The organism is Streptomyces liliifuscus, from assembly GCF_016598615.1.
Lineage (GTDB): Bacteria > Actinomycetota > Actinomycetes > Streptomycetales > Streptomycetaceae > Streptomyces > Streptomyces liliifuscus.
Genome location: NZ_CP066831.1, coordinates 6,817,429 through 6,932,771 on the forward strand (window position 1 = coordinate 6,817,429; position 115,343 = coordinate 6,932,771).

The following is a 115,343-nucleotide window of genomic DNA, read 5'->3' on the forward strand; positions in this document are numbered from 1 at the left end:
GGCCGCGTAGACCTGGGCCTCGGCCGGGCCCCCGGCACGGACGGCGCCACGGCAGCGGCCCTCCGCCGCACGGACCGCCTCAACGAGGGCGCCGACGACTTCCCCGAGCAGCTCGCCGAGCTCACCCGCTTCCTGGACGACGACTTCCCGCCCGGTCACCCCTACGCCCGCATCCACGCGGTCCCGGGCCCCATCCAGTCGACCTCGCCCGGCGGCGTCCAGTCCCCGCACCGCCCGCCGATCTGGCTGCTCGGCTCCTCCGGCTTCAGCGCCCGTCTTGCGGGCACCCTCGGTCTGCCTTTCGCCTTCGCGCACCACTTCTCGGCGCAGAACACGATCCCGGCGCTCGACCTCTACCGCGAGTCCTTCCGGCCCTCGGCCGTACTCGACTCGCCCTACGCCCTGATCGGCGTCTCCACCCTCGCGACGGACGACGAGAAGGAGGCCCGCCGCCAGATCATGGCCGCCGCGCTGAACATGGTCCGCCTGCGCACCGGCCGCCCCGGCCTGGTCCCCACCCCGGAGGAGGCCGAGGCGTACGAGTTCAGCCCGATGGAACGGGAGTTCGTCGACTCCTGGAACACGAACGTCATCCACGGCACCGCCGACGAGGTCCGCTCCGGCCTCGACGACCTCCAGAAGCGCACCGGCGCCGACGAGTTGATGCTCACCGCCAACGCCCACAGCGGCGACCTACGCCTGCGCTCCTACGAACTGATCGCGGACGCCTACCAGTTGCCCGCGGCCGGAGAGGCCCGGGCAGGAGAGCCCCGGGCCGGGGAGCCTCAGGCCTGAGAGCAGGCCGCCGCCGTCAGGAGCGCGGAGATACGATCCGGCGCCACCGGCCGGGAGTAGAGCCACCCCTGGCCGGTGTCGCAGCCGATGCGCCGCAGCCGTGACGCCTGGCCCGCGGTCTCCACGCACTCGGCGGTGACCGTCAGACCGAGCCGGTGCGCGAGCTGGATCATCGCCTCGACGATGACCTCGTCCGCCGGGTTGGACCGGGCGTCCGGACCCGCGCCGTTCTCGCCGGTCTCGTACTGGAAGCCGCGCACGAACGACCCGTCGAGCTTCAGCACCGAGACCGGCAGCCGGCTGAGGTAGGCGAGGTTCGAGTACCCCGTGCCGAAGTCGTCGATGGCGATGCGCACACCCATGTCGCTGAGGGCCTGGAGGGCCTGCAGCGGGCGGCCCGCGGAGCCCATCACCGCGGACTCGGTGAGCTCCAGCTGCAGCAGATGCGGGGCGAGGCCGGTCTCCGCGAGGGTCGCCGCCACGTCCGCCACCAGGTCGGAGTCCCAGACCTGACGCACCGCCACGTTCACACTGACGAAGATCGGTTCCGCGTCCGGGTGGTCCAGCTGCCAGCGGCGCGCCTGCCGGCAGGCGGTGGCCAGCACCCAGCGGCCCAGCTGCACGATCGAACCGTCTTCTTCGGCAAGTCCGATGAACCGATTCGGCGTCAGTGTGCCGAACTGAGGATGGTTCCATCGCACCAGCGCCTCGACCCCGCGCACCCCGCCGTCCTCCATGCACACGAGCGGCTGGTACTCCAGCGCGAACTCGCCCTTCTCGATGGCCGGGCGGAGCGTGGAGGAGAGAGCCTGGCGGGTCATCCGGTGGGCGTTGCGCTCCGGGTCGAAGAGCGTCCAGCGGGACTTGCCGTCGGCCTTCGCCCAGTACAGCGTCGTGTCGGCGGCCTGCATCAGACCCGTCGCGGTGGTGCCGGCCGCGTGCCGCTCGACGACACCGATCGAGGCCGAGACCGACAGCCGCTGCCCGGACAGGTCGAACGGCACCTGGAGGGACTTCAGTACGGAGTCGGCGAGGTCCGCGAGCTGCTCCGTACCCGTGGAGTCCTCGACCAGCAGCGCGAACTCGTCGCCGCCGAGCCGGGCGACCAGGGGCGTGGCCGGTCGCGCGTACCCCGCCTCGTTCGCGCAGCGCGTCAGCCGCTCGGCGACGGCCGCGAGCAGCCGGTCGCCGACGCGGTGGCCGAGCGTGTCGTTGACCGCCTTGAACCCGTCCAGGTCCAGATAGCAGAGCCCGATCCGGCCGGTGCCGGACTCCTCGTACGCCTCCGCCTCCAGCGCCGCCGAGAGCCGCTCGAAGAACAGGGTGCGGTTGGGCAGCCGGGTCACCGGGTCGTGCATCTGCAAGTGACGCAGCCGGGCCTGGAGTTCACGGCGGGCGCTGATGTCGGAGACCGAGAGCAGCACCGCGCGCTCCTCCTCGGGCAGCGGACTGACCGTCACCTGCGCCCAGAGGGAGTGGCCGTCGGGGTGTTTGAGACGGCGGGTGCAGCGCAGTCTGGCCTGCCGGCCGCGGAGCACCTCGCGGTACGCGTGCCACGTACGGGCGTCCGAGGCGAGGTCCACCAGATCGGCGGCGATCCGGCCGGTGAGCCCTTCGGGACCCGCGCCGAGGAGCGCCCCCAGGGTGTCGTTGGCCGTGACGACCAGGCCCTCCCGGTCCACCACGGCCATCGCGAGGGGAGCGGCGGCGAAAGTGGCGCGGAATGTACGTGTACCGGCCTCGGTGTCGGTTCCGGCACGGGCTCCGGGGCCGGCACCGGTGTGGGGCTGGGGGTTGGCGTCGGCACGGGGATCGGTGCCGGTGCGGGGGTGGGCGCCGACACCGAAGTCGATCCCGGGGTGCGGCGCGAGGCCGGCCGGGGAACCGGCCGAGAGCAGCGCCGGAAGTCCCGCCGACAGACCGGAGGGGAATCCGGCGAGGAAGTCGGCCGGAAGCCCGGCCGGCAGCTCGGCGGGGAGTCCCGCCGAGAGGTCCAGAGGGGGTGCGACCAGGGACTCGACGCGTGGGACCCGTTCCTCGTGAGGAGGGGTCCCGACGCGACGAGAGGCCGCGATGTGACTCTCTGTGACGGCCGGCCGGACGAGGTCTACCGCGGGCGCCGGCCCATCGGACGTTCCGCTCACCGTTCGCTCCCGCTGTGCACTCGTTCGTCGTACAGGTCTCGTCGGGGGGTCGGCCGGTGGTGGACGGCCGCTCTAGCCGTGTCCGCGCAGGAAAGTGTGCCGATCATAGAGGTTGGCCGTAGGGCCTTCCAGCTACTGTCCAGTGTCCCGGATGAACCCCTCTCTCTGACAGATCGTTTCTGCCCGCAGCTGGACGGGTTCCTTCCCCGGTCGATCACTTGTGACGTTCCGTGAGTGCTCGGGGTGTCGGCGTGTCCTGGCGCCCCCCTGGTGCTCCCCGATGTTCTCGGTCGGATGTCGGCCCTCTCACTCCTTTGGTTCAGATAAACAGGGCGTAAACGATCAAACCGGCACAGGCTGGGTGCGGTATCCCGAATTCCGCATCCGGAGGTCGACGTGCCGCGTCTGCTCCCCCTCAAGGGGCTCACCCGTGGCGGGGTTCGACCCCGTTGGGGAGGCCTCGGACGGCCCGGACCGGGCCGACGGGTACCGGCATGGTGGGGGCGGACCTGGCGGGAACGGTGGTGGCACGCGCCCGCGGCCGTGTTCACTGCCATGACGGCCCTCGCCGCCACCTCCCTCGTGACGGGCCCCTCGGTCGCCGTCCCGCTCTCCATGCCGTGCGCCCTCAAGCGCACCGACGCGCACCACTCGGAGGGCCTGGACACCTGGAACGCCGCCTACCCGCGCCCCACCAGCCGCCTCGACGCCGTCATGGTCTTCCTCTCCTTCCCGGACGCCGACCCGCTGACCACGCCGGACGAACTGACGGCCGACTACTTCCCCGCCACCAGCCGCTTCTTCGAACGGGCCTCGTACGGCAGGTTCCAGCTCCGCCCGCACCCGCTCACCGAGTGGATCCGGATGCCGCGGCCCTCCACCTCGTACGCCATACAGCGCGACTGGAACGCGGCGGCGCGCTCGGCGTATCTGCGCGACGCCCTCGCCGCGGCGGACGACCGGGTCGACTTCTCGCGCTACGACATCGTCTACTTCGTCGCCGACCCGGACGCGCCCGGCGTGGACTCGGACGCGACGAAGGTGGTGAACATGGACACGCCGCTGCGGGCCGACGGGAAGGACATCCGGCGGGTCGTCACGGTGTTCGAGAAGCATCCGCCGGACCGGCTGGTCCTGGCCCACGAGACCGGACACGTCTTCGATCTGCCCGACCTCTACCACCGCCCCTCCGACGGCAAGGGCGACTGGGACACGTACGTCGGCGACTGGGACCTCATGGGCAGCCAGTTCGGCCTGGCACCCGACCTGTTCGGCTGGCACAAGTGGAAACTCGGGTGGCTGGAAACACGCCAGGTGGCGTGTGTGCGGGGCGCGGGCGGACGGGGTACGCGGCTGACGCTGGAGTCTCTGGGGGCGGGACCCGGGGTGGCCGCGGCGGGTTCGGAGGCCTTCGTGAGGGCGGGTGCTCCCGGTGCCGGGCCGGAGTCGCAAGGCATGGGATTCGGGTCCGGGGGCGGGACGAAACTGGCGGTGGTGCGGACCGGGCAGGACACCGCGGTCGCCTTCGAGGCGCGCGGGCCGGTCGGCAACGACGCGGCGGTCTGCTCACAGGGAGTGCTCGTCTACCGCGTGCGCGGCGGGACCCAGTCCGGCGGCGGCCCGATCGAGGTCGTCGACGCGCACCCCTCGTCCGCGGCCTGCTGGGACGACTCGGTCTATCCGCCGCTCGCCGACGCGCCGGTCGCGCTCGGGGAGACCTTCACCGTGCCGGGCGAGAACCTCCGCGTCAAAGTGGAGGACCGGACGGCTTCCGGGGCGTGGACGGTGACGATCTCGACCGGGGGCTGACTTCTTGGGCGGGGGCCCACACCGGTCGGCCGTCGGGGCGTGGGTGGCATGCCGACATGCGAAAGGCCCCTCGCTCTCACGAGGGGCCTTTCACCGTCTGTGCGCCGCCAGGGACTCGAACCCCGGACCCGCTGATTAAGAGTCAGCTGCTCTAACCAACTGAGCTAGCGGCGCCTGCTGACGTCGTAGACCTTAGCATCCTGATCGGCGCGAGGAAAAATCGATATCCGGGGGTCGGGGGAGGGCTCGGGGACGCGTCGGCGGGCCGCTGACCGGGCAGCTCGTATCGCGGCCCAGAGCAGGATCGCCGGGGTCGGCAGCCACGGGTGGCGGGTGTCGGGAGCGACCAGCCAGCGGGATTCCGCAGGGGGGCGGGGACCGGTGCGGGGGGCGGCCGGGACGGTCGCGGGGGGCGGGACCGTCACCGCGTCACCGGTGCCGTGGCAGAGGAGCGGCGGGACGAACCGGGCCCGTTCCGAGGCGCCGCCCGAGCCCCACTCCTCCCACTCCAGGAGCGCGGGCAGCCGCTGCGCGGTGCCGGGCGCGGCGAACAGGAGCATCCGGCCCCGGTAGGTGGCGACAGGGCCCGAGCCCGGGCCCTCGTCCCACAGCCGGTCCAGCATGCGGCGGCCGAAGACCGCGGGCGCGTTGACGACGTCGAAGGCGGAGCCGCAGGACAGGACCACCGGGGCGGCGGGCCGGTCCTCCCGGAAGGCGAGCGTGCCGCGCGGGTACGTGCCTGTTGAGGCGAGCCAGGCGGCGCCCTCGGAGGTGACCCCCGAGACGTCGAACCGGTCAGGGAGCGGCTCGACGATGCCGTGGCCCGAGCCGTGGCCTGTGCTCTGGCCGGCACTGCGGCCCGAGCCGGGGCTGTCGGGGGCGATGTCTGCCTGGTTCCGATCGCTGCTCATGTCATCTAGAGCTACCGGGGGTGAACGGCCCGTCCCCGAGGGTTGCGGGAATGGGGGACAGCGGAGTGCGGGGTGGGGTATCTTGCCCGCCTGGCATATGCCAGCGGTTGTTTTCGGCTGGGCGTGGCTTGGATGCGCGGTTGTTGCGCCTGTGTGCCGTGCTTGCGTGTCGCCTCTTCGCGCACTGCCTGGCGCGTGACCGACGCGCTGCCCGGGCGCTCGCTGTCGCTTTCCTGGACGCCGACCGCTCAGACCGGGTCCGCGTACCCCTCGGCGTCCGCGCCGCGCAGGAGTTCGCGGCCGAACTCCACCATCTTCTTCGCGTAGTCCTCGGTCCACTCGGCCCGCTCGGCGATCGCCGCGGGCGTCAGCCGGTCGAACCGGCGGGGGTCGGCGAGCTGTGCGGCGGCCATCGCCTGGAACTCGACCGCCCGGTCGGTGGCCGCGCGGAACGCGAGAGTCAGCTCAGTGGCCCGGTCCAGCAGCGCCTGCGGGTCGTCGATCGATTCCAGGTCGAAGAAGTGCTCGGGATCGGCAGCAGCCTCCGCGGGCTCGAAGAGCAGCGGCGCGGGGCGAAGCCGCGGCTCGTTCCGACGCGGCGTGGGCTCCGCCATGACTTCTCCTCCTCGTACGGTGGTCGGCCCGTCCTTGTTGGTGGGCCACCGTCCATTGTCCCTTGACCGCGCAAGAGCGCCTCAGGGCGCGGCTGACCGGCCCTGATGCACGCTCTCTTCTACCCTTCGCGCTCCCTCACGACTCCCACGCGACCCGGTGCTCCGCGAGACGGGACAGCACCGCGTGGTTCGCCTCCCAGCCGTCGGGGCTGTATCCGTCGGCTGCCTCCGGCGGCGTGCCGGACTCCGTCCGGCGGAGTGGGGCGGCGGTGAGCCGGGCGCCTGTTGTCCAGGTGCCCCGGGGCGGGCCGGTCACGGCTGCCAGACCACGCGGTGCTCCGCGAGATGGGAGAGCACCGCGTGGTTCGCCTCCCAGCCGTCGGGGAACTTCACCGTGACGCCCAGCTGGACCGGCTCCGTGGACGGGTGGTCGTCGAGGAGGTCGGTGACACCCGCGCGGCAGACGACGATGCAGGCGTGGCGGTGGCGCGAGGCCAGGACGCACAGGCGGCCCGTTTCGAGGTGGAAGGCCGTCGCGTCGGGGCGGCCCGACAGGGGGTGCAGGACGACCGTCATGTCGTACTCGCGGCCCTGGAGGCGGTTCGCCGTGTCCACGGTCACGTCCGTGACGCCCAGCTCCGCCAGGGCCGAGCGGACGGCCGCCGCCTGGTCGCGGTGCGCGGTGCCGACGGCGATGCGGTCGGCCGTCAGCGGGGCCGGGTCGGGGGAGCGCTCCGAGGTCGCCGCGCCGCCGCGGTCCAGTAGGCGGCGTACGACATGGGCGAGCGCGCGGACCGCCTCCGGGTCCGTGCGCGGGGTGTGCCGGGCCGGCAGTTCCAGCAGGCCCCAGCCCGATTCCGCCGCCTCGTCGATGACCCGGTCGGGGCCCGAACCGTCCGACGGGACGGCGAAGGCGAGGCGGCGGTCGCCGTGGCCCGTGCCACTGCGGAACGGCGTGAACGGGTAGAACGCGTCCGAGACCAGTGGCGCCGCCGACGCCGGAAGCCGCCAGGAGACGGGGAGGCGGTGCTGCGGCAGCTCCGGGTTGTGGGCGAGGAGCGTCGTCACGGCGGAGGCCGAGGGGTCGTACGACAGGCCCGCCCACTGCTCGCTGCCGACGATCGCGAACGGGTCCAGCTGGCCCGGGTCCCCCACGAAGAGCGCCCGCTCGAACAGCCCGGCCACGGCCAGCAGCGCGTCCGACCGCATCTGGTACGCCTCGTCGACGATCGCGTGCCGCCACGGCTCGACGCCCTTGACGTGCGCCCACTTCGCGGCCGTCGAGATCACGACGTCGAGCCCCGCGAGATCCCCGGCCTTCGCGGACTTGCGGACGTTCGGCAGGTCGTCGAGCGCCTTGTCGTACGGGTCCGCGTCGCTGCTGTGCAGTCGGCCGACGGGCAGCTCGGGGTTCTTCTCGGCCAGCCGCAGCACCAGGTCGTCGACCTGCGCGTTCGTCTGGGCGATGACCATCAACGGGCGTCCCGCGTCGGCCAGTTCGAGTGCGGCCCGTACCACGAGCGTGGACTTGCCTGCGCCGGGAGGGGAGTCGACCACGACACCGCGGTGCGTCCCGTGCAAGGTGTCGCGCAGGATCGCGTCGGTGGCTTGGGCGGCCTCGGCGCCCGGATCGAACACGGTGGTCACAGGACGTCCTCTTCGGTCACGGCGTCGGGCTGCACCTCGAGTTGCGGGGCGGCGGCATCGGTCTCGCCGGGCGGCCCGCCGTGCGTCCACGGCGTGTCCTCCGGGTCGGGCAGCTTCGCACCGCCCCGCTGCTCGTGCTCGAAGAGCGTGAAGCAGACGAGATCACCCTTCTCCGGTACGGATCCGGTCTCGGGCTCCTTGCCGCGGCCCATCTTGTCGACCACGCGGAGGACGACCAGGGCGTCGAGAGCGTCGGTGGGGTCGTCGCTCTCGGCTCCCTGGTCGTACCGGACGTACTCGACGAACTCGGCCGCCTGTGCCTTGCCGCCGAGCGAGCGGTAGACCTTGGCGCGCTCGCCGAAGTGCGGCCGGTCGTCCGTGCGGACGGTCACGAGGGGGCGCGGGCTGGGCCGCTTGCCCTCGCTGTACGCCATCACGACATCCGTGACCTCCCCCGCGAACGCCTCGCCCGCGAGCCGTCGGCCAGCCATGACGAGCGGGTCGTCGAGGGCCTCCTGGGCGTCCAGACGGGCCTGTTCGCGCTCGCGGGTGGCGAGTTTGTTCGCCGCCGTGACCGCGTCGTCGCGGCGCGGCTGCGGGGGCTCGCCGGCCAGGACACGGTCCCGGTGACCGGTGAACGACCAGCGGTCCCGGGTCCACCGATCGGCCGCGTGGGCGCCCTCGGGCAGGTCGCGCAGCAGGTCCAGGCCGCGCCACACGGCGTCCCAGGTGGGGCGGGTGCGGCTCTCCACCAGGTCGCGGATCTGCCGTTCGGCGGCGGTGAGTTCACCGAGCCGGTCGTCCGCCTCGATGCCGTCCTCGGCGGCCGCGAGTGCCGTACGCGCGCGGTCGTAGCGCTCGATGGCGGGGGCGAGCAGTTTGTTGTCGAACGCCGGGTCGGTGGCGGGCCCGGCCGGCGGGCAGAGGAGCTGTCCCTTGCCGTCCCGCCGCAGCTCGGCCCGCAGCGCGGCATCGGCGCCGGACTCGCCCTGCGGCGGGTCGATCCACGCGAGCAGCGCCCCCAGGTGCTGGTCCTCCAGGCTGGACTGTCCGGTCGCCCAGTGCCGGGACAGGACGTCGGTGAGTGCGAGGAGCAGGGCGGAGCCGGGGACGCGGGACCGCTCGCCGTAGTGGGTGAGCCACCGGCCCAGCAGCGGTACGCGCGGGGGTGCCGGATGCGGTGTCTCCGGGTCCTGCTCGGCGGTTCGGCGGAAGCGCATGGAGCGGCCGAGCAGCCGTACGAAGTCGATGCCCGAGCGGCTCGGGACGATCAACTGCGGGGCGTCCGCACAGAGTTCGACCTCTACCTTGACCCGCTTTCCGGTCTCCGGGTCGGTCTCGTTGCGCTCGGCCGGCTCGACGTCGTCCGCGTACGCGTCGATGTACGGCAGGACGATGTCGGCCAGCTCGGCCAGGAACGCGAAGCGGAGGTCGCGGTCGCGGGGCTGGGGGACCACGAGGAGGCGGGGGGTTTCGCGGTCCGTGCCGACCAGTGCCCCTAGCGGGGCCCCGGCTTCTCCTGCGGTGGTGAGCGGGACGAAGACGAGGGGGTGCGGGGAGAGGTGGCGGTGGCGGGTGGTTGCCAGGGGCTGGGCTCGGCCGGTGGCCACGGCTTCCAGGCGGGCGAGGGTGGTGATCAGGGACATGGGGCTGCCTCTCGGGAGGGGCGGGCCGGGTGGTGCGGTGTTGTGTGTGCGGGTCGGTGGGGGCTGGTCGCGCAGTTCCCCGCGCCCCTTTCGGGGCGGGAGGGGGTCAGCACGTTGCTCCAGACGAGGTCTCGGGCTGCGGGGTGTTTGCGGGGCTCAGGGCTTCTGCTCGCAAGGTTGCTGCTCTGCGTAGGGCCGTGATCGTTGGGTCGGTTGGGTCGCCGGCGGTGCCGTGGGCTGCCGCGAGGACGTCGTCGATCGTTGTCAGGCCGCCCAGTTCGGCGCGCAGCGAGCGGCCCAGTGAGGTCACCGCGCCCTCCGCCCGGGAGTGGTTGCGGCAGTGGAAGGCCAGTTCGCAGGCGGAGAGGCACTCGGGGGCGTACGTCGCCGGGACCGATTCCACCGCGGCCGTCAGGTCGGCGGTGGGGAGGTCGGGGGAGAAGCAGGTGCCCTCGGGGAGCAGGTCGGCGATGTCCTCGATGCGGGTGAGGCGGTCCAGCTGGCGGCGCGTGACCGAGCGCTGCTTGCGGACGTCGACGGCGGACGCGGTCGGGAGGTTGGAGAAGTCCTTCGGGCAGACCAGCAGCACCGTGTGCCGCACCTCGGGCGCGGGGGCCAGCCGGGCCGCGACCCGCTCCAGCGCCAGGACGTACACCGCGGCCTGGCGGGCGGCCGCGCCGACCTTCGCCGCGTCCGCCGAACCGTCCAGCATCGGGAAGGACTTGATCTCTACGACGGTCCAGCTCCCGTCGGGATGCACGACCACCGCGTCCGGCTCCAGGAAGGCGGGGGAGCCCGCGACGTCCAGGGCGAGCAGGGGGTGGTCGAGCAGTGTCCAGACGCCCGCCTCGGTGGCCTCGCGCAGCGCCAGGGCCGTACGCGCGGTGCGTCCCTCGGGGCCCACGGCGGACAGATCGGGAACGGCGCCGGCCGTGGGCGCCGCGGCCCCCGCGTCCAGCTTCTCGTGCACGAGCCGCAGCAGCTCGGCGCCGCCGTCGGCCTTGACCCGCGCCTCGAAGGCATTGCCCCGCATGAACGCGAACTGCGACTGACCGAAGGCCGACGGCGAGCCGAGCGCGCTCGCCAGTGCGGCCTTGTTCACCCCCGCCCCGTCGAGGATCGCGCGCCGCTTGCACCCCGGGTTCGCGGCGAGTGCCGCGAGGGCGCGTGCGTCGAGCGGCTGCGGCGGGACCGCGGGACCGCGCAGCTCAGCGAGCCGCTGCCGGAGCCCCGTCCCCCGCGCCGGGGGGACTCGCTCCCGGTTCGGCTCCTGCCGGGGCTCCCGGCTCGGCAGGAGCCGGGACGGCTGGGACCTTGCGCTGTCGGGGAATTCGCTCACCCGGCGAAGTCTGGCACCCCGCACTGACAATTGAGGAACCTGCGCCGTGCGGGGCGCCTGTGGAACCCCCGGAGGCAAGGGCGAAGGGCCGGATCCCCAGCCGCGCCCGGAGCGTGTCCGCGAGCCGCAGCACCGGCCGGGTCAGCAGGAAGCCGATCCCCATCACGACGAAGCCCGCGACCGCGTCGAGGAAGTAGTGGTTGGCGGTGCCCATCACCACGATCGTGGTGATCAACGGGTACAGCACCCCCGCGACCTTGGTGAGCCGCGTCCCGCCGTACATCCAGAGCATCACACCGCACCACAGCGCCCAGCCGCAGTGCAGGCTCGGCATCGCCGCGTACTGGTTGGTCATGCCGCCGAGCCCGCGCGGCGCGCTCGCCTCGCCGCCCCACCAGCCGTAGTCGCTGTACTGGGCCATCGTGTCGACGAACCCGTGGCTCGCGGACAGCAGCCGCGGCGGACAGGTCGGCAGCAGCGTGAAGCCGATCAGACCGATGAACGTGGACGTCATCAGCCAGGTCCTGGCCGCTCTGTAGCGCACGGCACGGGACCTGAAGAGCCAGACCAGGACGGCCGGCGTGACCATGTAGTGCAGCGACGCGTACCAGAAGTCGGCCGGTATGCCGATCCAGGGCTCGCGTGTGAAGAGACGGTTCAGCGGGTGCTCGGCGTTGAGGAAGAAGAACTTCTCGACGCGCAGGATCGCCAGACCGTGGTCGACGGCGCTGGTCACGTCCCCGCGCGCGAGGAGCCGGCCCGCCGAGTACGCCCCGTACACCAGCAGGATCAGTGGCAGCTCGGTCCACCAGCGGAGGCGGGAACGTGGTGCCGCCTCGGTGCTCGGTGCATCGGTCCGCAACATCCGATCCCTCCCCCTCCTGCTTTCCCGGCCGCAATGACCTGGCCCAATTTACGGTCTGCGCGCGTCCCCCGTGGCCGCGCCCCCTGGTGCTCATAGACGCAGAGATCGCCCAGCGGGTTGCTAAACCTGTGAGTAAGCGATGATGGAGTGATCCACCTCTCGTTCCCCCGCGGTTCACCGCTCGATCTTCCCCGAAAGGCCCCTTCCATGGCACCGCGTTTCCTGCTGGCCCGGCACGGACAGACGGAATGGTCGCTGTCCGGCAAGCACACCGGCAGGACCGACGTCCCCCTCCTGGAAGAGGGCAGGCGTGGCGCCAAACTGCTTGGAGAGCGCCTGCACAGGGCCCCGCTGAACGGCCTGCCCGGGATGGAGATCCGTACGAGTCCGCTGGCACGCGCGCGTGAGACCTGCGAACTCGCCGGGTTCGGCGACCGGGCGACCCCCTGGGACACGCTCATGGAGTGGGACTACGGCGCGTACGAGGGCATGACCCCCGACGAGATCCGGGCCGACCGTCCCGACTGGCTGATCTGGCGGGACGGTGTGCCCGGGGGCGAGACCCTCGCCGAGGTCTCCGCGCGCGCGGACGAGATCGTCGAGTGGGCCCGCTCCGCAGACCGTGACGTACTGGTCTTCGCCCACGGGCACATCCTGCGCTCCATCTGCGCCCGCTGGCTCGGCCTGGACCTCGGCTTCGCGGCCCGGATCCGCCTCAACCCGACCTCCCTCTCGGTCCTGGGCTGGGCCTACGGAGAGCCCGCGATCGAAGCGTGGAACGACTGCGCACACCTGACGGCATAGTCCAGGTGGGGCCTTCAGGGGCGCGGGGAACTGCGCGATCAACCCCCACCGGCCCGCAGGCAGATCACAACGCCCCCAGCGGAGCGCAACGGCTCAGGCAGGCCGCGGCAGCGCCCCGTGCCGCTCCAGGAAGTCCGACACCCCCGAGGCGCGGCGGTGCGGCAGCAGAACCCGCGCCGTCCCCGCCAGCATCGTCTGCACGCGGGACGACTGGACCTCGTCCAGCAGGTCCAGGACGCGCAGTCCGGCCGCGGCCGCCTCGTCGGGGTGCCCGGCGCGGGCCAGGTCGTCGGCCAGCTCGGCCGTGTAGAGCGCGAGGTTGCGGGTGAAGTGCGGGTCCTGGAGCCGGGTCGCGCGCCGAGCCTGATGGGCCGCGCGCGACCAGTCGCCCAGCGTCGACCAGCACTGGGCCTCCAGACCGGCCAACTCGGCGTCTCCGTAGAAGCTCATCCACTCCGGATCGGCGTCGCACGGGCCGCGCCCGTACAGTGCCTGCGCGCGGGTCAGCGCCTGTTCGCAGCCTCTGCGGTCGGCGAGCCCCGCCCAGCCGCCCGCCTCGCGCAGCGAGAGGAGCGACAGGAGCCGCGCCGAGCCCAGCGGGCGCGCCGCGAACTGGGCCGCCTGGGCCGCCCGGACCGCCTCGCGCGGCCGCCCCGCGTCCCGGGCGAGGAAGGACGTGTTGCAGAAGGCGTGCGCCTCCAGGGCCGGGTCCCCGGCTACCCGGGCGGTCGCGAGCGCCTCCGCGTAGTGCGAACGCGCGTCCTCGAAACGCCCCGAGTCGTGTGCCAGCCACCCCACGGAGATGGCCAGTTCACCGGCCCCCGTGTGCAGCCGCTCGGCGGTCGCCTGCCGTGCGGCGCCCGCGTCCAGCAGGGCGTACGCGGCTCGCAGCGGGGCCGAGGCCCTGCGGTACAGCCCGTCGGCGCCGTGCCGGTCGTCCAGCAGCCGGATCTTGCGTACGGCCTCTTCCAGTGCCCCCGCCTCGGCCTCGCCGGCCCGGCGCACGGAACGGTCCGCGGCCGCGGCGACGCCGCTGAACGCGAGCCCTATGGGGCCCAGTGAGGCGGCCGCCACGGTGGCGGTACCGCCGCTCATGAATGCGCGACGTTGCACGTCGCTCTCCTCGTGGTTCTGGTTGTCGATCTCGTGCGGGTCATACCGGTCGTTCGGTTCGTGCGTGCCGTACGTGGTGTCATACGGCTCGTACGCCCCGTCCGTCTCATGCGGGGCGTACATCGGGCTCGTGGTGCGAGGGTCGGGCGCCTCCTCGAAGGTGCGCGCCCCCCGGCCGCGTACCGCCGAACGGGGCACGAACCCCAGGTCCGTCAGCGTCCGGCCGGGGAACATGTGCAGGAACACCCGCTCGTACGCGTAGTTGGGACACCGGATCTCCCCGGCCTCGACCCGCCCGATGTAGCGCGCGTCGCAGCTGACCTGCTCGTCGATCTCCCGGGCGGCCCGTCGCACCGCCGCGGCGAACTCGCCCGGCGAGCGCTGGCCGCGCAGCCGCCGGAAGGCGAGATTCGGCCGCGCCGGCCGAGGTGACTGGGACGACGAGGTCATCGGTGACGACGCCATGGCCGGGCCCTCTCTCACGAACCGTCGAACCATGCCGGAAGCAGGGCGAGTTGATCATGTTGTCGACCCGGCCGCACCTGTGTTTCCGGCGGGCACGAACGTACCCGCTGTGACGAGTCCACCACTCGGGGTTTGGCTACAAAACGGATATCTCATCCCTGATCTGCCATGAACTGCCATCCTTTGCGGCCGAGTTTCGCCGTAGCCGTTGACGCCGAGCGGCGTTGAACCATGCGGTGTGCCCGATCGAGGAGGGGTTCCGTGGTGGAGGCCAGGATGGAGAGCAGGCAGAGCGTCGATCCTTGTGATCTCGTGACCGTCCCCGCTCGGCAGGGGCTGGAGGCGGTCGACATTTTGCGGCGCGGTGCGTCGGCGGAGGCCGTGGGCCCCGTTCTGCATGACGACAGCTGTGACACGCTCGGGTTTCTGGTGCCGCCGGGGACGGCTTCCGCCTGGGATGTCCCGGGCAGTACGTGTACGCGGACCGACGGGCGGGGGCTTCGGCTGGCGCCGGAGCCGCCGGTGGAGGGGTCGGACTGGCTGTTGCCTCCCGGGGAGGCCGAACTGGCCACGGATCCTGCGGTTCTGCGGGCCGCGTTGGGGGAGGCGGCCCGTCTGATCGAGGCGGCGGACAACTGCCGTTGAGGTTGGGCGGGGGGTTTGGGGGCTCGCGGGTCCTTGTCGTCCGCGGGTCCGCGGGGGCTGGTCGCGCAGTTCCCCGCGCCCCTAAAAGAACAAGGGTCCGCTGTCGCTGAGCCGGACTGCTGGGTGCCGTCGATAATGGGTGGATGGCGCGGGCAAAGAACAAACGGGTGGATGACAAGCGGGGCGGTGACAGACGTGGTGGTGCCTCGGCCGTCGTCGAGAGTGTGGACGGGGGGCTTGCCGAGCTCATGCCCGACCGGGACCGGGGACGCGCCTGGACGCTGCTCATCGACGGGGCCCCGCAGTCGCACGTCGACCTCGACGACCCCTCGTACCTGAGCTTCGAGTACCAGCGCAGGCTCGGTCACGTCATCGATCTCGTCGCCCCGCCCGGCAAGCCCGTCCAGGTCGTGCACCTCGGCGGGGGCGCCTTCACCCTCGCCCGGTACGTGGCCGCCACCCGGCCCCGCTCCACCCAGCAGGTCGTCGAACGCGACGCGGCACTCGTCCAACTGGTCCGCCGCGAACTGCCGTTGGACCCGAACGCCCGGATCCGCGTACGGTCCGTCGACGCGCGCGAAGGGCTTGCCAAGGTGCCGGACGGCTGGGCGGACCTGGTCATCGCGGACGTGTTCAGCGGGGCACGGACGCCCGCGCATCTGACGTCGGGCGAGTTCCTCACCGACGTACGCCGGGTCGTCAACGCCGGTGGCCTGTACGCCGCCAACCTCGCCGACGGTCCGCCCCTCGCGCACCTGCGCGGCCAGATCGCCACCGCCGCCGGTGTCTTCCCCGAACTCGCCCTCATCGCCGACCCGACGGTCCTGCGCGGCAAACGCTTCGGCAACGCCGTCCTGATCGCCTCGGCCCTGCCCCTCCCCGTACCCGAACTGACCCGCCGAGCCGCCTCCGACCCCCACCCGGCAAGAGTCGAACACGGCAAGGCGCTGAGGGACCTCACCGGCGGAGCAACCCCGGTGACGGACGCGGCAGCGGTGGCCTCCCCGGCACCCCCGCCGTCGGTGTTCCGGTAGGAACGGCCCTCCGGTTGTTCTGGCTCGGGGCGACGGAAGCGCCCCTGTCTTTCAAGGGGCGTGGGGAACTGCACGACCAGCCCGCACGCACCCGCAGCCAACCCGCGAACCAGGCCACCCGCGGCGCTCAGTAGTCGTTGATGGAAACCCGCGGCGCGGAGTCGTGCCACGTACAGAACACCGAAACCCGATCCGCCCCCGCCGAGAACTCCACCCGAATCCACGTCTCGGTCTTCCACACCTGCATCGACCACCCGGACGCGGGCGTCGCCGACACCAGCGACGCGTACGACTTGCCGAGGTCGAACACGACCCGGCCCCCCTCGGTGTCGTAGCTCTTCACCTCGCCGGAGGCACCCGCGCCAGGAGTGGCGCTCGCCGACTTCGAGGGCGGGGGCGAGGAAGGCGGCGAGGACGAGGGCGGGGCGGACGGCGAACGCCCCGCACCCGGCTCACGGCTCTTCGACGGCCCGGGCTCGGTTCCAGGCCCGGACTCGGGCCGACTCGTCGAGGAGGCAAGCGGCTTCGCGCCCTGCGCGGTCGCCCCGTCCGCCGTGATCGGCAGCGCGCGCGGCGGGTCGTACGCCGTCCCCGCCATCACCGTGTGGACGCCCCACCACGACAGCGTGACCGCCGCGCCCGTGGCGAGCGACCAAGCCAAGCCGTGTACGAGTCCTCTGCGCATCGCGGGCCATACTGCCCCACGCGCCCCACACATGTCCCCTGCCGGTGCCGCACATGTCCCCCGTCGGCGCCGCCCGGACGGTTATCCACAGGCCCCGGACCGGCCCAACCCATATGGCGTACGGTGCGGGCCATGGCAAGTGTGCTCGTGGTCGAGGACGACCAGTTCGTGCGCTCGGCCCTCATCCGGCATCTGACCGAGGCCGCGCACACGGTGCGCAGTGTCGGTACGGCACTTGAGGCGCTGCGCGAGGTCGCCCATTTCCGTTTCGACGTCGTGATCCTGGATCTCGGCCTGCCCGACCTGGACGGGTCGGAGGCGCTGAAGATGCTGCGCGGCATCACCGACGTGCCCGTGATCGTCGCGACCGCACGGGACGACGAGACGGAGATCGTGCGGCTGCTGAACGACGGCGCGGACGACTATCTGACCAAGCCGTTCTCGGTCGAGCACCTGGCGGCACGCATGGCGGCGGTGCTGCGCCGCGCCCGCTCCTCGGCCGGGGAGCCCCCGCCGTCGCCTCAGATCCGCGTGGGCGGTCTGGCCATCGACCCGCTGCGCCGCCAGGCCGAGCTGGACGGCGTACGACTCGACCTGACCCGGCGCGAGTTCGACCTGCTGGCCTTCCTCGCCGGACGGCCCGGGGTCGTCGTGGCCCGCAAGGAACTGCTCGCCGAGGTGTGGCAGCAGTCGTACGGGGACGACCAGACCATCGACGTCCATCTGTCCTGGCTGCGAAGGAAGCTGGGCGAGACGGCGGCCCGCCCGCGCTATCTGCACACCCTGCGCGGAGTGGGTGTGAAGCTGGAGCCGCCGGGGCCGTCGGGAGCGGAGCCGCCGCGATGAGATGGGCACTGGTCAAGGTCTGTGTGGCGGTGACCACCATGGTCGTGGTGGCCTTCGCGGTGCCGCTCGGGCTCGTCATCAGGGAGATGGCAAGGGACCGCGCGTTCTCGAACGCCGAGCGGGAGGCCGCGGCCATCGCCCCCGCCCTCTCCATCACCACCGACCGGGACCAGCTGGAGCGGGTCGTCGCCTCGGCGGGCTCGGACGCGGGGATGGCCGTCCACATACCCGCGAGCGACGGTGTGGAGGCGGTCGACCTCGGCCGGCAGCGCGCCGTCGGCAAGGACATCGCCACCACCCGGAAGCTGGGCCGGGCCTCCACCACCGAGGTCCCCGGCGGCTCCACGCTGCTGCAGCCCGTCGCGCTGAGCTCGGGCGAGATCGCCGTCGTCGAGGTGTACGTGCCCGAGTCGGAGGTCACCAACGGCGTGGCCACGGCCTGGGCGGTGCTCGCCGGGGTCGGTATCGCGCTCATCGTCGGCTCGGTCGCGGTGGCGGACCGGCTCGGCGTACGCATGGTGCAGCCGGCGCAGCGACTGGTGGAGAGCGCGCACGAGCTGGGGGAGGGGAAGCTGGGCGCCCGGGTGCCCGAGGAGGGGCCGACGGAACTGCGGCTCGCGGCGGTCGCCTTCAACTCCATGGCCGACCAGGTGGTCCAACTGCTTGCGAACGAGCGGGAGTTGGCGGCGGACCTCTCGCACCGGCTGCGTACACCGCTGACGGTGCTGCGGCTGAACGCGGCCTCGCTCGGGGACGGGCCCGCCGCCGAGCAGACCCGGGCCGCCGTCGCGCAGCTGGAGCGCGAGGTCGACACGATCATCAGGACCGCCCGGGACGCCAAGCCGCAGACCGCGGCGATAGGCGTGGGCGCCGGGTGCGACGCGGCCGAGGTCGTCCGGGAGCGGATGGACTTCTGGTCGGCGCTCGCGGAGGACGAGGGGCGCAAGGTGCGGGTGGCCGGGGTCGACCGGCCGGTACGGATACCCGTGGCCCGCGCCGACCTGGTGGCCGCGCTCGACGCGCTGCTCGGGAACGTGTTCCGGCACACCGCCGAGGGCACGGCATTCGCGGTCGACGTGCACAACGGCGAGGACGCCGTCATCGTGCTCGTCTCGGACGCGGGCCCCGGCATCACCGACCCCGAGGCGGCGATGGCGCGGGGCGGCGGATCGGGCAGCGACGGCTCGACCGGGCTCGGGCTCGACATCGTGCGCAGGCTCGCGGAGTCGACGGGCGGGGACGTACGCATCGGGCGCTCCGTCCTGGGCGGGACCGAGGTCCGGATCTGGATCCAGCTGGACGGCCGGGAGCCTGAGCGGCGAGGCCACCGGGGCTCGGTGCGCCGACGCCGGTCGACCAAATTGGTCTCGACCTTTAACCGGTCCCGATCCCTTCCTTAAGCGCACCCTAAGATCCCCAACCTCCGTCCGGATCAGGCCGTTTGCCCGTTTCCGGCTCGCTAGCGTGCTGCCGCACCCCCACCCCCCTGAAGGCAGGCACGCGATGAGCACGCACCGGAGCACGGTCAGTGGCAGGAACAAGGCGATCGGAGGCGTGGTCGCCGCGGCCGTGGTCGGCGGTGGAGCCCTCGTGTTCTCCGGTACGGCGCAGGCGGCCGGGGTCGGCGCCGCGTACACACAGACCAGCGACTGGTCGACCGGCTACACCGCGCAGTACGTCGTCACCAACGACAGCGGCGCGGCGAAGCCGGACTGGACGCTGGAGTTCGACCTGCCGTCCGGGGCCGAGTTGAGTTCCCTGTGGAACGGCGAGTCGAGTGTGAGCGGCCGGCACGTCACCGTGAAGCCTCCCGCCTGGGACAAGGACGGGCTGGCCAAGGGCGAGTCGGTGACGGTCGGCTTCGTGGTGAACGGCTCCGGCGCCCCCACCGGCTGTCTCATCGACGACGCCAAGTGCTCGGTGGACGACGGGGCGACCCCGGAACCGACCGGCCGCCCGACGGAGACGGGGACTGGGACGGGGACACCGAAGCCCACCGCGACTCCCACGGCCACCACCTCCCAGACCGCGAGCCCCACCGCCTCGCCCTCCGTGCCTTCCGAGTCCACCGACGGCGGCACCGCGGCCACCGCCGGCTTCGCGCCCTACGTCGACACCTCCCTCTACCCCGCCTTCGACCTGGTCGCCGCCGCGGCTGCCACCGGTGTGAAGGACTACAACCTCGCCTTCGTCACGGACGGCGGCGGCTGCACCCCCAAGTGGGGCGGCGTGACGGACCTCGGCACCGACGCGGTCGCCGCGCAGATCGGCGCCCTGCGCGCCAAGGGCGGCGACGTCCGCGTCTCCTTCGGCGGCGCGGCCGGCTCGGAGCTGGCCCTCAACTGCTCGTCGGCGGACGCCCTCGCGGCGGCGTACGAGAAGGTGGTGGACGCGTACAAGCTCACGAAGGTCGACTTCGACGTCGAGGGCGGCGCGCTCCCCGACACGGCGGCGAACACCCGCAGGGCGAAGGCGATAGCCGAGCTCCAGGCCGAACACCCCGACCTGGACGTCTCGTTCACCCTCCCCGTCATGCCGGAGGGGCTCACCCAGGACGGCGTGAACCTGCTCGCCGACGCCAAGGCGAACGGCGTCGGCATCGACACGGTCAACATCATGGCGATGGACTACGGCCCGGCGTACAGCGGCGACATGGGGACCTACGCCGAACAGGCCGCGACGGCGACGCAGGCGCAGATCAAGGGAGTTCTGGGCCTGTCCGAGTCGGCGGCCTGGAAGGCGGTCGCCGTCACCCCGATGATCGGCGTCAACGACGTGGTGACGGAGATCTTCAAGGTCGACGACGCCACCCAGCTCGTGGACTTCGCCGAGTCGAAGGGGATCGGCTGGCTCTCCATGTGGTCAGCCACCCGCGACAAGCAGTGCCCCGGCGGCACCAAGCCCTCCGCCGACGCGACCTGCAGCTCGATCCTCCAGGACCCCCACGCCTTCGCGAAGGCCCTCGCCGCCTACAAGTAGCCCGACGAGCGGCCCGCGGAAAGCCCGAGCAGCCATCTCCGCACGGGGGTCATGCGCCCCGGCCGGCCTTCCCCCCACCCGGCCGGGGTTCGCGAAGGGGCGCGGCACTCCCCTCACAGTGCCGCGCCCCGTCCCCCGCCCGCCGTGTCCCCCCTGGGAGAGGGGTTATTCGGTCGTGTTCGCCGACGGGAGCGCGCCGGTCCGGGCCGCCTCGCCGTACCAGAGGGCGCTCGATTTCGGCGTACGGGCCTGGGTCGCGTAGTCCACGTACACCGCGCCGAAGCGCTTGTCGTAGCCGTACGCCCACTCGAAGTTGTCCATGAGGGACCACAGGTAGTAGCCGCGGACGTCCGCGCCGTCGGTGATCGCCCGGCGTACGGCCGACAGATGGCCGTGGAGATAGGCGATGCGCTCCGGGTCGTGGACGCGGCCGTCCGGGTCGGGCTTGTCGTCGTACGCGGCGCCGTTCTCGGTGATGTAGAGGGGGAGCCCGGGGGCCTCCGCCGTGTAGCGCATGATCAGCTCGTGCAGGCCCGTCGGGTCGATGGTCCAGCCCATCTCCGTACGCTCGCCCGGAGTCTGATGGAACATCACATCGTCCGCGCCCGGCCACGGCGAGTGTTCGCTCGCCCCGTGGCCGTCCGCGCGCGGGCTGTTCGGCGCGGTCTCGGCGGCGCCGACCAGCGTCGGCGTGTAGTAGTTGAGGCCGAGCGCGTCCAACGGCTGGTTGATCAGGGAGAGATCGCCGTCCAGGACGTACGACCAGTCGGTGATCGACGACGTGTCGGCCAGCAGGGTCTCCGGGTAGGCGCCGTGCAGCATCGGGCCGTGGAAGATGCCGTTGGCCAGGTCGTCGATGCGCCGGACCGCCACCAGGTCCGCCGGGTCCTGCGAACGCGGCCTGACCACCGAGGAGTTGAGGCTCACGGCGATGCTGTTGCGGGCCGGCATCGCGGTGCGCAGCGCCGAAGTCCCCAGCCCGTGCGCCAGGTTGAGGTGGTGCGCGGCACGCAGGGACGCCTCCGGGTCCGTACGGCCGGGGGCGTGCACCCCTGATCCGTACCCCAGGAACGCGCTGCACCAGGGCTCGTTGAGCGTGATCCACTGCTCGACGCGGTCGCCCAGCGCCTCACCGACGATCTGCGCGTACTCGGCGAACCGCAACGCCGTGTCCCGCTCGGGCCAGCCGCCCGCGTCCTCCAGCTCCTGGGGGAGGTCCCAGTGGTAGAGGGTGAGCGCGGGCTTGATGTTGTGGGAGAGCAGCTCGTCGACCAGACGGCGGTAGAAGTCCAGGCCGCGCTGGACGGCGGGGCCGCGGCCCGTCGGCTGCACCCGGGACCAGGACACCGAGAAGCGGTACGCGGTCAGGCCCAGCTCCGCCATGAGGGCCACGTCGTCGCGGTACAGGTGGTAGTGGTCGTTGGCGATGTCGCCGTTCTCGCCACCGGCCGTCTTGCCGGGCGTGTGACTGAAGGTGTCCCAGATCGAGGGCGTACGGCCGTCCTCCCGCACCGCCCCCTCGATCTGGTACGCGGAGGTGGCCGCGCCCCAGAGAAAGGCGGGCGGGAAGGTCACGGGCGTTGCGGGCTCAGACATGGAAGCGCTCCCATGGGAGGAATGGTCGTAGGAGACCAGGGATATGGGGTCGGAGGGGGGAGGAGCAGGGGCCGAGGCAGCGGCGGCTCGGCCCCTTCGTCCGGGGCGCGGCGGTTCAGCCCTTGATCGCGCCCTGCATGATCCCGCCCACGATCTGCCTGCCGAACAGCAGGAAGGCGATGAGCAGCGGCAGAGTGCCCAGGAGCGCGCCCGCCATGATCACCGCCTGGTCGGGTACGTAGCCGGTGCCGAGCGAGTTGAGGGCGACCTGCACGGTGGGGTTCTGCTGGTTGAGCGCGATGATCGGCCACAGGAAGTCGTTCCAGGCCATCACGAACGTCAGCAGCCCGAGCACGGCCATCGCCGGCCGTGCCGCCGGGAAGACCACGTGCCACACGACGCGCAGACTGCTCGCGCCGTCCACCCGCGCCGCCTCGATCAGCTCGCTGGGCAGCGCCTGTACCAGGTACTGCCGCATGAAGAACGTACCGAACGCGCTGACCAGGGTGGGCAGGACGACCGTCTGCAGCTGGTTGGACCAGCCCAGCTCGCTCATCCACAAGTACAGCGGTACGACCGCCAGTTGCGGCGGGATCATCATGGTGCCGATGGTCAGCAGCAGCAGGACGTTGGAGAACTTGAACCGCAGCTTGGCGAAGGCGAACCCGGCGAGCGTGGAGAACAGGACCGTACCGACGGTGATGGTCGAGGCGACGATCGTGCTGTTGAGCATCGCTGTACCGAGACCCGCCTCCTCCCACGCGGTCTCCAGGTTCTTGAACAGGTTCCCGCCGACCCACAGCGGCGGTGGCGTCTCGGAGAGCCGCTGGTTGGTGCGCGAGGCCGCGACCACCGTCCACAGCAGCGGTGCCAGCGAGACGAGGGCGAAGACGGCCAGGACGATGTATGTGACGGGGCCCGCGTGCAGTTGTTTGCCCGCGCCGAGCAGCCGGCGGCGCCCGGTGCCGTCAGGGCCGCCCTTCCCCGCCGCGTCGACCTTTGCCTGAGGAGGCGTCAGTTCTGAAGTGGTCATTGGGACTTCCTCAGCCGTCGGGTGATCAGCAGGTTGATCGCGGCGACGATCAGCAGGATCAGGAACATCGTCCAGGCGATAGCGGACGCCTTGCCGAGGTTGCCGATGATCCAGCCCTGGTCGTACATGTACAGGCCGAGCGTCTGGTACTGGTGCTCGGAGCCGCCCTTGGAGCCGCTGGCCCCGCCGAACAGGAGCGGTTCACCGAACAGCTGCGTCGCGCCGATCGTGGAGACGACCACCGTGAACAGGATCGTCGGCCGCAGCATCGGGATCGTCACATGGCGGAACTGCTGCCAGCGGCCGGCGCCGTCCAGGGCCGCCGACTCGTACAGGTCGGAGGGGATCGCCTGCATGGCCGCGAGGTAGATCAGGGCGTTGTAGCCGGTCCACCGCCAGATCACGATCGAGGAGACGGCGAACTGCGAACCCCACGTCGACTCACGCCAGTTGACCGGGTCGACCCCGACGAAGCCCAGCAGCCAGTTGATCATGCCGCCGTCCCAGGAGTACAGCAGCACGAACACCAGGGTCGCCGCCGCCACCGAGGTGGCGTACGGGGTGAGCATCACGACCCGCCACACGGTGGAGCCACGCAGCTTGTAGTTGAGCAGGTGCGCGATGCCGATCGCCATGATCAGCTGCGGCACGGTCGAGATGACACCGATCGTGAAGGTGTTCTTCAGCGCGGTCCAGAAGAAGTCCGAGGAGATCAGGTTCTGGTAGTTGTCCAGGCCCGCCCAGGTCTGCTGGTCCAGGTTGGACAGCTGCACGTTGTGCAGCGAGTACCAGGCCGTGTACAGCAGCGGGATGAGCCCGAAGGCACCGAAGAAGATGAAGAAGGGGGCGATGAACGCGTACGGCGACGCCTTCATGTCCCAGCGGTACAGCCGGCTGCGCCAGGAGTCGGGGCCCGGGGGCGGTGTACCGCGACCGTGAGCACGGCGCGCCGCGCCCGGCTGGGAGCCGGGCGCGGCGTCGGCGCTCGACGCTGATCGCGCGAGAGCCTGCTTGGAGCTGGTCACTGGCCGAGCACGTCCTTGATCTCCTTGGTGGCAGCGTCCCAGCCCTGGTCGGGGGTCTTGCCCTTCTGCTCGACCTGAAGGATGCCGATGTCCGTGATGGCGGTGCCGATCGGCTGGTCCTTGACGCCGAAGATCTGCGTCGGGATGGTCTTCGCCGAGTCGGAGAAGATCTGCGTGATCGGCGCGTCCGAGAAGAACGCCGTCGTGGCGGCCTGCGGCTTCAGACTCGGGTACGCCGCCGGGATCGACGGGAAGCTCGCCTGCTTGGCGAAGACCTTCGCCTGCTGCTCGGGGGCGGTCAGCCACTTCGCCAGCGCGATGGCCTCCTTCTGGTGCTTGCCCGCCGTGGGCACACCGATGAACGCACCACCCCAGTTGGCCGCGGTGGGTGCCGCCGCGATGTCCCACTTGCCCTTGCCGGCCTCACCGGACTTCTCCTGGATGTAGCCGATCATCCAGGCGGGGCAGGCCACCGTCGCGAACTTGGCGTTGGCGAAGGCCTGGTCCCACGGCTTGTCGAACTGCTTCAGCTTCGCCGACATGTCACTGGTCGCCACCTCCATCGAGGCTTCCCAGGCCTTCTTCACGCCCGTGGACTTGTCCCAGATGACGTTGCCGTCCTCGTCGTAGTAGCGCTGGTCCTCGCCACCGAGTGCCGCGTTGTAGACCGAGGAGGCGGAGTCCACGAACTTGGTGCCCTTCGGCGCCTTCTTCATGTAGTCCTTGCCGACGTCGACGTACTTGGACCAGTCGCCCTTCCACTGCTCGGCGAGCTTGGTGCGGTCCGTCTCAAGACCTGCCGCCTCGAAGAGGTCCTTGCGGTAGCAGATCGCCATCGGCCCGATGTCGGTGCCGAGCCCGATGGTCTTGCCGTCCTTGGTGGTGGCCTGTGCCGTCTTCCAGTCCAGCCACTGGGACTTGTCGACTTCCTTGCCGAGGTCGACGAACTTGTCGGCCTGTGTCTGCACCGCCTCGGCGACGTTGCCGATCTCGATCGCCTGGATGTCGTCGGTACCGGAACCGGCCTGCAGACGGGTGAGTGTCTTCGGCCAGTACACGTCGGTACGGGTGGTGACGTTCTCCTTGATGGTGATGTCCGGGTTCTTCTTCATGTACTCGTCGTAGAGCCCGGCCTGCTTGTAGCCGAAGACACCGAAGGTGCCGATGGTCAGCGTGGTCTTGCCTCCGCCGCTACCGCCGTCCGAGTTCGACGAGCCGTCGTCCGAGTCCTCGGCGCAGCCGGCAAGCAGCCCCGTCGTCAGCGCGGCGACGGCCGCGAGGGCCATCAGCCTGCGGGACCCGCGGGTACTCGTGCGCATTGCGTCCTCCTGTTGCCTGACGTGCCGACCCCCCGGCCAACTGCATTGTTGGGCCCGTTAGTTCACGCTGCGGCTCGGGCGGGGAACGTGCGGGATGTGTATGTGTCAGGTACTGTGGGAGCGCTCCCACAGGTGATGTGTTGAAGGTTCGTCGCTCGGCGCGGGGGTGTCAAGGGAGAGGGCATAGAGATATGTCTTCAGTTATCGGGCTGTTAGCTAACGGCGGTTGGGTTCGGGAGAGTAGGTCTTCGACGGTTGCGGGACGGCCTCGGGAAGGCTCCGGATCGGCCTCGGAGTGGCGCTGCGGCGGACGAATCCTGGACGGGCCCCGGACGTGTCCCGGTCGCGGCGTGGAGGCGGCGAGGCTTTGGGCGGCACCCGGGGGGCCTCTCGGGCGGCCTCCCGGGCGGACCCCGGGGAGACGTTCCGGGCGCCGGGCGGGCAGCGCGGCCGAGTGCCGGGGAAGGTGCGGCCGGGTGCTGAGCGAGTACGGATGGAGTGCCGGCCGGGGGACCGGGGAGTACGACCGGGGCGCCGGGGGCGTACGAGCCGGGTGCCGGCCGGGGCGCCGGGCAGTGCGGCCGGAGTGCGGAGGCCCCGACTCCGGGAGCCCGGTCCCGATCACGACTGTTACATTCCAGGCCAAGCACGGTGAGAGCCGTGCCGGACGGGAGGCGGACCATGGCAGTCCACGGAGCGCGTAGCCGGAGCGGCGGACGGCCGACCCTCGAAGAGGTCGCCGCGCGCGCCGGTGTGGGCCGCGGCACGGTCTCCCGTGTGATCAACGGCTCCCCGCGGGTCAGCGACGCCACCCGTGCGGCCGTGGAGGCGGCGGTCGCGGAGCTGGGATACGTGCCCAACACGGCGGCCCGCGCCCTCGCCGCCAACCGTACGGACGCGATCGCCCTGGTCGTCCCCGAGCCCGAGACCCGCTTCTTCGCCGAGCCGTACTTCTCCGACATGCTGCGCGGAGTGGGCGCGGCGCTCTCCGACACCGAGCTGCAGCTCCTGCTGATCTTCGCGGGCAGCGACCGGGAGCGGCGCCGGCTGGCCCAGTACCTGGCGGCGCACCGGGTGGACGGGGTCCTGCTGGTCTCGGTCCACGCGGACGACCCGCTGCCCGACCTGCTGGCCCAGCTGGAGATCCCGGCGGTGATCAGCGGCCGGCGCTCGGCCGACGAGACGCTGCCGTCGGTGGACTCGGACAACTTCGGCGGCGGCCGGTTCGCCGTGGAACACCTGATCGCCCAGGGCCGGCAGACCATAGCCCACCTGGCCGGACGCCTGGACGTGTTCGGTGCCCAGCGCCGTGTCGACGGCTACCGCGAGGCGCTGCGCGACGCGGGACGCGAGGTCGACGACCGCCTCATCGTCCCCGGAGACTTCACGGAGGAGGGCGGCCGCCGGGCGATGAAGGAGCTGCTCGCCGTCTGCCCGACCCTGGACGCGGTCTTCGCCGGCTCCGACGTGATGGCGGCCGGCGCCCGCCAGGTCCTGCGCGAGGCCGGCCGCCGCATACCCGACGACGTGGCCCTCGTCGGCTACGACGACTCGGCCATCGCCCGCCACATGGACCCGCCCCTGACGAGCGTCCGCCAGCCGATCGAGGACATGGGCCGCGCGATGCTCGGCCTCCTGATCGACGAGATCGCGGACCGCCGCCCGGCGGTGTCCCGGGGACTGGAGCGACGGCAACTGGTACTTCCTACGGAACTGGTGGCACGGGCTTCTTCGTAGGGAGGCCGCAGCCTTCGGGTGGTGCCCTACCGAGTGAGGGACCACACCGCCCAGGCGATCAGGCCCGCGCCGACCAGCACCATCACGGCGGACACCGACCGAGGCAGCGACTCGCGGGACCGGCGACGCAGCTGCGGCCGCAGCTGCGGCCGCGGTTGCCGCTGTGACTGTGGCTGTGCCGCGCCCGCGCCCGGAGGTCCGGCAGGGGCCGGCCGCCCGTACGTTCCCGTCTGCGCCGGGGGTGGTTGAAAGGGAGCCACCAGCGGGGGCCGGGTGTCCCAACTCCCGCTCCCGTACCGCTGTTCCAGCATTCCCGTGGCCGACCGCCGCCACCGGACTCCCGCCGCGTCCGTGAACTCCACGACACCGAGGGCGGGTTGGGAGGGATGGGCGGGACCGGGGCCGGTATCGCTCGTGGGCAGCAGGGCGCTGACGCTCTCCCCGGCGTGCAACAGCCCGCCGGTGAGGCTCGTGGGGAGGGGTCGGCCGTCGTAGTGAAGTGCGACGTCCCTGACGGGCTGGTCGCTCCCGTTCGTCGCCTGAAGACTCCAGCCGACCCACTGCTCGGCCAGCGGCGACGGCCGGCTCCGCATCACCACCTGAACCAGGGAGGCCTGGACCACCTCCGCCCGCCGCTCGGCCTCCCTCGCGAGTTCCCGCTCCCGCTCCTCGACCTCCCGGGCCATGGCCGACACCCGCGCCGCCTCCCGCACGGAGTGCCGATGCCCGGCATAGCTCGTGACCACCCCCGCCACCCCGACAACGACCCCGACCACCCCGACGACTGCCTCCAGCATGCTCGTAACTGTGGCGGGGTGCGGGAGGGGCAGTCCAGTACCACCGGGGAATCCGATCAGTCCGGTGGCCGGGTGGTGCCGGGTGGTGCGGGAAACGCCTGAGGCCGGTCCGCTTTCGCGGACCGGCCTCAGGGTCTTCAGGGTGAGTGACGGGACTTGAACCCGCGGCATCCTGGACCACAACCAGGTGCTCTACCAGCTGAGCTACACCCACCATGACCGGGTTGGTTCTCCGAGTGGTTCACCGACCGGCCGAGAAAAAGTGTACAGGGTCCGAAGGGGTGCTCGCGCCCGTGTTTCGGTGGGGGCTATCCCGCAGGTAGGACGTGCTTCGAGGCGATGCTGCGGGCCGTGTCCGAGTCGGGGCCGGGCTGCGGGACGAAGATCGCCTCGCGGTAGTAGCGGAGCTCCGCGATGGATTCGCGGATGTCGGCGAGCGCGCGGTGGTTGCCGTTCTTCTCCGGGCTGTTGAAGTACGCCCGGGGGTACCAGCGGCGGGCCAGCTCCTTGACGGAGGAGACGTCCACGATGCGGTAGTGGAGGTACTCCTCCAGGGTCGCCATGTCACGGAGGAGGAAGCCGCGGTCCGTGCCGACCGAGTTCCCGCACAGCGGGGCCTTGCCCGGTTCCTTGACGTGCTCACGGATATAGGTGAGGACCTGCTCCTCCGCGTCCGCCAGGGTCGTGCCACCGGCCAGCTCGGAGAGGAGGCCGGAGGACGTGTGCATCTGGCGCACCACGTCCGGCATCGTCTCCAGCGAGGCGTCCGGCGGGCGGATCACGATGTCCACCCCCTCGCCGAGTACGTTCAGCTCAGAGTCGGTCACCAGCGCGGCCACCTCGATGAGCGCGTCGTCCGACAGCGAGAGACCGGTCATCTCGCAGTCGATCCACACCATGCGATCGTTCATGGCCTCACCCTACGGCCCGCTCCCGCGCCCCGGCAGGCCCGGGACCTCGGCAGTCGGCACCGATGTCGGCACCGACGAGGGACAAAAACCGCGCCGGCCCCGGACCACAACGGTCCGGGGCCGGCGCGCAACGCTCCGAAACGGCCGCGGCTAGGGCGCGCTCCGCTGCCCGGGCAGGCTCGCCCGGCCTCCCGCGTACATCTCGGCGCCGGCCCGTCCCTCGGTGGAGAGGGACGACGTCGCCGGGCCGACCGCGTGCGCGGCCGCCGTGCGCCGGGTCTGCAGCGGCACGGGTGCCTCCTGCTGCACCGGTGGCGGTGGCAGCGCGCCGGAACCGTCCGAGTCCGACTGCTTCTCGCCCTGTGGACGACGGGCCCGGTAGGCGGCCCGGTACGCGGCGGGGGACGAGCCGAGCTGCCGGCGGAAATGGCCGCGCAGGGCCACCGGGGAGCGGAAGCCGCAACGGCCCGCCACCTCGTCCACCGAGTAGTCGGACGTCTCCAGGAGCCGCTGCGCCTGGAGCACCCGCTGCGTGATCAGCCACTGCAGGGGAGCGCTCCCGGTGAGCGAGCGGAACCGGCGGTCGAACGTACGCCTGCTCATGTACGCGCGTGCCGCCAGCGTCTCCACGTCGAACTGTTCGTGGAGGTGCTCCAGCGCCCAGGCGACGACCTCCGCGAGCGGGTCGGCGCCGATCTCCTCTGGTAAAGATCGATCGAGATAGCGCTCCTGACCGCCACTGCGGCGGGGCGGGACCACCAGACGGCGGGCCAGAGCTCCGGCCGCCTCGTTCCCGTGGTCCGTCCGCACTATGTGCAGACAGAGGTCGATCCCGGCCGCCGTGCCCGCCGACGTGAGTACGTCGCCGTCGTCCACGAACAGCTCGCGGGGATCGACGTGCACCGACGGATAGCGCTTGGCCAGCGTCGGTGCGTACATCCAGTGTGTTGTCGCGGGACGGCCGTCCAGCAGTCCGGCCGCCGCGAGTACGAAGGCGCCGGTGCACAGCCCGACTATGCGGGCACCCTCCTCATGGGCCCGGCGCAGTGCGTCGAGCGCCTCCTCCGGTGGTGGTGAGGTGATCGACCGCCAGGCCGGCACGACGACCGTGCCTGCCCGGGAGATCGCCTCCAGCCCATTGGGCGCGGTGAGTTCCAGGCCTCCTGTGGTCCGCAGTGGGCCTTCCTCGCCGGCGCACACCAGTAGTCGGTAGCGCGGCACGCCGGCGTCCTGGCGGTCAATCCCGAACACCGATAGAGGTATGGAACTCTCGAAGATGGGGCCGCCGCTGAACAGCAGCACCGCGACGATCTCCTTGCGGCGTCGCCCGGAAAGTTTCCGGGCCGCGGCTTCCGGCGCGGCAGTGGAGTCGTGGCTCATACTGCTAAGCCCCCCTCGGTGGTCGCGGCTCCTCGGTTGTGTCGCTCCTGCACGTTTCCCCTCGGTCCTGCACGAGTCCCCCGCCGTAAGACGTCAAGATCGAATCTACTGTGTCCCGTGGTGCCGAGGTGGCCAGTTCAGCACTCGGCAGATTGTCGACATGGCAACTTGGCGTGAAGCATTCGATCACGAAGCGTTGCACTCGTGGGCCGTACAGGGAAGTGCGCCTGGCCCGCGTGGCCGGTCCCAGTAGGGTGCGGGCACCCTACTGGACCCTTTCAGTGCAGGTCGAACGGGGGTTGGGGGCCTGGTCGGCCAAGGGGTGCGCGGTGTCCAGAAGTTGGCTGAAAAGCAACGGGCTCGTGCGCGGAAACCGGTCAGTCAACCGGCGTATTTCCACCGGCATGCCGACCGCTCCGGTGCGCTCCCGCGCCGACCCTGCCGCGGGGCACATGATGCGCCGCCGGCTCCTCCGTGCGCAGCCGTGCCGCGCCCCGCTCGGACCGGCGCAGCAGCACCCGGCACGCCCCCGTCACCGCGGCCAGGCCGAGGGCCGTGCCGGCGGCGCCCGCCAGGGAGGTCCCGTACCCGACGAGGACGACCGGAACCAGGACGCAGCTGAAGGCCGCCCAGCGGACCACGTCGCTCGCCGTGTCCTGGGGGGTGGTGGAGCGGGCGGGTGTCCTGGAGGGGGGCTGGGGCGCGGTCGAGGGTTGTCCGGACACGGTGGGGCTCCCTGGGGCGGTGGCTTACGGGGGTTCAACGCGTGTTCGAGCCGCCGGTCACGGGGAGTTTCCCGGGGGTGCCCCGGGAAACTCTGGATGCGGTGTCGGGGTTTGTGCGTTGCCCGCGGGTGGGTGGGGGCTGGTCGCGGAGTTCCCCGCGCCCCTTATGGGGCGCCGCCGTTCCCGCGTGCCTGAAGGGGCCTGAAGAAGCGGGTCCGGTCGCCCTGGTGCCGTCAATACCCGCCCGGGGGCCTCCCGCCTGGGTGAACGCTGTGCAAACCGCCTGTACGGGGCAGCAACCATTGCGTTACGGGCGTGCTCTCGTGCATGCTCCGGGGAACCCTCCCGCGGCGAGAGCGGGATCTGGGCAGAGGAGGCGTGCCGCCGTACCCTTGGGGGTATGGGGTTGGGAAGATGATTCCCGGACACAGCTCCGTAGCACCTGTCGTCCCACCCACGAGGATCCGAACGCCGAGACACTCATGGCCGGTCACGAATTCGAACCCGCGGACCGCAAGCGCCCCGTCGCCGATCCCACGGCGGCCGAGCCCTTGGCGGCGGAAGAACCACGTCAGTCCTGCGATCCCGCCTTCAAGCACGGCGTCGTCGTCGGCTTCGACGGATCGACATCGAGCGAGCGCGCCCTCGCGTACGCGATCGGGATGGCCTGCCGCTCCGGCTCGGGCCTGATCATCGTCCACGTCGCCAACCGGCTGCCCACCACGGTGTGGGCGGGCTGCGAGCCCCCGGTCTTCGTCGACGTCCCCGATCACCGCACCGAGGTGCTCGGGCTGGAGCTCGCCTGTGCGGAGTATCTGGCCGAGGTCCCCTGGATCCTCGTCGAGCGCGGCGGGGACATCTGCCACGAACTCGAAGAGGTGGGGCGGGAGTACGAGGCGGACGCGATCGTCGTCGGATCGACCCACGGCATCGTCGGACGCATCTTCGGCTCCGTCGCAGGCCGGCTCGCGAAGCGTGCGCAGCGCCCGGTGGTCGTCATTCCCTGAACGGCCCCCGGCCGTCCCCGAATTGACCCCTGACCGTTCCTTGGTCGCTCTCTGACCGCCGCCTGATCGAACACCTTCGGTGTTGTCGTTTCGCAACTCGGCGTTGTCCCAGGTGAGATGAGCCGTGGGAAAGGTCAACTTCCTTTACGTGCTGGGTAAATCTACTCGCGCGTAGATGTGTTTGTGCGCTTGTGAAGGGCATATACCGGTCACCGCACAACAGCACATGCACGAAGGGAGCCCGCCGTGGACAACGACGTCTCTGCGGGAAGCACCACCTGGACCCTCGGTCACCTCGCACTCGGACTCACGCTGCTCGCTTTCGGCCTCGGTCACACCGAAGTGCTCGACGGCGTCACGGCAGCCGACTCCGTCTCTCTCGCCACCTATGTCGGTGGCATCGCGCTCTTCGTCGCCGGTCTCATGGCCTTCCGCGACCGCGACACGTTCACGGGTACGGCCTTCGCCGGGCTCGGGGCTTTCTGGTTCACCTGGGGCGTCGGCGCCGACACACAGGTCTCCGACAACGCGGCGGGGCTGTTCCTGCTGCTCTTCGCGCTCGTCGCGCTGAGCCTGACGCTCGGGGCGTCCGCCGCGGCGCCGCTCACCAGGGGCGCGTACGGGTTGCTCTTCGTGGCGATGGTGTTGCTCGCCGTCGCGCGGTTCGGTGACTCCGCGGCGCTTGCCAAGGTGGGCGGGTGGTTCGCGGTGGTCGGCGGGCTGGCCGCCTGGTATGCCGCGACTGCGGCGCTGGCTCACTGGCCCACGGCCATGCCGCGCCGTGCTGCCGGCCGGGGCGTGACGGCAACCGGCTAACTGGCAGCCTGCCGGGGTTTTGGGCGGCCCCGGCGATGAGAACGGACCCCCCGTGTTTTGGTGGCAGCACGTGGGGGTCCGTTCTGTGTTCTCGGCCTCTGCGGGAGCGTGGGGGTTGCTCGCGCAGTTCCCCGCGCCCCTTGCGGGGCGCCCCCGCCGAGGGCTATTCCACAGTTACCGACTTGGCCAGGTTCCTCGGCTTGTCGATGTCCCTGCCCAGGGCCAAGGCCGTGTGGTAGGCGAGGAGTTGGAGGGGGATGCCCATCAGGATGGGGTCGAGTTCGTCCTCGTTCTTGGGGACGACGATGGTCTGGTCGGCCTTCTCCTGGCACTCGTGGGCCACGGCGAGGATCCTGCCGCTGCGGGCCTTGATCTCCTCCAGGGCCGCGCGGTTCTTCTCCAGGAGGTCGTCGTTCGGGACGATCGCCACGGTCGGCAGCGCGGGCTCGATCAGCGCGAGCGGGCCGTGCTTCAACTCCGAGGCGGGGTAGGCCTCGGCGTGGATGTACGAGACCTCCTTGAGCTTCAGGGAGGCCTCACGCGCCACCGGGTAGCCGCGGACCCGGCCGATGAAGAGCATCGAGCGCGCCTCGGCGTACTGCTCGGCGAGCTTCTTGATCTCGTCCTCCTGGTCGAGGATCTCCGTGATCTGGCCGGGCAGCTTGCGCAGGCCCTCGATGATCCGCTTGCCGTCCGAGACCGACAGGTCACGGGTGCGGCCCAGATGCAGCGCGAGCAGCGCGAAGGCGACCGTGGTGTTGGTGAAGCACTTGGTGGAGACGACACAGACCTCGGGGCCCGCGTGCACGTACATGCCGCCGTCGGCCTCGCGGGCGATGGCCGAACCGACCACGTTCACGATGCCCAGGACCCGCGCGCCCTTTCGCTTCAGCTCCTGCACGGCCGCCAGGACGTCGTACGTCTCACCGGACTGCGACACCGCCACGTACAGCGTGTCGGGGTCGACGACCGCGTTGCGGTAGCGGAACTCCGAGGCGGGCTCGGCGTCCGCGGGGATACGGGCCAGCTCCTCTATCATCTGGGCGCCGATCATGCCCGCGTGGTACGAGGTGCCGCAGCCGAGGATCTTCACGCGGCGGATCTGGCGCGCCTCGCGGGCGTCCAGGTTCAGGCCGCCCAGGTGCACGGTCGAGAACCGGTCGTCGATCCGGCCGCGCAGCACGCGGTCCACGGCGTCGGCCTGCTCGTGGATCTCCTTGTGCATGTACGTGTCGTGGCCGCCCATGTCGTACGAGGCGGCCTCCCACTCGACTGTGGTCGGCTCGGCCGTGGTGCGCGTGCCCTCGGTCGTGTACGTACGGAAGTCGTCGGCCTTCAGTGTCGCCATCTCGCCGTCGTCAAGCGTGACGATCTGGCGGGTGTGCGTGACGAGCGCGGCGATGTCCGAGGCGACGAACATCTCCTTCTCGCCGATGCCGAGGACGACCGGGGAGCCGTTGCGGGCCACCACGATGCGGTCCGGGAAGTCGGCGTGCATCACGGCGATGCCGTACGTGCCCTCGACGACCCGGAGGGTCTCGCGGACCTTGTCCTCCAGCTTCTCGGCCTGGGAGCGGGCGATCAGATGGGTGAGGACCTCGGTGTCGGTCTCGGAGAGGAACTCGACGCCGTCGGCCTCCAGCTTCTTCCGCAGGTCGGAGGCGTTGTCGATGATGCCGTTGTGGACGACGGCGACCTTGTTGTCGGCCGACATGTGCGGGTGCGCGTTCACGTCGGAGGGGGCGCCGTGGGTGGCCCAGCGGGTGTGGGCGATGCCCGTGGTGCCGGCGAAGCGCTTGGGGACGCGGGCCTCCAGGTCACGGACGCGGCCCTTGGCCTTGACCATCTTGAGGCCGGCCGTCTTCGGAGACGTCACGACGATGCCCGCCGAGTCGTAGCCGCGGTACTCGAGGCGCTGCAGGCCTTCGAGGAGGAGCGGTGCCACATCACGCCTGCCGATGTATCCCACGATTCCGCACATACGGTTTCTCTGTCCCCTCAGTCGTTCAGTCGTTCGGTCGTTCAGATCGGCTCTGTCGCTCTGGTTCGTCCGGCGGTCAGCCGTAGACGATGCGGCGCAGCTGTCTGAGCGTGAGCTCGGGCGGTGCGACCGCGCGGTACTTCAGGTCCGCCGCGATCCGTTCGAAGATCGTCGAGTTCACCAGTCCCTGAGCCTGGAGCTCGCGATGGCGGCGACGGACGTAGTCGTCGGTCGCCTCGTCGAAGTAGGCGAGGACGTCCTGGATCACCCGCAGTGCCTCGCCCCGGCTGAGGGGCGAGGAGCGCGTCAGATGATCAACAAGTTCGTCGTGCACCCGTCGATCCTGAGGTAAAGCGCTGGCAATCGCAAGAATCCTGCCCGATTTCGGGCAAGAGGCTGTTGAAACTCTTATGGGGGGCTGTTCGGGGCCTGTTCATCCTGTGGCCCGCGGTGCGATGGTTGCCAGGAGCACCTTTTCGGCCATGGACACTCCACGCATGGGCGTACCGGAGCAGCTCGCCGCGCGCATGAGCATGGCCGAGCAGCACGAATACCTTCGCGCCAGATTCTCGCGGCGCACGATGATCAGGGGCGGCGCCGTCACACTGGGCGCCGTCGCGGGCGGGGCCTTCGTGCCCGGCGCCGTCGCACAGGCCGCGACGAAGACCTCCGTACCGACGCGGGCCGCCGCGCGCACCGAGAGTGTCGACGGCGCGCTCGTCGCCCCCTTCGGCCGCCACCTCGCCTGGGGCAGCGACCCCCGTACGGAGATCACCGTCTCCTGGCAGGTCCCGGTCGCGGTGAAGAAACCATTCGTCCGCATCGGCGCCCACCCCTGGGACCTCTCCCACAAGATCGACGCCGAGGTCCGCACGCTCTTCACGCCGGCCGGCGTCGGCGCGAGCGGCAACCACACCCAGTACTACGTGCACGCCGAGCTCACCCACCTGCGGCCCGGCCGGACGTACTACTACGGAGTCGGCCACGCGGGCTTCGACCCGGCCGAGGCACATCTGCTCGGCACGCTCGGCACCTTCACCACCGCCCCCGCGCACAAGGAGCCGTTCACCTTCACGGCCTTCGGCGACGAGGGCGTCAGCTACCACGGCCTCGCCAACAACAGCCTGCTGCTCGGCCAGAACCCGGCCTTCCACCTGCACGCCGGGGACATCGCGTACGCCGACCCGGCCGGTGCGGGCCAGAGCGCCGACGCCGGGTTCGACTCGCGCGTCTGGGACCAGTTCCTCGCGCAGACCGAGTCGGTCGCCAAGTCCGTCCCGTGGATGCCGGCCTACGGCAACCACGACATGGAGGCCTGGTACTCGCCCAACGGCTACGGCGGCGAGGACGCCCGCTGGAACCTTCCGGACAACGGCCCCGACAAGAAGAACCTGCCGGGCGTCTACTCCTTCGTCTACGGCAACACGGCGGTCATCTCGCTCGACGCCAACGACATCTCCTTCGAGATCCCGGCCAACCTGGGGATCTCCGGCGGTACGCAGACCAAGTGGCTGGAGGCGCAGCTGAAGAAGTACCGCGCCTCCAAGGACGTCGACTTCGTCGTCGTCTTCTTCCACCACTGCGCCTACTGCACCTCCACCGCGCACGCCTCGGAGGGGGGTGTGCGCCAGGAGTGGGTGCCGCTGTTCGAGAAGTACACGGTGGATCTCGTCATCAACGGCCACAACCACCAGTACGAGCGCACGGACGTCATCAAGGCGGGCAAGGTCGCCAAGAAGCTTCCGATCGGCGGTACGGCGTATCCCGAGACGGACGGTGTGGTGTACGTGACGGCGGGGGCGGCCGGGCGCAGCCTGTACGCGTTCACCGCGCCGCTGTCGTACGAGGGGCATGAGAACGAGGTCGAGTCCGTCGCCTCCTTCGTCAATACGAAGGGTGGCAAGGTCAACGAGACCGTTGCGTGGTCTCGGGTGCGGTATCTCGACTACTCGTTCCTGCGTGTCGATGTGACGCCGGCGTCGAAGGGGCGTACTGCCACGTTGAAGGTGCGGGGGATCGCCGAGACCGGCGAGGAGGTTGACCACTTCACTGTGGCGCGGCGGGTTCGGTGACCTGTTTGTGGGGCGGCGGGTGTGATTGCGGGTGCGGGTCCGGTGGGGGCTTGTCGCGCAGTTCCCCGCGCCCCTAAAGGAAGGCGCCCGCGAACCCCTCGGGGGCGCGGGCGCCTTCCTTTGCAGGGCTACATGCCCCTCAGTACCGCCTGTTTGGCCAGGGTGAATTCCTCGTCCGTGAGGATGCCGGACTTGTGTAGGTCGCCGAGTTCTCGGAGGCGGCGCAGGAGGGCGTCGTGGTCGGCCTCCGGGGGTGGGTCCGGGGCGGCGGTGAGTTGGCTGGGTGGGGTGTCCGTGGTGGACGGGGCCGACGGGTGGGGGAGGCGGGCCTGTACCGCCGCCGCGACCAGGGCCATCAGGGGATCCTTCTTGAAGCCCCACAGGTCCACGGAGTTGGGGTCGTACTTCGGCGGGGCCTTCGTGGGCGCGCCCCGGACGGTGAAGCGCAGGAAGCCGTTCTCCAGGCCGACCGCGGGATGCCACTCCACGGACTGGATGTCGGCCAGGGCGAGCGTGCGGGCGCCGGCGGCCGACTTGGCCTCCTCCGTCTTCCAGTTCCACTCCAGGCGGATGTTCTCCCCGTCGAAGCTCGCGGTGCCGTCGCCCGCGGAGACCGACAGGGGCACCGCGGGCCCCGGCAGCAGATAGCGGTCGACGGCGGTGGTGGGCACCTCGTCCAGGAGCAGCGCGTTGCGGATCTCGTCCACGAAGTACTCGGCGACGCCGTAGCGGTCCGAGTCGACGGTCATCTGGTAGGGGTCGGAGGAGTCCGTGAGTCTGCCGCCGGTCGCGTGCAGCAGCGGGTCGGCGCCGTCGCGCAGCCGGAGCCTGAGCCGCCCGGTCTTCTTGCCCTGCTCGAACGAGATCCCCGCCAACGCGCCCAGTGGGACCGCGAGTTCGCCCAACGTCTTGCGCAGCAGGCCCACGTTCTTGTCACGGCCGGGCACGAGCCGCAGGGCGTCGCCGTCGAAGGTCCACGTGCCGTCCCGTTGGATGATTTCCGCCATGAGGGGGATTGTTTCACCGGCAGTGCGGGAGAGTGGTCTATACCCATTCGAAGGGAGCGCATGTGAGACAGCACAGAACGCCCCGACTCCTCGGTACGCTGCTGCTCGTGGTGGCTGCAGGTATCTCCGTCGCCGGCGCGGCACCGTCCGCCGCCGGCCGAACCGCTACCCCGCTCGGCCAGGTGATCCCGGCCCCCGCCTCTGTCGACGCGGGCGGATCCCCGTACCGGATCACCAGCAGTACGCGCATTCGTGTGGACGACTCGCGGGAGGGCCGCCGCATCGGCTCGTATCTCGCGGACGTCCTGCGGCCCTCCACCGGCTATCGGCTGCCGGTCACCGACGACGGCGGCCGCGATGGCATTCGGCTCCAGCTCAGCCGCAAGGACTCCGCGCTCGGTGCGGAGGGCTACCGGCTGCAGAGCGGCAAGGGCGCCGTCACCATCACGGCCCGGGAGCCCGCCGGGCTCTTCCACGGCGTGCAGACCCTGCGCCAGCTCCTGCCGGCCGCGGTCGAGAAGGACTCCGTACAGCCCGGACCCTGGGCGGTCGCCGGCGGCACCATCACCGACACGCCCCGCTACGGCTACCGCGGCGCGATGCTCGACGTCTCCCGGCACTTCTTCGGCGTTGACCAAGTCAAGCGCTACATCGACCAGTTGGCGCTCTACAAGGTCAACACGCTGCACCTCCACCTCAGCGACGACCAGGGCTGGCGGATCGCGATCGACTCCTGGCCGCGGCTCGCCTCGTACGGCGGGTCCACACAGGTCGGCGGCGGAGCGGGTGGCTTCTACACGAAGGCCCAGTACAAGGAGATCGTCCGGTACGCCTCTTCGCGCTTCCTCGAGGTCGTGCCCGAGATCGACATGCCCGGCCACACCAACGCGGCGCTCGCCTCGTACGCGGAGCTGAACTGCGACGGGGTCGCGCCGCCGCTCTACACCGGCACCGAGGTCGGCTTCAGTTCGCTGTGCGTGGGCAAGCCGGTGACGTACGACTTCGTGGACGACGTGATCCGTGAGCTGGCCGCGATCACGCCCGGCAGGTACATCCACATCGGCGGCGACGAGGCGCACTCGACGCCCCACGAGGACTTCGTGGAGTTCATGACCAAGGTCCAGCCGGTCGTCGCCAAGTACGGGAAGAAGGTCATGGGCTGGCACCAGCTGACCGGGGCGAGCCCCGCGAAGGGCGCGCTGGCCCAGTACTGGGGTCTGGACGACACGAACGCCGCCGAGAAGGAGCAGGTCGCGGCGGCCGCGCGGAACGGGACCGGGCTGGTCCTGTCGCCCGCCGACCGGGTGTACCTCGACATGAAGTACAACGCCGACACCCCGCTCGGCCTGGACTGGGCCGGACTGGTGGAGGTCAAGCGGTCGTACGACTGGGATCCCGGCAACTACCTCGCGGGCGTGCCCGGTTCGGCGGTCCGGGGTGTCGAGGCACCGCTGTGGACGGAGACCCTCTCGACCTCGGCGAACCTCGACTACATGGCGTTCCCGCGGCTGCCCGGGGTGGCCGAGCTCGGCTGGTCGCCCGCGGCCACGCACGACTGGGACACGTACAAGGTGCGGCTCGCGGCACAGGCGCCGCGGTGGGACGCGATGGGGACCGGCTACTACCGGTCGTCGCAAGTCCCCTGGCCCGCAGAGTAGTTGAACCCGGCAGGTTGAGGCCCGACGGGCTGATGCCGGACAGGTGAACACGGCGGCGGGCGCCCCCTGGGACCGTTCTGGGGGACGCCCGCCTGCTTGTGGGAGCTGTAAGTCGGTGAGCGGGTCCGTGCTTACAGCCCGGCGATGGGGTTCTTCAGGTTCCCGACGAGCTGGAGGGCTCCGGCGGGGTCGGCGAGATCCACCATCTGTTCGTTGTCGCGCAGTTGGAGACGGTTGAGGCAGGACAGCGAGAACTCGGGCGCGAACATGTCGTACTGCTTGAACTTGTCCGCGAGTTCGGGTGTGGCCGCCTGGTAGTCGCGTACGCAGTCGGCGACCGTCTGCCAGAAGTCGTCCTCCTCCAGGACGCCCTCGCTCGCCAGGTTCGCGGCGAGGAAGCGGAAGAAGCAGTCGAAGACGTCCGTGAAGATCGACAGGAGTTTTTTGTCCTCGGGCACGTCGACGCGCAGCCGCTCGACCGTCGGCGGCAGCACCGCGTCCGGGTCCATGACGGCGATCTCCTCGGCGATGTCCTTGTAGATCGCCCGCTCCACGACACCGTCCTTGAGTACGAGGATGACGTTCTCGCCGTGCGGCATGAACACCAGGTCGTACGCGTAGAAGCTGTGCAGCAGCGGGGTGAAGTAGGCCCGCAGATAGCGGCGCAGCCACTCCACCGGCGTCAGCCCCGAGCGCTCGATCAGCGTGGCCGCGATCGACGCGCCCTCGTGGTCGACATGCACGAGCGAGGCCATGGTGGCGAGCGACTCGCCGTCCCGGAGCGAGGGGACCGGGCTCTCGCGCCACAGGGCGGCGAGCATCTTCCGGTACGGGGAGTAGCGGTCGGTGGCGGCCTCGTACTCCAGGTGCCGGTAGCCGACGGCCGCCCGCTCGCGGATGATCGACAGACCGGTCGACCTCAGCACCGGGTCGTTGTCGATGAGCCCGGCCAGCCAGTCGTTGATGGCCGGGGTGGCTTCCATGTACGCGGCGGACAGGCCGCGCATGAAGCCCATGTTGATGACCGACAGAGCGGTCTTCACATAGTGCTTCTCGGGCGCGCTCCTGTTGAAGAACGTCCGGATCGACTGCTGGGCCAGGTACTCGTCGTCGCCCTCGCCCAGGCACACCAGGCGTTTCTGGGCGACCTCGGCGGCGAAGGTGACGGTGAGCTTGTTCCACCACTGCCAGGGGTGGACCGGGATGAACAGGAAGTCCGCCGGGTCCAACTCCTGGGCGCGCAGGGTGTCGTTGAACCGCGCGACCGTCTCCTCGCCCAGCTCGTCGCGCAGGAAGGACTCGTACTCGATGCCCACGCCCGCGGTGAAGGCGGCGCGCGAGCGGTGCGCGGCCAGCCAGACCAGCCGTACGGGGCTGGCCGTCTCCGGCGCGTACGAGAGGTACTCGTGGACCCCGAAGCCCAGTCGCCCGTTGTTGGCGACGAAGCAGGGGTGGCCCTCGGTCATGCCCGTCTCGATCTCCTGGAAGCCGCTTTTCGCGAGCTCGGCGGAGGTGAGCTGGGGCTTGGTGAGCTTGTAGCAGGTGCCGGCGAGGGTGGAGGAGATCTCCTCCAGGTAGACCGGGAGAACCTCGTCGCTCAGACCGAGCGCGCCCTTCAGCTCGATGAAGAAGTCCAGGGCGTGCAGGGGGAGTTCGCCGCCGTTCCGGTGGCGGGTGATCGACTCGGCGTCGACCTGCCAGTGGTCCAGGGCGCGGCGGGTGGCGGTGAACCGGTAGCGGGTCAGGCCGTCGTCACTGCGGATGGCGTACTCGGCGGGCTTGCCTTCGTTGCCCGCGTTGCCGCCCTCGCCGCCTCCGCCTTCGGTCGGCTCCGGGGTGATCAGCCGTTCGTGGGCGAACTCGGCGAGGGCCTTGCGGATGAGGAGGCGGTTGGCCCGCGCCCAGCGGTGGGGGGACAGATGTGCCACGGCGTCGGACAGGGTCACAGGGAAACTCCTCGGGTGGCCAGGCTGCGCTTCTTCAAGAAGTGCTCGCGCGTGCAGAAGGACAGCAGCGCGCGCTTCTCCGGCTTGTCGATCTCGCGCGCCGGGACGAAGCCGACGGCCTCGTTCAGCGCGTGCACTGCCTTGTTGGTGACGTCCGGCTCGACGACGACCCGCCGGGTGCGCGGGTCGGCGAACAGCTCGTCCATCACCGCGGTGATGACGGCCCTGGTGAAGCCGTGCACGGGCCGGTCGGTGGGGGCGACCAGGAAGTGCATGCCGACATCACCGGGCTCGGGCTCGTACAGCCCGACCAGTTCGATGTACCGGGGGTCGTACTTCTCCATCAGGAACGCGGGCCGGCCGTCGTGGAACCCGAGATACGCGTGATGGTGCTCGTTGGCCGTGATGGCCATGTACTCCCGCTCCACGTCCTGGAGTTTCGCCTCCTGCATCATCCAGAAGGCGGCCTTGGGATGCGTCACCCAGGAGTGCAGCAGCTCGGCGTCCTTGAGGGGGTCGAGGGGGCGCAGGCTCAGGGTGCCGACGGTGTCGCCGGTTCCGGCGGCGCTCATACGGCGAACTCCTGGAACGCGATGGACTTCTCCACCGGGTAGTACTCGGTGCCGAGCAGTTCCCGGATGATGTAGGCGTTGCGGTAGGCGCCCATGCCGAGGTCCGGTGAGGTGATCGAGTGGGTGTGGACGCCGGCGTTCTGCAGGAAGATGCCGCGGCCGGTGGTGTCGATGGCGTAGTTGCGGGCCACGTCGTACTGGCCTTGCTCGTCGTAGACGATGCGGTCGCGGACGGGCCTCAGGAACTCGGGCTCCACGTACTTGTAGCCGGTCGCGAGAACCAGGCCCTCGGAGTGCAGCTCGTAGTCCTTGCCCTGCTCCTCCTGGCGCAGGCCCAGGGTGTACGCGCCGTTCTCGTAACTCGCCGTGGAGAGGGCGGAGTTGGTGAGCAGACGGGTGGGGACCGGGCCGCCGAGGTTCTTCTGGTAGAGCAGGTCGAAGATCGAGTCGATCAGCTCGCCGTCGATGCCCTTGAACAGGCCCTTCTGCTCCGTCTGGAGGCGGTAGCGGGTCTGCTCGGGCAGCGCGTGGAAGTAGTCGATGTACTCCGGGGAGGTCATCTCCAGCGTCAGCTTGGTGTATTCGAGCGGGAAGAAGCGCGGGGAGCGGGTGACCCAGTTGAGCCGGTAGCCGTGGACGTCGATCTCGCTCAGCAGGTCGTAGTAGATCTCGGCCGCGGACTGCCCGCTGCCGACCAGCGTGATCGACTTCTTGGCCTGCAGCTCCCGCTTGTGCTGCCGGTAGCGGGAGTTGTGGATGAAGTCCCCGCCGAGCTCCGCGCAGGCCTCCGGGACGTACGGGGGAGTGCCGGTGCCCAGGACGAGGTGCCGGGCACGGAACACGTCACCGGCGGTCGTGCGGACGGCGTACACGTCGTCCGCGTACGTCACCTCCGCGACCGTCGTGCTGAAACGGACGCCGGTCAGTTTCGAGGCGGCCCACCGGCAGTAGTCGTCGTACTCGACGCGCAGCGGATAGAAGTTCTCGCGGATGTAGAACGAGTACAGACGGCCCGATTCCTTGAGGTAGTTGAGGAAGGAGTACGGGGACGTCGGGTCGGCCAGGGTGACCAGGTCCGACATGAACGGGGTCTGGAGGTGTGCGCCCTCCAGGAACATCCCGGAGTGCCACTCGAAGTCCGGCTTGGACTCCAGGAAGACACCGTCGAGTTCGTCGATCGGCTCGGTGAGGCAGGCGAGGCCGAGGTTGAAGGGGCCGAGCCCGATGCCGATGAAGTCGTGCGTCCGCACGGCGGATTCAGCGGGTTCAGGAAGCGCGGTCAAGGGACTCTCCCAGGTACTGCTCGGCGTGGCCGGCGATCAGGTCGAGCACGGCGGAGATGTCGTCCGTCGTGGTCTCGGGGTTGAGCAGGGTGAACTTGAGGAAGTGGCGGCCGCCGACCTTCGTACCCGCGACCACCGCGTCGCCGGAGGCGAACAGAGCCTTGCGGGCGTACAGGTTGGCGCGGTCGATCTCGGCCGGGTCGGTGACGGCCGCCGGGATGTAGCGGAAGACGAGGGTGGACAGCGACGGCTCGACCACGACGTCGTAGCGCGGGTCGGCCGCGAGCAGCTTCCAGCCCTGCCCGGCCAGGTCGCAGACCTCGTCGAAGAGCTGGCCGATGCCGTCGGCGCCCATCACACGCAGTGTCATCCACAGCTTGAGGGCGTCGAAGCGGCGCGTGGTCTGCAGGGACTTGTCGACCTGGTTGGGGATGCGCTCCTGCACCATGCGGCGCGGGTTGAGGTACTCCGCGTGGTAGGTCGCGTGGCCCAGGGTGGCCGCGTCGCGGACCAGCAGGGCGGAGGAACTCACCGGCTGGAAGAAGGACTTGTGGTAGTCCACGGTCACCGAGTCGGCGCGCTCGATGCCGTCGATGCGGTGCCGGTTCTTCAGGGACGCGAGCAGTCCGCAGCCGTACGCGGCGTCGACGTGCATCCAGGCACCGAACTGCTCGCACAGCTCGGCGATCTCGGGCAGCGGGTCGATGGAACCGAAGTCGGTGGTGCCCGCGGTCGCGACGACGGCCATCGGGACCAGGCCGTCGCGCTTGCAGCGCTCCAGCTCGCGGGCGAGCGCGACCGTCTGCATGCGCTTGTCGTTGCCCACGGGGATCGAGACCACGGAGTCCTGGCTGAGGCCCAGGAGTTTTGCCGACTTCTTGACGCTGAAGTGGCTCACCTCGGAGGCGAAGATCCGCAGTTTGGCGTGCGAGGCAGACGCTTCCGACCCTCCCTGCCCCGGCTTGGCCTCCTCGCGGGCCAGCAGCAGCGCCTGGAGGTTGGACTGCGAGCCGCCGGAGGTGAACACGCCGTCGGCGGCGGGCCCGAACCCGATGCGCTCGTTGGTCCAGTCGACGAGCTTGCGCTCGATGAGGGTGCCGCCGGCCGACTGGTCCCAGGTGTCGAGGGAGGAGTTGACGGCGGAGAGGACCGCCTCGCCGAGCACGGCGGGTATGACCACCGGGCAGTTGAGGTGCGCGAGGTAGCGGGGGTGGTGGAAGTAGATCGCGTCCCGGAGGTAGACGTCCTCCAGCTCGTCGAGCACCGCGGTCGTGTCGTGCAGCGGCTTGTCGAGGTCGATCTGCTCGATCCGGGGCGAGAGGGCGTCGACCGTGACGCCTGTGAACGGACGGTCGGTGGTGGCGAGTTTGGCCGCCACCCGCTCTATTCCTTCGGTCACGGAGCGGCGGTACCGCTCCGCGGTCGTGTCATTGAGCAGGTGCGAGCGCATGGGGGAGTCCTCCGGGGGGACAGGAGAGAAACGGGCGCGTGAGAGAAGTGGGGGGCGGCGCTGAACTTAGGTAAGCCTAACCTAACTTCCCGTGGGTGTCCGCCCCACCCGTCACGCTGTGAGCTATGCCTCTCTGCCGTCACTTCGCCCGCTGCTTCCGCGTCGCTTCGCCCGACGCTTCTCCCGTCACTCGCCTCGCTCGCGCAGCTGCTCCTCGCTCAGTCCGCGCCGCCAGTAGCCGACGAAGGTGACCCGCCTGCGGTCGATCTCGCGCTCCCGCACGAGGTGGCGCCGCAGGGCCTTCACGCACCCGGACTCGCCCGCGATCCAGGCGTACGGGGCCTGGGCTGAGGGGAGTTGGGCGGTGCGGATGGCTTCCAGGGCGAGGGGGGATGCCTCGGCGTGTGTCTCGCTGGAGGGCTCGTCCTGCGCGTTGTCCGGTATGGCGTCGTGCGTCTCGTCGCGTACGAGCCAGGTGATCTCCACGTCCGCGGATGTGGTGGGCTCGACGCGGTCGCCGGCGTGCGGGACCTCCAGCCAGACGCGGGCCTTCGTCCCGGCGGGCAGGGTCTCCAGGATGGCCGAGGCGGCGGGCAGGGCCGTCTCGTCGGCCCAGATGAGGATCAGGTCTGCGTCGGCGGGCGGGCGGAACCGGATCGCCGTGTTGTCGGCGACGGACGGGCCGAGCAGGACGGCCCGGTCGCCGGCCTCGGCGTCCGCGGCCCAGCGGGAGGCCGGGCCCGCGGGAGTTGCGGCGCCCGGTTCCGTGCCGTGCAGCACGAAGTCGATGTCGATCTCTGTGGTGGCGCCGGTCGCGTCCTGGCGCAGGGCGCGCAGCGTGTACGAGCGCATGACCGCGCGGACGTCTTCGGGGGTGTCGATCCAGGCCTGGCGCCAGCCGTCGCCGTACTCCATCGGCATGACGGGGGTCTGCTGGCCGGGGCGGGGGAGGAAGAGCGAGAGGCTCTGGTCCTGGCCGTTCGAGGCGAAGGCGTGGATGTCCGGGCCGGTGAAGGTGACGCGGACGAGGGACGGGCTGAGCCGCCTCGTCCGTGTGACCTGAAGGGTGAAGAAACGGAACGGGGCGGCTACTGCCGTCGGCATGGCTTTTGCTCCTGAGTTTGCGTCAGGGGGCGGGTTCGCTCCGCTGGGTGGGGCGGGGCGTTGCGTGCGGGGTGGTGGGGGCTGGTCGCGCAGTTCCTCGCGCCCCTGAAAGATTGCGCAGTTCCCCGCGCCCCTGAGGGGGTGGTGGCCGGGTCGCACAGTGCGGGTCGGCTTGGGTTGCTCGCGCAGTTCCCCGCGCCCCTGAAAGACTGCGCCGTTCCCCGGGCCCCTGAAGGGCGCCCAAGTGCCGGCGCGCCTTCAAAGGGGGGGCGGGTCAGGCGACCTTCTTGGCCTTTTCTATTGCTTCGGCGAGGGTGTTGAGCATGGGGGTGCACTTGTCGTAGGAGAGGATCGGCTCCGGGGTGCGGGGGATGACCTGGTCGGCCTTGACCGCGGGGAGCTTCTTCCAGGTGGCCTCGGTGATGTCGGCGGGCTGGATGGTCGCGGTGCGGTCGTCCATCATGATGATGTCCGCCGGGTACTTGTCGACGTTCTCCCAGCTCAGGTTCTCGTACCAACCGCCGCTGGCCTTCAGGGCCTTGGCGGAGGGCTCGACGAGGTTCACGCCGAGGGCCTTGAAGTACTCCAGGTCGATGGAGAGGTTCGAGCCGGAGACGTAGAAGATGTCCTGGCTCGCGGAGCCGATGAGGACCTTGATCTCCGGGCGGGCCTTGGCGGCCTTGCGCAGCCGCTCGGCGGCCGTCTCGAAGTTCTTCTTCGCCTCGACGGTCTTGGCGGCCTTCACGTCGGCGCCCAGCGATTCGGCGAGCGCGAGCATGCGCTCCAGCGGCTTGGGCAGCTGACGGTCGTAGACGGAGATGCCGACGCTCGGGGCGAGCTTGAGGATCTTGTCCTCGGACTCCTCGGGGACGTACCAGAGGGTGCCGGCGTCGTCGAACATCGTGGAGATCAGCACGTCGGGGGCGAGCCCCGCGTACTTCTCGATGTTGAACTCGCCCCACGTGTTGCCGAGGACCGTCACCTTGCTGACGTCCATGTCGCCGGCCTGGACATCGGCCTTGCCGTCCTTGGTCTTCGTCGGACCGAAGACACCCTTGACCTCGATGCCGTAGTCGTGGAGGGCGGCGGCGACACCGGTGAAGGCGACGATGTTGGCCGGGATCCTGTCCAGCTTCACCGTCGTGCCGCGGTCGTCCTCGAAGCTCCACGGGCCTGACGCGGCGGCGCTTTTCGTCGCGTCCGCCGAGCCACCGCTCTTCGAGTCTTCGTCACCGCAGGCGGCGAGCGCGGCACCGAGGCCGAGGGCGCCACCGGCGGCGAGGATGCCGCGGCGGGTGAGGTGAGTGGCACGGGCGTTGGACATGGCGTGGCTGCTTTCGAACAGGGCGGATGACCCACCGGACAGTGCGGAAGGTAGGTTAGCCTAACCTCACCACTTGTCCAGGGGGTGGCCCTCACCTGCTGGAACGCCCGGAGCGGTCCATGGTGGCACCTGTGAGCAGCCTGTGCACCCCGAGCCTGGGGGAGGCCGCGGGTGTGATCTTTTCGGCCAATGAGGCCCAACTCCCTTGTCACTCATGCCCCGTTGACCTCGGGTTTTGCCCTTGACATGTGCGCACCACGGATATGTAGGGTGCCTCAACTGTGAACATCCCGTGACTCCCTGTTGGGGATTTCATGGGGTCGGGGGAGGCACGGGGTGGGCTTGTCTGTGTGTAAGCGCGGCAGCGGTAGGGCGTTTGTGACAGCGCTTTCGGTGGCGGTCGTCGGGGGTGTGCTGCCGATGACCGGCTATGGCGGTGCAGCCCATGCCGAGGTGCCGTCGACGCAACGGAGTGCCGCGGCGGGGGGCATTCCGCAGGCAGCCCGATCCTCGGCGGCACTGGCTGCCGAGACCGGGGAGCCCGTGGAGGTGCTCCACGAGCGCACCGAGTACTCGCAGGTGTTCGCCCAGCCGGATGGCAGCTTCAAACTCACTCAGTCGACCACTCCGCGGCGAGTCAAGGGTGCCGACGGGGCATGGCAGCCCGTCGACGTCACGCTGGAGAAGCGCGCCGACGGCCGTATCGCGCCGAAGGGCGCGGTGGTGGACCTGTCCTTCGCCGACGGGGGTGCGGGTTCGGACATGATCCGCATCGGGGACCGCAAGGGGCGTGCGCTCACCCTGGGCTGGGATCGTGAACTGCCGGAACCGGTTCTGGACGGGGATACGGCCACGTACCGCGAGGTGCTTCCCGGCGTCGACCTGCTGCTGACGGCGACGCCAGAGTCGTATCGCGAGGTTCTGGTGGTCAAGACACCGCAGGCGGCTACGAGTCCGGCGTTGGACAAGGTGGTTCTCGGCGTCGACAGCGAGGGGCTGGAGGTCCGGCCCAACACCAATGGTGGGTTGGTGGCCGAGAACGAGGACGGGGTGGAGGTCTTCACCGGACCACCGGGGCGGATGTGGGACTCCGCCGGTGAGGCCGCCGAGGGTTCTGGCCCTCAGACCATGATGGGCGAGGGTGCTGCCGCAGCCGAGGGTGAGGAGAGAGATCCGGCTGTCGGCCCCGGAAACGGTGCAGCTTCCGCGGTGATGCCTGTGCAGGTCGAAGGCGACAGCATCGCCGTCGTGCCGGACGCCGAGATGTTGGAAAGGGCCGGCACTGTCTACCCGGTCTATATCGATCCGGCGGTTGGGCTCGGGCACACGTACCGCGCGGTTCTGTCCTCCGACGGTGACAGTTTCTGGATGTTCAAGGGGGCCGGCTACGGCATTGGCCGATGCGGTTCCAACTCCCAGGGTGCGTGCACCACCGGTGCCTGGTACACGAACCGGATGTACTTCCAGTTCAACTCCGCGAGTGCGTTGCGCGGCAAGTACGTGATCGATTCGACGTTCCGGGCGTACGAGACGTGGTCGTTCGACTGCACCCCGGCCTGGGTGGACCTGGAACGCACCGACGGAATCTCTTCGGGCAGCAAGTGGCCGGGCCCCGGCGGACCCAAGTCGGACAACAGCTGGGACCAGCTGGGAGACAAGTACGTTGCGGCGGGACGTGGCACCGCTTGTGCGCCGGAGCAGCCGAACTCGTGGATCGAGTTCAACGACAATCCGGCCGAGGCGGATGAGAATCTGAACTCCACGGTACGGAACTTCGCCGACGGCAAGATCGACAACCTGACGCTCATGCTCAAGGCGAAGGACGAATCGGACGTCACCGCCTGGAAGCGCTTCGACGACAACGCCGAACTCGAGGTGGAGTTCGCCTACCAGCCCGGGGTGCCCACGCGGTACGGGGTATGGCCGGGCAACATGGGCGGCGACCCGGATGACGTGCAGTGCTCCACCTCTTCCTCCAACCCCGTCGTCGTCACCCGGGCTGAGCCGTATGTGCAGGCGGCTGTGCAGACCAAGGTCGAGCACAGCAAGGGGGACTCGGAAGGCCTGCTCCAGGCCGAGTGGGTGATGGAGCGACGGCAGGCCGACGGCACCTGGGTGAGCAGTTGGAGCGACTACAAACCCGACTCCGGTTGGGACCCCGACGGCACCGTGGAGACAGCGAAGGTCTCTGCGCGGGTGGACAAGACGGTGTACCGGGTCAAGGCACGTACTCAGTCGCATTGGACCTACCAGAGCAAGTCCGGAGACCTGTTCTCGTCCTACACCCCGTGGTGCTACTTCAAGGTCGATGCCGATCGGCCCCAAGCCCCCGTCGTGAGCGCCGTGCAGGGCGGCATCTATTCGCTGTGCGTCACGGAGGACTGTGGGGCCCAGGGCGGTCCCGGCACCCGGGGCAAGCTGCACTTCGCTCAGAACTCAGCGGACACCGATGTCGTGAAGTACGAGTGGCGGCTGCCGGGCATGACCAAGCCCAAGTTCATCACCGGTGCCAGTGTGGACGAGGAGATCACGCCTCTTGTGGCCGGCCGTCAGACCTTGCAGATCCGCGGATGGGACGCCGGAGGCTACGGTGAGTGGGCGTACGTCAAGATCAAGGTCGCAGCCGCGCAAGGCGCGCTCGGCCGATGGCACTTCGACGACTCCCCGGCGGGCTCAGCCGAAAAACTGGCCAAGGACAGCGCGGTTGAAGGCGCGGTCCGCCACAACGCGACGATGTTCACCGAGGGCACAGGCTTCTCCTCGCTCGCACGCCGTGGAGACGCGGACCAGTCGCTTTGGTTGGACAGCACCGACCCGGCCAAACAGCAGGGATATGCGGCCACTTCGACACCTGTTCTCAACACGAGTGACTCCTTCACCGTGTCGACGTGGGCGTATCTGACCGATGCATCGGCCAACAGGGTGGTCCTGGCTCAGCCGGGCAGCGCGTCGAACGCCTTCACGCTGTACTACTCGACCTCCTACAAAGCGTGGGTGTTCAACCGCACCGACCAGGACAAGGCCGCCCCGGTCTTCATTCGCTCCATTGCCGATCAGCAGAATCCTCAACTGAAGGTATGGACGCACCTGGCGGGTGTCTTCAAGACCGAGGGCGACGACGGGATCCCGGACACCGATCCGACGAACGACACGATTCAGTTGTTCGTCAATGGTCGGCCCCAGGGGCAGCCGGTGAACCTGGCCAGCGCGGCCTCCACCTACCAGCCCTGGTCGGCCTCCGGCACTCTGCAGTGGGCGCGCTCGGTCAAGGCGGGTACGGGGCAGGAATTCTTCCGAGGCCGACTCGACGAGACGGCTGTTTGGCAGCGGCCCCTCACTGAGGCGGAAATACGTCTGGAAGGCCTGCTCAGCGAGAACGAGGCCGCCGCAACGGAGTTGATGGCGGAGTGGGATGCCTCCACATCAACAGGCACCGCCCTGGCGGAGAAAACGGGCTACCCGTTCCCGGCGATGACACTTGCCGGAAGCGCCAAACTCGAAGAGAGTCCGCAGCTGCTGACACTGGACGGTGCCAACAGCTACGCCACCACCACCGGACCAGCGGTCGACGAGACCGGTTCCTTCACTGTCAGCGCGCTGACCCGGGCAGATTCCGCCAAGCTGATCGGCAAAGCCGACGGCTACACCATGACCGTCGCCAAGCAGAAGATCGGCAACGAGGCGTCGTGGGCCCTGAAGCTGGTCAAACTGGCCGACGACATCGACGGCGACGGCAAACCTGAATGCCTCTGGCGTTTCGAGCGCGCCAAGGTCGACGCCACGGGGAAGAAGACCGCAACCACGCACGTGTCGGCCACCGCGGTGGCGATCCTGGACGAACTCGTGCATGTCACCGGGGTGTACAACGCGGCCGAGGCATTCGAGGACGGCGACGCCACCCGGTTCGGCAAACTGCACCTCTTCGTCGGCGCCGACGAACAGGTGGATGAAGCGACCGAGCCGAACTTCGCCGAGCCGCAGCAGGGCACCGGCGAGCTCGCCATCGGCCGCGGCCACAGCAACGGCGCACCCGGTGAGTACCTGCCCGGTGCGGTGGAGGGCTTGCGCATCTGGACCGGAGCCATGGAGAGCCGTCAGATCGCCGAGCGAGTCCTCGGCGAGGCGACGCCCACCGGCTAACCGACCACGAGGGCGGCAGCCGGATCCGGCACGGACACCGCTCACTCAGGCACAGGCAACCGAACAGATCCCTGCACATGGATCCAGGTGGGTCACACGATGACGATGGGGCGGAAAAGGCCATGAGGGCTGCACACCGAGTGGGACGGCGACGCTGGATGGGGCGTGCGGCCGCGGTTCTGTCGTTGGCCATGTTGCCGGGTCTGCTGGCTCCCATCGAGTACCAGGCCGAGGCTCAGGACAAGGGCCTCGGCCGACTGGATCTGCCTGCCCCCCGCGAAGCCGACCTACGCCCTTTCACTGCCAAGCCGGACAAGAAGAGCGCCGCGGCGCTGAAGAAGGCGGAGGCCGCCGACAAGGCTGCGGCCTCGCGCGCACGCAACGAACAGCGGATGAAGCCTGTATGGCCCAAGCCGGGCACGGTCACCATCGACGTACCGGCCACTGGTACCAGGCGCGTCACAGCCGGATCGCTGCCCGTCGCCATCGCCGCTCCCAAGTCTGGTCGCACAAAGGCAGCCGACGCGGTGACCCTCACGGTCCTCAACCGCAAGAAGGCTCGAGCGGCCGGTGTCGACGGAGTGCTGCTCACCGCCCAGGGCAAGCACAAGGGCGCTGCTCGCCTGACGGTGGACTACCGCAAGTTCGCCGCCGCGGGCGGAGACTTCGGCGGCCGGCTCCGCCTCGTACAACTGCCTGCGTGTGCCTTGACCACACCCGACAAGCGTGTCTGCCGCGTCCAAACGGAGCTCGTCTCCTCCAATGACCGTCAGGCCGCCGCGGTAGCAGGAGACATCACGCTGCCTCAGCCGTCGGCTTCGAACGGCGATCGGCCCCCGGCTCACAGCACAGTTGCTCCGCGCCAGGCGACGGTGCTTGCCGTCACCGCAGGCGCCTCCTCAGGGCTGGGCAGCTACAAGGCCACCCCGCTGTCGGCCTCCTCCACCTGGGAAGCCGGTGGTTCGTCCGGCTCGTTCAGCTGGAGTTACCCGTTCGGCGTGCCTGCTCCGGCTGCCGGCCCCGGCCCGGATCTGGCACTCTCCTACGACTCCAGCAGCGTGGACGGCCGGACCGCCAACACCAACAACCAGGGCTCCCTCGTTGGAGAGGGCTTTGACCTCACCTCCTCCTACATCGAGCGCAAGTACCACTCGTGCGAAGACGACGGCCAGACCGACAAGTTCGACCTGTGCTGGAAATACACCAACGCCTCACTGGTGCTCAACGGCAGGGCCTCTGAACTGGTCAAGGACGACACCAGCGGTGAGTGGCGGCTGAAGAACGACGACGCGTCCAAGGTCGAGCACCTGACCGACACGGCACTCGGCAACGGCGACAGCAGCGGCGAGTACTGGCGTGTGACGACGGGTGACGGCACCCAGTACACCTTCGGCCTGCACAAACTGCCCGGCGCACCGAGCGGCGAGCGGACCAACTCCGTGTGGACCGCACCAGTATTCGGCGACGACGAAGACGAGCCGGGATACGACGGCGGCACCAGCTTCGCCGGACGATGGGACATCCAAGCCTGGCGCTGGAACCTCGACTTGGTCGAGGACACCTATGGCAATGCGATGACCTACTGGTACGCCACGGAGAAGAACTTCTACGCCAAGAACGGTGTCGATTCCCCAGGCACGGAGTACGTCCGTGGCGGCTACCTGAAGGAGATCCGATACGGCCAGCGCGCCGAAGCACTGTTCAGCGCCACCCCGGCCGCCTCGCACAAGGTCACGTTCCCGGTCGCGGAACGCTGCCTGGCGGCGTCTTCGGGCTGCGACAGCTTGGACGAGGCGCACCGCACCAACTGGCCCGACGTGCCCTACGACGCGATCTGCAAGGAAGGGGACGCCTGCACCGGGCTGGGCAGCCCCACGTTCTTCACTCGCAAGCGGTTGACCGGAGTCGAAACGTACTTCTGGAACACGAAGCTGACCACCCCGGCCTTCGACCAGGTCGACTCCTGGAAGCTCAAGCATCAATATCTGGATCCGGGCGAGGTCGGCGACTCGTCGGACCAGTCGCTGTGGCTGGACGAGATTCAGCGCACCGGAACCTACGGCACCGACATCGCGCTGCCCGCCGTCAAGTTCGGCCACCAGATGTTCAAGAACCGCGTGGACGGCACGGCCGACAACATCCTGCCGCTGGGCAAGCCGCGCCTGTCCAGCATCGTCTCCGAAACCGGCCAGCTGACCACTGTCAACTTTCTGCCCGCCGAGTGCACCGCCGGTATGACCAAACCGGCGGAGGACAAGAACACCAAGCGCTGTTACCCGGTGTACTGGTCGCCCAACGGTGGCTCCGTCCCCCAGCTCGACTGGTTCCAGAAGTACCCCGTCTCGGATGTGCGCCTCGGCTCCGTCTACGGCGGCACCCTGGCCGTCAACCACCACTACGACTACTCCGGTGGCGGTGCGTGGCACTACAACGACGATCCCATGACAGTGGAAAAGGAGCGCACCTGGTCCGTCTGGCGCGGCTTCGAGAAGGTCACGCGCACGATTGGTGACGACACCGGGCCGAAGTCCAAGGACACCACCGTCTTCCTGCGCGGCATGCACGGCGACAAGCAGAAGGACGGCTCCACCCGCACGGTGGAGGTCACGGGGATCAAAGCCCCGAAGATCACCGACCTGGATCGCTATGCAGGTGTCACCCGGGAGCAGGTCACCTACGACGGCGGCGAGGAGGTCTCCGGGAAGGTCAACGACCCCTGGTCGAAGAAGACCGCCACGCAGCACAAGTCGTACGCCGACACCGAGGCCTACTACGTCCGTACCGAGGCCGGCCATGCCCGCACCCGGGTGACCTCGGGCGTCACCGCCACGGACAGGACGCGCACCACTCGGACGACCTTCGACGACTACGGCATGCCCCTCACTGTGGAGGACTCCGGCACGGAGGCATCCGGCGACGAGGTCTGCACGCGAACCTGGTACGCCCGCAACAGCACGGCAGGGCTGACCGCGCTGGTCTCCCGTGAGCAGATGGTCGCCAAGGCGTGCAGCGTGGCCACAGGCCTGCTCGACCTTCCCGCTGACGATTCCCGTCCCGGCGATGTCATCGCCGACACCGCCACCGCGTACGACACCACTACGTGGTCGGCCACGCAGGAGCCCACCAAGGGGCAGGTGCGGTGGATCGGCCGCGTCAACGGTTATGACGCCTCGGACAATCCGATCTGGCAGAAGGTGACTGCGACCGACTACGACACCCTCGGCCGAGCGACCGTGGTTTCGAACAACATCGGGACCAGCACCCGGACCACCTACACCCCCGCGGCTGCCGGTCCGCTGACCCAGCTCGAGGTCGTCAACGCCAAGCAGCACAAGGCCGTCACGGTGATGGACGCCAGCCGAGGCCTCCCGGTGAAGACCACCGACCCCAACAACAGAATCACCGAGCAGAGCTATGACAGCCTCGGCAGGATGACCGAGGTGTGGCTGCCGAACCGGTCACGCGCCCTGAGCCAGGGCGGCAACTACAAGTTCGGCTACAGCATCTCTAGCACTGCCCCTTCGTGGCTCTCGACGTCGGCACTCGGCAAGACCCAGTACAACACCAGCTACGAGATCTTCGACGCGCTTCAGCGACCGCGCCAGACGCAGGCGCCCTCCCCGCGAGGCGGCAGGGTCGTCAACGAGACCATCTACGACGACCGCGGTCTGGCGGTCGAGACCAACGCAGACCTCTGGGACACCACCGCCCCGTCAGGCGAGTTGGTCGGCACGGCGGGTGGGTCCGCCCCGCTGCACACCGACACGAGCTATGACGGCACCGGTCGGTCGACCCAGGTCGTGACCAAGACCTACAACACCACGCGCTGGACCACCAGCAGTAGTTACACCGGGGACTCCCTCACCACCACCGCACCGGCCGGCGGTAACGCCGTGACCGTGACGAGCAATCTGCTCGGGCAGGTCACCGAGCGGCGCGAGTACCCCAACCCCACCGCGACCGGCACGCCGGCCACCACCAGGTTCACTTATGCCGCCGGCGGCCAGACGAAGACCATTACCGGGCCGGACGAGAAGCAGTGGTCCTACGGCTACGACCTCAAGGGCCGCCGAACGACCGCCACCGACCCGGACAGCGGCACCACGACATCCACGTACACCAGCCTTGACCTGCTCGACACCAGCACGGATGCCGAACAGCGAAAGCTGATTCACGGCTACGACGAACTCGGCCGCAAGACGGACCTCTGGCAGACCGAGAAGACCGACGCCAACAAACTCGCCAACTGGACCTTCGACACGGTCACGTTCGGCAAGGGCTACCCGGCCGACGCCACCCGCTACGTCGGCGGCAAGACCTACACACAGAAGGTCACCGGCTATAACAGCCTCTACCAGCCCCTCTCCTCCGAACTGCAACTGCCTGCGTCAGCCGACGAGCCGCTCGTCGCGGCGGGAGTTCCGCAGACCCTGAAGTTCGAAACCGCGTACAACGTCGACGGCACCGTGCAGTACACCCGCGAGCCCGTAGTGGCGGGCATGCCCGCCACAGGCACGCAGGCCTACGAGCAGATCGACTACACGTACAACACCCTGGGCATGCCCAACACGGCCAAGGGCGCGACCGGCTATCTGCTGGACACCACGTACACGAACGTCGGTCTGCTGCAGCAGCAGACCCTGGGCACCGACTCGGCGGGCAAGAAGGTCTATGTCGCCAACGAGTACGAGGACGGCACCCGCCGCCTGATGGAGTCGGACGTCACCACAGACACCCACACTTACATGCTGCAGGACCTCAAGTACTCCTACGACGCCGTGGGCAACGTCACCGGAGTGTCCGACACCGCCACCTGGCAGGGCACCTCACAGGCGGATCACCAGTGCTTCGCCTACGACGGGCACCGCCGCCTCACGGAGGCCTGGACCCCGAATACCGCGGACTGCGCGAGTTCAGGCCGCAGCACTTCCAACTTGGGGGGCGCAGCGCCCTATTGGTCCAGCTACACGTACGACAACGCGGGCCAGCGCAAGACCGAGACCCAGCACGGCCTTTCCGGTGACACTGAGATCACCTCCACTCACGGCACCACCACTGGGCAGCCGCACCCTCTGACGAAAACTGAAACGAAGGTCCCGGGAAGCTCGACTCCGACCACGCACAACTACAAGTACGACGCCACGGGCAACACCACCAGCAGGCCGGGCACCAAGTCGACGCAGACTCTGGCCTGGAACAGCGAAGGCCGACTCGCCGAAACCAGCGAGCCCGCGGCCGACTCCCAGCCGGCCACCGGCACCAAGTACGTCTACGACGCGGACGGAGAGCTCCTCATCCGCCGCGCCGCCACCACCGACGGCGAGACGGTCCTGTACCTCGGAGCCACCGAGGTGAAGCTCTCGGTCTCGGGCGGCGGCAAGACCAAGGCGCTCTCGGGCACCCGGTACTACGCCGGAGGCGCCGTACGAACCGTCGGTGGGGGCAAGAACGAACTCACCTTCCAAGCGGGTGACCACCACGGAACCATGAGCCTGAGCGTCAAGGCGGACGCGACCCAGACGGCCACCCGCCGCTATCTCACACCGTTCGGAGATCCACGCGGAGACGAGCCCACCACCTGGCCGGACGACAAGGCCTTCCTAGGAAAGCCCGCTGACAAGACGACGGGCCTGACCCATGTCGGGGCTCGCGAATACGACCCTGCCATCGGCCAGTTCATCAGCGTCGACCCCGTCCTCGACGGCAACAACGCCTGGTCCCTCAACGGTTACAGCTACGCGAACAACAGCCCTATCACTCAGTCGGACCCGAGCGGTCTGTACTGCGACGGCTGCAGTGTGGACAACTCCGACTCAGTCTGGGCTCCTGAGAAGGGCAACGGCCCCGGATGCACGCACAACGCGTGTTACGACCACGACGGGAACGTCCAGTACGAGATCAGCCACGGTGGTGGCACGGGGGGCAACAAAGCCAGCAACAGTGGCAGTGGCGGCAGCGGCGGTTCGGGTAAGCGGCCTGAGATCGTTCCCGGAGTGGTTATTCCCTCGGAGGAGGAGCTCCGAAATCTTGGGTACGACCCGTGGAAGAACCAGACGTATACCCAGCTCCTTATGAAGTGGTCCGACGGTAAGTGCCTCGCAGATCCGGCAGGCCTAACTTGCAAAGCGGCCAATGCCTTGGGGTGGGTCAGCCCGACGCAGGACTTCCTGGAGTTCATCGGCGTACGTGACGCCATCGACTGCGCCAAGGGAAGTGTCAGCGGCTGCGTATGGACGGCAGTGGGACTGCTGCCGGTGGGCAAACTTGCCAAGGCGGCGAAGCTCGTCAAGAGCGGCGACAATGCAGCCGCCGCGGCAATGGCTTGCGTGAGGAGAAGCTTCCTTCCCGGCACTCAGGTGCTCATGGCCGACGGCAGTACCAAGGCCATCGAGGACTTGCGGGTCGGTGACGAAGTCTTGGCGACGGATCCCGAGACGGGGGAGACGGCGCCGCAAGAGGTGACCGCTGAGCTGTTGAGCGAAGGCGTCAAGAACCTTGTAAAGATCGCTGTTGAAGATGAACGGGGCGGTCGTAAGACGGTTACCGCCACTGACAACCACCCCTTCTGGGTCCCTGACCTGCGTCAATGGGTGAGCGCCGGCGACCTCAAGCCTGGACAGTGGCTCCGGACCTCCGCGGGCACCCTGGTCCAGATCGAGGCCATCCAGCGCTGGACCCAGATCGCCCGTGTGCACAACCTGACCGTTGACGAACTGCACACGTACTATGTCGTGGCGGGAGGGACGTCTGCCCTGGTGCACAACGATGGTGGCGTGCCAGATATTACCCGAATACCGGACCTTTCGGGATTGACGCAGACGGAAGCTGACAGCGTTCTGACGTCTCGCGGATTCGACCTACAGGCGATTTCGGAGAAGTATGCGACGTACCGAGGCGGCGACGGCAGCAAGCTGACCATTCGTCTGGGTGACGGCCGGGTGACCCGTACATCGGTGGTGGATCCCGGGCCCAATGCGAAGAACTATGCGCAGCGCTGGGATCAAAGCGGAAACAAGACGAGTTCGCACGATCACGGAGAAAATCTTGGTGGCTGTAAGTAAGGACTTCGCAGAGGTGTGTCAGCGGGCGGCCGATTTTCTGAACGGGCTTGACGGCTACTTTCTGGAGCGAGTCTCGCTGGACACAGGACGCGCCAATAGCGGCGTGGACATTTTCTTGCGGGTCGGTCCCACTGCTCCGGACGTCGTGATCTCGCTCACGGGAGTCGTGAGCGCGGTCATCGGGAATTTTCTCGAAATGGATTCAGCTTTCATCGACGAGATCCGTTTGGAGTACGTTTCCGGAAGTGAGCCTTCCTGGCCCGGTGGTCTTTCCGGCTTGGGTGCCAGGCCGTCCGGTTTCCCCGGTGTCGCGTGGCTGACCATCGATGGGCCTATGCCCGTCGAGGTCGTGGCGAAAGCCATTACGGTGTCCGTGGCGCAGGTGTACTGAGCCTTTTCGATCGTGAGCGGATCGGGTGGCAGCGGGCGATGCCTCGCCAGATATTTCCGGCGGGGCATCGTTGTGAGCAACGCGGAGATCGGTCCATGACCCATCCCTTCTGATTGGACTCTGAGGAGGCGTGGATCGAGGCTGGTGATCTCAGGCCTGGCGTGTGGTTGCACACCGCGGAGGCGAGCCGGTCAAACTCACAGATATCCGCGCCTTCGACAAGCGCCAGAGGGCACACGCCTCTCTGTCAGCGACGTGCAAACGTACTATGTGCTGGCCGGGGACACGCCGGTCCTAGTTCATAATTCTGGTGGATGTCCGACGGACGTGGCATTGGGGATTCGTAAGAATGGCCTGAGAGGATTTGCCGAAGGCAAGGGGTGCACCCGCTATCTGGATAGCGATATTTGGGAGGCCGAGGTTCGTGCGGTCGCCCATAACCCGAACGTCAGGCTTCATGTATCACTCGACGGGTTCCGTGGAGCTGATCCCGGCGAGCAGTTCTCAAGCGCTTGTCGCAACGATAGTGGGAGTAAGTGGTTTGCGACGGAACGGGAGATGTACCACGTGGGGAAGGCCGTACGAGTTGGGGATCGCTCATGGGATAGCGTCACATTCTATCGAGGTGGGTCTGTAGTGCAGGTTCCGAAGCCTGGTTTTCTTACCGGAGGGTGACATGTCGAAGATCGCAGAGTGGGAACGCGAGTTCCAGGTTTGGCAGTACTCCGTCAGCCACTCCATGCTGCTCCTGCGTAGCGTGAACGTGGAAGGCTTTGAGACGCGGATCGATGTTCTCTTTACGGCTGTTGAGCTGATGCACCTGCAGCCCTACTGTGCTCGCCTGGAAATCAGTGAGGCAACCAGTGTGGAGAGGGGGCAAATTTTGGGTGACCAACTGGCGGCAGAGCTCCCCGGGGTGCTGTACCTCCTTAACGGGGGAGAAAGCTATGTTCTGGCGCGACGATGCTCCTGGCACGAGGATCTTGGTGATCACCATTCCCCCTCGAAGTTTGGCCCGCTCCGAGGGACAGAGTAGTTTTGATTAGTCGGATCTGAAGGTTCCTTTCCTTGCCTTTGATATCTATCTTCCATTCGAATAACCCTCGGAGAGTTCATGCATGCGCGCGTGCCACGGTTCATCCCGGTCATGCTTATCTTGGCAGCTGGGACACTAGCTACCGTCGCGTGTTCCTCGAGTATCGATGCACGGCAAGTGGGCGGGTCTGGGAAGTCGACCGCGTCTGCCGATGATTCTCTGGAGCCGCTCACAAAAGCGCAGTTGAAGGCGCTCACCTTCAAGGAGCGTGAGGTTCCGCAGGTTCGCGAGGGCGGAATTGCCTTGCAAGAACTCGCCACCGAGGACGGTGAACCTTCATTCCCGCCGGTTTCCAACCCTTCCTGTGAAGCGATGCGCGACATACGGCACGGTGAAAATGCTTCCACCGTTGTTTCTCAGGTATTCAACTGGGAAGGAGATATCTATCCGGCCTACTCGACCATCGCTGCGTACAAGGATGGTGAGGCACGTAAAGTCTTCGCTGAACTTGAACAGGCGCTCGGTGCGTGTCGCTCCTACTCGGGTGAAGGGTATGCAGGAAAATTCAAGCTAGCAGTCAAGATGGAGAAGGATCCGGATGTAGGAGACGAGGCCGTGCGCTTCCGGGAAATAGCCCCCTTCAGAGACTTGGGGGACCGTGACGAGCAGTTCACTCTGGTTCGGTCCGGAAATGTGATCGTGACTTTCCAGGCGCTGAATATCGGGGGCAGTTCCTCCTTCCCTGAGGATCTGATCGACAAGCAGGTTGAGCGTCTGCGTGAAGCGCAACGTAAGTGAGTGCTGGTCGCGCCGTTGCCGGCGCCCCGGGTGGAGAAGGCGCCCGTGAGGAGTTGGCCGCTCTGGATGCTCGCCCTCGGTCTATGCCCGCGGTGACCTGTGTGGTGTGTGCAGGGTGGATATCAGGGCGGCAAGCTGGAGTGGGCCTGTTATGAGCATGGTCTCCGGTTCGTCGCCTTCTCTGAGGAGGATCGTTCCGGCGGACGGGGCGGCGAGATAAACGCAGGAGGACGCTGTCTCGCTGTATGTGGACTTCTGCCAGTGGAGATCGGTCACGGGGTTCCTCGTCAGATGCTCTTGGCGATGGTTTCGATGAGGTCGTGGGAGGCGGCGGGCTTCAGGGTGGCCTGCTCCATGCGGTCCAGGATGAGCCGGTACGTCTCCAACTTCCCTGCCGCGTCAATCAGTTCGCTGCCGTGGCTGGTGTCCAGCTGGGCGGTGTCGAGGGCGGTCACCGGTCCGCTGGCGTAGTCGAGGCCGTGGCCGGCGGTTGGGAACGACGTGCCGCCGAAGGGGATGACGCGCAGGCTGATGTTCGGTTGTTCGCCGACTTCGACGAGATGCCGGAGTTGGGCTTGGGCCACCTCCCGGCCGCCGAACTGCATGCGCAGGGCCGCTTCGTGGATGACCGCGATGTACGGCACCGGGTTGTCGCGAAACAGGACGGCCTGGCGTTTGATGCGGTGGGAGATGTAGTGCTCGATTTCGTGGGGTCGCAAGGCCGGGACTACTTCGCGGAAGAGCGCGCGGGCGTGATCGGGCGTCTGGAGCAGTCCGGGAATGTTGATGACCTGGGCAACGCGTAGTGCGGTGGCGTGGTGCTCCATTTCGGCCAAGTCCAGGAGGGGGGACGGCAGTGTGTCGCGGTACTCCTCCCACCAGCCGCGCGTGCGGTTCGTTGCCATGTCCGCGAGGGCGTCGACCAGCGGTTGGTCCGCGCAGCCGTAGATGTGGGCGAGTGTGCGTACGCGTTCCCCGCTCACGCCGAAGCGGTTGGCCTCGATGTTGCTGATCTGGGCTTGCGTAGTACCCAGCGAGTGGGCGGCCTGCACTGCGGTCATGCCCGCCCGCTCGCGCAGTCGGCGCAGTTCGGTGCCGATGCGGAGACGGCGAGCCGTGGGGGTGCTCCGTGGTGCCATGCCCTCGCTCCGTTTCGTACATCTGACGTGGCGGTCACCCACACAGGGCAATTCCCTGAAGGTTTTGCAGATGCATGCAAAACCTTCAGGGATTGAAGTCTACGGTGAGACCCGAACCGCCCAGCCACCCCCGCCGATAGGCCCGGAAGCGCACCACGTACGTGCCTGTACGTGGCACCGCCACCGTCACCGCCCGGTCGAGGCGTCGAGCAAGTCGAATGAAGCAAGTCCCCCCACCGCAGGAGGCTTTCATGGTCACCGTATCCCCGCCGTCCCTGCTGGAGGGTGAAGCGGACCCGACTTGGGCGTACGCCCTCCAGCTGCCCCGCGATCCCCGCGCCGCCCGTATCGCCCGCATCACCCTCCGGGCCGTGCTCGCCGGGCACGGACTGGCGCAACTCGTTGACGTCGCTGAGCTGTTGGCCTCCGAACTCGTCACCAACGCCTACCGCCACTCCATCGGCCCCGCCGCCCTCCGCCTTCGTGGCCTGGGTGGTAGTCGGCTGCGAGTGAGTGTCTGGGATGCCAACCCTCACATCCCGCCCCCGTTCGACAAGTGCTCAGGACCGCTGCGTCCTGCGCCTGTGCCGGTGGAGGCCGATGGTGGGCGTGGACTGTACCTTGTATGCCACTTCGCGGACGCGTGGGGCGGGTATCCACTCGGAGACGATCTCCTCGGGACGAGCGGGAAGCTTCTGTGGTGCGAGCTGGGGGTGTCGGCGGACGATCGTGCCCGAGCCGCCGCGTGACGGCCGAGCGGCCGGTGATCATGCGGCGGGCGGCCAGGATGGCCCCGCGCTATCGTGGAAGCGCGACACGCTCTGTAACCAGCGGAGGACCGTGGTGACCACCATGACCGAGCGCCCGACGGCCATAGACGCCTCTCCGGCCGGAGCCTTTGAAGACATGCTCCGAATCGTCGAGGAGCTGGACACACCTGACGGCTACAAGGCCGAACTCATCCGGGGGAAGATCATCGTGTCGCCGTGGTCGAAGCTGCGCTACAAGAAGGTGATGAAGTCACTGCGGCTGCAGTTGCAACCCCATACCCCGGAGGGTCACGACGTCGACGTAGCGCCGTTTCTCTTCACCTTCCCCGGCTCCGAGCGGGGCTTCGGCCCTGATCTGCACGTCGCCGACGAGACTGCCTTCGACGTCGATGGCCGCCATGCCGATGGTGCCGCTCTGTCCCTCGCCGCGGAGCTGACGTCCGACTCCACCAAGGACGCCGACTGGCTCGACAAGCTGGACACGTACGGTCGGGTCGTGCCCGTGTACCTGGTGCTCGACATGCAGGTCCAGGAGGTCACAGCCTTCTGGGATCCGTCTTCGAAGGGCTTTCGGTCCAGGCACTCCGTTCCCTTCGGTGAGCCGCTGCACGTGCCCGCGCCCTTCGACTTCGAGTTGGACACGTCCGGGTTCTTCGTCCGCGCGCATGACGCCAACGGAGAGGGCGCGCGCGACGCGTGAACACCGGACGTCGGTCTGCGGGCGAGTCGGCGCAGACCGACGACGGTACGGCGGCTCTCAGCCCACCAACCCCAACTCCCGTGCGATCAGCATCCGCTGGACCTCGCTAGTGCCCTCGCCGATTTCCAGGATCTTGGAGTCGCGCCACATGCGGGCGACCGGGTACTCGTTCATGAAGCCGTAGCCGCCGTGGATCTGGGTGGCGTCACGGGCGTTGTCGACGGCGATGGTGGAGGAGTGGAGTTTCGCCAGGGCCGCCTCCTTCTTGAAGGGCTCGCCCGCCACCAGGCGGGAGGCCGCGTCGCGCCAGGCGAGGCGGGCCGTGTGGGCCTTCATCTCCATGTCCGCGATCTTGAACTGGATCGCCTGGTTCGCGCCGATCGGGCGGCCGAAGGCATGGCGCTCCTTCGCGTACTTCACCGACTCGTCCACACAGCCCTGGGCCAGGCCCGTCGCGAGTGCCGCGATGGCGATGCGGCCCTCGTCCAGGATGCGGAGGAACTGCGCGTAGCCGCGGCCCTCGGACCCGAGCAGGTTCGCGGCCGGGACGCGGACGTCGGCGAAGGAGAGCTCCCGGGTGTCGGAGGCGTTCCAGCCGACCTTCGAGTACGGAGCCGCGACCGTGAAGCCGGGAGTCCCCGACGGCACGATGATCGAGGAGATCAGCGGCTTGCCGTCCGGAGTACGGCCGGTCACCGCCGTCACCGTGACCAGGCCCGTGATGTCCGTCCCCGAGTTGGTGATGAAGCACTTGGTGCCGTTGATCACCCACTCGTTCGTCGCCTCGTCCAGGCGGGCCGTCGTACGGGTCGCGCCCGCGTCCGAGCCGCCGTCCGGCTCGGTGAGTCCGAAGGCCCCGAGGATCTCGCCCGAGCAGAGACGGGGCAGCCACTCCGCCTTCTGCTCGTCGGTCCCGAAGAGGTGGATGGGCATCGCGCCGAGGGAGACACCCGCCTCCAGGGTGATGGCCACCGACGAGTCCACGCGGGCCAGTTCCTCCAGCACGATGCCGAGGGCCATGTAGTCGCCGCCCATGCCCCCGTACTCCTCCGGGAACGGCAGCCCGAACAGACCCATGCGGCCCATCTCGCGGACGATCTCGTACGGGAACTCGTGGCGCTCGTAGAAGTCGCCGATCTTCGGTGCCACGACGTCGTGCGCGAAGTCGGCCACCGTACGGCGGAGTTCGTCGAGTTCGGGGGAGAGGCGGTGGTCGAGAGGCATGGGGATCACTCCTGGTGGGAGAGGGCGCGGACGGTGCGGGACGGGCTGGGTCGGCCCAGTTGTTCGGCCATCCACACGCTGGTGGCGGTGAGACGGTCGAGGTCGACCCCGGTGTCGATGCCGAGGCCCGTCAGCATCCACACGAGGTCTTCGGTGGCGAGGTTGCCGGTGGCGCTCTTCGCGTACGGGCAGCCGCCAAGGCCGCCCGCGGACGCGTCCACCGTCGTGACGCCGTGCTGGAGCGCGGCCAGGGTGTTGGAGAGCGCCTGGCCGTACGTGTCGTGGAAGTGCACGCCGATGGAAGCCGTGGCCACGCCCTGTCGGTTGAGCGCGGTGAGGAGAGCCCGCACATGCCCGGGGGTCGCCACGCCGATCGTGTCGCCCAGGCTCAACTCGTCGCAGCCCATGTCGAGGAGGGCCCGGCAGACCCGTACGACCTGGGGGACGGGCACCGGCCCCTCCCACGGATCGCCGAAGCACATCGACAGATAGCCGCGGACATGGGCGTCCTGGTCCTTGGCCCGCCGGACCACCGGCTCGAACATCGCCAGCGCCTCGTCCACGGTCCGGTTGAGATTGGCCTTGGCGAAGGACTCCGTGGCACTGGCGAAGACCGCGATACGGGTCGCGCCGAGAGCCAGCGCCCGGTCCAGACCCCGTTCGTTCGGTACGAGGACGGGGAGGGCCGTGCCCGAGAGGTCCCCCAGGTCGCGGACGAGGGGGAACAGCTGCTCCGCGTCGGCCAGTTGGGGCACCCACTTCGGGTGGACGAAGCTCGTCGCCTCGATGGTCCCGAGGCCCGCGTCGGCCAGCCGCCGTACGAACTCCGCCTTGGTCTCCGTCGGGACGGTGGCCTTCTCGTTCTGCAGTCCGTCGCGGGCGCCGACCTCGTGGATGCGGACGCGGGCCGGGAGCCCTTCGGCCGGTACGGGCATGGGCAGCCCGAGTTCGGGGGTGGTCATGCCTTCTCCTCCTCCTGCGCTTCCTCGCTCGGCGCTACCACGGCCAGGATCTGGTCCATGGCGACCGTCGTGCCCGGGGTGACGTCCAGCTCCGTGACGGTGCCGGCGTGCGGGGCGGAGATGACGTGCTCCATCTTCATCGCCTCCACCACCAACAGGCTCTGCCCGGCGGTCACTTCGTCCCCGACGGCCACCTTCACGACGGTCACCGTGCCGGGCATGGGGGCGGTGAGGGAGTCCGCGCCTGCGTGGGCCGCGCCGGTGAGGGAGGCGGCGACGGGGTCGTGGTCCAGCAGATTCCAGACGTCACCGTCGCGGCCGAGCCAGGTGGAGGTGTGGTGGAAGGTGTGGGTCCGGCCGGCGAGGTGGAGGGTGACGGTGGAGGGCTGAGAAAAGCGGTTCTCTTCCCCAGGCCCACCCCTTCCCGAAACCGGGGGCAAGCCCCCGGGCCCCCAGGAGATGGCGGCTGCGCCACCAGGCTCGGGGAAGGATTGGGCTGCGCCACCAGGCTCGGGGACCGGTTCGGCTGCGCCGTCGGGCCCGCTGTGGTGCCGGGCTACGCCCTCGGCGCCCCCGAGCGATTCGGCTGCGCCGTCAACGCCGTCGAGCCGGAACTCCGCGCCCTCCGCCGTGCCCCGCACGCGGACGGTCACGGGATCGTGGCCGGGCACGCGGAGATGGTGCACGGTCCAGGCGGGCTCGCCACCGAGTCGCCACCCACTGGGCACGGAGAACGGATCGACCCATGCGGACCCATTCAGCCCGCTCCCACCCAGCCCGTCCGGCGTTTGAGGACGAGGCCGTTCAGGCCGATTGGCGGGGGCCTGGGGGCGCAGCCCCCAGCTTCGGGAAGGGGTGGGGCCGGGGAAGAGCGCCGCCTGTCGCAGCAACCCACCCACCACATACACCTCCGGCGGAACCCCGGTCGAGACCAGCCCCTCGACCTCCCGCTCAACCAACCCCGTGTCCAACTCACCGGCAACAACCGCAGGATGGCCCAGCAACCTCCGGAGGAACCCCGCGTTCGTCTGCACCCCGAGCGTCACCGTCTCCGCCAACGCCCCCCGAAGCCGCCGCAGCGCGGTCGCCCGGTCCGGCCCGTACGCGATCACCTTGGACAGCATCGGGTCGTACAACGACCCGACCTCCGTGCCCTCGGACAGCCCAGAGTCCGTACGGACCCCGTCACCCTGGGGCTCGTGCAGCCGCAGGACCGTACCGCCGGACGGCAGGAAGCCCCGCGCCGGATCCTCCGCGCAGATCCGGGCCTCGACGGCATGCCCGGTGAGCGTGATGTCCTCCTGGGCGAAGCCGAGCCGCTCGCCCGCCGCCACCCGCAGCTGCCACTCCACCAGATCGATCCCGGTGATCATCTCGGTCACCGGATGCTCGACCTGGAGACGCGTGTTCATCTCCATGAAGTAGTACGAGGACGGGTCGACGCCCGGCACGATGAACTCGACCGTGCCCGCGCCGGAGTACCCGCAGGAGCGGGCCGCCTGGACCGCCGCCTCGCCCATCGCGGCACGGGTCCTCTCGTCGAGGAGCACGCTCGGCGCCTCCTCGATGATCTTCTGGTGCCGGCGCTGGAGGGAACACTCGCGCTCGCCGAGATGTACGACGTTCCCGTGGCCGTCCGCGAGCACCTGGATCTCGATGTGCCGCGGGCGGTCGACCCACCGCTCGACGAGGAGCGTGTCGTCGCCGAAGGAGGCCCGCGCCTCCCGCCGCGCGGCGGCGATCTCGTCCGCCAGCAGGGAGGCGTCCCGCACGAGCCGCATGCCCTTGCCGCCACCGCCCGCCGACGGCTTCAGCAGCACGGGCATCCCGATCTCCCGGGAGGCCTCGGCCAGTTCGGCATCGGACAGCCCACTGCCCGAGGACCCCGGCACCACCGGAACCCCCGCCGCCTTCACCGTCTCCTTGGCACGGATCTTGTCGCCCATGAGCGAGATGGCGTCGGCGGGAGGCCCGATGAAGACGAGCCCCGCGTCGGCGCACGCCCGCGCGAAGTCGGCGTTCTCCGCCAGGAATCCATACCCGGGGTGCACAGCCTGAGCGCCCGTCCTCGCCGCCGCCTCCAGCAGCCGTTCCGCCGACAGATAGCTCTCGGCGGCCGGCGCAGGACCGATCCGGACCGCTGTGTCCGCCTCGCGCACGTGCCGCGCGTCGGCGTCCGCGTCCGAGAAGACGGCCACCGAGCGGACGCCCAGCGACCGGAGCGTACGGATGACCCGTACGGCGATCTCGCCCCGGTTGGCCACGAGTACCGTGTCGAACATCGTCGTCCGTTCCCTCACGTCCGTCCCCTCACATCCGGAAGACGCCGAACTGGGGGTCACCCAGCGGGGCGTTCGCGCAGGTCGTCAGAGCAAGTCCCAGCACCTGGCGGGTCTCCATCGGGTCGATCACACCGTCGTCCCAGAGCCGGGCCGTGGCGTAGTAGGCGTTGCCCTGGTGCTCGTACTGGGCGCGGATCGGAGCCTTGAACTCCTCCTCCGCCTCCGCCGGCCAGGACTCGCCGCGGCCCTCCAGCTGGTCGCGCTTGACGGTCGCGAGGACCGACGCGGCCTGCTCGCCGCCCATGACCGAGATCTTGGCGTTCGGCCACATCCACAGGAAGCGCGGGGAGTACGCCCGGCCGCACATCGAGTAGTTGCCCGCGCCGTACGACCCGCCGACCACGACCGTCAGCTTCGGCACGCGTGTGCAGGCCACCGCGGTCACCATCTTGGCGCCGTGCTTGGCGATGCCCCCGGCCTCGTACTGACGGCCCACCATGAAGCCCGAGATGTTCTGCAGGAAGACCAGCGGGATGCCGCGCTGGTCGCACAGCTCGATGAAGTGGGCGCCCTTCTGGGCGGACTCGGAGAACAGGATGCCGTTGTTGGCGACGATGCCGACCGGGTGGCCGTGGATCCGGGCGAAGCCGGTGACGAGCGTCTGCCCGAACTCCGCCTTGAACTCGGCGAAGCGCGAGCCGTCGACCACACGCGCGATGACCTCGCGCACGTCATAGGGGGTGCGGGAGTCCACCGGCACCGCGCCGTACAGCCCGGCCGGGTCCACCTTCGGCTCGATGGCCTGGGTGACCGACCAGGGGAGGGGCCCGCGGTCGGGGAGCGTGGAGACGATGGTCCGTACGATCCGCAGCGCGTGCGCGTCGTCCTCCGCGAGGTGGTCCGTGACTCCGGAGACCCGGGAGTGGACCTCGCCGCCGCCCAGCTCCTCCGCCGTGACGACCTCGCCGGTGGCGGCCTTCACCAGGGGCGGGCCGCCGAGGAAGATCGTGCCCTGGTTCCGCACGATCACGGCCTCGTCGCTCATCGCCGGGACGTACGCCCCGCCGGCCGTGCACGAGCCGAGGACGGCCGCGATCTGGGGGATTCCGGCGCCCGACATCCGGGCCTGGTTGTAGAAGATCCGCCCGAAGTGCTCGCGGTCGGGGAAGACCTCGTCCTGCATGGGGAGGAAGGCGCCGCCCGAGTCCACCAGGTACACACAGGGGAGGCGGTTCTCCAGGGCCACCTCTTGCGCGCGCAGGTGCTTCTTCACCGTCATCGGGTAGTACGTGCCGCCCTTGACCGTGGCGTCGTTGGCGATCACCACGCACTCGCGGCCGCTCACCCGGCCGATCCCGGCGATGACGCCCGCGGCCGGGGCCTGCCCCTCGTACAGCCCGTCGGCCGCCAGTGGAGCCAGCTCCAGGAAGGGCGAGCCGGGATCGAGGAGCGTGTCCACGCGGTCGCGCGGCAGCAGCTTGCCGCGGGCGGTGTGCCGGGCGCGGGCCCGCTCACCGCCGCCGAGACGGGCCGCGGCCAGCTTGCGCCGCAGCTCGTCGACGAGCGTGCGGTGCGCCTCCTCGTTGGCCCGCCAGGCCTCCGCCGCGGGGTCCACCGCGGTCGTCAGCTCCGGTGCCTCGTGCATTCTGCGGTCCCCTCACCCGGTGGTCACCGGTCCATGAACCAAGTTAATGAGCGTTAACGCGTTTCCTTCAGGTTAACGAGCGCTAACCTCCCTGTCTAGAATTGCGTCCATGGCCACGAGAACCGACGCCCCGACCCGTCGCGAGCAGATCCTCAAGGAGGCCGCGCGGCTCTTCGCCGAGCGCGGCTTCCACGGTGTCGGGGTCGACGAGATAGGGGCGGCGGTCGGCATCAGCGGCCCCGGCCTGTACCGGCACTTCCCCGGCAAGGACGCGATGCTCGCCGAACTGCTGGTGGGGATCAGCGGGCAGCTGCTGACCGGCGGCAAGCGCCGTCTGGCGGAGTCCGACGGGAATCCCGAGGCGCTCCTCGACTCGCTCATCGAGGGGCACATCGACTTCGCGCTGGACGACCGCCCCTTGATCACCCTGCACGACCGTGAGCTGGACCGCCTCCGGGACAGTGACCGCAAGCTGGTGCGGCAGCTGCAGCGGCAGTACGTCGAGCTGTGGGTGGAGGTGGTCCGGGAGGTCTACCCGGGGCTGGCCGAACCGGCGGCCCGCTCGGCGGTGCACTCGGTGTTCGGACTGCTCAACTCCACCCCGCACCTGGGCCGCCCCGGCGCACTCCCGGGCCGCGCGGGTACCTCCGAGCTGCTGCACCGGATGGCGAAGGGGGCCTTCGCTGCCGCGGCGGCGTGACGAGCGTTACGCGGGTGCTCCTCTGGACGCTGCTGCCTACTCGCCGGTACGGTGAATGAGCAAGCGCTTAGCCAAGGGACCGCAACCATTGATTGAGGAACCCCCACGGCGAGCAACCACATCCGCGAGAGCGGCGCCGGCTTAGGCGCAGAGAGGGGCCGGCGGTGCGCCGTACGGTGTTCAACGAGGATCACGAGGCGTTCCGGGAGACCCTCCGGGCCTTCATCGAGGCCGAGGTCGTTCCGGTCTACGACGAGTGGTTCGCGGCCGGCCAGGCGCCGCGCGACTTCTACTACAAGCTCGCCGAGCTGGGCGTCTTCGGCATCCGCGTGGACGAGGAGTTCGGCGGCGCCGGCATCGACTCGTACAAGTTCGAGGCCGTGATGTACGAGGAGACCGCCCGCGCGGGTGTCTCCTTCGGCGGCTCCGGTGTGCACGTGCTGCTCGGCCTGCCCTACATCAAGGCGCTCGCCACCGACGAGCAGAAGAAGCGCTTCCTGCCGAAGTTCGTCTCCGGCGAGGAGATGTGGGCGCTGGCGATGACCGAGCCGGGCACCGGCTCCGACCTCGCGGGCATGAAGACCACCGCGAAGCTCTCCGAGGACGGCTCGCACTACGTCCTCAACGGCGCCAAGACCTTCATCACCGGTGGCGTGCACGCCGACCGCGTGATCGTCTGCGCCCGCACCTCCGCGCCCACGGCCGAGGACCGCCGCTTCGGCATCTCCCTCTTCGCCGTCGACACCAAGGCCGAGGGCTACTCGGTGGGCCGCAAGCTCGACAAGCTCGGGCTGAAGACCTCCGACACCGCCGAGCTGGCGTTCGTCGACGTGAAGGTGCCCGTCGAGGACCTCCTCGGCGAGGAGAACAAGGGCTTCTACTACCTCGGCGGCAACCTGCCCTCCGAGCGCTGGGGCATCGCCTTCGGCGCGTACGCGCAGGCCGCGGCGGCCGTGCGGTTCGCCAAGGAGTACGTGCTGGAGCGCACGGTCTTCGGCAAGCCGGTCTCGCACTTCCAGAACACCAAGTTCGAACTGGCCGCCTGCCAGGCCGAGGTGGACGCCGCCCAGGCGGTCGCCGACCGGTCCCTGGAAGCCCTCGACGCGGGCGAGCTGTCGCCGGCCGAGGCCGCGTCCGCGAAGCTGTTCTGCACCGAGGTCGCGCACCGCGTGATCGACCGCTGCCTCCAGCTGCACGGCGGCTACGGCTTCATGAACGAGTACCCGATCGCCCGCCTGTACGCGGACAACCGCGTCAACCGCATCTACGGCGGCACCAGCGAGATCATGAAGTCGATCATCGCCAAGGACATGGGCCTGTAGGGCCCGGAAGCCGCCCGAGAAAACATCCGCGAAATCACTGCACGGTACAACTGACACATGAGTCAGGCACTTGAGGCCCTGCTCGATCTGCTCGACCTGGAGCAGATCGAGCAGGACATTTTCCGCGGCCAGTCCCGGTTCGCCGTCGTCCCCCGCGTCTTCGGCGGGCAGGTCGCGGCGCAGGCGCTGGTCGCTGCGGGGCGCACGGTCCCCGAGGACCGGTTCGCCCACTCCCTGCACGCGTACTTCCTGCGCGCCGGGGACGCGGGCGCGCCGATCGTCTACACCGTCGACCGGATCCGCGACGGCCGGTCCTTCACGACCCGCCGGGTGGTCGCCGTCCAGCACGGGCAGCCGATCTTCCACCTCTCCGCGTCCTTCCAGACGTACGAGGAGGGCATGGAGCACCAGGCCGACATGCCGGCCGCGCCCGATCCGGAGACACTGCCGACGGCGGCCGAGCTGCTGCCGCGGTACGCCGACCTGTACCGCGAACAGGGTGTCGTGGAGCGGCTGTTGGAGGCGCGCGAGGCCGTCGACCTCCGCTATGTCGACGCGCCGCCGTTCGCCAGCGTCGGGGAGGCCCGCGAGCCGCGCTCCCAGGTGTGGTTCCGCGCCAACGGCAAACTCGCCGACGACCCGCTTCTGCACGTCTGCCTCGCCACGTACGTCTCCGACATGACGCTCCTCGACTCCGTACTCCTCGCCCACGGCCGCGGCGGCTGGGTCACCGGAGACGTCGTCGGCGCCTCCCTGGACCACGCGATGTGGTTCCACCGCCCCTTCCGCGCCGACGAATGGCTCCTGTACGACCAGGAGTCCCCTTCAGCCTCCGGCGGCCGGGGCCTCGGCCAGGCCCGCATCTACACCCAGGACGGCCGACTGGCGGTCACGGTGATCCAGGAGGGTGTCGTACGGGTGCCGCGGTGATCCGGATCCGGGGGCGGTGACGAAGGAACAGGCCTCGATCGAGGGCCCTCGCGGGCGGCTGGGGCGTCGAACTGGTCCTCGTCCCCGCCCCCGTAAACCGTATGGGCGGAACTCGACGGCACCGCATCCACCGGAGCCTGACGCCGTGTGTTCCGGTGGGCCTGGCGCTCTTCCCAAAGAACCACGAGGCGGAAAGAAACCCCACCAAGCCCCACCCCTCCCGCCCACGGCGCCCGCTCACTCGCGCGAGTGAACATCACCAACTGGGCTGGCTCCGGGACAGGTTGGCTGCTCTACGCTCAGCGCGACACAACACAACCGCAGACATGCGACGGCCCCCGCCGGGACGGCAATCCCAGTGCGAGGGCCTGACCACAGAGGAAGCAACACCTTCCCAATGGATACGCAGAACCCTAGCGTGCGCCCGCACGCCCAGGCCCGTACCGCGGGCAAAAACCACCCGCCCCGGAGCGCCCGCGCGAACACCCGCCCGGCCGGCGGCATCGCGCACGACAACTCCCGCCACACCACCCGCTTCACGGTGATCGGCAACCACCTCGCCCAGCACCCGGAACTGTCCGGGCTGGCCATCGGACTCGCCGTCCACATCCAGTCGCTCCCCACCGGTGCCCGCGCCGACATCAAGACCCTCGCCGCACGCTTCCCCGAGGGGCCGACCCGTATCGCCGCCGCCCTGCGCGAACTGGAGGTCCACGGCTACCTGCTCCGCACCCGCGAACGCACGGAGAGCGGCCGCATCGTCACCCGCACGGTCTCCTGCAACCAGCCGGACCGGCACGGGGACGCGACCGACGACGCGCCCAAACCCATGGCAGGGCCCCCTGCCCGTCGGGCGGCCGAGCAGCGGAAGCAGCCCCCACGCCGCGCCCTCCCCGCCGTACCGAAGCCCGCGTACGCCTCCCCGGACCTACTCCAGACGGCCATCGACGTCCTGGCGGGCCTCCGCCGCGAGGACCCCCGCCTCCTCCTCTCCTCCACCGACGCCGAACACCTCGCCCCCGGAGTCGCCGCCTGGCTGGAGCGAGACCTCACCCCCAGCGCCGTACGCCATGCCTTGGCCTCCGACCTGCCACCCGAGCCCCTACGCCGCCCGGCCGCCTTCCTCGCCCACCGCCTCACGGCCCGGCTGCCACCACTGCCACCGTTGGGCACCACTGCCGAGCCCCAACCCGTCCGGCATCCCCTCCGGAACTGCGAAGGCTGCGACCGCGGCTTCCGTTCACCCGAGCCCGGCGCACGCTGCCGAGAATGCCGCGAGCGCCCCGCCAGGCAACCCGGCCCGGTACCCGGACGTCAGGAGGTGGAGCGGTGAGTGGCGAGAGCTTGCGGGAGAGCAAGCACGCGCTCCTGAGGGGTGACCCGGCAGCCGCCGAGAAGACCGCTCGTCTTCTCGCCGAACTGGGCGTCGAGGAACGGAAGGACGCGGAGGTCGAGGCCGAGCATCGAGCCGTCTTCCTCGCGGCGACACGTGCGTACGCGGAAGGCGCCGGGCAGCCGGGCCCCGCTCCGCCGGTCGCCCGGCTCTGCCGTGCCCCTGGCCGGATACTCTGGCCGGGGCACCCTCTGGAGGACACCATGAGCACCCAGGCCGATCACGGACATGAGCTGATCCCTCGTCCCGAGCAGACTCCTGATGCCTTGCGCGCCGCCCTCGCCGTCATTGATCCCAGCCGTCTGGAGGAGATGCAGAGTACGAAGGACGACGCCTTCGCCAAGGCCGTCGAGTGGCAGTCCCTGAGTCCAGTACGGAGCTGGGTCCTCACCTGGGCCAGGGACATCGAGATCGCCCGCCGCCCCGACCTGTCCGACCGCCATGCTCACGCGAAGAGCAACCTGGAGAACGACGATCCCGTCCTCGCGCAGGAAGCCCTACGGGAGCTGAGCGCCGTACTGGACGAGGCCATGAAGGCAGTGCGCGAGTGAGCTGGAAGTGGGAGTACGCATTCGGCGCGGAGGAAGCCGCCCGCACCGCTCCTTCGGGCTTTCTCTCCGCTGTGGAAAGGAAAGCGGACGAGCTTGGCATGTTCACGTACCAGGTCGTCGTACGCAGCGAGCGGGTCTACGTCGTCCAGATCACCTATCTCGGCTTCTGAGGTACAGAGGCTGCTCCGAGACGCCGAGACCTCTTACGAGACTCGTGCGAGGCCGTTCACTCCGGCCTGACCACGAACGCCCGCACCCCCCGCATCCGCATCCCCGTCCCGTACGGCTCCACATCACCGTGCACCGCCACCTCGAAACCGTCGAGCCAGGCCGCGGCGGCCTTGTCCACGTCCTCCGGACGCAGCTCCACCCGCACGCTGCGCACCCGTTACGCATCCTCGTGGGGGGGGGAGTGAACCGTAGATCGTCGCCTGGCAGTCGCCCTGCCCGCTCAAAGGCGTGACCACGCCGTGCAGGACTGCACCCTCCCCGTGGGCCGCCCGTTCGTGCAGGTGACACCGGCGAACAGCATCCGGGACACCGTCCGGGCGAAGGGCTCAGTCCGTGTCCGTGTCGGTTTCGGTGAGGCCCGCTGCGTCCAGTAGATAGGCCGTCATCGGGTCGTAGTGGCGGGGGCTTGTTACGTGGTCGTCCATGGGGATGGTCACCTGGACCGTGCCCTCCGACTCCGCGAGGAACAGGGCCGGGTCGTTGCAGTCCGCGTAGCCCATGGAGTCGATGCCGAGCTGGCCCGCGCAGCCCGCCCAGCCGTGGTCGGCTACGACCAGGTCGGGCAGCGGGCGGCCCTCGCCCTCCAGGCCCTTCAGGATCGCGCGCATCGGCTCGCCCGAGTGGGTGTGCCACAGCGTCGCGCCGTGCTCCAGGACCGCGACGTCCGCGAACTGGAAGACGTATCCCTCGTCCGTGGTCAGGCCGTCCGGGATCACGACGATCTCGCAGCCGGCCGAGCGCAGGGCGGCGGCGGTGGCGCGGTGCACGTCGAGGAGGCCACCCGGGTGGCCCGTCGCGAACAGCACCCGCTGCTTGCCCGCGGCCGCCTTGCGCAGCCGGCCGGCCATCCGCTCCAGGGCGTCGACCGTCAGATCCGGGTCGATGGTGTCCTGGCCGTAGCGGTACTCCGGGTCGTCGTTCACGCCGCACCGCTCGGCCATGACCGCCAGGACGTCCTGCTCGTCGGTCCAGCGGTCGCCGAGCTCCAGGCCGAGCCAGTAGTTGCGGTCGCCGTTCGCCAGCTTGCGGTAATGGGAGAGGTTGTTCTCGCGGGGGGTGGCTACGTCGCCCGCGATACGCGTCCGTACGAGGTGGTCGACAAGGTCGGCGCGGCTGGGGGTCCCGGGTATCGGCATGCCCCCATTCTGCCGGTGCGCTCCGCCGGGTGGCGCCGGTGTATCGAACCGTGGGACATGGGTCACTCGGGGTTTGGGGCGGGGCGGGGCGGAGTGGGGTGGGCGCGGTTGTGTGCCGGGTGCGGGTGGTGTGTGGCTTGTCGAGCAGTTCCCCGCGCCCCTGAAAAGCGGGGCTGCGCCCCGGCCTTTACGCCTGCCGCAGCGCGAACCACAGCTCCATGCGTACGTCCGGGTCGTCCAGGTCCGTGGACAGCAAGGCTGCGCAGCGGGCGATGCGTTGGCGGACCGTGTTGCGGTGGACTGAGAGGGCGACTGCCGTGCGGTCCCAGCTGCCGTGGAGGGAGAGCCAGGTGCGGAGGGTCTCCGTGAGGGCGGGGTTCGCGGCGATGGGGGCGAGGACTGTACGGGCATGGGTGGCGGCCTCCTCCGGCGGGACCAGGTCGGCGAGGCCCGGGTGTTCGCCGTGGCGGACAAGGCGGGCACGGGTCGCCCTCGCCCGGGACAGGGCTCGCGCCGCCTGCGTGTCCGCGGACCCCCACTCGTGCGGGCCGACCTCGGCGCTCGCGCCGCACGTCCAGCCCGGCTGGACCGCCAGTTCACGGTGGCCCGCGGGCACGAGGACCCGTACGACATCACCGTCCACGTCCACCAGCGCCGAACCCAGTGCCGCCCCCAGCGCGGACGCGGTGACGGCGTCCGGCGCCGGGCCGTCCGGCCGCGCGTGCACCACCACCCAGCGCTCACCCCCGCCCAGCAGCGGCGCGACCTCCTCCGGTGCGGCGCCCAGCAGCAGCCGTACCAGGGCCGAGGAGCGGGCGGCACCCGTGCTGCTCTGGTGCTCCCCTGTGAGGAGGGAGAGCAGCACCGCGCCCACGGACGCGATCGTGTGGTCTCCGGGGTCGCGGCGCGGGGCCGCCACGCCCAGCACGAAACCCTGCCCGGTGCCGAGGGCGTACGCGGCGAGATGGACGCCGGCTGCGGTGTCGCTCGCGGAGGAGGGGGAGGGGGAGGGGGATGGGGATGGGGAGGCGGAGGGGGAGAGGCTGGCGCCGGCCGTCGAGCTGCCGCTCGAACCGGGTCTGCCGCCGGGCCCGGATCTGCCCCCTGCCCCGGAACCGCGCCCCGCCCCAGATCTGCCCCCTGCCCCGGAACCGCCCCCCGCCCCAGAACTGCCCCCCGTACCGGAACCGCCCTCGGTCGCCGGGCGCACCACCGCCACCAGCCCCGCCAGCGCCCCACTCACCTCCGCGGCCGCGCCTGAGTCCGCACCCGCGCCCACGTGCAAGCCCCCGCCCCCGCCCACCCCCGGCATCCGCCCCGCCGAAGCCACCTCCCCGCCGTCCGGGGCGTACAGCGTGGCCCGGCCGCCCACCCGTTGGGCGAGTTGCCGCAGGACCGACGGGACGGGGTCGGGGCGGGCCGCGGCGGCGGCCAGGCTCTGCTGGGCCTCCGTGACGCGGCGCAGTTCGGTGTGGCGGGCCTGGGCCATGAGCTGCCAGACCGCCCGGGCCACGCCGGAGAAGGTGGTGCGGGGCGGCACCTCCACCAGCGGCAGCCCGTAGTCGTCGCAGGCCACGACCAGGGCCCGCGGGACCGTGTCGTGCACCGGGGCCACCCCGAAGCCGAGGGCGGCGCCGCCCGCCTCGACGATCCGGGAGACGTAGTCGTCGAAGTACGTGCCCGAGCCCGCCGCCTCCGGCACATGCACCCCCGCCGTGAGCAGCAGCTCGCCGCCGAGCAGATACGGATAGGGGTCCGCCATCTCCGAGGTGTGCGCCCAGTGGATCACCGTGGCCGAATCCCGCGGCCCCGCGATCTGCCGCAGGCCGAGGTCCTCCCGGGCCAGCAGTGCGGAGAGGGGGACGGGAGGTGTGGGTGGGACGGCAGGGGCGGGGCCCGGAACGGCAGAGTCCGGCATGGTGGACGTTTCCTCCATCGGATCCGGTGACTGTGGATGAAACGTACACTTCATCGTTGCTTTCCGGCCACCTAGGGTCGTCCCCACCGGAGGCCGCGGGTACGGGCGGATGTCCCCGCGAAAACGCCAAGCGAATGTCACGTGACGACGTCGTACGAAGACGTCCTACGGCGACGCCGTACGACGACGCGAGCCGTCAGCCACCGGCGAACCACCATCACCCACCCGCACGACACGCCACCGAACGCGCGAAGAGGAGCCCCCAATGGCCGTCGACTACACAGTGATCGTCGTCTATCTGGTCGGCATGCTGGCCGTGGGCTGGTGGGGCATGCGCCGCGCCAAGTCCAAGAGCGAGTTCCTGGTCGCCGGACGGCGGCTCGGCCCGACGATGTACTCCGGCACCATGGCCGCGATCGTCCTCGGCGGCGCGTCCACCATCGGCGGCGTCGGCCTCGGCTACCAGTACGGGCTCTCCGGCGCCTGGATGGTCTTCACCATCGGCCTCGGGCTGCTGGCCCTGTCGGTCTTCTTCTCGGCCCGCATCGCCCGGCTGAAGGTCTACACCGTCTCCGAGATGCTGGACCTGCGGTACGGCGGCCGGGCCGGTGTCATCTCCGGCGTCGTCATGTGGGCGTACACCCTCATGCTCGCGGTCACGTCGACCATCGCGTACGCCACGATCTTCGACGTCCTCTTCGACATGAACCGCACGATCGCGATCATCCTCGGCGGCTCGATCGTCGTCGCGTACTCGACGCTCGGCGGCATGTGGTCGATCACCCTCACCGACATGGTGCAGTTCGTCGTCAAGACCATCGGTGTGCTGCTGCTCCTGCTGCCCATCGCCGTCGTCAAGGCCGGCGGGTTCAGCGAGATGAAGGCGCAGCTGCCCACCGAGTACTTCGACCCGCTGGGCATCGGCGGCGAGACGATCTTCACGTACGTGCTGATCTACACGTTCGGCATGCTGATCGGGCAGGACATCTGGCAGCGCGTGTTCACCGCGGGGAGCGACCGCACCGCCAAGTGGGGCGGCACCGTCGCGGGCACCTACTGCCTGGTCTACGCGCTCGCCGGGGCCGTCATCGGTACGGCGGCCAAGGTGCTCTACCCGAAGCTGGGCAGCGCCGACGACGCCTTCGCGACCATCGTGAAGGACGAACTGCCCATGGGTGTACGGGGGTTGGTCCTCGCCGCCGCCCTCGCCGCCGTGATGTCCACGTCCTCCGGAGCCCTCATCGCCTGCGCGACCGTCGCCAACAACGACATCTGGTCGCGACTGCGCGGAGCCGTCACGGCCGACTCCGGCGAGGAGCGCGACGAGGTCAGGGGCAACCGTGCCTTCATCCTCATCATGGGCGTCGCGGTGATCTGTACGGCGATCGCGCTCAACAACGTCGTCGAGGCCCTGACCGTCGCCTACAACCTGCTCGTCGGCGGTCTCCTCGTGCCCATCCTCGGCGGTCTGCTCTGGAAGCGCGGCACCGCCCAGGGCGCCCTCGCCGCCGTCGCGGTCGGCGGCCTCGCGGTGATCGGCCTGATGGCGTCCTACGGAATCCTCGCCAACGAGCCCATCTACTACGGGCTCCTCTCCTCCCTGGCCGTCTACGTGATCGTCTCGCTGGCCACCCCGGCGACCGACCCGGCGGTCCTCGCCGCCTGGCGCGAGCGGCTCGCGGGCCGCGGCTCCGAACCCGTGTCCGAATCGGTTCCGGCTCACCAGTAGAGTCGGAGAAGCAGCACATACGCGATGAAGCGTGTGAATCGCAGGAAAGAAGGCATTACCCCCATGAGCAGTTACGAGACGCCCCGCGGCCCCGTCGACTCGTCCCGCGTGCCGCGGTTCGCGGGCCCCGCGACCTTCGCCCGGCTGCCCCGGCTCGACGAGGTCGGCACCACCGACGTCGCCGTCGTCGGTGTGCCGTTCGACGCGGGCGTCTCGTACCGCCCCGGGGCCCGCTTCGGCGGCAACGCGATCCGCGAGGCGAGCCGGCTCCTGCGCCCGTACAACCCGGCACAGGACGCCTCGCCCTTCGCCCTCGCCCAGGTCGCGGACGCCGGTGACATCGCCGCGAACCCGTTCAACATCAACGAGGCCGTCGAGACCATCGAGGGCGCCGCCGACGAACTCCTCGGAACCGGCGCCCGGTTGATGACCCTCGGCGGCGACCACACCATCGCGCTGCCGCTGCTGCGCTCGGTCGCCAAGAAGCACGGCCCGGTCGCGCTGCTCCACTTCGACGCGCACCTCGACACCTGGGACACGTACTTCGGCGCGGAGTACACCCACGGCACCCCGTTCCGCCGGGCCGTCGAGGAGGGGATCCTGGACACGGAGGCCCTCTCCCACGTCGGCACGCGCGGCCCGCTCTACGGCCGGCAGGACCTCACCGACGACGAGAAGCTCGGCTTCGGCATCGTCACCTCCGCCGACATCTACCGGCGCGGCGCCGACGAGGTCGCCGACCAGCTGCGCCAGCGCATCGGTGACCGCCCGCTCTACATCTCCATCGACATCGACTGCCTCGACCCGGCCCACGCGCCCGGCACGGGGACGCCGGAGGCGGGCGGCATGACCTCCCGCGAACTGCTTGAGATCCTGCGCGGCCTCGCCTCCTGCAACCTGGTCTCCGCCGACGTCGTCGAGGTCGCCCCCGCGTACGATCACGCCGAGATCACCTCCGTCGCCGCGTCCCACACGGCGTACGAACTCACCACCATCATGTCCCGCCAGATCGCGCAGGCCCGCGAGAAGAACGCGCAGGCGCCCGAGGAGACCGACGCCAAGTGACCCACGACCACGACCTGGTGCTCCGCCCGACCGCCGCTCAGACGGAGGCCGCACTCAACCCGCCGCCCGGACGCAACGGCGGAGACCTCGTCGTGGAGACCCTCACCGGTCTCGGCGCGACCACCGTCTTCGGCCTGCCCGGCCAGCACGCGCTCGGCATGTTCGACGCGCTGCGCCGCTCCGACCTCGCCTACATCGGTCTGCGGGTCGAGAACAACGCCGGGTTCGCGGCGGACGCGTACGGCCGCATCACCGGCGAGGCGGCCCCGCTGCTCCTGTCGACCGGCCCCGGCGCGCTGACCTCGCTGGCCGCGCTCCAGGAGGCCGCCGCCGCGAGCGCCCCCGTCCTCGCCATCAGCAGCCAGATCCCGAGCGCGGGACTCGGCGGTGGACGGCACGGCTATCTGCACGAACTCCCGGACCAGCAGGCCTCGTTCAGGGGCGTCGTGAAGTCCGTCCACACGGTCCGTACGCAGTCGCAGATCCCGTCCGCGATCGCCGAGGCCTGGGAGTCGGCACTGACCGCCCCGCACGGCCCGGTGTGGGTGGAGATCCCGCAGGACGTGCTGCTCGCCGAGACGTCACTGCCCGTCGTCACGGCCGCGGACGCGGCACCCCACGACCTGCCGCCCCGCCCCGAACTGACCGCCGTGGCAGCCCACTTGCTCTCGAATGCGGCCCGCCCCGCGATCATCGCGGGCGGCGGAGTCGTACGGGCCGACGCGTCCGGCAAGCTGCGGCAGCTCGCCGAGCGGCTGAACGCGCCCGTCGTCACCACCTTCGGCGGCAAGGGCGCCTTCCCCTGGAACCACCCGCTCTCCCTCCAGTCCTGGCTGGAGGACCGGCACACCACGGACTTCCTGGAGGACGCCGACGTCCTGCTCGTCGTCGGCTCGGGCCTGGGCGAACTCTCCTCGAACTACTACACGTTCAAGCCCCGCGGTCGGGTCGTCCAGATCGAGGCCGACCTCGGCAAACTGGAGTCCAACCACCCGGCCCTCGGCATCCACGCGGACGCCCGCCTCGCCCTGTCCGCCCTCCTCGAAACCGTGCCCGAGCGGGAGGACGAGACGGCCCCGGACCGCGTACGGGCCGTGCTCGACCTCGTCCGCGAGCGCATCGAATCCCAGGAACTCACCCTGGAACAGCGGGTGTTGTCGGCAGTCCGCGAGGCCCTTCCCGACCGGTCGGCCAGCTTCTGGGACATGACGATCCTCGCCTACTGGGCCTGGTCCGCCTTCGACCCCCGCCGGCCGAACACCATGCACTCCGCCCAGGGCGCGGGCGGCCTCGGCTACGCCTTCCCGGCGGCCATCGGCGGCGCGGTGGCCGACCCGACCCACCCGGTCCTCGCGGTCTCCGGCGACGGTGGCGCGCTGTACTCCATCGCCGAACTGGCCACCGCCAGGCAGCACAACCTCGACGTGACCTGGCTCATCGTCGACGACGGCGGCTACGGCATCCTGCGCGAGTACATGACCGACGCCTTCGGCCGGTCCACGGCGACGGAACTCTCCCGCCCCGACTACGTGGCGCTCGCGGAGTCCTTCGGCGTCCCCGGCGTACGGACCACTCCGGACACCCTCGCCGACGACCTCGCCAAGTCCCTTGCCACGCCCGGCCCTTCGGTGGTCGTACTGCCGGCGCTGCTGCGGATGTTCGCGCCGACGCACCTGGACTGAACCGCTCCTGACCCGGAGATCCGGCCCGGACATGACGGTGGGGCGGCACGAGGCCGCCCCACCGTCATGTCCGTGGACCGCTCGCTCAGCGCAGGTACTCGCCGAAGTGCGCCGCCGTGGCGGGCGCGCCGAGGTCACCGGCGCCGAACGCGAACGACGACGTGGCGGTGAGGCCGCTCGCCGTGCCCTTCAGCACCCAGACCGCGCCGTTCTGGGCGTTCTCGGCCGTGGAACCGGCCGCGAGGTCGGCGTGGCCGTCGCCGTCGAGGTCCAGGAGAGCGGTGCTCACACCGAACTCGTCGCTGTTCTCGGCGACTCCGGGGACACCGGCGGTGTCCTGGTGGAAGGTCTTCGTTCCGGCGCCCGTGGCGCCGGAGGCGCTGCCGGGGACCAGGGCGATCGAGCCGGCGTCGTAGATGTCGCCGATGTCCTCGCCCGGGATGCCGAGCGCGATGTCGGCGTAGCCGTCACCCGTGACGTCCGCGACCGAGACCGACGCGCCGATCTCGTCCTCCTCTTCCTCGACTCCGGGGAACCCGGGGCTGTCCTGGTTGAAGGTCTGGACGCGGTCCGAGGACAGGCCGTTGGCCGAACCGAGGGCGACCTTGACGGTGCCGCTGCCCCAGTCGTTGCCGACCACGACGTCGTCGAAGCCGTCGTTGTCGACGTCCCCGACGCCGGTGCCCGTCTTGTTGCCGGCGGCCTCACCGGGGACCCAGCCGCTCTTGAAGCCCGTGCTGCCGCCACCGAGGAGCAGGCGGTTGCCGTAGACGCCGTCGCCCTTGTACTCCCAGACGACGATGTCGTCCTTGCCGTCACCGTTGACGTCACCGGTCTCGGTGGAGGTGTAGGGGCCGCTGATGGAGTCGGCGTCCTCCTCGCAGCCGCCGTTGGTGGCGCAGGAGGCGTCGTCGGCGTCGTAGCCCCACCACAGGGACTTGTCCAGGACGGGCAGGACGGCGGTGGGCGTGCCGGTCCGCGAGATCGGGCCCTTCCACACGGCGGCGGCGCTGCTGGGGGCCTCGTCGCCGAAGGAGGACACCTGCTCGAACAGGGCGAGGTCCGTCTTGCCGTCGCCGTCGAAGTCACCGGCCGTGGGGGACTGCCCGTACCCGGCTATGGCCGTGCCGCCGGTGAGTCCGGAGGTGGAGCCCCAGAGGATGACGGAGCCGGCCTTGCCGCCCGAGATCACCAGGTCGCTGAAGCCGTCGCCGTCGAGGTCGCCCTTCGTGAAGTTGGTCCCGAAGTACTCGTTGGCGACGGCGGAGCCGGGAACGCCGCTGGTGGAGCGGCTGATGAGCTTCTTGTTGGCGGCGGAGACCCCAGTGGCTGAGCCGTACGTGACGGCCACGTAGCCCGCCTTGGCCTTGCTGGAGATCGTGGCGTCCGGGGCCGACACGACCAGGTCGGCGTATCCGTCGCCGTTGAAGTCGTCCTGCGCGTCCGCGGACCCGGTGGCCGCGTGCGCCGAGGCCCCGGTGAGGGCCATGGCGCCGAATCCTCCGGCAAGCAGCACCGCGGCTGCCAGAGGTGCGGTGAGGCGCGCGGTACGGGTTCTGCGGTGTGCTCGGGACATACGGGAAACCCTTCGAGTCGGTCTGGTCCTGCACGCGGAATAACGCGTTCAGGTGGTTCGACTCGATCAACGCGCCTCCGGTTGTACGCCTCAATGTCATGGATTCGTAACCGCGAATACGCCCGTGCGTTTCGAACTCCCCTTCACTTACGGGGAGTTCGGCGACGGCCACAGACGGAGATCGGCTTCGTTACGATCTCCAGCTCCCGAGTGTTGGAGGATTGCCATGGGTGAGCGCCCTGTCCACACGGTCGAAGTCCCCCTGGGTGACGGCAGCGACGAAGCGATCCGCGTCCAGATCCACGAAGTGGACGAAAGCCTCGTACGAGTGGGCCGTGGCGGCCGCTCGGTGGTGCGGGCGGAGCGATCGTTCGGCCAGATGCTGGACACCGTCCGGCCCGTGGCGGAGAGCTTCGTGGGGCGTTTCCGGGGACTGGCGAACGCTCCGGACGAGATCACGCTGGAGTTCGGGGTGTCACTGTCGGCGGGGGCGGACGTGGTCATCGCCAGCACCGCGACGGCCGCTAACTTTTCCGTAACCCTCACCTGGAACAAGAGTGAACGCAGTGAAGGGGAAGGCTCAACTACCCATAATGCTCAAGGTAGTTGAGCCAGCAGTGTTACGGGGGAACAGTGACTGAAGCACAGTCACAGAACGTGGGCGACGCACCGGCCTCGGCCGTGGTCTGCGTCAACGGGGCAGATGGCATCGCCGTCGGCGCGGGCTTTCTCGCCGGCCCGGACCTGGTACTGACGTGCGCCCATGTCGTGTCGGACGCGCTCGGCCTGCCGCGTGAGAAGACGGTGGCGGTGGGAGCCGTCGTCGCCGTCGACTTCCCGCTCGTGCAGGGTGACGGCATCGAAGGGGCCGGCCCTCCGGGCCGCACGGCCGAGGTGGAGCGCTGGATCCCGATCCGGCCCGACGGCACGGGAGACCTGGCCGTGCTGAGGCTGCGGGCCCCGGCGGCCGGGGCCTGCCCGCTCCCCATGGCTGAACCCGTCGATGTCTGGAACCACCACGCGCGCGTCGTGGGGTTCACCGGCGGCGAACCGCGGGCGATCTGGTTTCCGGGAACGCTCAGCGGTGCCACGAGCGAGGGCTGGTTCCAGCTGTCCCGGGCCAACGGGCAGGCCACACACATCAAGCAGGGCTTCAGCGGCAGCCCCGTATGGGACATCGACCTGGGGGCGGTGGTCGGTCTCGTAGTGGCGGCGCAGCCCGAACAGGACGCGCAGCAGGCCTTCGTGCTCCATACGGGAACGCTGCTGCGTGAGCTGCCCGACCTCGCGCCCGCCATCCGCCCGGTCTCGCCCTTCAGGGGCCTGGCCACCTTCCAGGAGGACGACGCGGGCGTCTTCTTCGGACGGGACGACGACATCCGGGAGGTCATCACGGCCTTGCGCGGCGTTCATCCCACCGTCACTCTCTACGGCCCTTCGGGCTGCGGAAAGTCCTCTCTGGCACTGGCGGGTGTCGCGCCCCGCATGCAGCAGGACGGCCACGACGTGCTGGTGGTGGACGCCGGCAAGGTCTCGTCACCGCGAACCGCGCTCTCCATCGTGCTGTACGAGGCGGTCAGGACCGGTCGGTTCGGGGCGCAGCGGGTGAACAGCGCCGAGGAGGTGGAATCCCTGCTCGCAAGGCGCGGTCTCGCGGACACGCTGCACTCCGTGCGGGGAGGCGCACCGGGCCGGACAGTCGTCGTGCTCGACCAGGCCGAAGCCCTCCTGGACCGCACCGGGACCGAGGTCGAGGAGGCAGTCGAACTGCTCTTCCCGCAGCACCGTCCGCAGGAGGGACCGCGGGTACTGGTGACCCTGCGGGCGGACTTCATGGACGCGATGCTGAAACATCCGCGCCTGGGTCCCGCGTTGAGGGGCGGCAGAACGCTTCCGCTCACGCCGATGTCCCCGCAGCAGCTCTCGGAAGTGGTCAGGAAGCCGATCGAGCGGATTCCCGCGGTGGAGTACGACCCCGGGCTCGACCAGAGCATCCTGGACGACGCGGGCGGCGAGCCGGGCATTCTGCCGCTGCTGGGCTTCGTACTGCAGGAGTTGTGGGACCGACGGGTCGCCGGACGGCTGCGCGCCACCGCGTACGAGGAGATGGGCGGCGTCTCCGGTGCGCTCGAACGCCACGCGGAACAGACCTGGCGGGAGTGCGTCGCGGGACAGCCGGAGTCGGAGGCCGAGGCGCTGCGACTGCTCACCGGCCTGGTGCGCGTGCTGCCGGGGAGCGAGACTCCGCTGCGGCGCAGGATCACGCGTCAGGAGGCGGGTGAGACACGGTGGCGGCTGGCCCGGGCGTTCGCGGAGCGGCGGCTGCTCGTCCTGCACGGGGACGAGGACGAACCGGAAACGGCGGAACTCGCCCACGAGGCGCTGATCACGGCCTGGCCGGCACTGCGGCAGCAGGTGAAGGCCGACGCGGAGTTCCTGGCGGCGCGGGCCGAGGTGGGCCACGACCTCGACCGCTGGGAACGGGGCGGCAGGTCCGCCGACCTTCTGGCCGGGACTTTTCAACTCGCTTCTCTACGACGTCGGTTGGGTGAGCGGGAGCGGGAACTGACCAGTGCGGAAAGGGATTTCCTCGCGCTAGCACGACAGCGGCAACGGGTGCGCCGGATCCGGGCACGTGCCGCCTGGACCGCCGTGGCCCTGGTGTTCGCGCTGATCGTGGGCCTGAGCACCTTCCTCGCCTATCAGGCGCAGGTCAGCGCGGCGCGGGACGCGGAATCGCGGTCGCGAGCCCTGGCCGGCCTCTCGGACCAGGTCAGTCTGCGTGACCCCGGCCTGGCCGCCCTGACCGCCATGGCCGGTTATGACGTGTCGCCTACGCACGAGGCCCGGAGCGCGCTGATGCGGCAGTACGAGCGGCTCAAGCACGCGTCGTGGGTGCTGAGCGGAGTGGACGGAGAGATCCGCTCGGTCGCCACCAGCAACGACGGCCGGGTGACCCTGGTGATCACAAGGACGGGGCGTGCGACCCTGTTCGTCCGTGGCGCCGGGGGCAAGGTGGTGCGCAAGCAGCTCCGCCTCGCCGTCTATGTCACTGCCGTGGCGGTCAGCAGGGACGGGCGGCGCATCGCCTATCTGTCCGCCGGATTCGCCGACCTGCACTGGCACGAAGTGAACCGTGCGGCTTCGGCGGAGGGCGACCTGCTGGGGCCTGAGCGCACCGTGGCAGGCGGACGGTACGAGAACGCGAGCCGCGCCGAGAAGACCACTAAGAACCCCTTCGGGGTGCTCGGTCTTTCTCCGGACGGGAGTCGAGCGGTCACGGTGTCCGCGGACGGACGGCTGTGGCTGTGGGACCTGAACACCCGCCGGAACCGCGTGCTCACGGCCAGGGTCAAGGATGTGCAGGGCGCGTGGTTCGGAGCGGACGAGGACACGCTGGTGGTCCAGCTCGCGGCCCCCGAACCGGAGTTCGAGGCCTTCAGGGCGAGCATGGCGGCGGTCGACATCGGCACGGGGAGAACATGGCCTCTCGCGGAGGAGGTCGACGCGTCGGACGATTTCGCGAACATCGGCGTGTCGGGTGACGGCAGTGTCCTGGTCAGCTGCGGGAAGGGGGCCGACGAGCAGGTCGTCTACCGGGCCGTCCGGGTGGCGGACGGTCGGGAACTGAGACGTTACGAGCCCGAACTCGAGTATTCCTGCGACCGGACAGTCGTCGACCGGGCAGGCGACCGCTTCGCGTACGCGGACAGCGGCGGCTGGACCGTCGTCGACACCCGGCAGGGCGGTGCGGTGGAGCAGGCACTGGGGGACAGTACCGGCGAGGTGAACGGCATGCCTCTCCTCGGGGACAGGCGTGCTTCCAGCGTGGTCACCTGGACCCAGAACGCGGTGCTCGCCCGGCCGGTGATCACGGACGTCTTCGACATCAACGGATCTCCGACGCTGCTCGAAAAGGGCGACCGAATGGTGGTGTACGAGGGGAAGCGCGGCGAGCGACTCGCTCTCGTCGACAGCAGCGAGTTGCTGTCGGCCCAGAGGGAACGGACCGCGATCGTCACCCGGGTGGACCGGGGCGTCACGGTGGACGAGGGGGCGCCTCCGGAGCCGTTGCAGGTCAACTCCGCCGAAACGCTGCTGGCCGACCTGGTCGCCCCGAACAGGATCGTGGTGCGCGCGCTTCCCTCTCTGCGCAAGGTCACCGAGATCACCACAGTGATGCCTCCCCTCGACGATCAGGGGACAGCCGAGAGGCCGCAGTTCAACTTCCTCGACGGGGACGAGTTCATGACGGTCTCCGGAAGTGTGGTCGAGCAGTGGAACGCCCGGGACGGCCGACGGAGCGGCAGGACGATCGAGCTGCGCGATCTGCGGCTCACCGAGCAGACGTCACCGAAGTTCTCTGTGGGGCGCCACCCCAAGCCGGGGCGCCTTCAGGTCTCGGTGGAAGGCGAGGGCGAGGTCCACGCCGTCGATCGCGGAACGGGCAAGGAGGACAAGGACCTTCGGGTCAGCTTCTCCAGCGACGACTTCGTCACCGCCTCGTTGACGAAGGACGGGCGGCACGCACTCGTACTGGCCCGGGGCCGCATGCTGGAGGTGTGGTCTGTTCCGGACGGAGGAAAGGCGACCAGGGTGTTCGGCCCCTTCGGCCCGCTGACCGAGGGGGACGCTTCGCAGCTACGGCCGATGGGAACCTCCGGGCTCGCCCTGGCCAACGCGAACTCCGTGCGCTTCCTGCACTTCTCGGACCTCGACCGCCTGGACTCCTACGACTTCGTGGCAGACCAGTCCTTCCTGGCGATGTCCCGGGACGGAAGGACGCTGATGCGAACACTGGAAGGAGGCAGGGTGGACATGTTCCGGCTCGACCCCGAGCTCTGGAAGCGCTACCTGTGCGACATCCTCGGCCGCGACCTCACCGCGGACGAGCGCCGGGGCATGCCCTCGGGGCTGCCCGACGTGGTCTGCCCGGTCTGACGAGAGCGGTTGAACTCCCCATGGTGTGCGGGGAGTTCAACCGCCGTTCAACCGCCTCGGATCGGCCCGGACGGTCTACCAGATCGCCTCGACCCACTCGGGGTGGTCGATGAACGGGTTCCGGTTGCCCTGGTAGTTCGAGTAGATGAGCTCGTTGCGGCGCTCCTCGAAGGCGCTGGGCGGGTCCGCCTCGTTCCACTGCTTCAGGACCGAGAGGCGGCCGTGGTACGGGACGCTGCCGTTGGAGACCGAGTCGTTGGGCTCCAGGTCCTCCCACGCGTCGTCGCCCTCGTAACGGACGGCCATGTAGAGGATCATGCGGGCCACATCGCCCTTGACGGCGCTGCGGGGCTCGAAGGAGTTCGAGTCGGTGAGGCTGCCGCCGCTGTTGGTGAAGCTGCTGCCGCCGTTGTCGAAGTCCTTGTTGCCGCGGATGCTGTTGACCTGGACGTCCTCGGGGCGCAGGTGGTGCAGGTCCGTGCCCGGGCCGGCGGAGGTGCCGAAGTCGCCGTGCGACTGGGCCCACGTGTGCTCACGGTTCCAGTTGCCGGTCGCGCCGCCGTTGAGGGACTTGCTCCGCGAGATGCCGGAGTACAGCAGAACCACGTTGCTGCTGTTGTTCGGGTCCTGGTCGGTGACCTTGAGCGCGTTCCAGACCGCGGAGTACGAGATCGTGGTCTGGTCGCTGATGATCGAGTGCAGCGAGCTCTTGAGGGCCGTGCCGGTCTTGCCGATCGCGCCCGCGTAGTACGTGTCGTCGTACGCGGTGGTAGTTGCCGCGGCGGGGGTCGCGGCGACCGTCGGGAGCGTGAGGCCGACGAGGACGGCGGAAACGCCTACCGCCAGCGCCTTCCAACTGCCTTTGTGCGCAACGGACATGGGGGTGCCCTTTCCCGGGAACGGCACGCGCCGGGACGCGGGATCCTGCTCAACGGGCCCGCGTTCTACGCGTGTTGACACTTCGGTCAATCGGGAGCGTGACATGGACATGGGGTCGCTCGTGTAACCGGGAGGAGGCGTTTGTGTGACGTTCTCGCATACGACGCAACCCCTGGCCGTTGCCGGTCCAGGGGCTGCGAAGAGCGAGGGTTCTCCCCAATTGGGGGAGGGATTGCCCTAGTTGACGTCCGAGGCGTCCAGGCGGTAGAGCGCCTGGGTGTTCTGGGAGTCGGTGCTGTCAGAACTGTTGGTGCTGTCGGTGCCGTCGGAGTCGGTGGAGGTCTCGGACGACGCGTCGCTGTACTCGCTCGCCTTCACCGCCGTCGCGTGTTCCTGCACCCACGCGGTCACCTCGGAGCTGGCGCTGTCGCCGCCGCCCCTGCCCCCGCCGCCTCCGCCCATGCCGCCGCCGAGCACGATGTAGTGCAGCTCGCCCTTCTTCACGAGCTCCTTCAGCTTGGCGAGGGTCATGGCCTTGTCGCTGCCGGACCAGCCCCACATGGAGATGACGGGCTGCTTCGTGCTGACGATCAGCTGGGCCGCGTTCTGCGAACTGGACACCGCCACCAGCCACTTGGCGCCGTCGCGGTGCTTCTCCAGGTACGTGACCATCGCGCTGTCGGCGCCACCGCCGGGTCCGCCGCCCATGCCGCCACCGCCGCCCATGCCGCCGGGCCGGGAGGTGGCGTCGCCGCCCTGCTCGCCCGTGCCGGAGGTGCCGTTCGGCGGGGTGCCGGTCTGGCCGCCGCCCTGTTCCTGGCCGTTCTGCTGCCGGCCGTCCTGTTCCTGGCCGCCGCCGGGCTGTCCGCCGTTGGGGGCGCCACTGGGCGGGGTGCCCGTCTGGCCGCCGCCCGGGGCCTCGCCACCGGCCTGCTGGTTGCCTTGCTGCTGGCCGCCCGGGGCCTGGCCGCCACCGCCGCCGGGGAAGCCGCCCCGGCCGCCACCGCCGCCGGGTCCGCCGCCCATGCCGCCACCCGTGCTGGGGCCGGCCGTCGGGTTCGTACCGCTCATGCCGCCGCTCGAACCCGCGGTCACCGAGGCCGCGTAAGCCGTCGGGCCCGCGAGGGAGGCGGCGACGGCCGCGGTCAGGGCGACGGCGAGCAGCCGTACGCGCCGGCCGGACCAGAAGAGGAAGAGCCCGGCGATCGCCAGGACCATCACCGCGGCGATCGTCGGCCACAGCCACGAGTTCCAGTCGGAGGCCCGGCGCAGGAGGACGACTGCCCAGATGCCGGTGGCGGCGAACGCGGCGGGCAGGACCCACAGCCACTTCTTGTCGGTGCGGAAGGCGTGCAGGAGCATCAGCCCGCCGCCTCCGCACAGCGCCGCGATGCCGGGGGCGAGGGCGGTCGTGTAGTACGGGTGCATCGTGCCCTCGGCGAGGCTGAAGGTGAGGTAGTGCAGCGCGGTCCAGCCGCCCCACAGCACCAGCGCGGCCCGCGTCAGGTCCGTACGAGGAGCGCGGCCGCGCAGTACGAGACCGCCGACGAGCGCGATGGCGGTGAAGGGGAGCAGCCAGGAGATCTGGCCGCCGAGCACCTCGTTGAACATCCGGCCGATCCCGGCGGTCCCGGAGAAGCCGCCTCCGCCACCGCCTCCACCGCCGCCGTTGCCCTCGCCGCCGAGGACGCGGCCCAGGCCGTTGTAGCCCATGATCAGGTTCCAGGCGGTGCCGTCCGTCGAGCCGCCGATGTACGGCCGGTCGGCGGCGGGCACCAGCGACACGGCCGCCGCCCACCAGAAGCTGGAGACGGCGAGGGCGACCGCGGCGATCGCGAGGTTGCGTATCCGGCGCAGCAGGCCGCCCCGGGCCGCGTACAGGTAGACCGCGAAGACGGCGGGCAGGGCGATGTACCCCTGGAGCATCTTGGTGTTGAAGGCGAGGCCGAAGCAGACGGCCGAGCCGACGAGCGGCAGCAGCCTGCCGTTGTGGACGGCGCGCAGGGCCAGGGCCGCGCCCGCGACCATCAGGAAGACGAGCAGGGTGTCCGGGTTGTTGTCGCGGTTGATGGCGACGGTGATCGGAGTGAGGGCGAGGACGAGCGCGGCGACGGCCGCGGCGCCGTGGCCCCAGACCCGCTTGACCGACGCGTGCAGGATCCAGATCGTGCCGAGGGCGGAGGCGACCAGCGGCAGCATCATCTGCCAGGTGCCGTACCCGAAGACCCGGCAGGACAGCCCCATCACCATCAGGACGACGGGCGGCTTGTCGACGGTGAGGAAGTTCCCGGCGTCCAGCGACCCGAAGAACCACGCCTTCCAGCTCTGTGTGCCGCTGAGCACGGCGGCGCTGTAGAAGCTGTTCAGGCTGGACGAGGAGAGGTTCCAGGAGTACAGTACCCCGGCCAGGACCATGATCGCGACCAGCGCGGGAAGCGACCAGCGGGGTGGCTTCCCGGGCCGCGCGCCGGACTCGGCGGGGGGCGGGGAGGAGGCGGCCCGGTCTGCTGCGGGGGCGGCCTGGGCGGCCTCGGGGGCGTGGGGGTACGGATCGGTGGCAGATGTCACGCGTGCATCGTGCGAGGGCGGTGTGGGCGAGGGCTGTGGTGAACCTGGGGCCCGGCTGTGAGTGGGGGAAGGGAGGTCCCATGGAAGCGTATGAACACGTAAAGAGGCGGACGGTCACAGAGGGGGCCGCCCTGTAACAGTTACCGGCGGTTCATGCAGGCTGTGAAACAGGAGTGGCCGGCGATGAACCGGCTTGCCGCGTACGACGTTTGACGGGTTGAGATCAACAAGCAATGACGCCGAAAGGGCACCCCGACATGTCGCTCAGCCGCACCCGCTCCCGTACGCTCGCCGCCGTCGGTCTCCTGGCCGCCACGGGGCTGTTCCTCACCGCGTGCGGCCCCGAGGACTCCGCAGGCGCGGAAGCCTCCTCTCCTGCCGGTGCCTCGGCCTCTCCCGGTGCCTCGTCTCCTGCCGCCTCCGGTTCTCCCGCGGCGTCCGGTGGCGCCGACGCCTCCGAGCCGCCGGCGGGCTCGGACGGTACGTTCTCCGGCACGTTGACGTTCCTGGCGCCGGGCAAGCTGCTGGTCGGGGAGCGTGCCTTCTGGGTCGCGGAGGACACGGTGATCCAGGGTGCCGGGATCTGTGGTGACCCCGAGACCGCGGGGGCGGAGAACTGCACCGCCGACCAGTTGGACGACACCGCGAAGGCCGGGAACACCAAGGCCGAGGTGTCGATCGAGAAGGGCATGGCGACCAAGGTCTTCGCCGCGGAGGGCGGGGGCGGCGACTCCTCGGAGAAGCCGGCGGGTTCGGACGGTACGTTCTCCGGCACGTTGACGTTCCTGGCGCCGGGCAAGCTGCTGGTCGAGGAGCGTGCCTTCTGGGTCGCCGAGGACACGGAGATCACGGGCGGCGACATCTGCGGCGACCCCGAGACCGCCGGGGCGGAGAAGTGCACCGCCGATGATCTCGACGCCGCCGCCGAGGCCGGCAACCTCACGGTGGAGGTGACGATCAAGAAGGGGATCGCGGAGCAGGTCACCCAGAAGTAGCCGGGGCTTCAAGGCCGCCCAATTCCCCTTCCGAGAAGACGCGTACAACCCCCAGCCGTTCCGGTGAGTCGAGAGAGGCGAGTGTGCCGAGGCGCGCTCGTTCGTACCCAAGGGGATGGAAGAACTCGATGACTCACCGGATATCCCGGCGTACCCGTGTGTTCTGTGCGGGCCTCGGTGCCGGGGTCCTGGTGCCGCTGACCGTGGCCGTGACACCGGCGACCGCGGCCGCGACACCGCAGGCGACCTGCACGTCGAACCAGTCGGCCCTGGCGACCAAACTGCAGAAGGACATCACCACGGCCCTCGCGAACCGCAGGGGCACCGTGGCCGTCGGTCTCCACGACCGGAGCACCAACACCACCTGCACGCTGAGACCGACGCAGGCCTACGACTCGGCCAGCATCGTCAAGGTGACCGTCCTCGCCGCGCTTCTCTGGGACGCCAAGAAGCACAACCGCTATCTCACCCAGCGGGAGTCCGATCTGGCCACCGCCATGATCACCAAGTCGGACAACGCGGCCACGACCAAGCTCTGGAACCAGCTGGGCACCACGAAGGTGAAGGGCTTCCTCACCGCGGCCGGCATGACCCGGACCAAGCCGGGGGCGAACGGCTACTGGGGCCTCACCCAGATCACGGTCCAGGACGAGCAGAAGCTCCTCGCGCTGCTCACCGCCAGGAACGCGGTTCTGAGCGACAACTCCCGGGCCTACGTGCTCAAACTCATGGGCAAGGTCGTCACCTCGCAGCGCTGGGGCACACCGGCGGGAGCCCCCTCCTCCGTCGCCGTCCATGTGAAGAACGGCTGGCTGTCCCGCTCCACGCACGGCTGGCGGGTCCACAGCGTGGGCACCTTCAACGGCGCCGGCCACGACTACACGATCTCGATCCTGACCCACGGCAACAGCACCATGAACTACGGCGTGACGACGATCCAGGCCGTGGCCAAGGCCATCCACAAGGACCTCGTGCCGACCAGAGCGCAGCGGTACACGCCCACGACCGACCCGCAGGAGGCCTTCCCGGCGGTGCCCGCTTCATGATCATCTGGCTCAACGGCGCCTTCGGCGTCGGCAAGACCACGACCGCCCGGCACCTCACCACCCTCCTCCCGGACTCCAGGCTCCTGGACACCGAACAGGTCGGCTACATGCTCCGGCACGTCCTGGGGAGGCCGGCCCGCGACTTCCAGGAATTCCCGCCGTGGCGCGGTCTCGTCGTGGAGACCGCGCGTCAGGTGCTCGACCATGTGGGCGGCACGCTGGTCGTCCCGCAGACCGTGCTGGAGAAGCCGTACTGGCGTGAGATCCGCACGGGACTGGTCCAGGCGGGCATTCCCTTACGCCACTTCGTCCTCCACGCCGACCACAACACGCTCGTCGAACGCATCCAGAACGACACGGACCCGGAGAGCATCGGTGCCCGCGGGAGGCGCCTGGACCATCTCCATGACTACGACGAGGCGCTGCTCTGGCTGCGCGGGGAGGCCGAGTTGATCGACACCACCGGCATCCCGCCGGCCGCGGTCGCGAAACTCGTCATGACGACGGTCCGGCATCAGGGCGCCTCCACGATGAGGGAGAACGTTCACCCGGGCTTCCTCGGAAGCTCACCAAGGAGTGCTAGAAACCCCCGCTGACCTGCGGAGTCCGGCAAAAAGAAGCGATTTTCCGGGGCAACCCTCGGCCCCGGTCCGCTGTCTGAATGGGTGATCGGAAACAACACCTGCCACACCCGTCACGGACAGTACGGACCGCACCGGCCGCACAGGTCGCACCGGCTGTCCGATCGCCGTTCGCCGATCGCGGTGAGGGCGCCGACGACTTCACCGGCGTCCTCACCGCCGATTCCGACTCCGTTCAGCACGCACTCCACGAAGGGTCTCTTTCGCATGCGCGTTTTACGAAGCATCGCCGCCACCTCCACCCTCGTACTGGCTCTGGGAGGAGCCGTACTCGCCGCGCCCACCGCCCAGGCGGACACAGCGGCCTCCACGGCCACCGTCGAGCGCTATGACGGCGCGATCTGGTACCGGGCCGCCGCCGGACAGGTGAACGACCTGCGGATCTCCACCAAGGTGATCGACGTCGACCCGAACGAGTTCGGCGGCGACTACCTCGTCACCTTCCGGGACAAGTTCGAGATCACCATCGCCAGCACGGACGTGTGTACGTACCCCTCGGCGACCGACCGCACCGTCGTCGAGTGCGTGGAGCCCGAGCCCCTGGGGTCCGACGACTCGGACATCTACGACGTCGACCTCGGTGACCTCGACGACACCGTGACGGTCGGCGACGACGTCTTCACGCAGGGCACCCTCGACGGCGGCCCGGGCAACGATGTCATCCGCGGCAAGGGCGCGAACGTCCTCAAGGGCGGGGACGGCGACGACCACCTCGAAGGCGTCGACGGCGTCTGGGTCAACGGCTCCTTCGGCGAAGCCGGCAACGACACCATCCTCACCGGCTGCGCGTACCACTGCAGCGGCGGCGCCGGGAACGACGTCCTCACGGTGACCGGCGAGGACGACCTCGGCTACACCACCCTGTACGGCGACGACGGCAACGACATCGTGCGCGGCAGCTCCGGCAACGACACCCTCTACGGCGGCCGGGGCAACGACACCCTGTACGGCCTGGCGGGCGACGACACGATCTTCGGCAACACCGGCGACGACGTGATCCACGGCGGCGCGGGCAACGACACGCTCTCCGGCGGCGCGGGCAACAACAAGGTCTACCAGGACTGAGACCCAGGACTCGACCGGAGCCGCGCGGCCACCGACACCCACGCGACTCCGGTTCCTGGCCCCCGGCCTGCGACTCCGGTTCCCGGCTCCCAGCCCCCGGTCTCCGGCTCCCGGCCCCCCTGCCCTGGCCCTGGCCCCCGGTCCCGGCTCCCGGCTCCCGCCCCCCGGCCTCCGGCCCTCGACCCCCGGCCTCCGGCCCTAGGCCCGGGCCCGCGGCCTCCGACCCCCGGCCCCGGCTCGCGGCCTCCGGTTCCCAGCCCTCGGCCCCCAGCCCTCGGCCCTCGACCCCTGCCCTCGCCCCCGGCTCCCGGCCCCCTGCCCTCGCCCCCGGCCCTCGACCCCTGGCCTCCGGCCCCCGGCCCCTGGCCTCCGGCCCCCGGCCCCCGGCCCTCGACCCCCGGCCTCCGGCCCTCGACTCCGGCTCCGGCTCCCGGTCCCGGTCCCTCGGTCTCGGCTCCCGGTCTCGGCCCCCGGGCCCCGGTCCCGGTCCCGGCCCCCGACCCCACTCCCGATTCCAGCCCCCTGACCCCGCCCCCTGACCCCGCCCCCGCCCCCTGAAAAGCTCCAACTCCCGCTCCCGCTCCCTGGAATTAACGGTCAGTACCCTCCCCCTCAACCCGCCTCCGCCTACCGTGACGCCATGCGTCTGAGACCACTTCTTGCCACCGTCACGGCCGCCCTGGCGGCGGCCGCCTGTCTTACCGCGGCAGCGCCCGCCAATGCCCAGCGCGGCAATGCCTGTTCGCCCTCCGTCTCCATCGAGAGCTTTTCCGACGGGCTCGACAAGACGACGTACGAGGGCACGTTCGTCGGCAACTTCTCCGCGCTCGCAGTGGACCGCGACGGCAGGATCGCCGCGGTCTCGGACCGGTCCGCCCTCTTCACGCTGGACCGCAGGACCCTGCGGCCCGCCTCCGTCGTCCCGCTCGCCGACGAGACCGGTGCCGCGCTCGACTCCGAGGGCCTGGCCGTGGACCGCGACGGCACCCGCCTGATCGCCTCCGAGACCGAGCCCTCCGTACGCCGCTACGCCCGCGACGGCCGCATCCTCGACCGCCTCCCCGTACCGGACGCCCTCAAGGTCGCCCCCGCGGGCCGCGCGACCACGAACCAGACCTTCGAAGGGCTCACCTTCCTCCCCGGCCGCCACACCCTGCTGGCCGGCATGGAGGGCTCCCTTGCGGGAGACACCACGGGCATCGTCCGCTTCCAGACCTGGGAGCGGCAGCGCGGCCACTTCGCGCTCGACGCCCAGTACGGCTACCGCACCGACACCGGTCTGAACGTCTCCGAGACCACGGCCACCCCCGACGGCCGCCTCCTCGTCCTGGAACGCGGCTTCACCGCGGGCGTCGGCAACACGGTCCGCCTCTACCTCGCCGATCTGCGCCGCGCCACAAACACGTCCGGCATCGACAACCTGACCGGCCAGAGCGGCGTACGTCTCGCCCGTAAGACCCTGCTCGCCGATCTCGTGAACTGTCCTTCACTCGGCGCCCAGGCCAAGCAGCCCCAGCCCAACCCGCTCCTCGACAACATCGAGGGTCTCGCGGTCACGGGCGGCGGTCACGGCCGTCTGAACCTGCTCCTGGTCAGCGACGACAACCAGAACCCGGTCCAGATCACCCGCTTCTACTCCCTCCGGGTCCGCCTCTGACCACCTCTCACCGCTGCCCCGAACAGGCCCCGATTGTTGCGGAGGGATGAAATCCCCTCCCGTCCGCGTTGGTGCCTTCCGGACGATCAGGATCGACTGGACGGATGGAAGGCACTCGTGGCAACGCAGCGGGGATGGGCACGACGGCTGGCCGGGTACGCCTGGCGGTACCCGAAGGACGTCGTGCTCGCGCTGGGCGCCTCGCTCGTGGGCATGGCCGTCATGGCCCTGGTCCCGCTGGTCACCAAGGTGATCATCGACGACGTCGTCGGGGACCACACGCGGGGCATGGCCCCCTGGGCCGCCATGCTGATCGGCGCCGGAGTCGTCGTCTACGTCCTCACCTACATCCGCCGCTACTACGGCGGCCGCCTCGCGCTCGACGTCCAGCACGACCTGCGCACGGAGATGTACGGCACGATCACCCGCCTCGACGGCCGGCGCCAGGACGAGCTGTCGACCGGCCAGGTGGTGGGCCGCGCGACCAGCGACCTCCAGCTCATCCAGGGCCTGCTCTTCATGCTCCCGATGACCGTCGGGAACGTCCTGCTCTTCGTGATCTCCCTCGTGATCATGGCCTGGCTGTCGCTGCCGCTCACCCTGGTCGCCCTCGCCGTCGCCCCGGCCCTGTGGGTCATCGCCAAGCGCAGCCGCTCCAAGCTCCACCCAGCCACCTGGTACGCCCAGGCGCAGGCCGCCGCCGTGGCCGGCGTCGTGGACGGCGCGGTCAGTGGCGTACGCGTGGTCAAGGGATTCGGCCAGGAGGACCAGGAGACCGGCAAGCTCCGCGAGATCGGCCGCAAGCTCTTCGCGGGCCGCCTGCGCACGATCCGGCTGAACTCCAAGTACACCCCCGCGCTCCAGGCGGTCCCGGCCCTCGGGCAGGTGGCCATGCTGGCCCTCGGCGGCTGGCTGGCGGTCAAGGGCCAGATCACCCTCGGCACCTTCGTGGCGTTCTCCGCCTACCTCGCCCAGCTCGTCGGACCCGTCCGCATGCTCGCGATGGTCCTCACGGTCGGCCAGCAGGCGAGGGCCGGAGCCGAACGCGTCCTGGAGCTGATCGACACCGAGCCGTCGATCAAGGACGGTACGAAACCGCTGCCCGCCGACGCCCCCGCGACCGTCGAGTTCGACGACGTGTCCTTCGCCTACGAGGACAGCCGCCCGGTCCTGGACGGCCTCTCGTTCGAGATCCGCGCGGGCGAGACCCTCGCGGTCGTCGGCTCCTCGGGCTCCGGCAAGTCCACGGTCTCCCTCCTGCTGCCCCGCTTCTACGACGTGACCAGGGGCGCGGTCCTCATCGGCGGCCACGACGTGCGCGAGCTGACCGTCGACTCGCTGCGGGCCGCGATCGGGCTCGTCCCCGAGGACTCCTTCCTCTTCTCGGACACCGTCCGTGCCAACATCGCGTACGGCCGCCCCGAGGCCACACAGGAAGAGGTCGAGAAGGCGGCCCGGGCCGCCCAGGCGGACCGCTTCATCGCCGCCCTGCCCGACGGCTACGACACCAAGGTCGGCGAGCACGGCCTCACCCTCTCCGGCGGCCAGCGCCAACGTGTGGCCCTGGCCCGCGCGATCCTCACCGACCCCCGCCTGCTGGTCCTGGACGACGCCACCTCGGCCGTGGACGCCCGCGTGGAACACGAGATCCACGAGGCCCTCAAACAGGTCATGGCAGACCGCACCACACTCCTGATCGCCCACCGCCGCTCCACCCTGAACCTCGCCGACCGCATCGCGGTCCTCGACGACGGCCGTCTCGCCGACATCGGCACGCACAAGGAACTGACCGAGCGCTCACCGCTCTACCGGCGCCTGCTCACCGACCCGGACGAGCTGGGCGGCGTATCACCCGGTCACGCCCGGCCGACCTGCCCGCAGGAGGACACCTCCGTACGGGACGAGCTGGACGCCGAGTTCGACGCCGAGCGGGGCGTCACCCCGCACCTGTGGACGGGCGACCGCGAGCCCAAGGACACCGCTCTCGACGGATCGCCCGCGACCCCCGAACTCCTCGCCCAGGTCGACGCGTTGCCCCCGGCCACCGACATTCCGCAGATCGACGAGGCGCGCGCGGTCACCCCGGAGGAGTCGTACGGCCTGAGGCGTCTGCTGCGCGGCTTCGGGCTCCCGCTGCTCGTCAGCCTCGGCCTGGTCGCCGTGGACGCGGGCATGGGCCTGCTTCTGCCGGTCCTGATCCGGCACGGCATCGACCAGGGCGTCTCCGAGGTCGCCCTCGGCGCGGTCTGGGCCGCGTCCGCGCTCGCGCTGGTGACCGTCGTCGTCCAGTGGGTGGCGCAGACCGGCGAGATCCGCATGACCGGCCGCACCGGCGAACGCGTCCTGTACTCACTGCGTCTGAAGATCTTCGCCCAGCTCCAGCGCCTCGGACTCGACTACTACGAGCGGGAGTTGACCGGCCGGATCATGACCCGGATGACGACGGACGTGGACGCGCTGTCCACGTTCCTCCAGACGGGCCTGGTCACCGCGTTCGTCTCGGTCGTCACCTTCTTCGGCATCATGGTCGCCCTGCTGGTCATCGACGTGGGCCTCGCGCTGGTTGTTTTCCTGACGCTGCCGCCGCTGATCATCGGCACGTTCTTCTTCCGCCGCTCCAGCGTGAAGGCGTACGAACTCGCCCGTGAGCGCGTCTCCGTGGTGAACGCGGACCTCCAGGAGTCGGTGTCCGGGCTGCGGATCCTCCAGGCGTTCCGCCGCGAGGGCGCGGGCGGCAAGCGGTTCGCGGAGGGCAGCGACAGCTACCGCCAGGCCCGTATTCGCGGTCAGTGGCTGATCTCCATCTACTTCCCGTTCGTACAGCTGCTGTCGTCGGTGGCGGCGGCCGCGGTGCTGATCGTGGGCGCGGGCCGGGTCGACGCGGGCACCCTCACCACGGGTGCGCTGGTGGCGTACCTCCTCTACATCGACCTGTTCTTCGCGCCCGTGCAGCAGCTCTCGCAGGTCTTCGACGGATACCAGCAGGCGACCGTCTCGCTCGGCCGGATCCAGGAGCTGCTCCAGGAGCCGACGTCGACGAAGGCCGCTGACGAGCCGCTCGAAGTCCTGTCCCTGCGCGGCGAGATCGCCTTCGAGGATGTGGACTTCGCGTACGGCGACGACGAAGAGGCCCTCAGCGAGGTCTCGTTGAGCATCCCGGCCGGGCAGACCGTCGCGTTCGTCGGTGAGACGGGCGCCGGGAAGTCGACCCTCGTCAAGCTCGTGGCCCGCTTCTACGACCCGACCGGCGGCCGGGTCACCGTCGACGGCACCGATCTGCGCTCCCTCGACATCACGTCCTACCGGCACCGTCTGGGCGTCGTCCCGCAGGAGGCGTACCTCTTCCTGGGCACGGTCCGGGACGCCATCGCGTACGGGCGTCCGGACGCGACCGACGCCGAGGTGGAGGCGGCGGCCCGCACGGTCGGCGCGCACGACATGATCGCCACGCTGGACGGCGGCTACCTCCACGAGGTCGCCGAGCGCGGCCGCAACCTCTCCGCCGGGCAGCGGCAGCTGATCGCGCTGGCCCGCGCCGAACTCGTCGACCCGGACATCCTGCTCCTCGACGAGGCCACCGCCGCCCTCGACCTGGCCACCGAGGCCCAGGTCAACCAGGCCACCGACCGTATCGCGGGCCGCCGCACCACGCTGGTGGTCGCCCACCGGCTGACCACGGCCGCCCGCGCGGACCGTGTCGTGGTGATGGCCGACGGCCGGGTCGCGGAGGACGGCACGCACGACGAACTGCTCGCCCGGGACGGCCGGTACGCGGAGCTGTGGCGGACGTTCGTGGGGGAGCCCGACCAGGACACGGCCGCGACCGTCGGTACGCCGACGTGACCCGGTGGCCCCTTCCGCGCAACCATTCGCCGTACGTCATGCGTCCGTACATCAGTACGCCGATTGCTGCGGGCCGTGGAAGGGACACCAGTGGACATGGGCGTGATACGCCGACGTCTGGCGCTCGGCACCGCCCTGATGACCGCGTCGGGGCTGCTGGCGCTCGCGGGCCCGGGGGTGGGTGACGCCTCGGCGGCGAGCCCGTGCTCGGGGCGGAAGGTGCGCACGGTGCCCTTCTCCACCGGGTACGTGCAGGTCTACAAGAAGCGCGGCTACGTCTGCGCGGTGACCCGTCCCAAGAAGGTGGGCGCCCGCAAGTACATGATGGTGAGCGTGCGGGCGTGGGGGAACCAGGCGGTCCCCAACGAAGGAATGTTCAAGAAGTACGCGGGCCCGGTGAAGGTGCACGCCGGCAACCGCTGTGTGTGGATCAAGGGCGCCGTCGGCTCGGGCTCGGTGAGCACGGGCTGGATCCTCTGCTGAACGGACACTCCCGGCCGAGTTGTGCGATCTTCGTGCCATCCTGTCCGTAATGCACCCAACATCCCCTGGTGCGACAGCAGTTGCTCCGCTAGGTTCCGGCGGACATCTGCGTATTCAGGGGAGAACGCATGCGCAAAACGCTCAGATGGCTGTTGTCTCTCGTGGTGCTGATAGGCACCGTGAGCACGGCCGGGGCGGCCACCGCCGCCCAGCCGGACGCCACCGGCACGAATGTCGTCACCGACGACGCGGCGGACATCAAGGACCGGCTCCTCGCGATACCGGGCATGAGCCTGATCGAGGAGAAGCCCTACACCGGCTACCGCTTCTTCGTCCTCAACTACACCCAGCCCGTCGACCACCGGAAGCCGTCCAAGGGCACCTTCCAGCAGCGGATCACCGTGCTGCACAAGGACACGGCCCGCCCGACGGTCTTCTTCACCGGCGGCTACAACGTCTCCACGACCCCGCGCCGCAGCGAGCCGGCCCAGATCGTGGACGGCAACCAGATCTCGATGGAGTACCGCTTCTTCACTCCGTCCCGGCCCGCGCCGGCCGACTGGAGCAAGCTGGACATCTGGCAGGCCGCCAGCGACCAGCACCGCATCTTCAAGGCGCTCAAGCCGATCTACGACAAGAAGTGGATCTCCACCGGCGGCTCGAAGGGCGGCATGACCGCCACCTACTTCGAGCGCTTCTACCCGCGTGACATGGACGGCGTCGTCGCGTACGTCGCCCCCAACGACGTGGTGAACAAGGAGGACTCGGCGTACGACCGGTTCTTCGCGAAGGTCGGCACCAAGGAGTGCCGCACCCGGCTGAACGCGGTGCAGCGCGAGGCACTCGTCCGCCGTACGTCGCTGGAGAAGAAGTACAAGGAGGTGGCCGCGGCCGAGGGCTACACCTTCAACACCATCGGCAGCCTGGACAAGGCGTTCGAGGCCGTCGTCCTCGACTACGTCTGGGGCTTCTGGCAGTACGCGCAGGCGGCCGACTGCAACGAGGACGAACTGATCCCGCCGAACGCCAAGACCGCGACCGACGACCAGATCTGGAACTCGATCGACACGATCTCCGGCTTCTCGTTCTACACGGACCAGGGCCTGGACCCGTACACGCCGTACTTCTACCAGGCGGGTACGCAGCTCGGCGCGCCGACCATCGTCTTCCCGCACATCGAGAAGAAGTACATCCGCTACGGCTACCTGCCGCCGCGGAACTTCGTGCCGCGCGACATCTCCATGAAGTTCCAGCCCGGCGCCATGCACGACGTCGACGCGTGGGTGAAGCGCAACGCGAACCAGATGCTGTTCGTGTACGGCCAGAACGACCCGTGGGGTGCCGAGCCGTTCCGCGTCGGCAAGGGCGCGCGTGACTCGTACGTCTTCACGGCCCCCGGCATGAACCACGGCGCCAACGTCGCGGGCCTCGTCCCCGACCAGAAGGCGCTCGCCACGGCCCGGATCCTGGAGTGGGCGGGCGTCGCCTCCGCCGCCGTCCAGGCCGACCCGGACAAGGCGAAGCCGCTGTCCAAGTACGACTCGAAGCTCGACAAGCGCAAGGTGGAGCGCCAGCTCAGGCCGTAACCGGCCGACGCGGCAATCGCCCTGCCGCGCCCGTCCGGTGGAGTCCTCGGGGAGATCCCGGGGCTACACCGGGCGGGCGCAGCCCACCGGCTTCGGCCCGCCCAGCTGGACGTACAACGCCGTCGAGGCAGGGCAGCCGGTGCGCTTCTCCACCGCCGCGGTCACCTTGAACTCCGGCGCCTTCTTGCCCGTGCTGTCGCACGACGTCTCACGGACCTCGCCCTCGCCCGCGCTGTAGACACAGTCGCCCACGATGGTGCGGGGACCCCCGCCGCCGCCCGGGTCGCCCGGATGCGGGGCCTCCAGATTGCGCATACAGGCGTAGCCCTGCGGGACCGCGCCGTCGCCGTCCTCGTCGGCCGAGGGCTTCTGCTCGCTGATGTGCAGCACGAAGTCCGTGGTGGCGGGGCAGGGCGGACCCTCGCCGACCTTCCCGTCGTGCCGCGCGACCACCCGTGCCGCCGCCTTCTCGCTGGAGCACGGCACCTCGGTGAACGACTCGCGCCCGAACGAACTGCACTCGTCGATCGCGAGGAACACCACCCCGTATCCCGAGGCCCGCGTCGGAGCCGGAGTCGTCTCGTCCAGCTTGCGCTCCTCGGTCCCGGACGACTGCTGGCACCCCGTGAGCGCCGCCGCCACCAGCATCAGCAGCCCGCACACCATCCCCGTACGACGTGCTCCCACGCCCCGTCCATCGCGCATGGCGCTCCCCCCGATCCCCCGGCCCAGCGTGACCCGTCGCGGCGGGCCCCGCCAGGCGTACGGGGTGCTTTGCGTCAGTTGGGGGCGGTGCGCCGGGTGTGCGGCGTAGGTCCCGTACGTCAGGCCCAGTAGGCGGGGCCCGATACGTGGGAGCTAGTACCTCAGACCGTGCCCGACGGGGTACAGCACCTCCGTCGGCTTGTCCGCCTTCTGCACCGGCACCGGCAGTTCGCCCACCGGGTCGGCACGCCCCGCGAGCACGCGCACGGCGGCGCGCAGCTCGACGTCCGTCCAGGAGTACGCCGCCAAGTAGGCCTTGACATCGGGCAGTTGGGCCACGTCGTACGGATTGCGAATGGCGAGCGCGACCACCGGGCGGCCGGTGCCGAGCAGCTGGTTCACGAGCGTCCGCTGACTGGAGGCGGCCGTGACGTTGTACGTCCCCACGAGCACCGCGTCCACGCCCTGGGCCGCCGCGACGGCCTTCGCGATGGTCGCGTCGGTGGGGGCCGTGCCCGTGGAGAGAACAGTCGCCGTGAAGCCCAGCTCGGTCAGCGCGGCGCCGAGCACGGTCGTGGGCGGCCCGGTGGTGCCGGACGGCGAGGCGGGATCGGCCCCGACGACAAGAACCCTCCGATGCGTACGACGCGAAAGCGGCAGCAGCCCCCCGGAGTTGACGAGAAGAGTCGTGGTCCGCTCGGCGATGCGATCGGCGGCCTTGAGATGCGACGAGATCCCCACGACCCGGTCCACCCCGCGCCGAGTGACATACGGATCCTTCAGCAGCCCCAGCTTGGCCTTCAGCCGCAGCACCCGCAGGATCGATTCGTCGAGGCGCGCCTCCGTCAGCTCACCACCACGGACGGCCTGGAGGACCGCGTTCCAGGCGATGTCCAGCTTCGGCGGATTGAGGAGTTGATCGACACCGGCCTTGAGCGCGAGCACGGGCACCCGGTCGTCCCCGTACTTGGTCCGTACGCCCTCCATGCCCAGCGAGTCCGTCACCACGACCCCGTCGTAGCCGAGCCGCTCGCGCAGGATGCCGGTGAGGATGGGCCGGGAGAGGGTCGCCGGATCGCCGGACGGATCGAGCGCCGGAACCATGATGTGCGCGGTCATGATCGAGTCGATCCCGGCCGCGACGGCGGCACGGAACGGCGGCGCGTCGAGCTCGGCCCACTGGGCCTCGGTGTGCTCGATGACGGGGAAGCCGTAATGACTGTCGGTCTCGGTGTCCCCGTGCCCCGGGAAGTGCTTGGACGTGGCGGCGACCCCGGCGCTCTGATACCCCTTCACCTGTGCGGCGACCAGCCCCGCCACCGCCTGGGGATCGGCGCCGAAGGACCGTACGCCGATGACCGGGTTGGCCGGGTTGACGTTCACGTCGGCGACCGGCGCGTAGTCCTGCCTGACGCCCATCGCGCGCAGTTCGGCCCCGCCGATCCGCCCCGCCGTCCGGGCGTCCGTGCGCGAGCCGCCGGCCCCGAGGGCCATCGCACCCGGGAAGAGCGTGGCGGGCTTGCCCACCCGGGCGACGATGCCGTGCTCCTGGTCGGTGGAGATGAGCACGGGCAGCCCGCGGGGCTGTTCCAGCGCGGCCTTCTGAATGCCGTTGCTCAGGTCCGCGATCTGGTGCGGGTCACGGGTGTTGTGCGCCCACCCGAAGTAGATGATCCCGCCGACCCGGTACTTCGCGATCAGCTCGACGGCATCGCGTACGCCGATCTCCTTGAGGTTGGCATCGATGTCGGCCTGGTCGGGCGCGGTCGCCGAGTGCCCGTACACCCGCATCACGAAGAGCTGCCCGACCTTCTCTTCGAGCGTCATACGGGAGATCAGGGCCCGGAGCCGCTTGTCGTCGTGCCTGCCGGTGTCGTCGTCCTCGGCCAGCGCCGGACCGCCGACGGCGACGACCGCCGCCGCGCCCGCGGTCGCCGCGAGCAGCGTACGTCTGGAGGTGTGCACGTGCGCTCCTTCCGGAGAGGGCCCGAAGGGCCCGTGGAGGGGCGAGTATGAAGGAAACTTCCAAGGAGTCACGGATATCCGGGAAATTTCTGCCAGTCAATAGCGCGGACAGCCGACACGGCGGATACACCCCGCCCGAGCCGTTCCCGCGAGGGTGCCCGAGGGCGGTCGCCGTACGCTTGAACCGGCGGCAGACGAGGGGACGGATGCCATGTCCGAAGTGCCACGCACGCAATGCGCCGAGACGATGAACGCGCTTCGCGAGGAGCTGCAACGGGCGGCGGAGGAGCGGTCGACGGAGGGGTTACGCACGCACCGGGCGGACGGGAACGGGCCGGTGGAGGACCGACCGGTGGAGGAACCACCCCCCGCCGCCGACCTGGTGTCGGACTTCGAGCGAACCCTGGCCGACCACGAACGCAAGCTGGGCCCGGACCACCCCGACACCCTGCGCGCCCGAAGCAACCTCGGCGGCGCCTGCCAGCAGGCGGGACACCAGGATCGCGCAGTGCGGCTGTTCGAGGAGACCCTGGCCGACGGGGAACGAGTCCTGGGGCCCGACCACCCCGACACCCTCACCTTCCGGAACAACCTCGCGGGCGGCCACGAGGCGGCGGGCGACCCTGCCCACGCGATCCCGCTCTACGAACAGGCCCTGGCCGGCCGTGAGCGCGTCCTCGGCCCCGACAACCTGCTCACACTGCAATGCCGGGACAACCTCGCCCGGGCCCACGAACTGACGAACGCCCCGGCCAATGCCGTTCCCCTCCACGAGCGGACCCTCTCCGACCGCGAACGCACACTGGGCCCCGGCCACCCCAACACGCTCCTCTCCCGCGGCAACCTCGCCTACACCCACCACAAGGCGGGCGACGGGCAGTTGAGCGCGGAGGGGTTCACGCACGCCCTGACCGACAGCGAGCGCCACCTCGGGCCCGACCACCCCGCGACCGAGCGCATCCGGCAGCTGCTGACCCACGTACGGAGTGCCTGACACAAGAGGGGCCGCCATCGGCGCTGTTGGAGGGGGGCGCGCCGATGACGGCGTGCTGCCGGCCGCAGGCGGCGGAGAGGGTAAGTCAGCGATCGCAGCCAGCAGCGAGGCCGACACCGCACTGCGGAGACTCATCCGACAGCATGCGAATTGGACGGCGGGTGGCGGGGATGGGTTCCCCGGATTCCGCTGATTCCCGGAAATTGGTACGGGTGGGCACGGGAGTGCACAACGGGGTTGGTGTGGTGCTGTTTTGGGCCGCCCGAACGCCGACGCGGTGGCGCTGATGTGATGGCGCCGACGTCGGTGTCACGCCACCGGGGCGGCGACGCGAGGATCCCGCGCGCCGAGGTCCCGGTACAGCACGGCGACCACTGAGCACACGAACGGCAGAACCACCAACGGCAGCAGGAGCAGGGCCACCGCCGTCGGAGTGATCAGGACCAGCACCCCGGTGATGTACGGGTTGTCGTCGCTCAGCCACAGCATGCCGAGGCCCAGCACGTGCGCGACGGGAGCCGCCGCGTACCGCAGGACGACGAACGCGAGCACAACGGCGGCCGCGAGCAACAGCCCGATGCCGTACGTCTTCCAGGGCGCCCTCTTCGTCAGCGCCCAGGCACGTCGTACCGCCGCCTTGGACGAGGAGTTCTCGGTCACCAGCGCGGCGGTGGCCACGCAGTGCCGGAAGTACACGAACAGGGCGAGCACCGCGACGGTGATCGGCAGAACCCCGCCCACCAGCCGGTACTGCCAGGTCGCGGTATCACCCACCAGCGTCCGCTCGACACCCGGCACTTCCCCCGAGTCCGCGAGGACGGAGATCATGAGCGCCAGAAAGCCCACAGCTCCGACGCGCAGCCAGATCCGCCACTGCACCCAGTAGGCGACCCCGACGTGCGGACGCATCCGCGCCCACAAAACACGCACGGTCAGGGCCTGTTGACCCTCCTCCGCGGTGTGCTCGAAGGCCACGGTGTACGCGGTCTGCAACACGGCGACAACTGCCGCGGCGAGGGCCAGCAGCAGCACGGTGACGCCCGCGCCGACCTGCTGCAGGTTCTCCATCGTGCCGTCGATGTACGCCGCGATGGGGTCCTCGTAGGCGACGTCCTGGTCCGCACTCCTCCGCACCTCCTCGAACGTCCCCCACGACAGCAGGAACCCGGCCCCCACGACCACGCTCCCCACGAGGGTGGCGAGGCCGGTCACGAGCAGCGTGAGCCGGTAGAGGGGCCGCCAGGTGAGACGGAGATTGCGGAGGGCTTCGCGGATAAGCATCAGAGCTGCGGGCTGGTCCTTACCTCGGCTATGAAGGCGTCCCAGGCGGCGGGGGAGACGCGGAGGGAGGGGCGTGCGATGTCTTTGGAGTCACGAATGTGGATGGCGGAGGTGGTGGCCACCTCTACGCAATCACCGCCACTGGAGTCGCTGTAGCTGCTTTTGAACCATGTCAGTTGGGTCATAGCTCACCTGCCAACTGCTCGATCAGGACGGCGGTTTCCTCCGGCCGGAGGGCCTGACTTCTGATCATCGCATAGCGGCGCGCCAGAGCCCCGACGTCTTCCGGCTTGGATACGAGGGTGCTCTGTCCGTTGCCCTCCATGTACACAAGGGTGGAATTCTCGGGCGTCTCGATCAGCTTCATCTGCCCCTGCAAGCCCGCATGTCCCGCCATGCTCATCGGCATCACCTGAAGAACCACGTTGGGGCGTTCGGCGCAGGCGAGGAGGCACGCATACTGGGCGCGCATCACTTCGAGCCCCCCGATCCGGCGTCGCAGCGCGGCCTCTTCGAGGATCACGCTCAGCACGCACGCGGGCTTCCGGTCCAGCAATGCCTTCCGTTCCATACGAGCTGCGGTCAGCTGATTGATCTCCTCCTCGTCCAGCGGGGGGAACGCGGACCCCAGCACAGCACGGGCGTAGGCCTCGGTCTGTACGAGTCCGTCGATGAGCTGCGTGCAGTACGAGGAAACGCTCAACGCCTCCTGCTCAAGCTGAACGAACCCCTGAAAGTGGGCGGGATAGCGCTCCAGGCGCAAATACTTGGCCGCCGCCGCAATCACCCCACCCGCCTCCAGCGCCTTCTCCGCAGCCTCGATGAACTCGTCCGTCGCCGGTTTCGCGCACGTCTCCACGGCGCTCACCGCGGCCCCCGTATAAGCCATCCGCTCGCCCAACTCGGTTTGCGACAACCCCGCCTTCGTACGCAGCATCCGCAGGACCTCCGCGAAATACTGCGCGGCAGGTGACGACGAGTTCTTCTTGGGTTGCGCCATCGCGAACCTCCCCCTTCACACGGCCACCGTGCTCAACACGCCTCAACGCCAATCAACGTCGGCCCGCACGGAGTTACCTCCCGCAGGCGTCGACGCTCGGTCACTGGTGACGGTAGCCACCAGGGCCGACAGTGTTCCTGTGAACACAGAAAGTGACGGAGTAAACCTCCGAGACTTGCGAGACGTCCGCGACCTCCGGGTCCGGACCTGGCGGCGCAGGCTCACACCGGTGACCCGCTCCGTGCCGGAGGCCCGCCGCGGGGCCAGGTCCGTACTCGCGGAATGGCGGATCCCGACCGACGCGGCGGAGGCGATCGAACTGATCGTGTCGGAGCTGTCGACGAACGCGGTACGCCACGCCCGCGTCCCCGACCGCTTCTTCGAGGTGGCACTCACCTACGACGGCGAGAAGGCGGTGGAGATCGAGGTCTCCGACGCGTCGCCCCGCCTCCCGGAACCCCAAGTAACGCCCCTGGAGGCGGAGTCGGGCCGGGGCCTGCCCCTCGTGGCGGCCCTGGCGGAGAGCTGGGAACTCAGAGCCAGAGTGATCGGCAAGACGGTATGGGCGAGGGTGCGCACACAGTAGGCACGTTCATGAACGCCCGCCGGCGTCCAGCCGTGCCCCCCCCGCGCGCCCTACGCCGACTCGTTCAGCAAGCGAGCCAGATGCTCCCGCCCCGCTCCCAGCAACCCCTCCAGCGGAGCCGCGCCCTCGTACCACCGCTTCTCGTACTCCCAGCACAGCCAGCCGTCCCAGCCCTCGCGGGAGAGGAGTTCGACGCACTCGGTGAGGGGGAGGACGCCCGTGCCGAGCGGCAGCGGGGTCGTGTCGTCGGCGGAGGCGATGTCCTTGACCTGGATGTAGCCGAGGTGCGGTGAGAGCGCGGCGAAGCTGGCCGGGGGCTGTTCGCCGCCGAGCCAGGTGTGCATGACGTCCCACAGGGCGCCGGCCTGGCGGTGACCGACGAGGCCGAGGACGCGGATCGCGTCGGCGCCCGTGCGGTGCGAGTCGTGGGTCTCCAGAAGGATGCGTACGCCCAGGTCGGCGGCGTACTCGGCGGCGGTGCCCAGACGGCGGGCGGCCGTGGCGTCGGCCTCCTCGGGGCTCTGGTCGGGGTCGCCGCCGGGGAAGACGCGGATGAAGGGGGCGCCGAGGTCCCGGGCCAGGTCGAGGAGTCCGCGGATCTCGGCGATCACGGGGCCGTCGTCGCCCGGCGCCGCGACGCGCGCGTACCCGGCGAGGCCCAGGATCTCGACGCCCGCGGCCTTGAACTCGGCAGCCACGTCGGCCCGTTCGGTGAGGTCGATGCCGGGGTGGACCGGCTCCTCGGGATGCGCGCGCAGCTCGACACCGTGATAGCCGTGCGTGGCGGCGAGCCGCACCACGTCGCTGATCGGGAGTCCGGGAACGCCGAGGGTGGAAAAGGCGAGCTTCATGAGTCGGACAGTACCCGCCACTCGTGATCTGTCACTCCCGCGTGCCGCGCGGGTCAGGACATCGGTTCCGGGCAGTGCTGCCCGGCCCCTCGACCGGCACCTCGCGGCGCCCCCGACCCATGTACGACCCATCCGTCCGCCAAGTCCCGGCAACGGCCCGGCAATGCCCCGACCTGGCATGTCATGGCTTGGCCAACCCCTTTCCACCCGTTTCTCACTTGTTCACCGGAGGCCCCTGATGTGCCATGCCGAACCGGGCGGAGAGTGATCGGCGGCCCGGTGCTCTCCGTCACGGGCCCACGCCACTCCGCAGAGCCCATTGGCTCAAGAAGGGGCAATCATGCCCGAGTTGACTCGTCGTAGACTCCTCGGTTCCGCCGCCGGCGCGGTGGGCGGCGCCGCGGCCCTCACTCTCCTCCCGCCCAGCGTGCAGAAGGCCGTCGCGGCCGGACCGCCGCGGCGTGGCTCGCTCCGCGACATCGAGCACGTAGTGATGCTGATGCAGGAGAACCGTTCCTTCGATCACTACTTCGGCACGCTGTCCGGGGTGCGCGGCTTCGCGGACCCGCACGCGCTGAAACTCGACAACGGCCGTTCGGTCTTCTACCAGCCCGACGCCGAGAACCCGAAGGGCTATCTGCTGCCCTTCCACCTCGACACCCGTAAGTCGAGCGCGCAGGCGATACCGTCCACCAGCCACGCCTGGTCGGTCCAGCACGAGGCCTGGAACAACGGCAAAATGGACCGCTGGCTGCCTGCCCACCGCAAGGCGGACGGCGTCAACGGCCCGTACGTCATGGGGTATTACACCCGCGAGGACATCCCCTTCCAGTTTGCCCTCGCCGAGACCTTCACCATCTGTGACAACTACTACTGCTCGGTGTTCGGCCCGACCTGGCCGAACCGTCTGATGTGGATGACGGGCACGATCGACCCCGGCGGGCAGCAGGGTGGCCCGATCCTCAGCAACGTGGCGCCGACGCCGTACCGCTGGACGACGTACGCCGAGCGGCTCCAGGCGGCCGGGATCAGCTGGAAGGTGTACCAGCAGGACGACGACTACGGCTGCAACATGCTGGAGCAGTTCGCGTCCTTCAGGAACGCGGCACCGGGCTCGGACCTCTACGAGCGCGGCGTACGCCCCCAGCCCGAGGGCACCTTCGAGGACGACGCCCGCAACGACCGCCTGCCGACGGTCAGTTGGATCATGCCGACGAGCTTCCAGTCGGAACACCCGGACTACCTGCCCGCCGCGGGCGCGGACTTCGTCGCATCCAAGATCGAGGCCATCGCCTCCAACCCCAAGGTGTGGCGGAAGACGGCCTTCATCCTCAACTACGACGAGAACGACGGCCTGTTCGACCACGTGGCCCCGCCGACTCCCCGCGCGGGCGCGGCGAACGAGTTCGTCCAGGGTCTGCCGATCGGTGGCGGCTTCCGGGTCCCGGCGATCGTCATCTCGCCCTGGACAGTGGGCGGTTGGGTGGCGTCGGAGGCCTTCGACCACACCTCTGCCCTCCAGTTCCTGGAGAGCTTCACGGGTGTGGAGGAGCCGAACGTCAGCGACTGGCGCCGCGAGACGTTCGGCGACTTCACGTCCGCGTTCCGCTTCTCGCACGGCCGCCCGCGCGCGCCGCGTCTACCGGACGACACGGCGGAGCAGTTGGAACGGGCGAAGGAGGAGGTGGCGACCCTGCCGAAGCCGACGCTTCCTGGCGCCCGCCAGTCGTTCCCACGCCAGGAGAAGGGCCGCCGCCCGCACGTGTGACTCCGTCGGGGCCTGAAGGTCGGTGGTCGGCTGCGGGCCGGTGGGGGTTGGCCGCGCAGTTCCCCGCGCCCCTGGGTGGGTGGGGGTCGGTCGGGTGTCGACGGGCCGTCGTACTGGGCCGGGCGCGCAGTTCCCCGCGCCCCTAAAGGCAAAAGACTGCGCAGTTCCCCGCGCCCCTAAAGGCACAAGACTGCGCCATTCCCCGCGCCTCTGACGGGGCGCGCCCGGCCGACTTCCCCGGCCGCGGCTCTCAGCCTGCGCCATGCAGGTCCAGGCGCCAGTCCTGGCCGTTGAGGTCGGTGCCGAAGGAGCGGTGGGGTTTTTCGTCGACGAGGACGAAGCCGTGGCGCTGATAGATGCGGCGGGCGGACGTGAGGACGTCATTTGTCCACAGGACCATCTCCCGGTAGCCGACTCCGCGTGCGAACTCGACGCAGGCGCCCACGAGTTGATCGCCGATGCCGAGGCCGCGCGCGTCCGGTTCGACGAGCAGGAGGCGCAGCCGGGCGGCGCCGGGTGCCTCGTCCCGTACACACATCACGCAACCCACCGGACGACCGTCGAGCTCCGCGATCCACACCCGCTCCAGGTGCGGGTCGTGGTCCTCGGCGAAGTCGGCGACGATCCGGGCGACCAGGCCCTCGTAGTCGGTGTTGAAGCCGTACTCCGAGGCATAGAGCGCGGCGTTGCGCTGCACGACCCAGCCGAGGTCGCCGGGTCCCGGCTCGCGCAGCAGCACGTCCTCGCGACGCGGCGGACGACGACTGGCGTCGGAGAGAATCTCGCGGATGTCCCGCATGGCCTCGGCGAGCCGGGGCCGGTCTTCCGGGGGCACGGTGGAGAGCAGCGAGCCGACGGCCTCCCGCGAGCGCTCGTTCAGCAGATCGGCGGTCTCCCGGCCGCGGGCCGTGAGCGTGATCCGGCGCCGCCGGGTGTCCTTCTCCGACGGCGCGCGCTCGATCAGCCCGTCCTTCTCGAACTTCGCGAGCAGTCGGCTCAAGTAGCCGGAATCCAGACAGAGTTCACCGCGGAGGTCGGCCGCGTCCGTACGGGGCGAGTGGGCGAGTTCGTACAGCACGCGGGACTCCGTGAGCGTGTACGGGGCGTGGAGCTGGCGGCTGTAGTCGAGCGCGCCGATGAGGTTCGTGTAGAAGCGGTTGAAGGCACGGATCTCTTGAATGGTCATGACGTCCGGCACCTGCCTTTGACACCTGCCTTGTGGTTCACACATCGGGCTGGATAGCTGACTCAGTCAGAGATTATGCCCGCTGTGGCCGATAAGCGCACGGGTTTTTCCTTGCTGCCCGCGCTGTTAGCGTGGCCGTTCGAACGAGGGGGGACTCGTAGATGACGACCACATCGAGCACGTTCCGTATCGGCGGGGACCTGGAGGTGGGGCGGCTCGGTTTCGGGGCGATGCACCTGTCCACGGAGCCGGCAGACGCACGCGAGACCGCCATCGCAGTGGCCCGGCGGGCCGTCGAACTCGGAGTGACACTGATCGACACGGCGTACATGTACGGCGGCGGCGCCAACGAGGAACTCCTGGCCGAGGCCCTGTACCCGTACGCGGACGGGCTGCTGGTCACCACCAAGATCGGCCTCGAACGGTCGGAGGCGTCGGGCGAGTGGGAGCTGGACGGCCGCCCGGAGGCCCTGCGGACCCAGGTCGACCGAGCCCTGCGCCGTCTGCGCGTGGAACGCATCGAACTCCTGCAACTGCACCGCATCGACCCGGCGACTCCGCTAGCCGACCAAGTCGGCGCACTGCGGGACCTCCGGGACGAGGGCAAGGTGGGCCGGATCGGCCTGTCCGAGGTGACAGTCGACGAACTTGACCAGGCCCGAAAGGTCGTGGACATCGCAAGCGTCCAGAACCGGTACAACTTGCTCGACCGCGAGCATGAGCCGGTGCTGGACGCCTGCGCGGCGGCGGGCATTGCCTTCTTGCCCTGGCGGACCGTGGCGTGGGGTACGTCGGGGGACAGGGCCGAGATCGCGGCGATCGCAGCCGAACTCGATGCCACGCCCACCCAGGTCGCCCTCGCCTGGCTCCTCGCCCACTCCCCGGCCGTCCTGCCGATTCCCGGCACGGCCCGCCTCTCCCACCTGGAGGAGAACATCGCGGCCGCCGAACTCCGCCTCAGCCCGGGACAACGGGCTCGCTTGGACGCGCTCTAGCACCCTGCGGGCCGTCGGTTTTCTGGCTGCGGCCCGGTGGGGGGGTGCTCGCGCCGTTTCCCGCGCCCCTGAACGCCAAAAGATTTCGCTGGTTCCCGCGTTCGTTCCCAGGCGGACTTGTCCGGTTGGTCATGTGCGGGGCCGGATGACGGGGGCGGCGAGTCCGTAGCTCGACGTGTGCTCCGTACGCGCCCGCCCTGCGGTCCCAATGTCGGTGCGGATCAATACAGTTGCTCCGCCGGTCGCGCCCGTGCGGCCGGACCCGTACTCGAAGGAGTTCCTCAGGTGCGTTTACGAAGACGTGCGGCGGGTGCCGCGCTGGTCCTGGTGGCTGCGTCGTTCAATCTGCTCGGTGCCCCAGGCACGGCAGCGGCACAGTCCCGGGGTGGCATCGTCCTGCCCGTGCGGTCGCACTGGCAGACCCTCGCCGACAGCCGCCATGTGTACGTCAGCGCCCCCGGCGACGACGCTGTGCTGGCCACCGACCACGACGGGCAGGTCGTGAAGAAGGTTGAGGGTCTCGGTGGGGCGCGGGGCATGGCCGAGTCGGCCGACGAGTCCACCCTGTACGTGGCACTCCCGGACGCTGACGCGATCTCCGTCATCGACACCGCGACCTTGACCGAGACGCGGCGCATCTCAACCGGGGCCGACACCGAACCGGAGAGCCTCGCCCTCGCTGGCGGCCGCCTGTTCTTCGGCTACCAGGCCACCGTCTTCGACTCCGGCATCGGGTCGGTCGCCATCGGCGAGGTGCCCCCGACCGTCACTCTGGACGAGAACCCTGTCTGGTACGGCAAGCCGCGACTTGCCTCGTCGCCGGACGCGCCCGACCGGCTCGTC

The 115,343-nt window shown here is 69.7% G+C and carries 90 protein-coding genes and 2 tRNA genes (2 of these 92 only partly in view); 44 read left to right on the forward strand and 48 right to left on the reverse strand.

Features of this window, described 5'->3' with window-relative positions; genetic code table 11:
* Window positions 1-795 carry the 3' portion of an LLM class flavin-dependent oxidoreductase gene (locus tag JEQ17_RS29470; RefSeq protein WP_200397972.1) on the forward strand. It extends 363 nt beyond the left edge of the window, so the window shows 795 of its 1,158 coding nt (coding positions 364-1,158); its start codon lies beyond the left edge, outside the window; its stop codon occupies window positions 793-795.
* Here the strand turns inward: JEQ17_RS29470 and JEQ17_RS29475 are convergent.
* The gene (locus tag JEQ17_RS29475) at window positions 786-2,939 is read right to left on the reverse strand and encodes a putative bifunctional diguanylate cyclase/phosphodiesterase (RefSeq protein ID WP_234048415.1); all 2,154 of its coding nucleotides are present in this window, start codon (window positions 2,937-2,939) and stop codon (window positions 786-788) included. The two genes, JEQ17_RS29470 and JEQ17_RS29475, sit on opposite strands and share 10 nt — an antisense overlap.
* A gap of 555 nt (window positions 2,940-3,494) precedes the next feature.
* On the opposite strand from JEQ17_RS29475, the gene JEQ17_RS29480 reads away from it, so the two are divergent.
* A complete protein-coding gene (locus JEQ17_RS29480) occupies window positions 3,495-4,748 on the forward strand; it encodes a M6 family metalloprotease domain-containing protein (RefSeq protein WP_200397973.1) in 1,254 nt (417 codons plus the stop codon).
* Window positions 4,749-4,848: 100 nt separating this feature from the next.
* Here the strand turns inward: JEQ17_RS29480 and JEQ17_RS29485 are convergent.
* The 8 genes from JEQ17_RS29485 to JEQ17_RS29520 all read right to left on the reverse strand — a co-directional run bounded on the left by JEQ17_RS29485 (window position 4,849) and on the right by JEQ17_RS29520 (window position 11,770).
* Window positions 4,849-4,922, reverse strand: a tRNA-Lys gene (locus JEQ17_RS29485).
* A complete protein-coding gene (locus JEQ17_RS29490; RefSeq protein ID WP_234048416.1) occupies window positions 4,913-5,659 on the reverse strand; it encodes a hypothetical protein in 747 nt (248 codons plus the stop codon). The genes JEQ17_RS29485 and JEQ17_RS29490 overlap by 10 nt, the downstream gene beginning before the upstream one ends.
* A 248-nt stretch (window positions 5,660-5,907) precedes the next feature.
* A complete protein-coding gene (locus JEQ17_RS29495; RefSeq protein ID WP_200397974.1) occupies window positions 5,908-6,273 on the reverse strand; it encodes a hypothetical protein in 366 nt (121 codons plus the stop codon).
* A gap of 136 nt (window positions 6,274-6,409) precedes the next feature.
* Complete coding sequence (locus tag JEQ17_RS29500) at window positions 6,410-6,589, reverse strand: hypothetical protein (RefSeq protein WP_200397975.1); 180 nt, start codon at window positions 6,587-6,589, stop codon at window positions 6,410-6,412.
* The gene (locus JEQ17_RS29505; protein WP_200397976.1) at window positions 6,586-7,920 is read right to left on the reverse strand and encodes an AAA family ATPase; all 1,335 of its coding nucleotides are present in this window, start codon (window positions 7,918-7,920) and stop codon (window positions 6,586-6,588) included. Before JEQ17_RS29505 ends, JEQ17_RS29500 begins: the two co-directional genes overlap by 4 nt.
* On the reverse strand, window positions 7,917-9,566 hold the full coding sequence (locus tag JEQ17_RS29510; RefSeq protein WP_200397977.1) for a hypothetical protein: 1,650 nt from the start codon (window positions 9,564-9,566) through the stop codon (window positions 7,917-7,919). The genes JEQ17_RS29505 and JEQ17_RS29510 overlap by 4 nt, the downstream gene beginning before the upstream one ends.
* Before the next feature lie 106 nt (window positions 9,567-9,672).
* Entirely contained in the window at window positions 9,673-10,860 is a 1,188-nt protein-coding gene (locus JEQ17_RS29515) for a hypothetical protein (protein WP_407700166.1), read from the reverse strand.
* Entirely contained in the window at window positions 10,775-11,770 is a 996-nt protein-coding gene (locus JEQ17_RS29520; RefSeq protein ID WP_200397978.1) for a phosphatase PAP2 family protein, read from the reverse strand. Before JEQ17_RS29520 ends, JEQ17_RS29515 begins: the two co-directional genes overlap by 86 nt.
* Window positions 11,771-11,977: 207 nt before the next feature.
* Between JEQ17_RS29520 and JEQ17_RS29525 the strand changes: the two genes are divergently transcribed.
* Window positions 11,978-12,574, forward strand: coding sequence for a histidine phosphatase family protein (locus JEQ17_RS29525; RefSeq protein ID WP_200397979.1), 597 nt, complete (start codon window positions 11,978-11,980; stop codon window positions 12,572-12,574).
* A gap of 93 nt (window positions 12,575-12,667) precedes the next feature.
* Here JEQ17_RS29525 and JEQ17_RS29530 read toward each other — a convergent pair whose 3' ends face one another.
* On the reverse strand, window positions 12,668-14,152 hold the full coding sequence (locus JEQ17_RS29530) for a hypothetical protein (RefSeq protein ID WP_200397980.1): 1,485 nt from the start codon (window positions 14,150-14,152) through the stop codon (window positions 12,668-12,670).
* 276 nt (window positions 14,153-14,428) lie between these two features.
* On the opposite strand from JEQ17_RS29530, the gene JEQ17_RS29535 reads away from it, so the two are divergent.
* Window positions 14,429-14,797 carry a hypothetical protein gene (locus JEQ17_RS29535; protein ID WP_200401788.1) on the forward strand — a complete coding sequence of 123 codons (369 nt, stop codon included), beginning with the start codon at window positions 14,429-14,431 and terminating at the stop codon, window positions 14,795-14,797.
* Window positions 14,798-14,940: 143 nt separating this feature from the next.
* Window positions 14,941-15,831, forward strand: coding sequence for a spermidine synthase (locus JEQ17_RS29540; protein WP_200397981.1), 891 nt, complete (start codon window positions 14,941-14,943; stop codon window positions 15,829-15,831).
* Between the two features lie 127 nt (window positions 15,832-15,958).
* Here JEQ17_RS29540 and JEQ17_RS29545 read toward each other — a convergent pair whose 3' ends face one another.
* Window positions 15,959-16,516 (reverse strand): hypothetical protein, encoded by a 558-nt coding sequence (locus JEQ17_RS29545; RefSeq protein WP_200397982.1) that lies wholly within the window; start codon window positions 16,514-16,516, stop codon window positions 15,959-15,961.
* Window positions 16,517-16,648: 132 nt separating this feature from the next.
* Here JEQ17_RS29545 and JEQ17_RS29550 point away from each other — a divergent pair, with 132 nt between their 5' ends.
* The 3 genes from JEQ17_RS29550 to JEQ17_RS29560 all read left to right on the forward strand — a co-directional run bounded on the left by JEQ17_RS29550 (window position 16,649) and on the right by JEQ17_RS29560 (window position 20,341).
* The gene (locus tag JEQ17_RS29550; RefSeq protein WP_200397983.1) at window positions 16,649-17,362 is read left to right on the forward strand and encodes a response regulator transcription factor; all 714 of its coding nucleotides are present in this window, start codon (window positions 16,649-16,651) and stop codon (window positions 17,360-17,362) included.
* The gene (locus tag JEQ17_RS29555) at window positions 17,359-18,762 is read left to right on the forward strand and encodes a HAMP domain-containing sensor histidine kinase (RefSeq protein ID WP_200397984.1); all 1,404 of its coding nucleotides are present in this window, start codon (window positions 17,359-17,361) and stop codon (window positions 18,760-18,762) included. Before JEQ17_RS29550 ends, JEQ17_RS29555 begins: the two co-directional genes overlap by 4 nt.
* Before the next feature lie 103 nt (window positions 18,763-18,865).
* On the forward strand, window positions 18,866-20,341 hold the full coding sequence (locus tag JEQ17_RS29560; protein WP_200397985.1) for a glycoside hydrolase family 18 protein: 1,476 nt from the start codon (window positions 18,866-18,868) through the stop codon (window positions 20,339-20,341).
* Window positions 20,342-20,506: 165 nt separating this feature from the next.
* Here the strand turns inward: JEQ17_RS29560 and JEQ17_RS29565 are convergent, their stop codons facing one another.
* The 4 genes from JEQ17_RS29565 to JEQ17_RS29580 all read right to left on the reverse strand — a co-directional run bounded on the left by JEQ17_RS29565 (window position 20,507) and on the right by JEQ17_RS29580 (window position 25,314).
* Window positions 20,507-21,937, reverse strand: a complete 1,431-nt coding sequence (locus JEQ17_RS29565) for a GH1 family beta-glucosidase (RefSeq protein WP_200397986.1) — start codon at window positions 21,935-21,937, stop codon at window positions 20,507-20,509.
* 115 nt (window positions 21,938-22,052) lie between these two features.
* Window positions 22,053-22,970, reverse strand: a complete 918-nt coding sequence (locus JEQ17_RS29570) for a carbohydrate ABC transporter permease (protein ID WP_200397987.1) — start codon at window positions 22,968-22,970, stop codon at window positions 22,053-22,055.
* Window positions 22,967-23,995 carry a carbohydrate ABC transporter permease gene (locus JEQ17_RS29575; protein WP_200397988.1) on the reverse strand — a complete coding sequence of 343 codons (1,029 nt, stop codon included), beginning with the start codon at window positions 23,993-23,995 and terminating at the stop codon, window positions 22,967-22,969. The genes JEQ17_RS29570 and JEQ17_RS29575 overlap by 4 nt, the downstream gene beginning before the upstream one ends.
* Window positions 23,992-25,314, reverse strand: a complete 1,323-nt coding sequence (locus tag JEQ17_RS29580; protein WP_200397989.1) for an ABC transporter substrate-binding protein — start codon at window positions 25,312-25,314, stop codon at window positions 23,992-23,994. Before JEQ17_RS29580 ends, JEQ17_RS29575 begins: the two co-directional genes overlap by 4 nt.
* A 681-nt stretch (window positions 25,315-25,995) precedes the next feature.
* On the opposite strand from JEQ17_RS29580, the gene JEQ17_RS29585 reads away from it, so the two are divergent.
* Window positions 25,996-27,051, forward strand: a complete 1,056-nt coding sequence (locus JEQ17_RS29585; protein ID WP_200397990.1) for a LacI family DNA-binding transcriptional regulator — start codon at window positions 25,996-25,998, stop codon at window positions 27,049-27,051.
* A 26-nt stretch (window positions 27,052-27,077) separates the two neighbouring features.
* Here the strand turns inward: JEQ17_RS29585 and JEQ17_RS29590 are convergent, their stop codons facing one another.
* The 5 genes from JEQ17_RS29590 to JEQ17_RS29610 form a co-directional block, all read right to left on the reverse strand.
* Entirely contained in the window at window positions 27,078-27,848 is a 771-nt protein-coding gene (locus tag JEQ17_RS29590; protein WP_200397991.1) for a hypothetical protein, read from the reverse strand.
* 141 nt (window positions 27,849-27,989) lie between these two features.
* Window positions 27,990-28,062 (reverse strand) — tRNA-His (locus JEQ17_RS29595).
* A gap of 94 nt (window positions 28,063-28,156) precedes the next feature.
* Complete coding sequence (orn, locus tag JEQ17_RS29600; RefSeq protein ID WP_200397992.1) at window positions 28,157-28,759, reverse strand: oligoribonuclease; 603 nt, start codon at window positions 28,757-28,759, stop codon at window positions 28,157-28,159.
* A gap of 150 nt (window positions 28,760-28,909) precedes the next feature.
* Complete coding sequence (locus JEQ17_RS29605) at window positions 28,910-30,139, reverse strand: helix-turn-helix domain-containing protein (protein ID WP_200397993.1); 1,230 nt, start codon at window positions 30,137-30,139, stop codon at window positions 28,910-28,912.
* Window positions 30,140-30,516: 377 nt separating this feature from the next.
* On the reverse strand, window positions 30,517-30,864 hold the full coding sequence (locus JEQ17_RS29610) for a hypothetical protein (RefSeq protein ID WP_407700093.1): 348 nt from the start codon (window positions 30,862-30,864) through the stop codon (window positions 30,517-30,519).
* A gap of 482 nt (window positions 30,865-31,346) precedes the next feature.
* On the opposite strand from JEQ17_RS29610, the gene JEQ17_RS29615 reads away from it, so the two are divergent.
* Complete coding sequence (locus tag JEQ17_RS29615; protein WP_055616056.1) at window positions 31,347-31,871, forward strand: universal stress protein; 525 nt, start codon at window positions 31,347-31,349, stop codon at window positions 31,869-31,871.
* 246 nt (window positions 31,872-32,117) lie between these two features.
* On the forward strand, window positions 32,118-32,687 hold the full coding sequence (locus JEQ17_RS29620; protein WP_200397994.1) for an acetate uptake transporter: 570 nt from the start codon (window positions 32,118-32,120) through the stop codon (window positions 32,685-32,687).
* A gap of 163 nt (window positions 32,688-32,850) precedes the next feature.
* On the opposite strand, the gene glmS is transcribed toward JEQ17_RS29620, so the two are convergent.
* Window positions 32,851-34,668 (reverse strand): glutamine--fructose-6-phosphate transaminase (isomerizing), encoded by a 1,818-nt coding sequence (glmS, locus tag JEQ17_RS29625; RefSeq protein ID WP_200397995.1) that lies wholly within the window; start codon window positions 34,666-34,668, stop codon window positions 32,851-32,853.
* A 76-nt stretch (window positions 34,669-34,744) separates the two neighbouring features.
* Entirely contained in the window at window positions 34,745-35,002 is a 258-nt protein-coding gene (locus JEQ17_RS29630; protein WP_055616059.1) for a hypothetical protein, read from the reverse strand.
* Between the two features lie 163 nt (window positions 35,003-35,165).
* Between JEQ17_RS29630 and JEQ17_RS29635 the strand changes: the two genes are divergently transcribed.
* On the forward strand, window positions 35,166-36,740 hold the full coding sequence (locus JEQ17_RS29635; RefSeq protein WP_200401790.1) for a purple acid phosphatase family protein: 1,575 nt from the start codon (window positions 35,166-35,168) through the stop codon (window positions 36,738-36,740).
* 128 nt (window positions 36,741-36,868) lie between these two features.
* Here JEQ17_RS29635 and JEQ17_RS29640 read toward each other — a convergent pair whose 3' ends face one another.
* Complete coding sequence (locus JEQ17_RS29640) at window positions 36,869-37,747, reverse strand: DUF4429 domain-containing protein (RefSeq protein WP_200397996.1); 879 nt, start codon at window positions 37,745-37,747, stop codon at window positions 36,869-36,871.
* A 62-nt stretch (window positions 37,748-37,809) separates the two neighbouring features.
* On the opposite strand from JEQ17_RS29640, the gene JEQ17_RS29645 reads away from it, so the two are divergent.
* On the forward strand, window positions 37,810-39,405 hold the full coding sequence (locus JEQ17_RS29645) for a beta-N-acetylhexosaminidase (RefSeq protein ID WP_200397997.1): 1,596 nt from the start codon (window positions 37,810-37,812) through the stop codon (window positions 39,403-39,405).
* 131 nt (window positions 39,406-39,536) lie between these two features.
* Here JEQ17_RS29645 and JEQ17_RS29650 read toward each other — a convergent pair whose 3' ends face one another.
* From JEQ17_RS29650 to JEQ17_RS29675, 6 genes are all read right to left on the reverse strand, one after another.
* Window positions 39,537-41,351: an IucA/IucC family protein gene (locus tag JEQ17_RS29650; protein ID WP_200397998.1), complete on the reverse strand. Its 1,815-nt coding sequence runs from the start codon at window positions 41,349-41,351 to the stop codon at window positions 39,537-39,539.
* Window positions 41,348-41,923, reverse strand: coding sequence for a GNAT family N-acetyltransferase (locus JEQ17_RS29655; RefSeq protein WP_200397999.1), 576 nt, complete (start codon window positions 41,921-41,923; stop codon window positions 41,348-41,350). Before JEQ17_RS29655 ends, JEQ17_RS29650 begins: the two co-directional genes overlap by 4 nt.
* On the reverse strand, window positions 41,920-43,206 hold the full coding sequence (locus JEQ17_RS29660) for a lysine N(6)-hydroxylase/L-ornithine N(5)-oxygenase family protein (RefSeq protein ID WP_200398000.1): 1,287 nt from the start codon (window positions 43,204-43,206) through the stop codon (window positions 41,920-41,922). The genes JEQ17_RS29655 and JEQ17_RS29660 overlap by 4 nt, the downstream gene beginning before the upstream one ends.
* Window positions 43,190-44,656, reverse strand: coding sequence for a lysine decarboxylase DesA (gene desA / locus JEQ17_RS29665; RefSeq protein ID WP_200398001.1), 1,467 nt, complete (start codon window positions 44,654-44,656; stop codon window positions 43,190-43,192). The genes JEQ17_RS29660 and desA overlap by 17 nt, the downstream gene beginning before the upstream one ends.
* 186 nt (window positions 44,657-44,842) lie before the next feature.
* Entirely contained in the window at window positions 44,843-45,760 is a 918-nt protein-coding gene (locus JEQ17_RS29670) for a siderophore-interacting protein (RefSeq protein WP_200398002.1), read from the reverse strand.
* Between the two features lie 274 nt (window positions 45,761-46,034).
* Window positions 46,035-47,084: an ABC transporter substrate-binding protein gene (locus JEQ17_RS29675; RefSeq protein WP_200398003.1), complete on the reverse strand. Its 1,050-nt coding sequence runs from the start codon at window positions 47,082-47,084 to the stop codon at window positions 46,035-46,037.
* Between the two features lie 420 nt (window positions 47,085-47,504).
* On the opposite strand from JEQ17_RS29675, the gene JEQ17_RS29680 reads away from it, so the two are divergent.
* From JEQ17_RS29680 to JEQ17_RS29705, 5 genes are all read left to right on the forward strand, one after another.
* A complete protein-coding gene (locus tag JEQ17_RS29680) occupies window positions 47,505-51,224 on the forward strand; it encodes a laminin G domain-containing protein (RefSeq protein WP_200398004.1) in 3,720 nt (1,239 codons plus the stop codon).
* Between the two features lie 191 nt (window positions 51,225-51,415).
* A complete protein-coding gene (locus tag JEQ17_RS29685) occupies window positions 51,416-58,285 on the forward strand; it encodes a polymorphic toxin-type HINT domain-containing protein (RefSeq protein WP_234048793.1) in 6,870 nt (2,289 codons plus the stop codon).
* Window positions 58,272-58,676, forward strand: coding sequence for a hypothetical protein (locus JEQ17_RS29690; protein WP_200398006.1), 405 nt, complete (start codon window positions 58,272-58,274; stop codon window positions 58,674-58,676). The genes JEQ17_RS29685 and JEQ17_RS29690 overlap by 14 nt, the downstream gene beginning before the upstream one ends.
* Before the next feature lie 676 nt (window positions 58,677-59,352).
* Window positions 59,353-59,712, forward strand: a complete 360-nt coding sequence (locus JEQ17_RS29700) for a hypothetical protein (protein WP_200398007.1) — start codon at window positions 59,353-59,355, stop codon at window positions 59,710-59,712.
* Window positions 59,713-59,955: 243 nt separating this feature from the next.
* Window positions 59,956-60,510 (forward strand): hypothetical protein, encoded by a 555-nt coding sequence (locus JEQ17_RS29705; RefSeq protein ID WP_200398008.1) that lies wholly within the window; start codon window positions 59,956-59,958, stop codon window positions 60,508-60,510.
* An 81-nt stretch (window positions 60,511-60,591) separates the two neighbouring features.
* Here the strand turns inward: JEQ17_RS29705 and JEQ17_RS29710 are convergent, their stop codons facing one another.
* The gene (locus JEQ17_RS29710; RefSeq protein ID WP_200398009.1) at window positions 60,592-60,786 is read right to left on the reverse strand and encodes a DUF397 domain-containing protein; all 195 of its coding nucleotides are present in this window, start codon (window positions 60,784-60,786) and stop codon (window positions 60,592-60,594) included.
* Window positions 60,787-60,797: 11 nt separating this feature from the next.
* The gene (locus tag JEQ17_RS29715; protein WP_200398010.1) at window positions 60,798-61,649 is read right to left on the reverse strand and encodes a Scr1 family TA system antitoxin-like transcriptional regulator; all 852 of its coding nucleotides are present in this window, start codon (window positions 61,647-61,649) and stop codon (window positions 60,798-60,800) included.
* A 251-nt stretch (window positions 61,650-61,900) separates the two neighbouring features.
* Between JEQ17_RS29715 and JEQ17_RS29720 the strand changes: the two genes are divergently transcribed.
* Both JEQ17_RS29720 and JEQ17_RS29725 read left to right on the forward strand, forming a co-directional pair.
* The gene (locus JEQ17_RS29720; protein ID WP_200398011.1) at window positions 61,901-62,398 is read left to right on the forward strand and encodes an ATP-binding protein; all 498 of its coding nucleotides are present in this window, start codon (window positions 61,901-61,903) and stop codon (window positions 62,396-62,398) included.
* Window positions 62,399-62,501: 103 nt separating this feature from the next.
* Window positions 62,502-63,119 carry a Uma2 family endonuclease gene (locus JEQ17_RS29725; protein ID WP_325176338.1) on the forward strand — a complete coding sequence of 206 codons (618 nt, stop codon included), beginning with the start codon at window positions 62,502-62,504 and terminating at the stop codon, window positions 63,117-63,119.
* 57 nt (window positions 63,120-63,176) lie between these two features.
* On the opposite strand, the gene JEQ17_RS29730 is transcribed toward JEQ17_RS29725, so the two are convergent.
* From JEQ17_RS29730 to JEQ17_RS29745, 4 genes are read right to left on the reverse strand one after another with little or no spacing between them, the layout of a single operon-like run.
* A complete protein-coding gene (locus tag JEQ17_RS29730) occupies window positions 63,177-64,343 on the reverse strand; it encodes an acyl-CoA dehydrogenase family protein (RefSeq protein ID WP_200398013.1) in 1,167 nt (388 codons plus the stop codon).
* Between the two features lie 5 nt (window positions 64,344-64,348).
* Window positions 64,349-65,305: a hydroxymethylglutaryl-CoA lyase gene (locus JEQ17_RS29735; protein ID WP_200398014.1), complete on the reverse strand. Its 957-nt coding sequence runs from the start codon at window positions 65,303-65,305 to the stop codon at window positions 64,349-64,351.
* On the reverse strand, window positions 65,302-67,587 hold the full coding sequence (locus JEQ17_RS29740; protein ID WP_200401792.1) for an acetyl/propionyl/methylcrotonyl-CoA carboxylase subunit alpha: 2,286 nt from the start codon (window positions 67,585-67,587) through the stop codon (window positions 65,302-65,304). Before JEQ17_RS29740 ends, JEQ17_RS29735 begins: the two co-directional genes overlap by 4 nt.
* A gap of 28 nt (window positions 67,588-67,615) precedes the next feature.
* Window positions 67,616-69,232 carry a carboxyl transferase domain-containing protein gene (locus JEQ17_RS29745; RefSeq protein WP_200398015.1) on the reverse strand — a complete coding sequence of 539 codons (1,617 nt, stop codon included), beginning with the start codon at window positions 69,230-69,232 and terminating at the stop codon, window positions 67,616-67,618.
* 109 nt (window positions 69,233-69,341) lie between these two features.
* On the opposite strand from JEQ17_RS29745, the gene JEQ17_RS29750 reads away from it, so the two are divergent.
* The 6 genes from JEQ17_RS29750 (at window position 69,342) to JEQ17_RS29775 (ending at window position 74,298) form a co-directional block, all read left to right on the forward strand.
* On the forward strand, window positions 69,342-69,932 hold the full coding sequence (locus JEQ17_RS29750; protein WP_200398016.1) for an SACE_7040 family transcriptional regulator: 591 nt from the start codon (window positions 69,342-69,344) through the stop codon (window positions 69,930-69,932).
* Window positions 69,933-70,096: 164 nt separating this feature from the next.
* On the forward strand, window positions 70,097-71,254 hold the full coding sequence (locus JEQ17_RS29755) for an acyl-CoA dehydrogenase family protein (RefSeq protein ID WP_189843518.1): 1,158 nt from the start codon (window positions 70,097-70,099) through the stop codon (window positions 71,252-71,254).
* A 57-nt stretch (window positions 71,255-71,311) separates the two neighbouring features.
* Window positions 71,312-72,184: an acyl-CoA thioesterase II gene (gene tesB, locus JEQ17_RS29760; protein WP_200398017.1), complete on the forward strand. Its 873-nt coding sequence runs from the start codon at window positions 71,312-71,314 to the stop codon at window positions 72,182-72,184.
* 397 nt (window positions 72,185-72,581) lie between these two features.
* Window positions 72,582-73,517, forward strand: coding sequence for a helix-turn-helix domain-containing protein (locus JEQ17_RS29765; RefSeq protein ID WP_200398018.1), 936 nt, complete (start codon window positions 72,582-72,584; stop codon window positions 73,515-73,517).
* A 263-nt stretch (window positions 73,518-73,780) separates the two neighbouring features.
* Window positions 73,781-74,128, forward strand: a complete 348-nt coding sequence (locus tag JEQ17_RS29770; RefSeq protein WP_200401793.1) for a hypothetical protein — start codon at window positions 73,781-73,783, stop codon at window positions 74,126-74,128.
* Window positions 74,125-74,298: a hypothetical protein gene (locus JEQ17_RS29775; protein ID WP_200398019.1), complete on the forward strand. Its 174-nt coding sequence runs from the start codon at window positions 74,125-74,127 to the stop codon at window positions 74,296-74,298. Before JEQ17_RS29770 ends, JEQ17_RS29775 begins: the two co-directional genes overlap by 4 nt.
* A gap of 56 nt (window positions 74,299-74,354) precedes the next feature.
* Here JEQ17_RS29775 and JEQ17_RS29780 read toward each other — a convergent pair whose 3' ends face one another.
* The 3 genes from JEQ17_RS29780 to JEQ17_RS29790 all read right to left on the reverse strand — a co-directional run bounded on the left by JEQ17_RS29780 (window position 74,355) and on the right by JEQ17_RS29790 (window position 77,413).
* On the reverse strand, window positions 74,355-74,513 hold the full coding sequence (locus tag JEQ17_RS29780; RefSeq protein ID WP_200398020.1) for a hypothetical protein: 159 nt from the start codon (window positions 74,511-74,513) through the stop codon (window positions 74,355-74,357).
* 172 nt (window positions 74,514-74,685) lie between these two features.
* Window positions 74,686-75,495, reverse strand: a complete 810-nt coding sequence (locus JEQ17_RS29785) for a phosphatase (RefSeq protein ID WP_200398021.1) — start codon at window positions 75,493-75,495, stop codon at window positions 74,686-74,688.
* Window positions 75,496-75,682: 187 nt separating this feature from the next.
* Complete coding sequence (locus JEQ17_RS29790) at window positions 75,683-77,413, reverse strand: PucR family transcriptional regulator (RefSeq protein WP_407700094.1); 1,731 nt, start codon at window positions 77,411-77,413, stop codon at window positions 75,683-75,685.
* Between the two features lie 265 nt (window positions 77,414-77,678).
* On the opposite strand from JEQ17_RS29790, the gene JEQ17_RS29795 reads away from it, so the two are divergent.
* From JEQ17_RS29795 to JEQ17_RS29805, 3 genes are all read left to right on the forward strand, one after another.
* Entirely contained in the window at window positions 77,679-79,142 is a 1,464-nt protein-coding gene (locus JEQ17_RS29795) for a sodium:solute symporter (protein ID WP_200398023.1), read from the forward strand.
* A gap of 63 nt (window positions 79,143-79,205) precedes the next feature.
* A complete protein-coding gene (gene speB / locus JEQ17_RS29800) occupies window positions 79,206-80,207 on the forward strand; it encodes an agmatinase (RefSeq protein ID WP_200398024.1) in 1,002 nt (333 codons plus the stop codon).
* Complete coding sequence (locus JEQ17_RS29805) at window positions 80,204-81,889, forward strand: thiamine pyrophosphate-binding protein (RefSeq protein ID WP_200398025.1); 1,686 nt, start codon at window positions 80,204-80,206, stop codon at window positions 81,887-81,889. Before speB ends, JEQ17_RS29805 begins: the two co-directional genes overlap by 4 nt.
* Before the next feature lie 85 nt (window positions 81,890-81,974).
* On the opposite strand, the gene JEQ17_RS29810 is transcribed toward JEQ17_RS29805, so the two are convergent.
* A complete protein-coding gene (locus JEQ17_RS29810; protein ID WP_200398026.1) occupies window positions 81,975-83,465 on the reverse strand; it encodes an FG-GAP and VCBS repeat-containing protein in 1,491 nt (496 codons plus the stop codon).
* 226 nt (window positions 83,466-83,691) lie between these two features.
* Between JEQ17_RS29810 and JEQ17_RS29815 the strand changes: the two genes are divergently transcribed.
* Both JEQ17_RS29815 and JEQ17_RS29820 read left to right on the forward strand, forming a co-directional pair.
* Window positions 83,692-84,075: a CU044_2847 family protein gene (locus JEQ17_RS29815; RefSeq protein WP_200398027.1), complete on the forward strand. Its 384-nt coding sequence runs from the start codon at window positions 83,692-83,694 to the stop codon at window positions 84,073-84,075.
* Window positions 84,076-84,122: 47 nt separating this feature from the next.
* Window positions 84,123-88,406 (forward strand): nSTAND1 domain-containing NTPase, encoded by a 4,284-nt coding sequence (locus JEQ17_RS29820; RefSeq protein ID WP_234048417.1) that lies wholly within the window; start codon window positions 84,123-84,125, stop codon window positions 88,404-88,406.
* Between the two features lie 75 nt (window positions 88,407-88,481).
* Here JEQ17_RS29820 and JEQ17_RS29825 read toward each other — a convergent pair whose 3' ends face one another.
* Complete coding sequence (locus tag JEQ17_RS29825) at window positions 88,482-89,285, reverse strand: endonuclease I family protein (protein WP_200398029.1); 804 nt, start codon at window positions 89,283-89,285, stop codon at window positions 88,482-88,484.
* A gap of 237 nt (window positions 89,286-89,522) precedes the next feature.
* Entirely contained in the window at window positions 89,523-91,853 is a 2,331-nt protein-coding gene (locus tag JEQ17_RS29830) for an ArnT family glycosyltransferase (protein WP_200398030.1), read from the reverse strand.
* 233 nt (window positions 91,854-92,086) lie between these two features.
* Here JEQ17_RS29830 and JEQ17_RS29835 point away from each other — a divergent pair, with 233 nt between their 5' ends.
* The 8 genes from JEQ17_RS29835 (at window position 92,087) to JEQ17_RS29870 (ending at window position 103,169) form a co-directional block, all read left to right on the forward strand.
* Window positions 92,087-92,848: a hypothetical protein gene (locus JEQ17_RS29835; protein ID WP_200398031.1), complete on the forward strand. Its 762-nt coding sequence runs from the start codon at window positions 92,087-92,089 to the stop codon at window positions 92,846-92,848.
* 128 nt (window positions 92,849-92,976) lie between these two features.
* The gene (locus tag JEQ17_RS29840) at window positions 92,977-93,894 is read left to right on the forward strand and encodes a serine hydrolase (RefSeq protein WP_200398032.1); all 918 of its coding nucleotides are present in this window, start codon (window positions 92,977-92,979) and stop codon (window positions 93,892-93,894) included.
* On the forward strand, window positions 93,891-94,490 hold the full coding sequence (locus tag JEQ17_RS29845) for an AAA family ATPase (protein WP_200398033.1): 600 nt from the start codon (window positions 93,891-93,893) through the stop codon (window positions 94,488-94,490). The genes JEQ17_RS29840 and JEQ17_RS29845 overlap by 4 nt, the downstream gene beginning before the upstream one ends.
* A gap of 252 nt (window positions 94,491-94,742) precedes the next feature.
* Window positions 94,743-95,600, forward strand: a complete 858-nt coding sequence (locus JEQ17_RS29850; protein WP_200398034.1) for a calcium-binding protein — start codon at window positions 94,743-94,745, stop codon at window positions 95,598-95,600.
* Between the two features lie 640 nt (window positions 95,601-96,240).
* Window positions 96,241-97,257, forward strand: a complete 1,017-nt coding sequence (locus tag JEQ17_RS29855; RefSeq protein WP_200398035.1) for an esterase-like activity of phytase family protein — start codon at window positions 96,241-96,243, stop codon at window positions 97,255-97,257.
* Between the two features lie 117 nt (window positions 97,258-97,374).
* The gene (locus JEQ17_RS29860) at window positions 97,375-101,100 is read left to right on the forward strand and encodes an ABC transporter ATP-binding protein (RefSeq protein ID WP_200398036.1); all 3,726 of its coding nucleotides are present in this window, start codon (window positions 97,375-97,377) and stop codon (window positions 101,098-101,100) included.
* 90 nt (window positions 101,101-101,190) lie between these two features.
* Window positions 101,191-101,583, forward strand: a complete 393-nt coding sequence (locus tag JEQ17_RS29865; protein ID WP_200401794.1) for a hypothetical protein — start codon at window positions 101,191-101,193, stop codon at window positions 101,581-101,583.
* 128 nt (window positions 101,584-101,711) lie between these two features.
* On the forward strand, window positions 101,712-103,169 hold the full coding sequence (locus JEQ17_RS29870; protein WP_200398037.1) for a S28 family serine protease: 1,458 nt from the start codon (window positions 101,712-101,714) through the stop codon (window positions 103,167-103,169).
* Window positions 103,170-103,232: 63 nt separating this feature from the next.
* Here the strand turns inward: JEQ17_RS29870 and JEQ17_RS29875 are convergent, their stop codons facing one another.
* On the reverse strand, window positions 103,233-103,874 hold the full coding sequence (locus tag JEQ17_RS29875; protein ID WP_234048418.1) for a hypothetical protein: 642 nt from the start codon (window positions 103,872-103,874) through the stop codon (window positions 103,233-103,235).
* Between the two features lie 153 nt (window positions 103,875-104,027).
* Complete coding sequence (locus JEQ17_RS29880) at window positions 104,028-105,839, reverse strand: glycoside hydrolase family 3 protein (protein ID WP_200398038.1); 1,812 nt, start codon at window positions 105,837-105,839, stop codon at window positions 104,028-104,030.
* 220 nt (window positions 105,840-106,059) lie between these two features.
* Here JEQ17_RS29880 and JEQ17_RS29885 point away from each other — a divergent pair, with 220 nt between their 5' ends.
* Entirely contained in the window at window positions 106,060-106,833 is a 774-nt protein-coding gene (locus tag JEQ17_RS29885) for a tetratricopeptide repeat protein (RefSeq protein WP_200398039.1), read from the forward strand.
* Between the two features lie 309 nt (window positions 106,834-107,142).
* Here JEQ17_RS29885 and JEQ17_RS29890 read toward each other — a convergent pair whose 3' ends face one another.
* Genes JEQ17_RS29890 through JEQ17_RS29900 form a run of 3 tightly spaced genes read right to left on the reverse strand, consistent with a single transcriptional unit; the run spans window position 107,143 to window position 109,114 of the window.
* Window positions 107,143-108,114: a hypothetical protein gene (locus JEQ17_RS29890; protein ID WP_200398040.1), complete on the reverse strand. Its 972-nt coding sequence runs from the start codon at window positions 108,112-108,114 to the stop codon at window positions 107,143-107,145.
* Window positions 108,114-108,299 (reverse strand): DUF397 domain-containing protein, encoded by a 186-nt coding sequence (locus JEQ17_RS29895; RefSeq protein ID WP_200398041.1) that lies wholly within the window; start codon window positions 108,297-108,299, stop codon window positions 108,114-108,116. Before JEQ17_RS29895 ends, JEQ17_RS29890 begins: the two co-directional genes overlap by 1 nt.
* Window positions 108,296-109,114 carry a helix-turn-helix domain-containing protein gene (locus tag JEQ17_RS29900; protein WP_200398042.1) on the reverse strand — a complete coding sequence of 273 codons (819 nt, stop codon included), beginning with the start codon at window positions 109,112-109,114 and terminating at the stop codon, window positions 108,296-108,298. Before JEQ17_RS29900 ends, JEQ17_RS29895 begins: the two co-directional genes overlap by 4 nt.
* 229 nt (window positions 109,115-109,343) lie before the next feature.
* Between JEQ17_RS29900 and JEQ17_RS29905 the strand changes: the two genes are divergently transcribed.
* The gene (locus tag JEQ17_RS29905) at window positions 109,344-109,700 is read left to right on the forward strand and encodes an ATP-binding protein (RefSeq protein ID WP_200398043.1); all 357 of its coding nucleotides are present in this window, start codon (window positions 109,344-109,346) and stop codon (window positions 109,698-109,700) included.
* A 50-nt stretch (window positions 109,701-109,750) separates the two neighbouring features.
* On the opposite strand, the gene JEQ17_RS29910 is transcribed toward JEQ17_RS29905, so the two are convergent.
* Window positions 109,751-110,551, reverse strand: a complete 801-nt coding sequence (locus tag JEQ17_RS29910; protein ID WP_200398044.1) for a sugar phosphate isomerase/epimerase family protein — start codon at window positions 110,549-110,551, stop codon at window positions 109,751-109,753.
* Window positions 110,552-110,891: 340 nt separating this feature from the next.
* Here JEQ17_RS29910 and JEQ17_RS29915 point away from each other — a divergent pair, with 340 nt between their 5' ends.
* Entirely contained in the window at window positions 110,892-112,319 is a 1,428-nt protein-coding gene (locus tag JEQ17_RS29915; protein WP_200398045.1) for an alkaline phosphatase family protein, read from the forward strand.
* Window positions 112,320-112,569: 250 nt separating this feature from the next.
* Here the strand turns inward: JEQ17_RS29915 and JEQ17_RS29920 are convergent, their stop codons facing one another.
* A complete protein-coding gene (locus tag JEQ17_RS29920) occupies window positions 112,570-113,505 on the reverse strand; it encodes a bifunctional helix-turn-helix transcriptional regulator/GNAT family N-acetyltransferase (protein WP_200398046.1) in 936 nt (311 codons plus the stop codon).
* Between the two features lie 161 nt (window positions 113,506-113,666).
* Between JEQ17_RS29920 and JEQ17_RS29925 the strand changes: the two genes are divergently transcribed.
* Window positions 113,667-114,500 (forward strand): aldo/keto reductase, encoded by an 834-nt coding sequence (locus tag JEQ17_RS29925; RefSeq protein WP_200398047.1) that lies wholly within the window; start codon window positions 113,667-113,669, stop codon window positions 114,498-114,500.
* A gap of 285 nt (window positions 114,501-114,785) precedes the next feature.
* Window positions 114,786-115,343: the start of a hypothetical protein gene (locus tag JEQ17_RS29930; RefSeq protein WP_200398048.1), read on the forward strand. 753 nt of this gene lie beyond the right edge of the window; only the first 558 of its 1,311 coding nucleotides appear in the window; it begins with the start codon at window positions 114,786-114,788; the stop codon falls past the right edge of the window.

What these genes read in the sequence shown, in the direction of transcription:
- tesB (WP_200398017.1), top strand. Translation starts at nt 71,312, where the DNA reads ATGAGTCAGGCACTTGAGGCCCTGCTCGATCTGCTCGACCTGGAGCAG.
- JEQ17_RS29770 (WP_200401793.1), top strand. Translation starts at nt 73,781, where the DNA reads ATGAGCACCCAGGCCGATCACGGACATGAGCTGATCCCTCGTCCCGAG.
- JEQ17_RS29675 (WP_200398003.1), bottom strand. Translation starts at nt 47,084, where the DNA reads ATGTCCAACGCCCGTGCCACTCACCTCACCCGCCGCGGCATCCTCGCC.
- JEQ17_RS29640 (WP_200397996.1), bottom strand. Translation starts at nt 37,747, where the DNA reads ATGGCGGAAATCATCCAACGGGACGGCACGTGGACCTTCGACGGCGAC.
- orn (WP_200397992.1), bottom strand. Translation starts at nt 28,759, where the DNA reads ATGAACGATCGCATGGTGTGGATCGACTGCGAGATGACCGGTCTCTCG.
- JEQ17_RS29850 (WP_200398034.1), top strand. Translation starts at nt 94,743, where the DNA reads ATGCGCGTTTTACGAAGCATCGCCGCCACCTCCACCCTCGTACTGGCT.
- JEQ17_RS29585 (WP_200397990.1), top strand. Translation starts at nt 25,996, where the DNA reads ATGGCAGTCCACGGAGCGCGTAGCCGGAGCGGCGGACGGCCGACCCTC.
- JEQ17_RS29550 (WP_200397983.1), top strand. Translation starts at nt 16,649, where the DNA reads ATGGCAAGTGTGCTCGTGGTCGAGGACGACCAGTTCGTGCGCTCGGCC.
- JEQ17_RS29510 (WP_200397977.1), bottom strand. Translation starts at nt 9,566, where the DNA reads ATGTCCCTGATCACCACCCTCGCCCGCCTGGAAGCCGTGGCCACCGGC.
- JEQ17_RS29895 (WP_200398041.1), bottom strand. Translation starts at nt 108,299, where the DNA reads ATGACCCAACTGACATGGTTCAAAAGCAGCTACAGCGACTCCAGTGGC.
- JEQ17_RS29540 (WP_200397981.1), top strand. Translation starts at nt 14,941, where the DNA reads ATGGCGCGGGCAAAGAACAAACGGGTGGATGACAAGCGGGGCGGTGAC.
- JEQ17_RS29910 (WP_200398044.1), bottom strand. Translation starts at nt 110,551, where the DNA reads ATGAAGCTCGCCTTTTCCACCCTCGGCGTTCCCGGACTCCCGATCAGC.
- JEQ17_RS29810 (WP_200398026.1), bottom strand. Translation starts at nt 83,465, where the DNA reads ATGTCCCGAGCACACCGCAGAACCCGTACCGCGCGCCTCACCGCACCT.
- JEQ17_RS29680 (WP_200398004.1), top strand. Translation starts at nt 47,505, where the DNA reads ATGACCGGCTATGGCGGTGCAGCCCATGCCGAGGTGCCGTCGACGCAA.
- JEQ17_RS29915 (WP_200398045.1), top strand. Translation starts at nt 110,892, where the DNA reads ATGCCCGAGTTGACTCGTCGTAGACTCCTCGGTTCCGCCGCCGGCGCG.
- JEQ17_RS29790 (WP_407700094.1), bottom strand. Translation starts at nt 77,413, where the DNA reads ATGCCGGACTCTGCCGTTCCGGGCCCCGCCCCTGCCGTCCCACCCACA.
- JEQ17_RS29900 (WP_200398042.1), bottom strand. Translation starts at nt 109,114, where the DNA reads ATGGCGCAACCCAAGAAGAACTCGTCGTCACCTGCCGCGCAGTATTTC.
- JEQ17_RS29605 (WP_200397993.1), bottom strand. Translation starts at nt 30,139, where the DNA reads ATGAGCCACGACTCCACTGCCGCGCCGGAAGCCGCGGCCCGGAAACTT.
- JEQ17_RS29745 (WP_200398015.1), bottom strand. Translation starts at nt 69,232, where the DNA reads ATGCACGAGGCACCGGAGCTGACGACCGCGGTGGACCCCGCGGCGGAG.
- JEQ17_RS29785 (WP_200398021.1), bottom strand. Translation starts at nt 75,495, where the DNA reads ATGCCGATACCCGGGACCCCCAGCCGCGCCGACCTTGTCGACCACCTC.
- JEQ17_RS29835 (WP_200398031.1), top strand. Translation starts at nt 92,087, where the DNA reads ATGACGCCGAAAGGGCACCCCGACATGTCGCTCAGCCGCACCCGCTCC.
- JEQ17_RS29845 (WP_200398033.1), top strand. Translation starts at nt 93,891, where the DNA reads ATGATCATCTGGCTCAACGGCGCCTTCGGCGTCGGCAAGACCACGACC.
- JEQ17_RS29480 (WP_200397973.1), top strand. Translation starts at nt 3,495, where the DNA reads ATGACGGCCCTCGCCGCCACCTCCCTCGTGACGGGCCCCTCGGTCGCC.
- JEQ17_RS29700 (WP_200398007.1), top strand. Translation starts at nt 59,353, where the DNA reads ATGTCGAAGATCGCAGAGTGGGAACGCGAGTTCCAGGTTTGGCAGTAC.
- JEQ17_RS29655 (WP_200397999.1), bottom strand. Translation starts at nt 41,923, where the DNA reads ATGAGCGCCGCCGGAACCGGCGACACCGTCGGCACCCTGAGCCTGCGC.
- desA (WP_200398001.1), bottom strand. Translation starts at nt 44,656, where the DNA reads ATGCGCTCGCACCTGCTCAATGACACGACCGCGGAGCGGTACCGCCGC.
- JEQ17_RS29840 (WP_200398032.1), top strand. Translation starts at nt 92,977, where the DNA reads ATGACTCACCGGATATCCCGGCGTACCCGTGTGTTCTGTGCGGGCCTC.
- JEQ17_RS29870 (WP_200398037.1), top strand. Translation starts at nt 101,712, where the DNA reads ATGCGCAAAACGCTCAGATGGCTGTTGTCTCTCGTGGTGCTGATAGGC.
- JEQ17_RS29565 (WP_200397986.1), bottom strand. Translation starts at nt 21,937, where the DNA reads ATGTCTGAGCCCGCAACGCCCGTGACCTTCCCGCCCGCCTTTCTCTGG.
- JEQ17_RS29635 (WP_200401790.1), top strand. Translation starts at nt 35,166, where the DNA reads ATGGGCGTACCGGAGCAGCTCGCCGCGCGCATGAGCATGGCCGAGCAG.
- JEQ17_RS29490 (WP_234048416.1), bottom strand. Translation starts at nt 5,659, where the DNA reads ATGAGCAGCGATCGGAACCAGGCAGACATCGCCCCCGACAGCCCCGGC.
- JEQ17_RS29545 (WP_200397982.1), bottom strand. Translation starts at nt 16,516, where the DNA reads ATGCGCAGAGGACTCGTACACGGCTTGGCTTGGTCGCTCGCCACGGGC.
- JEQ17_RS29530 (WP_200397980.1), bottom strand. Translation starts at nt 14,152, where the DNA reads ATGGCGTCGTCACCGATGACCTCGTCGTCCCAGTCACCTCGGCCGGCG.
- JEQ17_RS29525 (WP_200397979.1), top strand. Translation starts at nt 11,978, where the DNA reads ATGGCACCGCGTTTCCTGCTGGCCCGGCACGGACAGACGGAATGGTCG.
- JEQ17_RS29615 (WP_055616056.1), top strand. Translation starts at nt 31,347, where the DNA reads ATGGCCGGTCACGAATTCGAACCCGCGGACCGCAAGCGCCCCGTCGCC.
- JEQ17_RS29715 (WP_200398010.1), bottom strand. Translation starts at nt 61,649, where the DNA reads ATGGCACCACGGAGCACCCCCACGGCTCGCCGTCTCCGCATCGGCACC.
- JEQ17_RS29815 (WP_200398027.1), top strand. Translation starts at nt 83,692, where the DNA reads ATGGGTGAGCGCCCTGTCCACACGGTCGAAGTCCCCCTGGGTGACGGC.
- JEQ17_RS29685 (WP_234048793.1), top strand. Translation starts at nt 51,416, where the DNA reads ATGTTGCCGGGTCTGCTGGCTCCCATCGAGTACCAGGCCGAGGCTCAG.
- JEQ17_RS29555 (WP_200397984.1), top strand. Translation starts at nt 17,359, where the DNA reads ATGAGATGGGCACTGGTCAAGGTCTGTGTGGCGGTGACCACCATGGTC.
- JEQ17_RS29570 (WP_200397987.1), bottom strand. Translation starts at nt 22,970, where the DNA reads ATGACCACTTCAGAACTGACGCCTCCTCAGGCAAAGGTCGACGCGGCG.
- JEQ17_RS29875 (WP_234048418.1), bottom strand. Translation starts at nt 103,874, where the DNA reads ATGCGCGATGGACGGGGCGTGGGAGCACGTCGTACGGGGATGGTGTGC.
- JEQ17_RS29765 (WP_200398018.1), top strand. Translation starts at nt 72,582, where the DNA reads ATGGATACGCAGAACCCTAGCGTGCGCCCGCACGCCCAGGCCCGTACC.
- JEQ17_RS29740 (WP_200401792.1), bottom strand. Translation starts at nt 67,587, where the DNA reads ATGTTCGACACGGTACTCGTGGCCAACCGGGGCGAGATCGCCGTACGG.
- JEQ17_RS29580 (WP_200397989.1), bottom strand. Translation starts at nt 25,314, where the DNA reads ATGCGCACGAGTACCCGCGGGTCCCGCAGGCTGATGGCCCTCGCGGCC.
- JEQ17_RS29825 (WP_200398029.1), bottom strand. Translation starts at nt 89,285, where the DNA reads ATGTCCGTTGCGCACAAAGGCAGTTGGAAGGCGCTGGCGGTAGGCGTT.
- JEQ17_RS29920 (WP_200398046.1), bottom strand. Translation starts at nt 113,505, where the DNA reads ATGACCATTCAAGAGATCCGTGCCTTCAACCGCTTCTACACGAACCTC.
- JEQ17_RS29855 (WP_200398035.1), top strand. Translation starts at nt 96,241, where the DNA reads ATGCGTCTGAGACCACTTCTTGCCACCGTCACGGCCGCCCTGGCGGCG.
- JEQ17_RS29750 (WP_200398016.1), top strand. Translation starts at nt 69,342, where the DNA reads ATGGCCACGAGAACCGACGCCCCGACCCGTCGCGAGCAGATCCTCAAG.
- JEQ17_RS29925 (WP_200398047.1), top strand. Translation starts at nt 113,667, where the DNA reads ATGACGACCACATCGAGCACGTTCCGTATCGGCGGGGACCTGGAGGTG.
- JEQ17_RS29730 (WP_200398013.1), bottom strand. Translation starts at nt 64,343, where the DNA reads ATGCCTCTCGACCACCGCCTCTCCCCCGAACTCGACGAACTCCGCCGT.
- JEQ17_RS29795 (WP_200398023.1), top strand. Translation starts at nt 77,679, where the DNA reads ATGGCCGTCGACTACACAGTGATCGTCGTCTATCTGGTCGGCATGCTG.
- JEQ17_RS29535 (WP_200401788.1), top strand. Translation starts at nt 14,429, where the DNA reads ATGGAGAGCAGGCAGAGCGTCGATCCTTGTGATCTCGTGACCGTCCCC.
- JEQ17_RS29560 (WP_200397985.1), top strand. Translation starts at nt 18,866, where the DNA reads ATGAGCACGCACCGGAGCACGGTCAGTGGCAGGAACAAGGCGATCGGA.
- JEQ17_RS29520 (WP_200397978.1), bottom strand. Translation starts at nt 11,770, where the DNA reads ATGTTGCGGACCGATGCACCGAGCACCGAGGCGGCACCACGTTCCCGC.
- JEQ17_RS29735 (WP_200398014.1), bottom strand. Translation starts at nt 65,305, where the DNA reads ATGACCACCCCCGAACTCGGGCTGCCCATGCCCGTACCGGCCGAAGGG.
- JEQ17_RS29590 (WP_200397991.1), bottom strand. Translation starts at nt 27,848, where the DNA reads ATGCTGGAGGCAGTCGTCGGGGTGGTCGGGGTCGTTGTCGGGGTGGCG.
- glmS (WP_200397995.1), bottom strand. Translation starts at nt 34,668, where the DNA reads ATGTGCGGAATCGTGGGATACATCGGCAGGCGTGATGTGGCACCGCTC.
- JEQ17_RS29720 (WP_200398011.1), top strand. Translation starts at nt 61,901, where the DNA reads ATGGTCACCGTATCCCCGCCGTCCCTGCTGGAGGGTGAAGCGGACCCG.
- speB (WP_200398024.1), top strand. Translation starts at nt 79,206, where the DNA reads ATGAGCAGTTACGAGACGCCCCGCGGCCCCGTCGACTCGTCCCGCGTG.
- JEQ17_RS29725 (WP_325176338.1), top strand. Translation starts at nt 62,502, where the DNA reads ATGACCGAGCGCCCGACGGCCATAGACGCCTCTCCGGCCGGAGCCTTT.
- JEQ17_RS29670 (WP_200398002.1), bottom strand. Translation starts at nt 45,760, where the DNA reads ATGCCGACGGCAGTAGCCGCCCCGTTCCGTTTCTTCACCCTTCAGGTC.
- JEQ17_RS29495 (WP_200397974.1), bottom strand. Translation starts at nt 6,273, where the DNA reads ATGGCGGAGCCCACGCCGCGTCGGAACGAGCCGCGGCTTCGCCCCGCG.
- JEQ17_RS29890 (WP_200398040.1), bottom strand. Translation starts at nt 108,114, where the DNA reads ATGCTTATCCGCGAAGCCCTCCGCAATCTCCGTCTCACCTGGCGGCCC.